The 115,343-nt window shown below is 40.8% G+C and carries 125 protein-coding genes (2 of these 125 only partly in view); 53 read left to right on the top strand and 72 right to left on the bottom strand.

Features of this window, described 5'->3' with window-relative positions; translation table 11 throughout:
* Positions 1-6 carry the start of a hypothetical protein gene (locus FFR60_RS22990; protein ID WP_249355024.1) on the bottom strand. 171 nt of this gene lie to the left of the window's left edge, so only the first 6 of its 177 coding nucleotides appear in the window; the start codon lies at positions 4-6; its stop codon lies beyond the left edge, outside the window.
* Positions 1-196, bottom strand: partial view of a hypothetical protein gene (locus FFR60_RS22985; RefSeq protein ID WP_249355023.1) — the 5' portion only. It extends 5 nt beyond the left edge of the window; the window shows 196 of its 201 coding nt (coding positions 1-196); the start codon lies at positions 194-196; its stop codon lies beyond the left edge, outside the window. The genes FFR60_RS22990 and FFR60_RS22985 overlap by 11 nt, the downstream gene beginning before the upstream one ends.
* 6 nt (positions 197-202) lie before the next feature.
* A complete protein-coding gene (locus FFR60_RS16285; RefSeq protein WP_137664949.1) occupies positions 203-382 on the bottom strand; it encodes a hypothetical protein in 180 nt (59 codons plus the stop codon).
* A 579-nt stretch (positions 383-961) separates the two neighbouring features.
* Positions 962-1,357 carry a VOC family protein gene (locus FFR60_RS16280; RefSeq protein WP_137664948.1) on the bottom strand — a complete coding sequence of 132 codons (396 nt, stop codon included), beginning with the start codon at positions 1,355-1,357 and terminating at the stop codon, positions 962-964.
* A 488-nt stretch (positions 1,358-1,845) separates the two neighbouring features.
* Here FFR60_RS16280 and FFR60_RS16275 point away from each other — a divergent pair, with 488 nt between their 5' ends.
* The 4 genes from FFR60_RS16275 (at position 1,846) to FFR60_RS16260 (ending at position 5,599) form a co-directional block, all read left to right on the top strand.
* Positions 1,846-3,231 (top strand): APC family permease, encoded by a 1,386-nt coding sequence (locus FFR60_RS16275; protein WP_171004958.1) that lies wholly within the window; start codon positions 1,846-1,848, stop codon positions 3,229-3,231.
* 3 nt (positions 3,232-3,234) lie between these two features.
* Entirely contained in the window at positions 3,235-4,845 is a 1,611-nt protein-coding gene (locus tag FFR60_RS16270) for an amidohydrolase (RefSeq protein ID WP_137664947.1), read from the top strand.
* Between the two features lie 164 nt (positions 4,846-5,009).
* On the top strand, positions 5,010-5,285 hold the full coding sequence (locus FFR60_RS16265) for a CD3324 family protein (protein WP_137664946.1): 276 nt from the start codon (positions 5,010-5,012) through the stop codon (positions 5,283-5,285).
* Between the two features lie 161 nt (positions 5,286-5,446).
* The gene (locus FFR60_RS16260) at positions 5,447-5,599 is read left to right on the top strand and encodes a hypothetical protein (protein WP_171004957.1); all 153 of its coding nucleotides are present in this window, start codon (positions 5,447-5,449) and stop codon (positions 5,597-5,599) included.
* 69 nt (positions 5,600-5,668) lie between these two features.
* Here FFR60_RS16260 and FFR60_RS16255 read toward each other — a convergent pair whose 3' ends face one another.
* Positions 5,669-6,529, bottom strand: a complete 861-nt coding sequence (locus tag FFR60_RS16255) for a VOC family protein (RefSeq protein ID WP_137664945.1) — start codon at positions 6,527-6,529, stop codon at positions 5,669-5,671.
* A 251-nt stretch (positions 6,530-6,780) separates the two neighbouring features.
* Here FFR60_RS16255 and FFR60_RS16250 point away from each other — a divergent pair, with 251 nt between their 5' ends.
* Together FFR60_RS16250 and FFR60_RS16245 are read left to right on the top strand one after the other, a co-directional pair.
* Positions 6,781-7,158 carry a helix-turn-helix domain-containing protein gene (locus FFR60_RS16250; protein ID WP_088933762.1) on the top strand — a complete coding sequence of 126 codons (378 nt, stop codon included), beginning with the start codon at positions 6,781-6,783 and terminating at the stop codon, positions 7,156-7,158.
* A 35-nt stretch (positions 7,159-7,193) separates the two neighbouring features.
* Positions 7,194-7,685 carry an AraC family transcriptional regulator gene (locus FFR60_RS16245; RefSeq protein ID WP_137664944.1) on the top strand — a complete coding sequence of 164 codons (492 nt, stop codon included), beginning with the start codon at positions 7,194-7,196 and terminating at the stop codon, positions 7,683-7,685.
* Between the two features lie 139 nt (positions 7,686-7,824).
* On the opposite strand, the gene FFR60_RS16240 is transcribed toward FFR60_RS16245, so the two are convergent.
* The gene (locus FFR60_RS16240) at positions 7,825-8,295 is read right to left on the bottom strand and encodes a MarR family winged helix-turn-helix transcriptional regulator (protein ID WP_137664943.1); all 471 of its coding nucleotides are present in this window, start codon (positions 8,293-8,295) and stop codon (positions 7,825-7,827) included.
* Between the two features lie 125 nt (positions 8,296-8,420).
* Here FFR60_RS16240 and FFR60_RS16235 point away from each other — a divergent pair, with 125 nt between their 5' ends.
* The 3 genes from FFR60_RS16235 to FFR60_RS16225 all read left to right on the top strand — a co-directional run bounded on the left by FFR60_RS16235 (position 8,421) and on the right by FFR60_RS16225 (position 10,762).
* Complete coding sequence (locus tag FFR60_RS16235; protein WP_088933765.1) at positions 8,421-8,858, top strand: flavodoxin domain-containing protein; 438 nt, start codon at positions 8,421-8,423, stop codon at positions 8,856-8,858.
* Positions 8,859-8,977: 119 nt separating this feature from the next.
* On the top strand, positions 8,978-9,865 hold the full coding sequence (locus tag FFR60_RS16230; RefSeq protein WP_137664942.1) for a VOC family protein: 888 nt from the start codon (positions 8,978-8,980) through the stop codon (positions 9,863-9,865).
* Positions 9,866-10,114: 249 nt separating this feature from the next.
* Positions 10,115-10,762, top strand: coding sequence for a TetR/AcrR family transcriptional regulator (locus FFR60_RS16225; protein ID WP_137664941.1), 648 nt, complete (start codon positions 10,115-10,117; stop codon positions 10,760-10,762).
* A 42-nt stretch (positions 10,763-10,804) separates the two neighbouring features.
* On the opposite strand, the gene FFR60_RS16220 is transcribed toward FFR60_RS16225, so the two are convergent.
* From FFR60_RS16220 to FFR60_RS16180, 8 genes are all read right to left on the bottom strand, one after another.
* A complete protein-coding gene (locus FFR60_RS16220) occupies positions 10,805-12,814 on the bottom strand; it encodes a MucBP domain-containing protein (protein ID WP_137664940.1) in 2,010 nt (669 codons plus the stop codon).
* An 18-nt stretch (positions 12,815-12,832) separates the two neighbouring features.
* Positions 12,833-13,594 carry a winged helix-turn-helix domain-containing protein gene (locus tag FFR60_RS16215; RefSeq protein ID WP_137664939.1) on the bottom strand — a complete coding sequence of 254 codons (762 nt, stop codon included), beginning with the start codon at positions 13,592-13,594 and terminating at the stop codon, positions 12,833-12,835.
* A gap of 398 nt (positions 13,595-13,992) precedes the next feature.
* Entirely contained in the window at positions 13,993-14,556 is a 564-nt protein-coding gene (locus tag FFR60_RS16205; RefSeq protein WP_137664938.1) for a helix-turn-helix domain-containing protein, read from the bottom strand.
* A gap of 175 nt (positions 14,557-14,731) precedes the next feature.
* Positions 14,732-15,199, bottom strand: a complete 468-nt coding sequence (locus tag FFR60_RS16200; RefSeq protein ID WP_137664937.1) for an S-ribosylhomocysteine lyase — start codon at positions 15,197-15,199, stop codon at positions 14,732-14,734.
* 192 nt (positions 15,200-15,391) lie between these two features.
* On the bottom strand, positions 15,392-16,324 hold the full coding sequence (locus FFR60_RS16195; protein ID WP_137664936.1) for a PLP-dependent cysteine synthase family protein: 933 nt from the start codon (positions 16,322-16,324) through the stop codon (positions 15,392-15,394).
* Positions 16,325-16,854: 530 nt separating this feature from the next.
* Positions 16,855-17,424: a hypothetical protein gene (locus FFR60_RS16190; RefSeq protein ID WP_137664935.1), complete on the bottom strand. Its 570-nt coding sequence runs from the start codon at positions 17,422-17,424 to the stop codon at positions 16,855-16,857.
* A 191-nt stretch (positions 17,425-17,615) separates the two neighbouring features.
* Positions 17,616-18,902 (bottom strand): sensor histidine kinase, encoded by a 1,287-nt coding sequence (locus tag FFR60_RS16185; protein ID WP_137664934.1) that lies wholly within the window; start codon positions 18,900-18,902, stop codon positions 17,616-17,618.
* On the bottom strand, positions 18,899-19,630 hold the full coding sequence (locus FFR60_RS16180; RefSeq protein WP_137664933.1) for a LytR/AlgR family response regulator transcription factor: 732 nt from the start codon (positions 19,628-19,630) through the stop codon (positions 18,899-18,901). Before FFR60_RS16180 ends, FFR60_RS16185 begins: the two co-directional genes overlap by 4 nt.
* 339 nt (positions 19,631-19,969) lie before the next feature.
* Here FFR60_RS16180 and FFR60_RS16175 point away from each other — a divergent pair, with 339 nt between their 5' ends.
* Together FFR60_RS16175 and FFR60_RS16170 are read left to right on the top strand one after the other, a co-directional pair.
* A complete protein-coding gene (locus tag FFR60_RS16175; RefSeq protein ID WP_137664932.1) occupies positions 19,970-20,485 on the top strand; it encodes a DUF6560 family protein in 516 nt (171 codons plus the stop codon).
* A 126-nt stretch (positions 20,486-20,611) separates the two neighbouring features.
* Positions 20,612-21,127, top strand: a complete 516-nt coding sequence (locus FFR60_RS16170) for a DUF6560 family protein (protein ID WP_137664931.1) — start codon at positions 20,612-20,614, stop codon at positions 21,125-21,127.
* Between the two features lie 107 nt (positions 21,128-21,234).
* On the opposite strand, the gene FFR60_RS16165 is transcribed toward FFR60_RS16170, so the two are convergent.
* The 15 genes from FFR60_RS16165 to FFR60_RS16095 form a co-directional block, all read right to left on the bottom strand.
* Positions 21,235-21,978, bottom strand: coding sequence for a hypothetical protein (locus FFR60_RS16165; protein WP_137664930.1), 744 nt, complete (start codon positions 21,976-21,978; stop codon positions 21,235-21,237).
* 86 nt (positions 21,979-22,064) lie between these two features.
* Positions 22,065-23,969: a hypothetical protein gene (locus FFR60_RS16160; RefSeq protein WP_137664929.1), complete on the bottom strand. Its 1,905-nt coding sequence runs from the start codon at positions 23,967-23,969 to the stop codon at positions 22,065-22,067.
* A gap of 1 nt (position 23,970) precedes the next feature.
* Positions 23,971-24,441 (bottom strand): hypothetical protein, encoded by a 471-nt coding sequence (locus tag FFR60_RS16155; protein ID WP_137664928.1) that lies wholly within the window; start codon positions 24,439-24,441, stop codon positions 23,971-23,973.
* On the bottom strand, positions 24,438-25,727 hold the full coding sequence (locus tag FFR60_RS16150) for an ABC-three component system protein (protein ID WP_137664927.1): 1,290 nt from the start codon (positions 25,725-25,727) through the stop codon (positions 24,438-24,440). The genes FFR60_RS16155 and FFR60_RS16150 overlap by 4 nt, the downstream gene beginning before the upstream one ends.
* A 626-nt stretch (positions 25,728-26,353) precedes the next feature.
* Entirely contained in the window at positions 26,354-26,878 is a 525-nt protein-coding gene (locus FFR60_RS16145; RefSeq protein WP_137664926.1) for a DUF6036 family nucleotidyltransferase, read from the bottom strand.
* Complete coding sequence (locus FFR60_RS16140; protein WP_137664925.1) at positions 26,878-27,135, bottom strand: hypothetical protein; 258 nt, start codon at positions 27,133-27,135, stop codon at positions 26,878-26,880. Before FFR60_RS16140 ends, FFR60_RS16145 begins: the two co-directional genes overlap by 1 nt.
* 290 nt (positions 27,136-27,425) lie before the next feature.
* On the bottom strand, positions 27,426-28,463 hold the full coding sequence (locus FFR60_RS16135) for a hypothetical protein (RefSeq protein WP_137664924.1): 1,038 nt from the start codon (positions 28,461-28,463) through the stop codon (positions 27,426-27,428).
* 79 nt (positions 28,464-28,542) lie between these two features.
* Positions 28,543-29,259: a helix-turn-helix domain-containing protein gene (locus FFR60_RS16130; RefSeq protein ID WP_137664923.1), complete on the bottom strand. Its 717-nt coding sequence runs from the start codon at positions 29,257-29,259 to the stop codon at positions 28,543-28,545.
* A 29-nt stretch (positions 29,260-29,288) separates the two neighbouring features.
* Positions 29,289-30,041, bottom strand: coding sequence for a winged helix-turn-helix domain-containing protein (locus tag FFR60_RS16125; protein ID WP_137664922.1), 753 nt, complete (start codon positions 30,039-30,041; stop codon positions 29,289-29,291).
* A 76-nt stretch (positions 30,042-30,117) separates the two neighbouring features.
* Positions 30,118-30,333: a hypothetical protein gene (locus tag FFR60_RS16120; protein ID WP_137664921.1), complete on the bottom strand. Its 216-nt coding sequence runs from the start codon at positions 30,331-30,333 to the stop codon at positions 30,118-30,120.
* 30 nt (positions 30,334-30,363) lie between these two features.
* Positions 30,364-32,904, bottom strand: a complete 2,541-nt coding sequence (locus FFR60_RS16115; protein ID WP_137664920.1) for a WxL domain-containing protein — start codon at positions 32,902-32,904, stop codon at positions 30,364-30,366.
* Positions 32,901-33,344, bottom strand: coding sequence for an LPXTG cell wall anchor domain-containing protein (locus FFR60_RS16110; RefSeq protein WP_137664919.1), 444 nt, complete (start codon positions 33,342-33,344; stop codon positions 32,901-32,903). Before FFR60_RS16110 ends, FFR60_RS16115 begins: the two co-directional genes overlap by 4 nt.
* Positions 33,331-34,404, bottom strand: a complete 1,074-nt coding sequence (locus FFR60_RS16105; RefSeq protein ID WP_137664918.1) for a WxLIP family cell surface protein — start codon at positions 34,402-34,404, stop codon at positions 33,331-33,333. Before FFR60_RS16105 ends, FFR60_RS16110 begins: the two co-directional genes overlap by 14 nt.
* Before the next feature lie 72 nt (positions 34,405-34,476).
* On the bottom strand, positions 34,477-35,277 hold the full coding sequence (locus FFR60_RS16100; protein ID WP_137664917.1) for a WxL domain-containing protein: 801 nt from the start codon (positions 35,275-35,277) through the stop codon (positions 34,477-34,479).
* A gap of 363 nt (positions 35,278-35,640) precedes the next feature.
* The gene (locus tag FFR60_RS16095; protein ID WP_137664916.1) at positions 35,641-36,747 is read right to left on the bottom strand and encodes a tyrosine-type recombinase/integrase; all 1,107 of its coding nucleotides are present in this window, start codon (positions 36,745-36,747) and stop codon (positions 35,641-35,643) included.
* 544 nt (positions 36,748-37,291) lie between these two features.
* Between FFR60_RS16095 and FFR60_RS16090 the strand changes: the two genes are divergently transcribed.
* The 6 genes from FFR60_RS16090 (at position 37,292) to FFR60_RS16065 (ending at position 40,167) form a co-directional block, all read left to right on the top strand.
* On the top strand, positions 37,292-38,017 hold the full coding sequence (locus FFR60_RS16090) for a hypothetical protein (protein WP_249355022.1): 726 nt from the start codon (positions 37,292-37,294) through the stop codon (positions 38,015-38,017).
* A 298-nt stretch (positions 38,018-38,315) separates the two neighbouring features.
* Positions 38,316-38,522: a DUF1659 domain-containing protein gene (locus tag FFR60_RS16085; RefSeq protein ID WP_088933795.1), complete on the top strand. Its 207-nt coding sequence runs from the start codon at positions 38,316-38,318 to the stop codon at positions 38,520-38,522.
* Between the two features lie 17 nt (positions 38,523-38,539).
* Complete coding sequence (locus FFR60_RS16080) at positions 38,540-38,752, top strand: DUF2922 domain-containing protein (RefSeq protein ID WP_088934285.1); 213 nt, start codon at positions 38,540-38,542, stop codon at positions 38,750-38,752.
* A gap of 146 nt (positions 38,753-38,898) precedes the next feature.
* Positions 38,899-39,282, top strand: coding sequence for a hypothetical protein (locus tag FFR60_RS16075; RefSeq protein ID WP_088933797.1), 384 nt, complete (start codon positions 38,899-38,901; stop codon positions 39,280-39,282).
* 48 nt (positions 39,283-39,330) lie between these two features.
* Positions 39,331-39,993 (top strand): DUF2922 family protein, encoded by a 663-nt coding sequence (locus tag FFR60_RS16070; protein WP_137664915.1) that lies wholly within the window; start codon positions 39,331-39,333, stop codon positions 39,991-39,993.
* Positions 39,994-40,065: 72 nt separating this feature from the next.
* Positions 40,066-40,167 (top strand): type I toxin-antitoxin system Fst family toxin, encoded by a 102-nt coding sequence (locus tag FFR60_RS16065; protein ID WP_137664914.1) that lies wholly within the window; start codon positions 40,066-40,068, stop codon positions 40,165-40,167.
* Positions 40,168-40,237: 70 nt separating this feature from the next.
* Here FFR60_RS16065 and FFR60_RS16060 read toward each other — a convergent pair whose 3' ends face one another.
* The gene (locus FFR60_RS16060) at positions 40,238-40,414 is read right to left on the bottom strand and encodes a hypothetical protein (RefSeq protein ID WP_088933798.1); all 177 of its coding nucleotides are present in this window, start codon (positions 40,412-40,414) and stop codon (positions 40,238-40,240) included.
* A 167-nt stretch (positions 40,415-40,581) separates the two neighbouring features.
* On the opposite strand from FFR60_RS16060, the gene FFR60_RS16055 reads away from it, so the two are divergent.
* The 6 genes from FFR60_RS16055 to FFR60_RS16030 all read left to right on the top strand — a co-directional run bounded on the left by FFR60_RS16055 (position 40,582) and on the right by FFR60_RS16030 (position 45,312).
* On the top strand, positions 40,582-40,926 hold the full coding sequence (locus tag FFR60_RS16055; RefSeq protein WP_137664913.1) for a short-chain dehydrogenase: 345 nt from the start codon (positions 40,582-40,584) through the stop codon (positions 40,924-40,926).
* A gap of 141 nt (positions 40,927-41,067) precedes the next feature.
* Positions 41,068-41,490: a VOC family protein gene (locus FFR60_RS16050; RefSeq protein WP_137664912.1), complete on the top strand. Its 423-nt coding sequence runs from the start codon at positions 41,068-41,070 to the stop codon at positions 41,488-41,490.
* Positions 41,491-41,713: 223 nt separating this feature from the next.
* Positions 41,714-42,247: a hypothetical protein gene (locus tag FFR60_RS16045; protein ID WP_137664911.1), complete on the top strand. Its 534-nt coding sequence runs from the start codon at positions 41,714-41,716 to the stop codon at positions 42,245-42,247.
* Between the two features lie 137 nt (positions 42,248-42,384).
* Entirely contained in the window at positions 42,385-42,813 is a 429-nt protein-coding gene (locus FFR60_RS16040) for a hypothetical protein (protein ID WP_137664910.1), read from the top strand.
* A gap of 145 nt (positions 42,814-42,958) precedes the next feature.
* Positions 42,959-44,086: a Fic family protein gene (locus FFR60_RS16035; RefSeq protein WP_137664909.1), complete on the top strand. Its 1,128-nt coding sequence runs from the start codon at positions 42,959-42,961 to the stop codon at positions 44,084-44,086.
* Between the two features lie 581 nt (positions 44,087-44,667).
* Positions 44,668-45,312 carry a histidine phosphatase family protein gene (locus FFR60_RS16030; RefSeq protein WP_137664908.1) on the top strand — a complete coding sequence of 215 codons (645 nt, stop codon included), beginning with the start codon at positions 44,668-44,670 and terminating at the stop codon, positions 45,310-45,312.
* A gap of 192 nt (positions 45,313-45,504) precedes the next feature.
* On the opposite strand, the gene FFR60_RS16025 is transcribed toward FFR60_RS16030, so the two are convergent.
* The 3 genes from FFR60_RS16025 to FFR60_RS16015 all read right to left on the bottom strand — a co-directional run bounded on the left by FFR60_RS16025 (position 45,505) and on the right by FFR60_RS16015 (position 49,037).
* The gene (locus tag FFR60_RS16025) at positions 45,505-45,825 is read right to left on the bottom strand and encodes a YtxH domain-containing protein (protein WP_137664907.1); all 321 of its coding nucleotides are present in this window, start codon (positions 45,823-45,825) and stop codon (positions 45,505-45,507) included.
* A gap of 199 nt (positions 45,826-46,024) precedes the next feature.
* Positions 46,025-48,091 carry an Ig-like domain-containing protein gene (locus FFR60_RS16020; RefSeq protein ID WP_137664906.1) on the bottom strand — a complete coding sequence of 689 codons (2,067 nt, stop codon included), beginning with the start codon at positions 48,089-48,091 and terminating at the stop codon, positions 46,025-46,027.
* A 358-nt stretch (positions 48,092-48,449) separates the two neighbouring features.
* Positions 48,450-49,037, bottom strand: coding sequence for a helix-turn-helix domain-containing protein (locus FFR60_RS16015; protein ID WP_137664905.1), 588 nt, complete (start codon positions 49,035-49,037; stop codon positions 48,450-48,452).
* A 203-nt stretch (positions 49,038-49,240) separates the two neighbouring features.
* Between FFR60_RS16015 and FFR60_RS16010 the strand changes: the two genes are divergently transcribed.
* The 9 genes from FFR60_RS16010 (at position 49,241) to FFR60_RS15970 (ending at position 54,505) form a co-directional block, all read left to right on the top strand.
* Positions 49,241-49,573, top strand: a complete 333-nt coding sequence (locus FFR60_RS16010) for an SdpI family protein (RefSeq protein ID WP_137664904.1) — start codon at positions 49,241-49,243, stop codon at positions 49,571-49,573.
* 53 nt (positions 49,574-49,626) lie between these two features.
* Positions 49,627-49,929 (top strand): DUF3784 domain-containing protein, encoded by a 303-nt coding sequence (locus tag FFR60_RS16005; protein WP_137664903.1) that lies wholly within the window; start codon positions 49,627-49,629, stop codon positions 49,927-49,929.
* A 197-nt stretch (positions 49,930-50,126) separates the two neighbouring features.
* Positions 50,127-50,507: a hypothetical protein gene (locus tag FFR60_RS16000; protein ID WP_137664902.1), complete on the top strand. Its 381-nt coding sequence runs from the start codon at positions 50,127-50,129 to the stop codon at positions 50,505-50,507.
* A 432-nt stretch (positions 50,508-50,939) separates the two neighbouring features.
* The gene (locus tag FFR60_RS15995; RefSeq protein ID WP_137664901.1) at positions 50,940-51,242 is read left to right on the top strand and encodes a hypothetical protein; all 303 of its coding nucleotides are present in this window, start codon (positions 50,940-50,942) and stop codon (positions 51,240-51,242) included.
* Between the two features lie 81 nt (positions 51,243-51,323).
* Positions 51,324-51,581 carry a hypothetical protein gene (locus FFR60_RS15990; protein WP_137664900.1) on the top strand — a complete coding sequence of 86 codons (258 nt, stop codon included), beginning with the start codon at positions 51,324-51,326 and terminating at the stop codon, positions 51,579-51,581.
* A gap of 134 nt (positions 51,582-51,715) precedes the next feature.
* On the top strand, positions 51,716-51,904 hold the full coding sequence (locus tag FFR60_RS15985; protein ID WP_137664899.1) for a hypothetical protein: 189 nt from the start codon (positions 51,716-51,718) through the stop codon (positions 51,902-51,904).
* Positions 51,905-53,094: 1,190 nt separating this feature from the next.
* The gene (locus FFR60_RS15980; protein WP_249355020.1) at positions 53,095-53,451 is read left to right on the top strand and encodes a hypothetical protein; all 357 of its coding nucleotides are present in this window, start codon (positions 53,095-53,097) and stop codon (positions 53,449-53,451) included.
* Between the two features lie 102 nt (positions 53,452-53,553).
* The gene (locus tag FFR60_RS15975) at positions 53,554-53,964 is read left to right on the top strand and encodes a YybH family protein (RefSeq protein WP_137664896.1); all 411 of its coding nucleotides are present in this window, start codon (positions 53,554-53,556) and stop codon (positions 53,962-53,964) included.
* 169 nt (positions 53,965-54,133) lie between these two features.
* On the top strand, positions 54,134-54,505 hold the full coding sequence (locus tag FFR60_RS15970) for a hypothetical protein (protein ID WP_137664895.1): 372 nt from the start codon (positions 54,134-54,136) through the stop codon (positions 54,503-54,505).
* A gap of 64 nt (positions 54,506-54,569) precedes the next feature.
* Here FFR60_RS15970 and FFR60_RS15965 read toward each other — a convergent pair whose 3' ends face one another.
* The 7 genes from FFR60_RS15965 to FFR60_RS15935 form a co-directional block, all read right to left on the bottom strand.
* On the bottom strand, positions 54,570-55,442 hold the full coding sequence (locus tag FFR60_RS15965) for a class II fructose-bisphosphate aldolase (RefSeq protein WP_137664894.1): 873 nt from the start codon (positions 55,440-55,442) through the stop codon (positions 54,570-54,572).
* A gap of 2 nt (positions 55,443-55,444) precedes the next feature.
* The gene (locus FFR60_RS15960) at positions 55,445-56,494 is read right to left on the bottom strand and encodes a zinc-dependent alcohol dehydrogenase (protein ID WP_137664893.1); all 1,050 of its coding nucleotides are present in this window, start codon (positions 56,492-56,494) and stop codon (positions 55,445-55,447) included.
* A gap of 80 nt (positions 56,495-56,574) precedes the next feature.
* On the bottom strand, positions 56,575-57,432 hold the full coding sequence (locus FFR60_RS15955) for a PTS system mannose/fructose/sorbose family transporter subunit IID (RefSeq protein WP_088933823.1): 858 nt from the start codon (positions 57,430-57,432) through the stop codon (positions 56,575-56,577).
* Positions 57,432-58,199, bottom strand: coding sequence for a PTS mannose/fructose/sorbose/N-acetylgalactosamine transporter subunit IIC (locus FFR60_RS15950; protein WP_088933824.1), 768 nt, complete (start codon positions 58,197-58,199; stop codon positions 57,432-57,434). The genes FFR60_RS15955 and FFR60_RS15950 overlap by 1 nt, the downstream gene beginning before the upstream one ends.
* A gap of 29 nt (positions 58,200-58,228) precedes the next feature.
* Positions 58,229-58,702, bottom strand: coding sequence for a PTS sugar transporter subunit IIB (locus FFR60_RS15945; protein ID WP_088933825.1), 474 nt, complete (start codon positions 58,700-58,702; stop codon positions 58,229-58,231).
* Between the two features lie 15 nt (positions 58,703-58,717).
* Positions 58,718-59,137: a PTS sugar transporter subunit IIA gene (locus FFR60_RS15940; protein ID WP_137664892.1), complete on the bottom strand. Its 420-nt coding sequence runs from the start codon at positions 59,135-59,137 to the stop codon at positions 58,718-58,720.
* Between the two features lie 36 nt (positions 59,138-59,173).
* Positions 59,174-60,247 carry an alcohol dehydrogenase catalytic domain-containing protein gene (locus tag FFR60_RS15935; protein ID WP_137664891.1) on the bottom strand — a complete coding sequence of 358 codons (1,074 nt, stop codon included), beginning with the start codon at positions 60,245-60,247 and terminating at the stop codon, positions 59,174-59,176.
* 441 nt (positions 60,248-60,688) lie between these two features.
* Here FFR60_RS15935 and FFR60_RS15930 point away from each other — a divergent pair, with 441 nt between their 5' ends.
* Positions 60,689-61,462 carry a DeoR/GlpR family DNA-binding transcription regulator gene (locus FFR60_RS15930; RefSeq protein ID WP_137664890.1) on the top strand — a complete coding sequence of 258 codons (774 nt, stop codon included), beginning with the start codon at positions 60,689-60,691 and terminating at the stop codon, positions 61,460-61,462.
* Between the two features lie 114 nt (positions 61,463-61,576).
* Here FFR60_RS15930 and FFR60_RS15925 read toward each other — a convergent pair whose 3' ends face one another.
* The 4 genes from FFR60_RS15925 to FFR60_RS15910 form a co-directional block, all read right to left on the bottom strand.
* Positions 61,577-62,503 carry a LacI family DNA-binding transcriptional regulator gene (locus FFR60_RS15925; protein WP_137664889.1) on the bottom strand — a complete coding sequence of 309 codons (927 nt, stop codon included), beginning with the start codon at positions 62,501-62,503 and terminating at the stop codon, positions 61,577-61,579.
* Between the two features lie 13 nt (positions 62,504-62,516).
* Complete coding sequence (locus FFR60_RS15920) at positions 62,517-63,296, bottom strand: HAD family hydrolase (RefSeq protein ID WP_249355019.1); 780 nt, start codon at positions 63,294-63,296, stop codon at positions 62,517-62,519.
* 17 nt (positions 63,297-63,313) lie between these two features.
* A complete protein-coding gene (locus tag FFR60_RS15915; protein WP_137664888.1) occupies positions 63,314-63,592 on the bottom strand; it encodes a hypothetical protein in 279 nt (92 codons plus the stop codon).
* A 201-nt stretch (positions 63,593-63,793) separates the two neighbouring features.
* The gene (locus FFR60_RS15910) at positions 63,794-64,765 is read right to left on the bottom strand and encodes a MerR family transcriptional regulator (RefSeq protein WP_088933831.1); all 972 of its coding nucleotides are present in this window, start codon (positions 64,763-64,765) and stop codon (positions 63,794-63,796) included.
* A 331-nt stretch (positions 64,766-65,096) separates the two neighbouring features.
* Here FFR60_RS15910 and FFR60_RS15905 point away from each other — a divergent pair, with 331 nt between their 5' ends.
* The 4 genes from FFR60_RS15905 to FFR60_RS15890 all read left to right on the top strand — a co-directional run bounded on the left by FFR60_RS15905 (position 65,097) and on the right by FFR60_RS15890 (position 67,708).
* Positions 65,097-65,963, top strand: a complete 867-nt coding sequence (locus FFR60_RS15905; protein WP_249355018.1) for an Rpn family recombination-promoting nuclease/putative transposase — start codon at positions 65,097-65,099, stop codon at positions 65,961-65,963.
* 141 nt (positions 65,964-66,104) lie between these two features.
* Positions 66,105-66,647: a GNAT family N-acetyltransferase gene (locus FFR60_RS15900; protein WP_137664887.1), complete on the top strand. Its 543-nt coding sequence runs from the start codon at positions 66,105-66,107 to the stop codon at positions 66,645-66,647.
* A gap of 118 nt (positions 66,648-66,765) precedes the next feature.
* A complete protein-coding gene (locus tag FFR60_RS15895) occupies positions 66,766-67,098 on the top strand; it encodes a hypothetical protein (protein WP_137664886.1) in 333 nt (110 codons plus the stop codon).
* Between the two features lie 55 nt (positions 67,099-67,153).
* A complete protein-coding gene (locus FFR60_RS15890; RefSeq protein WP_137664885.1) occupies positions 67,154-67,708 on the top strand; it encodes a hypothetical protein in 555 nt (184 codons plus the stop codon).
* 65 nt (positions 67,709-67,773) lie between these two features.
* Here the strand turns inward: FFR60_RS15890 and FFR60_RS15885 are convergent, their stop codons facing one another.
* Positions 67,774-68,358, bottom strand: coding sequence for a flavin reductase family protein (locus FFR60_RS15885; protein ID WP_088933842.1), 585 nt, complete (start codon positions 68,356-68,358; stop codon positions 67,774-67,776).
* Positions 68,359-68,489: 131 nt separating this feature from the next.
* Between FFR60_RS15885 and FFR60_RS15880 the strand changes: the two genes are divergently transcribed.
* Both FFR60_RS15880 and FFR60_RS15875 read left to right on the top strand, forming a co-directional pair.
* Positions 68,490-68,834: a winged helix-turn-helix transcriptional regulator gene (locus FFR60_RS15880; RefSeq protein WP_088933843.1), complete on the top strand. Its 345-nt coding sequence runs from the start codon at positions 68,490-68,492 to the stop codon at positions 68,832-68,834.
* A 143-nt stretch (positions 68,835-68,977) separates the two neighbouring features.
* Complete coding sequence (locus FFR60_RS15875; RefSeq protein WP_137664884.1) at positions 68,978-70,003, top strand: LLM class flavin-dependent oxidoreductase; 1,026 nt, start codon at positions 68,978-68,980, stop codon at positions 70,001-70,003.
* A 47-nt stretch (positions 70,004-70,050) separates the two neighbouring features.
* Here FFR60_RS15875 and FFR60_RS15870 read toward each other — a convergent pair whose 3' ends face one another.
* Positions 70,051-72,918, bottom strand: a complete 2,868-nt coding sequence (locus tag FFR60_RS15870; protein ID WP_137664883.1) for a LysM peptidoglycan-binding domain-containing protein — start codon at positions 72,916-72,918, stop codon at positions 70,051-70,053.
* 251 nt (positions 72,919-73,169) lie between these two features.
* On the opposite strand from FFR60_RS15870, the gene FFR60_RS15865 reads away from it, so the two are divergent.
* Complete coding sequence (locus FFR60_RS15865) at positions 73,170-74,012, top strand: aldo/keto reductase (protein WP_137664882.1); 843 nt, start codon at positions 73,170-73,172, stop codon at positions 74,010-74,012.
* Between the two features lie 54 nt (positions 74,013-74,066).
* Here the strand turns inward: FFR60_RS15865 and FFR60_RS15860 are convergent, their stop codons facing one another.
* Both FFR60_RS15860 and FFR60_RS15855 read right to left on the bottom strand, forming a co-directional pair.
* Positions 74,067-75,035, bottom strand: coding sequence for a helix-turn-helix domain-containing protein (locus FFR60_RS15860; protein WP_137664881.1), 969 nt, complete (start codon positions 75,033-75,035; stop codon positions 74,067-74,069).
* 80 nt (positions 75,036-75,115) lie between these two features.
* Positions 75,116-76,246, bottom strand: a complete 1,131-nt coding sequence (locus tag FFR60_RS15855) for a CapA family protein (protein WP_371853594.1) — start codon at positions 76,244-76,246, stop codon at positions 75,116-75,118.
* 383 nt (positions 76,247-76,629) lie between these two features.
* Between FFR60_RS15855 and FFR60_RS15850 the strand changes: the two genes are divergently transcribed.
* The 8 genes from FFR60_RS15850 to FFR60_RS15815 all read left to right on the top strand — a co-directional run bounded on the left by FFR60_RS15850 (position 76,630) and on the right by FFR60_RS15815 (position 85,309).
* Positions 76,630-77,022, top strand: a complete 393-nt coding sequence (locus FFR60_RS15850; protein ID WP_088933850.1) for a YbaN family protein — start codon at positions 76,630-76,632, stop codon at positions 77,020-77,022.
* Positions 77,015-78,742 carry an ABC transporter ATP-binding protein/permease gene (locus FFR60_RS15845; protein WP_137664879.1) on the top strand — a complete coding sequence of 576 codons (1,728 nt, stop codon included), beginning with the start codon at positions 77,015-77,017 and terminating at the stop codon, positions 78,740-78,742. The genes FFR60_RS15850 and FFR60_RS15845 overlap by 8 nt, the downstream gene beginning before the upstream one ends.
* Positions 78,732-80,381 carry an amino acid ABC transporter ATP-binding/permease protein gene (locus FFR60_RS15840; RefSeq protein WP_137664878.1) on the top strand — a complete coding sequence of 550 codons (1,650 nt, stop codon included), beginning with the start codon at positions 78,732-78,734 and terminating at the stop codon, positions 80,379-80,381. Before FFR60_RS15845 ends, FFR60_RS15840 begins: the two co-directional genes overlap by 11 nt.
* 315 nt (positions 80,382-80,696) lie before the next feature.
* Positions 80,697-81,830 (top strand): non-hydrolyzing UDP-N-acetylglucosamine 2-epimerase, encoded by a 1,134-nt coding sequence (wecB, locus tag FFR60_RS15835; protein WP_137664877.1) that lies wholly within the window; start codon positions 80,697-80,699, stop codon positions 81,828-81,830.
* 13 nt (positions 81,831-81,843) lie between these two features.
* Entirely contained in the window at positions 81,844-82,710 is an 867-nt protein-coding gene (locus FFR60_RS15830) for a GGDEF domain-containing protein (RefSeq protein ID WP_137664876.1), read from the top strand.
* Between the two features lie 14 nt (positions 82,711-82,724).
* Positions 82,725-82,865, top strand: a complete 141-nt coding sequence (locus tag FFR60_RS15825) for a hypothetical protein (RefSeq protein ID WP_171004955.1) — start codon at positions 82,725-82,727, stop codon at positions 82,863-82,865.
* Complete coding sequence (locus FFR60_RS15820; RefSeq protein ID WP_137664875.1) at positions 82,865-84,178, top strand: glycosyltransferase family 2 protein; 1,314 nt, start codon at positions 82,865-82,867, stop codon at positions 84,176-84,178. The genes FFR60_RS15825 and FFR60_RS15820 overlap by 1 nt, the downstream gene beginning before the upstream one ends.
* 12 nt (positions 84,179-84,190) lie before the next feature.
* Positions 84,191-85,309 (top strand): family 8 glycosyl hydrolase, encoded by a 1,119-nt coding sequence (locus FFR60_RS15815; RefSeq protein ID WP_137664874.1) that lies wholly within the window; start codon positions 84,191-84,193, stop codon positions 85,307-85,309.
* Between the two features lie 34 nt (positions 85,310-85,343).
* On the opposite strand, the gene FFR60_RS15810 is transcribed toward FFR60_RS15815, so the two are convergent.
* The 3 genes from FFR60_RS15810 to FFR60_RS15800 form a co-directional block, all read right to left on the bottom strand.
* A complete protein-coding gene (locus tag FFR60_RS15810) occupies positions 85,344-86,195 on the bottom strand; it encodes an arginase family protein (RefSeq protein ID WP_137664873.1) in 852 nt (283 codons plus the stop codon).
* Between the two features lie 162 nt (positions 86,196-86,357).
* Positions 86,358-87,044 (bottom strand): winged helix-turn-helix domain-containing protein, encoded by a 687-nt coding sequence (locus FFR60_RS15805; protein ID WP_137664872.1) that lies wholly within the window; start codon positions 87,042-87,044, stop codon positions 86,358-86,360.
* Between the two features lie 41 nt (positions 87,045-87,085).
* Positions 87,086-87,694 carry a TetR/AcrR family transcriptional regulator gene (locus FFR60_RS15800; protein ID WP_137664871.1) on the bottom strand — a complete coding sequence of 203 codons (609 nt, stop codon included), beginning with the start codon at positions 87,692-87,694 and terminating at the stop codon, positions 87,086-87,088.
* A gap of 72 nt (positions 87,695-87,766) precedes the next feature.
* On the opposite strand from FFR60_RS15800, the gene FFR60_RS15795 reads away from it, so the two are divergent.
* Positions 87,767-88,372 carry a TetR/AcrR family transcriptional regulator gene (locus FFR60_RS15795; RefSeq protein ID WP_137664870.1) on the top strand — a complete coding sequence of 202 codons (606 nt, stop codon included), beginning with the start codon at positions 87,767-87,769 and terminating at the stop codon, positions 88,370-88,372.
* A gap of 434 nt (positions 88,373-88,806) precedes the next feature.
* Complete coding sequence (locus FFR60_RS15790) at positions 88,807-89,646, top strand: aldo/keto reductase (protein WP_137664869.1); 840 nt, start codon at positions 88,807-88,809, stop codon at positions 89,644-89,646.
* A 5-nt stretch (positions 89,647-89,651) separates the two neighbouring features.
* Here FFR60_RS15790 and FFR60_RS15785 read toward each other — a convergent pair whose 3' ends face one another.
* Entirely contained in the window at positions 89,652-90,602 is a 951-nt protein-coding gene (locus FFR60_RS15785; protein ID WP_137664868.1) for an alpha/beta fold hydrolase, read from the bottom strand.
* Between the two features lie 111 nt (positions 90,603-90,713).
* Here FFR60_RS15785 and FFR60_RS15780 point away from each other — a divergent pair, with 111 nt between their 5' ends.
* Positions 90,714-91,220 (top strand): TetR/AcrR family transcriptional regulator, encoded by a 507-nt coding sequence (locus FFR60_RS15780; protein WP_137664867.1) that lies wholly within the window; start codon positions 90,714-90,716, stop codon positions 91,218-91,220.
* Positions 91,221-91,237: 17 nt separating this feature from the next.
* Positions 91,238-91,909, top strand: coding sequence for a DUF1905 domain-containing protein (locus tag FFR60_RS15775; protein WP_137664866.1), 672 nt, complete (start codon positions 91,238-91,240; stop codon positions 91,907-91,909).
* Positions 91,910-91,977: 68 nt separating this feature from the next.
* Here the strand turns inward: FFR60_RS15775 and FFR60_RS15770 are convergent, their stop codons facing one another.
* The 20 genes from FFR60_RS15770 to FFR60_RS15675 form a co-directional block, all read right to left on the bottom strand.
* Positions 91,978-92,736, bottom strand: a complete 759-nt coding sequence (locus tag FFR60_RS15770; RefSeq protein WP_137664865.1) for a YibE/F family protein — start codon at positions 92,734-92,736, stop codon at positions 91,978-91,980.
* On the bottom strand, positions 92,733-93,776 hold the full coding sequence (locus FFR60_RS15765) for a YibE/F family protein (RefSeq protein ID WP_137664864.1): 1,044 nt from the start codon (positions 93,774-93,776) through the stop codon (positions 92,733-92,735). Before FFR60_RS15765 ends, FFR60_RS15770 begins: the two co-directional genes overlap by 4 nt.
* Positions 93,777-93,954: 178 nt before the next feature.
* On the bottom strand, positions 93,955-95,406 hold the full coding sequence (locus FFR60_RS15760) for an ABC transporter ATP-binding protein (RefSeq protein WP_137664863.1): 1,452 nt from the start codon (positions 95,404-95,406) through the stop codon (positions 93,955-93,957).
* Positions 95,407-96,099: an energy-coupling factor transporter transmembrane component T gene (locus FFR60_RS15755; RefSeq protein WP_137664862.1), complete on the bottom strand. Its 693-nt coding sequence runs from the start codon at positions 96,097-96,099 to the stop codon at positions 95,407-95,409.
* 16 nt (positions 96,100-96,115) lie between these two features.
* On the bottom strand, positions 96,116-96,721 hold the full coding sequence (locus tag FFR60_RS15750) for an MptD family putative ECF transporter S component (protein WP_137664861.1): 606 nt from the start codon (positions 96,719-96,721) through the stop codon (positions 96,116-96,118).
* A gap of 24 nt (positions 96,722-96,745) precedes the next feature.
* Positions 96,746-98,485 (bottom strand): ABC transporter ATP-binding protein, encoded by a 1,740-nt coding sequence (locus FFR60_RS15745; RefSeq protein ID WP_137664860.1) that lies wholly within the window; start codon positions 98,483-98,485, stop codon positions 96,746-96,748.
* A 1-nt stretch (position 98,486) separates the two neighbouring features.
* Positions 98,487-100,235 (bottom strand): ABC transporter ATP-binding protein, encoded by a 1,749-nt coding sequence (locus tag FFR60_RS15740; protein WP_088933871.1) that lies wholly within the window; start codon positions 100,233-100,235, stop codon positions 98,487-98,489.
* 235 nt (positions 100,236-100,470) lie between these two features.
* Positions 100,471-100,587, bottom strand: coding sequence for a putative metal homeostasis protein (locus tag FFR60_RS15735; protein WP_088933872.1), 117 nt, complete (start codon positions 100,585-100,587; stop codon positions 100,471-100,473).
* Positions 100,588-100,606: 19 nt separating this feature from the next.
* Entirely contained in the window at positions 100,607-102,124 is a 1,518-nt protein-coding gene (locus FFR60_RS15730) for a metal ABC transporter solute-binding protein, Zn/Mn family (RefSeq protein WP_137664859.1), read from the bottom strand.
* Between the two features lie 348 nt (positions 102,125-102,472).
* Positions 102,473-104,257 (bottom strand): ABC transporter ATP-binding protein, encoded by a 1,785-nt coding sequence (locus FFR60_RS15725; protein ID WP_137664858.1) that lies wholly within the window; start codon positions 104,255-104,257, stop codon positions 102,473-102,475.
* Positions 104,250-106,016: an ABC transporter ATP-binding protein gene (locus FFR60_RS15720; RefSeq protein WP_137664857.1), complete on the bottom strand. Its 1,767-nt coding sequence runs from the start codon at positions 106,014-106,016 to the stop codon at positions 104,250-104,252. The genes FFR60_RS15725 and FFR60_RS15720 overlap by 8 nt, the downstream gene beginning before the upstream one ends.
* Before the next feature lie 75 nt (positions 106,017-106,091).
* Positions 106,092-106,520, bottom strand: coding sequence for a MarR family winged helix-turn-helix transcriptional regulator (locus FFR60_RS15715; protein WP_137664856.1), 429 nt, complete (start codon positions 106,518-106,520; stop codon positions 106,092-106,094).
* 72 nt (positions 106,521-106,592) lie between these two features.
* Positions 106,593-106,931 carry a hypothetical protein gene (locus tag FFR60_RS15710; protein WP_171004954.1) on the bottom strand — a complete coding sequence of 113 codons (339 nt, stop codon included), beginning with the start codon at positions 106,929-106,931 and terminating at the stop codon, positions 106,593-106,595.
* Between the two features lie 128 nt (positions 106,932-107,059).
* The gene (locus tag FFR60_RS15705; protein ID WP_137664855.1) at positions 107,060-108,439 is read right to left on the bottom strand and encodes an MATE family efflux transporter; all 1,380 of its coding nucleotides are present in this window, start codon (positions 108,437-108,439) and stop codon (positions 107,060-107,062) included.
* A gap of 3 nt (positions 108,440-108,442) precedes the next feature.
* Positions 108,443-108,877: a MarR family winged helix-turn-helix transcriptional regulator gene (locus FFR60_RS15700; protein ID WP_088933878.1), complete on the bottom strand. Its 435-nt coding sequence runs from the start codon at positions 108,875-108,877 to the stop codon at positions 108,443-108,445.
* Positions 108,878-108,991: 114 nt separating this feature from the next.
* Complete coding sequence (locus tag FFR60_RS15695) at positions 108,992-109,591, bottom strand: DUF6198 family protein (RefSeq protein ID WP_137664854.1); 600 nt, start codon at positions 109,589-109,591, stop codon at positions 108,992-108,994.
* Positions 109,591-111,021, bottom strand: coding sequence for a glycoside hydrolase family 1 protein (locus FFR60_RS15690; protein WP_137664853.1), 1,431 nt, complete (start codon positions 111,019-111,021; stop codon positions 109,591-109,593). The genes FFR60_RS15695 and FFR60_RS15690 overlap by 1 nt, the downstream gene beginning before the upstream one ends.
* Positions 111,022-111,119: 98 nt before the next feature.
* Positions 111,120-111,467, bottom strand: coding sequence for a PTS sugar transporter subunit IIA (locus FFR60_RS15685; RefSeq protein WP_137664852.1), 348 nt, complete (start codon positions 111,465-111,467; stop codon positions 111,120-111,122).
* Positions 111,468-111,486: 19 nt separating this feature from the next.
* The gene (locus FFR60_RS15680) at positions 111,487-112,755 is read right to left on the bottom strand and encodes a PTS sugar transporter subunit IIC (RefSeq protein ID WP_171004953.1); all 1,269 of its coding nucleotides are present in this window, start codon (positions 112,753-112,755) and stop codon (positions 111,487-111,489) included.
* Between the two features lie 30 nt (positions 112,756-112,785).
* Positions 112,786-113,100 carry a PTS sugar transporter subunit IIB gene (locus tag FFR60_RS15675; RefSeq protein WP_088933882.1) on the bottom strand — a complete coding sequence of 105 codons (315 nt, stop codon included), beginning with the start codon at positions 113,098-113,100 and terminating at the stop codon, positions 112,786-112,788.
* A gap of 178 nt (positions 113,101-113,278) precedes the next feature.
* On the opposite strand from FFR60_RS15675, the gene FFR60_RS15670 reads away from it, so the two are divergent.
* A complete protein-coding gene (locus FFR60_RS15670) occupies positions 113,279-115,198 on the top strand; it encodes a BglG family transcription antiterminator (protein WP_137664851.1) in 1,920 nt (639 codons plus the stop codon).
* The last annotated feature ends 145 nt before the right edge of the window (positions 115,199-115,343 follow it).

The raw sequence follows: 115,343 nt of genomic DNA, 5'->3' as shown, positions 1-115,343 counted from the left end.
GGTCACTCCCCCTCAATTTCTCCGAACTCGCGACTTGTTCATCTACTATGTCAGATACATAGAGAGTCATTATCTCTGGCAGAATATCCGCAAAATAATCATCCATGAATTCTTCCATCGAATAGCCTACTTCATTTTCCCAAACCAGATTTTTAAAATCATAAGTCAAAAATTCTTCTTTGATCTTCCTCACCATATCCGGCTATTCCTTCACTAGCTCACCTTGTTCTGTTAAAGTCAGATAATCCGCGATATATTCTTCTATCTCTCCAAAATAAAACCAGCCAACAGACCTTCCGCTGATCTTAGCCACCTTTTCAATCACATCAATCGTTGCTAAATTATATCCTTGAAAATAAGAACTAATCGTCGGCTTCTTCAATCTAGGTCGGCCGCCAAACTCCGTGAAAGAGATATTAATTTCATCTTTGATCTGCTTTAATCGCTTTCCGGCTTTTATTTATTTGGTTGTAGTAATCTAAACATTTCTGATCCCTCCTATATGATTTCATATACAGCATACCGCGTATATATATATTCCGAAAAAAACTATTGATGCCGTATTAAAAATCGTAAAGATATTACCGATCAAATGACTAGCAACATCATTTTCGCTTTTTCAAAAGAGTCAAAAGTCGATTTTTAAAGGAATCAGGCAGTAAAAATATTACACTACCAAACCCCTGATAAGATGTATGTTACCTCTCAGGAATACTATTAAACCAATGTTTCCTGGCAGTTAACTTACACCTAGAGGGAATAAAAAGCGAACATAATATGGATGGGGAATACCAGTAAATCAACGTTCTTCAACTACTCAAAAATTGGTTTCCATTAAAGCTGCTATGCTTCCCTACAAAAAATCCTTTGTCGATAAAACGGCAAAGGATTTTTTTCATCATTAAAAAGTATAAACTTTTATCAGATCCGTAACCTAGCTAACCAGATTTGTGGAAACAGCTTAAACGACTATGATATTCCACACAATTCCAAACTTATCTTGAACGACAGTGTGCAGCGGACTGTAGAAAGTTTCTGTAGGCGGAAGGAATACTTCGCCTTTTTCTTTTAGCTCGTTATACATTTTTGTGCCTTCAGCTAAATCACTAGGATGTATAGTTAAATGGATGTTGTTTCCAGAAACAACGGGCTTAGAAAATTCATCTGCGAAGGTAAATTCGGTATCGAATAGCTCCATTTTTCCATGAAGGACATAATTGCTTACGTCTTCGGTGACTCCGTCAGGGATGTAGTCATTGTATCTAAGAATTTCTTTGTTTTTGCCAGAAAAAATCTTTTCATAATAATCCATCGCTTCTTCGCATTGTCTGTAAAAAATTATATAAGGTGTCACCATGAATATAGCCCTCCAAAATTTTTCTTCATTATAGCATGTTCAATAATGCTATCATCCAGCATTTCCCAATCAGAAATCTGATTGCCATACTCTCCTCTTCCATCTCTGAACTTCTTGTTACTATTTGAAAATCCCTCTTCTTAAATCCAACCTTCTCAAAACGTTTTTTTCTGATAGAATGGAATTATTAATCTATATAATCGCTTTCATTACTTTCAACGAATTAAAAAGGACTTACTGAAAAACATCTTGTTTAGCGAAACGAAATATTTTTTAGTAACGTTCGTAGTTATTTTTTCGTTAATTTAATAAAGTATCCTATTACCTATTTTCATCAAGACGTTGGTGTCGTTTTTAGGATCTAAAAAAGAGTTGTATTACTCAGGGAATTAAAACATTTAAGTTGAGCAGGCTGAGCTTTTGGTCTGCTTAATTTGAAATTGTTTTTTTCAGAATATTTGGACATTTACTTAAGGGGGAGTTAATGAATGGAGCAAGAGAAACATTTGCAGGAATTGAGTACGACAGAGACGGAGTTTAATCGGGAATTAGGCGTCTTTGGCGGGGTCAGTATTATCGGCGGAATCATGATTGGTTCTGGGATTTTTTATTTAGGGTCTTATGTTTTAGAACGGACTGGCATGAGTCTTGGTTTGGCTTTGCTGGCTTGGATCGTCGGTGGGGTAGTCACTTTATTGGCGGGATTATGCTATGCGGAGTTAGGTGTTAGTATGCCGCGGGCTGGCGGTTCGACGGTTTATTTGACCGAAGCGTTTCATCCGGCAGTCGGCTTTTTGCGGGGCTTTACGGATTGGCTGATCGGCGGTCCTGGTTCGATCGCTGCGATGGCGATCGCCTTACCTACTGCTATGAGAAGCTTTTGGACTATCTCTGATATGGAAGTGAAAATAATCGCGACATTCTTGATTATTTTATTAACGGTCTATAATTTATTCGGGATCAAACAGGGCGCCTTTTTACAAAATGTTTCTATGGTCGCGAAGCTGATTCCGATTTTGATCATTTTATTTGCCGCATTATTTTTAGGAACGGAGCAGCCGGATCTGTCGTTGATACCGAAGACGAATCCTGATGCGTCGTTTTTCGATATTATTCCTATGATCGCCTTCGCTACTGTCGCCAGTTTGTGGGCGTATGAAGGCTGGACAAACCTGAATTCTATGACAGAGGAAATGAAAAATCCTAAGAAAAACTTGCCTAAAGCCCTAATCGTTGGGATCGGCGGGATCACGATTTTGTATACTTTGTTTAATTTTGCAATTTATAAGGTGCTTCCTTATGATGCGATCGCGACGAACATTGAGAACGGGAACCTTTATCTAGGTACTGAAGCGGCTAGAAGTGTGCTGGGCAACTGGGGCGGGATCATCGTATCTTTGGGTATGATCCTAGCAATGTTTGGCGGGATCAATGGTCTGATTATTGCGCAGCCGCGGATGTATTATGCGATGGCCGTTGAAGGGCATTTCTTTAAATCCTTCGCTAAACTGCATCCGAAATATAAAGTACCAACCGCATCTATCTTGGTCCAAATGCTTCTTTCGATTGCCTTGGTCTTTTCACGCAACTTGGATCAATTAACTTCCTTAGTTGTGTTTACCGCGATGCTGTATAATCTCTTGACGATTATTGCTGTCTGGGTAATGCGCAGACGTTATCCTGAATTGCATCGGCCGTATCGCGTAGCTGGATATCCTTGGACTGTCTTGATCACTGCGGTTTTATTTATCGGACTGCTGATCAATACATTTACCGAAGATAGTCAAAATGCGATTCTAGGTATGGGTGTGCAGGTGCTTGGAATCTTGGTGTATTGGTATTTTGATCGACAACTTAAAAGAAAGAAGGCATAACGGATGAAAAAATTATTTACCGGCGGAAAATTTTATGTTGCTAGAGATGAGTTCGCAGAGGCAGTGTTGGTTGAAGACGATCGCATTCGTGCCGTTGGCAAAAAAGCCGATCTGCAGGAGTTAGGCTATGATGAGGTTATCGACCTGACTGGAAAAACGATCATTCCAGGTTTGAATGATTCCCACTGCCATATTTCTTGTGTCGGTGCTGCGTATTTACAGGTGGATTTATCCAGCTGCCGTTCAATCGAAGAAATCATCGAATTAACAAAAGAGTTCATCGCAAAAAATCCTGAGTTGACTAAAAATGGTGTCCGAACGATGGGCTGGAATCAGGACTTGTTTACCTCTGGAGAAAAAAGAGTGCTGAATGTCCATGATGTCGATCAGATTTCTACGGAGATTCCAGTTATTTTGGAGCGAGTATGCGGCCATATTTGCGCGGTCAATTCTAAAGCGCTGGCGATGAAAAATATCACAAAAGACACGCCCCCTCCTCGCGGCGGAACGATCGAATGTGATGAGGATGGAAATCCAAATGGAGTGCTAACGGAGAATGCCGTTCAATGGATCGAAGAAATCATTCCGAGCTACACATCTGAGGAAAAGATTCAGTTTATGACCAAGGCATTGAACTATGCGGCTAGCGTCGGTCTAACGAGTGTGCAATCAAATGACATCGCTGCGCCGAATACGTATGGTGATTTTGATTCGATTCGCGCCATCTATGAAAAGGATTTGACGAAGGTTCGTTATCGTCATCAAATCTGTGCCTATTCGCCAGAGGAAATGGACCAGATTATCAATGTAGAATCACTGCAGCCGATCTATCAAGAGGAATATTTGAAATTAGGTCCGATTAAAATGTTTAAAGACGGTAGTTTGGGTGCAAAGACGGCTATGATGCGGGATGGTTATCTGGATGAGCCGGACAATCATGGCGTTTGCGCATTGGAGTATGATTTGCAGGTTGAATTAGTGAAAGCCGCAAGCCAGCGTGGATTGCAGGTCGTGACTCATGTCATCGGTGATGAAGCGATCGCTGAAACAGTGGCTGCTTATCAAGAAGGCTTTATTGATGGAAAAAATAAATTGCGCCATGCTTTGATCCATTGCCAAATCACGGATCGACCATTATTACAGGAAATCGCAGATAAAGACATTTCTGTCTTTTTCCAACCAATTTTCTTAGACTACGATCTGCAGATTCTGGAGGATCGTGTGGGTAAAGAGTTAGCTCGTACGTCTTATGCGTTTAAGACATTAGCGGAGTTAGGCGCACCGATTGGTTATGGGACGGATGCACCTGTCGAAGACTTGAATCCCTTCCCGAATATTTACGCGGCGGTCGCACGAAAGAATCAACAGGGTCAACCAGAGGAAGGCTTCTACCCAGAAGAATGTGTCGATATTTATACCGCCATCGATGCTTATACGATCGGGTCAAGCTATCTGGAATTTAAAGAGAACGAAAAAGGACGAATTACTAAAGGCCACTTGGCAGACTTTACTGTTTTAGACGAAGACATTTTTGAAATAGATACCGAAGAAATCAAAAACATTCAGCCAAGAATGACTGTCATCGGTGGCGTTATTGTCTTTGAACGTAACTAATAGAATGCAACGGTTGCTCACAGTTGATATGCTATAATTTAACTAGTACCAGAAAGGAGCATTATCATGGGAGTAATTATTTTAGAAGCCTAGCAAAAGCTTGGCAGGAATGCTTGAATAGCTTTTGCTGAATCCTAAAGATTATTTTATTAGGAGGATAAGAAATGGCTTATCAAAACGCATTCGAACTTCTACCAGAGGAAATCGTAAAAGAGATCCAAAAATATGTGAATGGTACCGTCCTTTATATTCCAAAGAGACCAAAGGACCGCTTGCCCTGGGGCAGCAAAACTGCTAGTAAAGAAATGCTTCAGCGACGAAACCAACAAATCTATCAGGAATATCAGATGGGAAAAAGTACGCGTGAGCTGGCTGGCAGCTATTATTTGGATATCAAGAGTATCCAGCGAATCATTCGCACAATGAAAAAACGATGTTAAGAAAGAGCCGACTTCAGGCTCTTTCTTTTTTTATATAAAAGAGCGTTCCTCCGTCTACGGATTTCTCTTTTATACTAAAGGTAGAACAACGAAAGGATTTGATTCAGATGAGATTTATTACGGATTGCTAATCGCAAATTTCACTGAAAGGAGGAATCTTCATGACACAGTCAAAGGCGAAGCTGGAGGATTTGCTTCATGAGAAGAAAAAAAGAGCGTTCGAACGCTCGCAGCAGCACTCTAAAAATAAAGTGTCGGGAAAACAAAATGTTCCCCATGTACAAAATAAACGCGGCCGACCATTATCAAAATGATCGATCACGTGTTGGTAACTAACAGAGGCTGAGCCATTCATTTAGTAGGAATGGCTCAGCCTCTTATTTCTATTTCTCAAACTTCAGCTTAATTCCATTTGGATCAACGAGCCATAAACTGCCGCTCTCATCCTTGGTATATTCTATCTGGTTATTCCAGTGATTTTCTAAACGATCCAGCTCGGCTTGATCTGGTACTAAAAAGCTGAAATAATCTAATCCTAAGTCCTGCTCTGTCATCGCCGGAATATTTTTTCCCATCCAGATGTTGGACCCGACGTGATGATGGTAATCCCCCGTGGCAAAAAATTTGGCTTGATGCCCAAAATTATTTTTCAAGGATAAGCCTAAGACTTCGGTGAAAAATTTTTCTGTTTGGTGCAGATCGGCTACTTTTAAGTGAACGTGTCCGACCGTCGTCCCCACTGGAAATCCTTCCCAAGTACCGTCACCCGCAGCAACCACTCCTTCTGCATCCATCTCAAGTGTGATACCTACGATCTCACCATCTTCACGAATATCCCACTCGCTTCGTGGTTTGTCATGGTAGACTTCGATGCCATTGCCCTCTGGATCATTGAGATACAAGGCTTCACTATAGCCGTGATCGCTGGCGCCGATTAAAGGGGCGTTGGTTTGTAAATAGTGGCGTAGGGTATTGCCCAGATCCTTACGACTTGGCAATAAGAAAGCCACATGGTACAAGCCTGTTTTTGGTGTCACCGGCAGAGGGTTCTGTACTTTATGCAATTCTAGTAAAACTGTATTGCCGATGCCTAAAGTACTTTGAGCTGCGGTCTGGTCTAAAATTTGTAAGCCAATCACTTCTTGGTAAAAATGGGTCATTTTTTCTAAGTCTGCTACTTTCAAGGCTACTCGTCCGATGTGGGCAGCGGCGTTTAATTGAAAGGTTGGAATAATCACTGTCATGGTAAATCCTCTTGAATGAGATAACTCAAGTGAAGTCTCTCTATTAGTTTCTTGAGTTCACCATAACATCTTACTATTTGTAAGTAAAATTTCCAGCTTATCATTAATCTGTTATCCGTTAAATAAGTTAAAAAAATGATCTTCTTTACCTAAACAAAAGAAGAACGATCCTTTCCAACTTTTTTTATTTCGAAAAAGGAGGATAGTCTTCTATAATGGAATAAAGAAATCACTTAAAGGAGAGCAAGGTTGTGGAAGAGTCAACAGAACAAAGCTATATACGGTTAATCAATAAAACCGAAGATTACATTGAACGACATCTCGCAGAGCCAATATCTTTAAGCGATCTAGCTAATAACGCTCACTTCTCAGCGTTTCATTTCCACCGAATCTTTAAAAAATATTCTTCCGAAACATTGAAGGAATTTGTAACAAGATTCAAGTTAGAGCGTGCAGCTATTTTTCTATCTGTCGCTTCCTCCATCTCACTAACCGAAATTGCTTTGAAATATGGGTATAACGATGCCAGTTCTTTCAGCAGAGCTTTCAAAAAACATTTCGGAATCAACCCCTCAAACTATCGGAAACAGCAAGAAATGACAAGAGGTTTCAATAAAAGCATGAAATAATGGAGTTATTCTTAACGAAGATGGAGGGCGTAAAAATGATTGAACCTACAAGTATTACAACAGAAAGCTTAGATGACTTGAGAATCATCTATATTCGTTTCAGAGGAAGCTACGCGGAATTCAGGAAGCAAAGCCGAAAACTGTTTAACGAACTTTTTCAATTCGCAACAGAAAATAATCTCATCATCCCAAATAAAACCAAGGTACTAACAATCTACGATGATAATCCATTTATTACAGATGAGAAGAACCTGCGGACAAGTGTAGCCATGACTATCCCAAACGATGCAGTAGTAGAAGAGCGCGGCAATATCTGTTTGTCTAGTATCTCAGGCAAGTTCGGAGTGGGGCATTTTGAATTATCCGCAAAAGAATACGGGGATGCTTGGCAATACATGTATCAAGAATGGCTCTTTAAAGACGAAAAAAAGGCGCGCGATGCTGTACCTTTCGAACTATTTGTAACTGAACCGCCGAAAAATTTTAAGGATAGGAGCTTTACCGATATCTATATTCCAATAAATTGATTCTACGGTTTCCAGTTCCTCATGAATTTTTTTTAAGCGAGAAAGAGCTGGCTTCCTCTTGTTCAACAAGGGAAGCCAGCTCTTTGAATTATACGATCTATTATTTAGGTCACGTTGCTACCCTACACTAACGATCGGACTAAAGCTTCAGATCTTTTACCTGCTGCTTGGATTCTTCTAACACATCGCTTGCTTTTGACAAAAAATCAATGATCTGAGCTCTGGTTGTTTCATCATAGGATTGGATCAGCGCTAACATTGATTCATTCAGAGGTTCATAAAGTGTCTGAACATCTTTACGTTCGTCATAGATCGGAACGATATTCACCTTCCGTCGGTCTTTAGTGTCCAGCTCTCTTTTGACGAAGTTCGCCTTTTCCAAACGGTCAATTAATGCGGTGACTGATCCGGTCGATAAACTAGTGCGTTTGGCAAGCTCCCCTGCTGTGATTGCTCCTGTCTCCTCCAATATCTGAATCGTAATAAAATCATAGTTGGAAATATGAAGTGCAGAGGCGATTTGCTGCTGATTTAAAATGTTCTTCACACCGAACTTTCTAAGTGTTTTCGTAAATTCTTGATAGTCGTCTGGTTGTTGATTTATTGACATTATCAATTCTCCATCCTATACTGATTTTATCTCGTTTATCAAGATACTCTTCAAAAGAGATAAACTTTTTTTATCTTATCAAATCTTCTTGAAAATAGCAAAGCGGGGCTTAGAAAGGATTCAGCTTGAAAACAATTATTGTGTATGCGACCAACAGCGGTGCAAGCTTCGAATGTGCAAAACTTATCCAAAAGGAGCTTCCTGCTTGCGATCTCTATAACCTAGAAACAGACTCCTTTAATTTACAGGACTACGACAGAATTATTTTAGGCGCTGGTGTGAAAAATAATACCATCTATAAACCAATGAGGGATTTTTTGAAAGAAAATTTGGCGGTGCTGCTGACAAAAGAGTTGGCGCTTTTTATTTGTAATGGAAAACCTAAATCAGTCGAGGAAATTCTCAATAAAGTCTTTAAACCAGAGCTGCGTGAACACGCCCTATTTGCAGAATCATTTGGCGGGTATAAGCAGCACTGGCTTCCCTTAAAAGAAGACCAAGAATTAAGAGGAATCGACATTCAAAAAATAGAGGCAGCGATAAGCTTGTTAAAAGAAACGTAAGCCCCTGCTTCAAAAAGAGTTATAAAGAATATTCCTTTTCGATGCAAAGTCGCTTGGCTTGTCTAAAAAAGTCTTTCCATTTATACTTATCAAAAGTAAGTAAAAAGCGAGGGATTCTCATGGCAGCATTTCACCACATTTCATTACTAACCAAAGATTGGCAGGAAAATGTGCGCTTCTATACCGAAATTTTAGGGCTGCGATTTGTTAAAAACACGGTCAATCAGGAGAATCATCGGATGCTTCATTACTATTATGGTGATTATCAAGGTTCGCCTGGCAGTGTCGTGACGTTTTTTATCGTGCCGCATTTGGGACATCGCTATGAGAATCGGAATTTTATCGCGACGATCGGTTTGAAGCTGCCGCAAAATAGTTTGGCTTATTGGCAAGAGCGCTTGGCTCGTTATCAGGTCGACTATACGATCAATGGACGGCAATTACACTTCTTTGATGCGGATCAGGTGGCGGTTGTTTTGACAGAAACGGATTTGCCGCCGTTAGCGCCAGAGCAGCAGGTCGAAAATGAGATTCCCGCGGATAAACAGATTTTAGGCTTGAATTCTAGCCAGATTCATGTGAAGGAGCCGCAGGCAACGAGCGAATTTTTTGAACATTTTCTGGGTTGGTCAACGATTGATCGACGTATTCAGTTAAATAATACGGACTTTCTTGAGATTTTGCCGACTGATTCGGATGAGCCTACGCATATGGGGCGAGGCAGTGTGGATCACATCGCCTTTGCGGTCGCGGATGATGCGGCGCTGGATGAGCTTTATCGTCGCGCCGAGAAACAAGGCTGGCAGATCGAAAAAATGGTTTCCCGCGAGTACTTTAAGAGCCTTTATATTCGTGAGCCTGGCGGGAATCGGATGGAATTCGCTACGCTTACTCCCGGCTTTACGATCGATGAATCCTTAGAAAGCTTAGGCACAAATTTTGTCCTGCCGCCGTTTTTAGCGGATCAGCGGGCGGAGATCGAAGCGAATCTCTATCCAGAAAGCTAATAAATCCAAAGCATGGAATGACGTGAGTTCGTTCACTCCATGCTTTTTTGTTTTGTCCGCCACGACAGCCGCAAATTATTACACTCCACCTAATTAATCGTTTATACTCACACCCGCTAACCATTGACAATGCAAAATTTTATTAGTATATATGATACTAAATGTATTTATAATCTTGTATATACGACATCAAATACCACGCGATTATTGAATATTCAGCGAACTAAGTTTTTTTGTAATAATTAATTTATGGAAAAGCTGTCAAAGGAGGCAACGATTATAAAGAATACGAAAGAACGGATCTGGCAAGAGGCTTTAACGCTCTTTTCTGAGCATGGTTATGACGGTGTATCCGTAAAAGAGATCGCGCAAGCTGTAGGCATCAAGGACAGCTCGCTTTACAACCACTATAAGAGCAAGCAAGAAATCTTCGATACGATCTTGATTGAGGCGGCTGAGATTTTAAATGAGGCGAACGATACCTATCTTTTGCCATTGGCCCTTGAGACGGAAGGCTTGTATGTAGATATATCGGCAGAGGACCTGACAGAAATGTTTGTTGATGCGTTTATCTTCTATTTAACGGATGAAACGGCGGCCAAAATCAGAAAGCTGCTTGTTTCTGAACAGCATATCCAAAAATTCGCCGGCGATCTATACAACGAATTGTTCTTTGATTCCCCCATGCACTACCTGACTTCCCTGTTTAACGAGTTGATCCAGCAAGGAACCTTTATTAAGGCGGACCCCTACACTACCGCTATGCACTTTTATGCACCGATGCACTTTCTTATTCGGCGCTGTGACATCCGCCCCGATCTGGTTCAGGAGAACCTCACCTATTTAGAAAACCATATCCAACAATTCGACCAGCTCTACCGCGTTGATCCTAAGTAAAGCAAAAGAAGCCCGACAAATTTGTCGCGGCTTCCTTTTTAATTAGCTTTTTCTTCTTTTTAGTACAAATAGATAACTTCCTAATCCGAAAATCAACGTGATTCCCGCTAAAGTCATGACGTGAGAAAGCTTTGTTTCTTCCCCAGTTTTAGGGAGGATTTTTCCCTGCCAGCCGTAGATGCTGGTAACGGAATGGACGTTGGTCGTCGTGCCATTCGTATCCGTTGGATCGTCAGCAGCAGCGAGTTTCTTCTTATATATATAGACTACCTGCTGTGCTTTGTCCGTGAATTTTCCGGCGGCGGTTCCTTTTACTTCCTTGAAGTCGTAGCCGTCAATTGTTTTTTGCTCTGTCTTGTAGTCTGCTCCGATATTTCCAGTTAATACGACATCCTCGGAAATGCTCTTGCCGTCTTCGTCTTGATATTTGGCTGTCACCGTCGAAGCTTTGGTCTTCACTGTTGCCTTGGTATAGACGTAGGTGACTTCCTGCGGCTGCGCGGTAAAGGTGCCGGCTGCATTTCCCCGTACTTCTTTGAAGGTGTAGCCAGCAATTTCCTTTTGTTCAGAGGTGTATTTTCCGCCTACTTCACCTGTCAGTGTAATAGTATCAGCGAGCGCTTTTCCAGCTTCATCCTGATAGTTTACCGTGACTTTCGCAGTTTCGGCTGAAGTGTCTTTCTTATACACGTAAGTGACTGTTTGCGGTTGATTCGTGAATGGGCCAGTTGGATCGCCTTGGACTTCTTTAAACGTATAGCCGTCAATCGTCTTTTGTTCGGAAACATACGTGTCGCCGATATTTCCTGTCAAAAGCACATCGTCAGCAATCGTTTCTCCTGCTGTGTCTTGATATTTTACTGTCACGTCTCCTGCTTGTTCAGGGTTCTTCGTGTAGATATAAGTGACTGTTTTAGGCTGATCGGTAAACAGTCCGGTTGGTTCGCCTTGGACTTCTTTGAAGGTATAGCCGTCAACAATCTTTTGTTCGGAAACATACGTGTCTCCAACATTTCCCGTCAAGAGCTCTTCGTCAGCAACTTGTTCCCCGTCTTCATCCTGATACTTCACCGTAACATCAGCTCCAGGCTGGAATCTTACGATCGGGATCAAAGCCCGCAAGCTATAAACCCCATATTCTAATGCCCTCGTACCAGCACGAGTAGGAAGTCTCATAAATTCAACGCGAACATAAGCCGCCTCATCAGGAATACTCTCAAACTCCATTCCTTCCTCGGTGTAATCAACCATTGGATACGTGATTTGTTCTTTATCCTCATTCAAAAACCAAGTCATTGGTGGTGATGAATGTGTCGTGCTTGAAAGAAGCGAATTTCCCATGAAATCCTTGAGTGTCTCTTGTTTGTAGAGAAACTCTCCAGTATGACCTTTTTCCAGCATTAAATTCGGCAGCGTTAATTCTGATTGCGTAACAAATTCAGCGGACCAAAGCTCAGTTAAAGCTTCTGACTGAATTCCGATCGAAGAAAAGTCCGCCATGTCTTTAGAAAGGATTCGCAAAGAGTTTGTAGGATTTAAACGATGGATATACTCTCCTAAACCAACAAGCTCACTAGCCGGAACACCATCGTCGTTGCGATTGCCAATTTGCAGCTGTGCAACATTACCTGAATTTTCCAGTTGCTTTAATACATTTGGCATCACATACACAAACGAATCTGCTGCTACTTTGATCGTTGGAACATTTTCAGCAACGATATAGGTCGTATCAAGAGTCAGTAGCTCACCGGCATATTCCAGTCCTGTAAAATCAATGACCGTCCCTTCCGGAATATCTAAGGTGTATTGGTCGAAGGTAAGCATATTCAAACTCGCCATCGCCTCTTTGGTTATCTGACTGGGATCGATCTCTCCCAAATAATAGGCGACCGCTTTTCTTAGATTTGGATCAGGCATCCACGTTTCGACCGCTTCGCTCGCTCGACTCGTGTTGTCCTCAGCTGCATACGCACTTAATGCCGAAGCTCCTCCGCCTAAAACGATGTTGCAGCAAAACAATAAAACAACCAACTTCATACCTAACTTTTTCATGTGTTCGCTCCTTTGAATTTAGTTTTCGGTTTGCGTTGTTACTTCACATTGTGTTTCAACAGTCTGAGAAATGATCGTTAAATACTTATCGAAATCATTGTTCTTCAGAAATTGCAGAAATGGTGCCTGAAGAAAATAGCCTTGCCCCCAGCTAGAGCCCATACCTTCTGTATCGATGCCGGCCGCTAACATTTTCAGCTTCAGACGTTTCGCGATGGCAGACAGATTAGAAAAGCCCGCGTGAGACATTTTCTTCTGCCACATTTTTTGGCAGAGGATCTCTCTAGCCACTGTGTCGCCATTCGCTTCATAAAGATAGACCAGCAGCTGCAGCTCTCTTTTTGAAAGACGGTTGATAAAGTTCGAATAATTCTGACCCGAAAAACCTTCTTCCTTAGCCGGCTGCACGGATTGCTTCTTGTAAAAGCTCGCGCGGGCGATCTTGTCGATGATCTCAGAATCACTGTCGCCTGGTTCGATCCAATAGTCGATATCATTATCCAGCCAAGCAAATTCTGTCGCGCCGATCTGACTTTTGTTTCCCATTCTGAAAAGCGGGATACCGCAGTCCTTGATTCCCTTGATGTATTGGGTTAGTTCAACGTTGGAAATCGTATCGCAAATAATCACCAGTGAAAAATATTGGATCACCTGAATGTGTTCCTTCGCTTGATAAAATAAACTTGAAGAGCAATAAAATTCGGCATTCACTCGTTGCAAAATATTCTCAAGATTAGGTTCAATCGTATGATTTTTACTCAGCAGCAATACTTTTGTCATTACCTGATTCCTCCCTTTTTTTAAAAATCTTGTTCAATCTAAAAATGAAGACATAAGAAAAAGCTCCTCTTACGCCGATCAAACCTTCCTTAAAATGATGCGCTGTCGCTTCATTCATTCGCGCTTTTCCATACAAATTATTTTCATTTTATATTTACACTGAAAGTTAACTAATATATAAACTAGCGCTCACTAGTTTATTTATATATACTAGTAAACACTAACTTTGTCAAGATTATTTTAACTTAAAAATCATCATAAAATGTAATTACTCTTTAATAGGAGCTTTATTTTTATTCTTTTAGCAGTATATTTTTGAGAAAATAATCGAAATCAATCATTTGAAAGTTTTTATCTATTGATTTTTATTGTGTTTCATGTCGCAAAGCTTTTCCTATTTAACCCAAATAAATCATCACTTCAAGTGCAACAAAAATACCGATCAACAGAACCTTTCCTAATGGATGGTACGGATTGATCGCCCAGCCGACACCAAACGATTTCGGAATGATCAACGGCGCCTGCATTCCGCTGGTAGCATCTTCTTTCGGAATAATCAGAAAGAAGCGCACCATCGAAAAGAGAAACACGATCCCTACGATCAACATCGGCCACAGCTTTTGATCGGCAATCTTAGGTATCCGAGTCACCACAAAAGCAAATGCAACCGTCAGCACCAATAAGCCGACAAACACGCCATCAAACACCTTCCGCCGCTTGGTCCGTTTGACCAGCTCTGCGTCCTTCTTCATCTTATCCATAAGTCCTTCATCCCCCTTCAACAATTCATCTAAGGAGATGCCGTAATAATCGCTGATGGAAATAATCATCGGAATGTCGGGAAAGTTCCTGCCCACCTCCCAGTTCGAGATCGTCTGTCGCGATACATGCAAATGATCGGCGACCTCCTGTTGGGTCAATCCCAAGCTCATTCGTTGTGTCTTTAATTTTTCTCCTAGCAATACTTCATCCCCCTAAATCAAACTTACTTGTCGAAAAGTTAAGTTACAAGCAACGTACCAAAGCTTCCTAAAAAAGACAAGCAAGAGTTACAAGCATTGTTGGTGTAGCAGCATTTCCAGCAGGTCTATTGGAAAAAGAAAAAGCCGACTCTTCTTTGAGTTGGCTCCTGATAATCTATTCTTCCGCCGCGAAGATCGTATCCCATTCGTCGCGTTTGTTTAAAAATTCTTCTGCTAATGCTTGCGCGCCTTCCAATGTGTGGTTCGCCGCCCAGCCGCATTGAACTGGATTGCTTGCGGGAACTTCGGTTGCTTGTAATACGTCCTTCATTGTCAGCTCCACCACATCCATGATTGCTTCGATGTCGTCATGGTTTAAGACGGTCAGGTAAAAGCCTGTCTGGCAGCCCATCGGGGACCAGTCCACGATGTAATCCGCATGGTTGCGAATCAATTCCGCCGTCAAATGCTCCAGCGAGTGCAACGCCGCCATTTCCATATAGGCTTGGTTCGGCTGCTTTAACCGAACATCGTATTTCACGATCAAATCGCCGTTCGCTCCTGTTTTCTTGTCCGCCACGCGAATATACGGTGCCTGCACCTTCGTGTGATCGAGGTTGAAGCTTTCTACATTCATTTTCATCTTCGTTCGCCTCCATTATTTTTTCCGCGACGGTCCGCTCCTGTTAGTAAGACCGCCGCAGAACGTAACCTTCTGTATTGCTTTTATAAATACGCTCGCAAAGCTTCATTTTTTAGATGAAGACGTGCGATGATGCCCGCATTTATTTTTGCCAACCTATAAATTCCATAACTTGGCAAGCTGGAGAATGCCTCAATACTCCTCCCGCGAATAAATTTCCTTTGATAAGTAGCGATCCCCCGCATCTGGGAAAACCGTTACGACCCGACTTCCCGCAGGCAGCTTGGCAATCTCCGCAAGGGCAGCCACCATCGCCGCACCCGACGAACTGCCGATCAAAACACCATGCTCCTTCGCCAGCCGCCGAGTCATCGCAAAACCAGCCGTATCACTGACCGTCGTAAAACCGCTGATCGGCAATCCTTCAAGAAAAGCAGGAATAAATTCCACACCAATGCCTTCGATCTCATGACCATGACTCACACCGCCATTTAGGATCGAGCCTTCAGGTTCCACCCCGATCAAACGGATCGCCGGATTTCTTTCCAGCAGATAACGAGCCACACCGCTGAAGGTTCCGCCGCTGCCAATCCCCGCCACAAAACTCGTGATCTCCGTTCCAAGATCCGCCACCAGCTCAGGAGCCAATGTCCGATAATACGCCTCTGGATTGGCTGGATTTTCAAACTGCAACGGCAAATAGCTGTCGGCGATTTCCTCATGGAGCCTTTTCGCCTCCGCGATCGCACCGCTGATCCCTTCATCAGTCGGCGTGTGAACAATCTTTGCACCCAATGCCTTCATCAACGCCTGCTTTTCCATACTGAACTTTTCTGGAACCACAAAGATCGTCGGCAAGCCCGCCCCCAATGCCGCAAGCGCGACACCGATCCCAGTATTCCCAGCAGTCGGCTCAATAATGGTCGTGCCCTCCTTGATCCTGCCTTGTTCAAGACCTTCATCAATCAGATAAACGCCTAACCGGTCCTTGATACTGCCGCCTGGATTCAAATATTCCAGCTTCGCATAGATCGCCGATCCCTCGGGAATTTCCGTGAAATGCTGATGGGTAAAACGCAGCAGCGGAGTATGCCCGATCGCCGCCTGAATCGAATCTATAATCATGGTTGTACTCCTATCTTGTACTTAAGGATTTATTTCGAAAAATGGGTATTTCCTTCTCATTCAACTACGCCGTTCAAATAGTTATCAGATTTTTGGGTAACAAAAAAGGTGCTGACTATTAATCAGCACCTTGAGCTTCCACTATGTCGATACCAGAAAATCCCCGAAGCGGGCAGTATCAAAAATAAGCGAATGTTGGGCAGTTAATAGACACGACAAAATGGTATGCTGCTTTTTAGCACCATACAACAACAGCAAGATTTAGTTGCGAATTGTTTGCCGAATGTCATGTCTCTGCCTCCCCAAAATTTAGAACGGTCGTAATGTTTTTAAAAATTTACCACAGCGAGAAACTCCTGTCAAAGGAAATACTCAGGGGATTTTAATTTTGTGCGGTGGGATGAAGAATAGACGACAACTTGCAAAGCAGAACTTTCGTCACCTTGAATGTTTAGCCGGATAACAAAAAAAGCGGGCGAATTGAATTCGCTCCGCCCGATTGTATTTTTCAAATGATGCCTGTCACTTGTTTACGTCCTTATTTTACGTGGATGCTTTCCTATTTTTCCCTTTTTCAGCAAATAGGCTACCGCTAAAGGAACGATAGCGCCAATTACCCAGTTAATCATGATCCAAGGAAAGTTCTTCCCGAAAAAGTAATCATAAATGGTAGGGATTGTCTTTCTCCAATATACGTAGATGATAATTTCCATAATCCAGCCTAATGGCACTTGAAACAGTCCGATAAAAATAGCGTTCAGATAAATGTTTCTGTAGGCAACCTCTTTGAAATAGAAAAAATACGAACACCACCCGATAACCAGCGGTGTTACCACAATAAAAGAAACAAGCCAATAGGCCCAAAGATTCGGACCAAGCAAATAAGTGATCCCATCAATCTTGACCGGTTGAAATAGAAAGTAGAGTGGAAATAGTGCGAGCCCGCCAATCAGATAACCAGCCACAGAAAAATCAATGGCGGCTGTGAGCGTATGAAGTACTGTTCCTTTTTTACTTACCAAACGATGGAGCAAAAATGATACGACAAAAATTGCTGCCGGGAATGCGACAATCTGCAAGAATACGGATAACACTTTCATTGGAATAGTTTTTCCTTCCTGTTTAACATTATTTGCGGAGCTTCCTCCATGAGAGGATGCTAGATAGCCGCTTCAGCCAACTTGTGAGAACAATTCTACCTGCTAGGATAGAGCGTTACAAGGTGATACCCGCTACAATGTATTAAACAGGGTGGTTTCTCGTCATAACTATTTTTCGCCCGCTTGGATTCTTATTCAAACAACGTAAACTCAATTTGAAAGTGTTGATCAGTATACTGACTTTGCAGATCACCGCGATAACTATTTACGATGGAACGGACGCTTTCCAGACCAAGACCGTGGTTGGCAGGGGCTTTTTTTCTCGTTTGCAGATCAACATGCTTCCCGTCAGTACTGTTTTCACAGTTCACAATCAACGATGCATTGTAATACACCACACGCAAACGGATATACCGCTTATTGGTGCAGTGCTGACAGGCTTCGATGGCGTTGTCCAGAATGTTCCCCAAAGCAGCAACCAAATCACTGCCGTTCATCTGTACATCCTCCGGCAGCTTCACATCAAAGTCGCACAGAATATTGTTCTCCCGCGCCTGCTTGTACTTGGCTCCCAACAAAGCATTGATCGCAGGATGCGCCGTAAAATCATACTGGGTATCCGCAGCTAGCCGGGCAACCAACTGCTGCACATTCTTCTCCGCTTTTTCTAAGTTGCCTGTCCGCAGCAGCCCGTCAAGCGCAATCAACTGATTTTGCATATCGTGCTTCATGATGCGAATTTCCTTCTGATGTGCTTCAACCTGCTGATAATAATCCTCCCGCATTTGGTTCTGCTGCTCTCGTAAGGCATAGCTCTGATTTTGAGCGTAATACTGCTCTATCCTTTCAAAAAAGAAAAAAGCGGCTACATCCATAACAACAATGATCAGTGCGATGACCAGTAATCCAGTCCTTTCCAGATACTTGAACCCCAGAAAAAGCAACAGTAGACTCAGCAGCGGAACCAGCGACTCCAGTGCATACAGACTTAAGGGCTTTGTGATAAAGCCTTTATTTTTGCGCACCCTTTTAATGATGACTACGAGTCCGTACATCAACAAAAGCAGCATCCAATTGACGGCGTACGCTTCCACAGGTTTGACACTTAGGATGGAGTCCAGCTGCTTCCACCACAAAAAAAGCGTCATCGAGATCGCTTCAGCCATAGTGGAAAGCGCGATCAGAAAGAGTGTCAAAAAGCAGCGTTTAGACAGTTTTCCTGCATACGGAAGCGTCACGATGAAAAAACAAAGTGCCGCTTTAAAGATGCTTCCTAAAGCAAATGCAATCGTGTTCAGCGGAAAAGCTGACTCCACCAGCTCGCTAAGCAATGACCAAAGAATGCCGGCAGCCAATAGCAACCCTACCACCCTAGAACTGCTCCAGCCTCTTTTTTTCTCAAGATATAGTCCATGAAACAGGTACCCTACACTTACAGTCAAGATTTCGTGAATGACTAGAATCAAGATACTGATCATAGCCGCACCCCGCCTGTACGCGCCAAAACAAATCGACGATACGCCGCATGAAAGGTATCATGATGAAGATTGCTGATCGAAATTTTAGCACCGCTGCGCATCTCAATCAGCCAGCTTTCCAGATTCTTAACCTGCTCCAGATTAATAAGGTAAGATCTATGTGGCTGCACGAAGGTAAGACCAGCAGCTTTCTCTACCGCATCCTTCATCCTGCCGTAATATTCAATTTGCTGCCCGTCCGTGGTGTGGATAATCAGCTTTCTTCCTTGGCTTTCTATACTTTCTATTTGGGATAAAAACAGACTGTGTTTCTTTTTGCGAATAGTATAAGTGTAGATTGTACGGTGTTTCTCCAACAGCCGCACCGCTGACAAAAAGATACCCTTCACCGATTCTTGCTCAAAGGGCTTTACAATATACTGAAATGCCAAGACACGAAACGCCTCTGGCATCAACTCACGATGCCCTGTGACAAAAATAAGGATGGCATCCGCATCCTGTTCTCGTATTCGCCTTGCTGTCTCCAGTCCATTCGTTCCAGCCATTTCAATATCCAAAAGATAAATCTGAAATTGCCGAGGATGCACCTCTAACGTTTGTAAAAGCGCGTCGCCAGAAGAATATAGCCCTATCTCACACTGGTAACCCAGCTCGGCTACGACTTCAGCGACCAGTTTTTGAAGCACCGCATTCACTGTTTGTTCGTCATCACATATGGCGATTCTCAACGCTCACCCTCCTCTATCGTTTTTTTACACATTGTGCACATCCGGCTATTAGTCAACTTTCCGTTCATAGTCTTTTCATAACATTATACCAAATCACTATTCCCCACGGCTTTTAAACTTAATGAAAGACACGTTCAAATAACCAATAAAAAAAGGCCTCTTGGCAATTATCAACTATTGGTCTATCTATTCGAAGCGGAGAACCTCAATTCCAATAGACACCGCATCCCCCATGCTTTAAAATTGGTATTATTAAGCAAACTAGAAAAATGAGCGGCTTTGTTTCGAGTCATGGAAAAATGTTGAAGCGTATCATTGCACAAGGAGGGTGATTGATTAATGAAAAGTTTGATTACGGTGTGCATCGTTGGGGTGGTACTGGCACTTTTAGAAAACAATACGAAGAAAAAAGGCATCAAGCGAGGACAAAAGAAATTCACGATTCGAACACCTAGGTCTTATTTTATTTTTGGTGTCGTCGAAGCCGGAATGGTCGGCGGAATTTTAATATGGGGCGAACTAACTAACCAACTAAATATTTTTTATATTATAGTATTATTTCTTGGTGCCCTTCCGGGTCTGCTGCTGATGATCTTACCTATCGCTGGCATGTGGGAAGTCCAAGTAGATGGAGACAACATCGAAGCCATTAAATTATTTGTCTTAAAAAAGCACTTCTTATTTTCAGAGATCACCCACTGCAAAGAAACACGCGGCGGCTGGAAAGTATATGTCAATGGCAAACGCAAAAAAGCCTTCTTCGTTGACCGAATGATGGAAGGCGCAAATCTTTTTCTCAAACGAATCGAAAAGGCAAATATTCCCATCGAAGAAATGAAACGTGAAAAAGATTAAAAGATGATCTGAATACACGCCAAAGAAAAGAAATTTTGCATAGTTCGAAAAGGAGCAATGAGCGGTATTATTGGAGACATGGGAAAATGTTAAAGCGTATCATTGCATAAGGAAGGTGATTGGGTAATGAAAAGTTTGATTACGGTGTGCATCGTTGGAGTGGTACTAGCATTTTTAGAAAACAATACGAAGAAAAAAGGTATTAAGCGAGGACAAAAGAAATTCACGATTCGGACGCCTAGGTCTTATTTTATTTTTGGTGCCGTCGAAGCCGGAGTGATGGGCGGAGTTTTGATATGGAGCGAACTAACTGACCAGCTAAGACTTTTTTATATTTTGGCATTTTTTATTGCTGCTTCTCCGGGTCTGCTGCTGATGATCTTACCTATCGCTGGCATGTGGGAAGTCCAAGTAGATGGAGACAACATCGAAGCCATCAAATTATTTGTCTTTAAAAAGCAGTTCTTATTTTCAGAGATCACCCACTGCAAAGAAACACGCGGCGGCTGGAAAGTATATGTCAATGGCAGACACAGAAAAGCCTTCTTCGTTGACCGAATGATGGAAGGCGCGAACCTTTTTCTCAAACGAATCGAAAAGGCAAATATTCCCATCGAAGAAATGAAACGTGAAAAAGATTAAAAGAAAAGAACTTGAGCATAATTTAAAAAAGGAGCATGAAATGACGAATCGTTCATTCCATGCTCCTTTTTCACGCGAAGAATCGCTATTCAAATATAGAGATTATGCTACGGTCTCAAATCTGGATACAGTCTAATCAAGTTTTCCGCTGTTTGTGCGATTTGACTGTTTGTCGCATTGCCAGCGTTTGCTTCTAGTATTTCTTCATCTGGAATCGAAGCTAAAACATCTGCATCCAGCTCTTGATTATTCTCCATAATATCTCTAATCATATTTGCTCTTTCGTGATCCGATGCAGTATTTCCTTCTGTAGAAGATGATGCCTGTCCTTCCTTATTGACCAGACTGGTATCCAAATATTTTTTCGAAACCACGATCCAACCTTTATCGGGCATACTTTGGAAATAGCCTGACTCTTCAAGAAATTCATCGCTGCTAATCCTAAACGAATCTAATGTATCAATCTGTTGCGTCGTCATCTCTACTGTCGCATACAGCAAACCATCGTCTCTAGTTTCTAATTCAATTTCAAAATCAGGATCATTATATGGATCGATGTTCTTTCTTTTAATCCAAATAGAAGCAACCCATTCTTTAACCTGTGCAGCGCTTAAATTTTTCGTATCTACTTCATTCGTTTCTTCTGATTGGCTAGATGAACTCGGCGCAGTGGTACTAGAAGTCACTTGCGTTTCCTCAGAAGAACTCGAACTTTTTGTTGTCGAAGACACTTCGACCTTCACCGATGAAGGACTGTGAGTAGACTCGGTACTTTGTCCATTGTCTTTTCCGCAGCTAGCTAGAAAAAATGGTGAGGATAGGATAAAAAATAGAAATGTGAGTTTTTTCATAGAAATCTCCTTTTTGAGATGATAATCCTTTTTTTATCAGTGGAACTATCCCATGTAATTTCCTCTGAATTAACCTAAAACATCTCTTATTGTTCTTCTTCAAGAAACTCATTCTTACTTTGATCAATAAATCCATGTTTACCACTTCTAAATGTGTACTTAACGTTACCTATCATTTCAGTTGGTGGCGTATTTTCAACAACAATTACCTGGGCTTCAGTAGAGAGTTTCTGCAACATGTAAAATATGTTTAAGTATACTTCTGGATCGTTTATTTTTTCTCCTTCTTCAATTTCTTGATTCTTATTCGTACCAAAATACTTACTAATAGAATCGAGTAGGAGTATCTGAGGATGAAACTTAGATTCTTTATTTGAAATGATGGCATTCAAATAGGAAAGTTGCATACATTCTAATAAGCCACCACTATCCTGTTCATAAACACTAGCATTTTTATAGTACGGAATATAATCTTTAGGATCGATAAAAGAACCCTGTAATTCGGAATATTTCATTTTTTTCATGTCTTCTAAATAGCTTTTATTCAGCGTTTCAATGATTAAATCTTTTCTTCGTCCTTTTTCTTCCATACCTTTCAGTTTTTCTTTTAATTTCATTAATTTTGTTTCTTCAACGTCTATATTTTTGGTTAACTCATCTATTTTATTAAAAACTCGCTTGCTTTCAAGCAATATCTCTCGATTTTTATCATAGTTATTTATATTTACATTAATACTATTTAGTTCTGGCAAAAAGGGAGTTTGTATATCCTTAGCAAATTCCTCTAGAGCTAATAATAAAATTTCTTTTTTTCTATTCTTTTTATCAATCAGCTTTTTTAAATCTAAAATTTTTATGTTGCTAGTTTCTATTACCCCTTCCACCATGCTTATCTTATTTTCTATATCCTTCATAATAGTTTTAAAATTATTCTTGGATTGTTTCTCAATTTTTTCTTCATGAAAACTATTTTTTATTTTAGAATTGCACAATGGGCATGTTAACTCATGCTCATTTATCCTCAGTTTGTAATTTATTTCTTCAGTAGTTTTGATATCTTTCTCTTCTAGAGCATAGTCTTTTAAAAGTATTTGATTACTATTTACACCTAATTGTAATTCATTTACTCTTTTCTTAAATGATTGAATTTCGTTTTCCAATTCTCGTATCTCGTTATTTAAAACTACGTAGTCTCTATTACTTTTTACAACTTCTTGATTTTCACTTTGTCTTTGAACAATCTCATTTTTTCTTTTTTGCAATTTTTCAATTTGCTCATCTAGATTCTCTATCTGATCTAAAAGTTCTACAAAATTTGAATTTCCTCTTTGTTTTAAATAGCCTTCTAGATTCTCTTTACTCTTTCTATAGTCTTCAATACGATTTTGAATTTTAACTATTTCGGTTTGAATATTATTTTGAGAGTAATCAATTAGATCAAATATCATTTCAAAGCAAATAGGATTTTTATATCGTTTCATCGGTTCATTATGGGAAAGAAAGTTGTGCGTCCCTAGATCATGCTGATTAACAAAACAGTACCTATAGATATCTCTAAAAGAAATAGTTTCAGTAGTTAATCTATTCGTTCTAGCTTTGTTTTTAGTTTTTGTAAATTCAATAGCCCCAAGTTTGTCCATTAAAAAACTTTGTAGTTTCTTTTTATCAAATTTTTCTGGTATATACTCGTCAATATCTTTATATTCAGAGTAATAAACCCAGAAAATTGAAACTCCCTTTTTAATACTTCTAGAAATTGTAAAAATTTCTCCTGATATTTCTATTTCCAAAAAAATAAAATCCACATTAGCATCTAACTCGGTCTGTACTTTTAAAGAAATACTGCTCCCTTTTCCTAAACAGTAATCAATAAGTGAAAGAACCAAAGACTTTCCAGAAGTTTTTTCTCCTCTGATAATATTTAATCCTGCAGAAAATTCCAGAGTTCTTTGATATGAATCTCCACGAACTATCAATTTTCTAATAATCATTTTAGAACTCTCCCTCATACAGCAAATTTTGAAATTCAGAATTTTTTGTTCCATAAGAGCATTCATCCATAATAATTGATATATGATTTAAATACACATTGATACTTTCAGATTGCCAAGAATCGATAGCTGCAATCCCATCTTTTGATATCGAGACTTTTAAACCGTTTAACTGTGTAGTTATATCTCCATCAACCTTTACGAACCCCAGATTTTCAAGATAAATTATAATCTCATTAATTCTCTTTTTGTCTCTAAGATATTTGTAAATCAACGGTGTGTTACCACTACTAGTTTTAAAATATAAAACCGAGTAATAATATAATAATTGTTCCAGTGTTAGCTTCCTTTGCCTCAAACTGATTTTCGCTTGATATAAAATACTAAGATACTTCAAAATATCCAATTTTTTATTATCAAATAGTAAATCGATTTCAACTGGTAGATGAGATGGTCTATTCAATTTTGTCATAAACGCTCGCTCCCCCACCAAATATCTTTTTCACGATCGTCAGCAAGAACATGAATGAATCCCTTATTTTCTGAACCTGTTGGTTTGTTTGATTCATTCACTAATCGATCTATGTTGATTTGCCCTAGGTTCTCATGAATGACCATAAGTAATTCTTCGCTGGATTTTCCTTCTCTATAGTAAATCTGACTATACTTCTCTTTATAAGTCATAAAAACTTCAGCTAAAATCCCATCAATAAATTCTTTAGGCAATCCAAGTTTTTGGCTTTTTCTTATAAATTTCTCTGCTGCAATATAAAAATACTTACTAATATCCCGTAAATCTTCCCCTATATCAGCAAGTCTAAGCTTACGGTAAAATAGATTGTCTTCATAAGTTATTCCTTTAGTGAGCAGCTCATCTATTCCGACAGCTGGATAATCGATTGCATCTTTCTTTTCACTCTTTACATCAGAAGATTCCTCAGTAATCTCGTTTAATAACTTCCTTATTTCATCAACGTGAGAGGAATTCTCTATATTATATTCTATTACTCGTATTCCATATTCTTTGCTTAAACTGTCTTTTTTTCTGCTATCTATCGAATCAGAATTTGTTATCATGTAATGTGTTCCTTTAAAGAAGTTTTTGTGGTTCTTGACAAGCGTTTTTACAAAGTCATCATCAAAAGAGAAACCCAAAAAGAGAAAACTATAATTGCTAGAGAATGCACTCATAAGTTTATCAAAATTTGGAGTTGAATAAACCTCATCATATTTCTGTGATGAAATCACTATAGAATCAGGATCGGAAACGCATCCATGAATATGGAAAAGATATTTTTCTTTATCATTATCAAATAATCTTTGTACATTAGATGTGTATTCCGTTAATGATTTGAATCCATTTATACCTTGCATATAATCATCCAGTAATCTGTCATAATTAGTAGTTAAATAAATTTTGAAATTATCCTTTTTCAAATCAACATAGTTATTGTCAATAGCTCTATTTAAGTCTGCTTTTCTTAATGAGTAATCTTTCGAAATTTTTTCTTGTATAGGCTGATCATCTATATGTCCGTATTTTTTTATAGCTTCAATAGCTTCTTGGTAGTTTTTTGATTCTAAATCAAAATCAATTACCTCCCAAAAAGATTCTTTTAGTAATTGCTCTTTCAACTCATTAATCAGCTCTGGCCAAGGTTTCAATTGGAATGGGATAGATAATCCGGCCCCAATAAATGGGATTATTTTTTTCTCTTGATATCTTCTTTTAAGTTCATCAATGAAATATTGAGTCATAAGTTTACACTCCTAGATTAGAAAAATTCTTACGACAATTTTACCACAATTGAATCACGCTTGTTATATAAAAGGGAAATTAGTCGTAAAGTATCGCATTTAGTTCTTTTCAAACCCATATACATATCGTTAAATTAAATAAAAATATTTTTATATTAATATTTTTTGATCTCAATTACGAAAGCTGTGATTATTGCTATTTATTCATTTTTCTTATTTAAAAAGAAAGAGGCCCTAAGACCTCTTACTGCTGACCCACCAGCACTTCATCCACCCCAACCTGCTCATAAACCTTACCATCCAACCGATGCCTTGTCCGGCTAGCTTGTCTTTTAGGTGTTTGACCATGACGGATAGCTAGGGCAAGCAGATTTCTTCTCTTGAGATGCTTTTTTTCATCAAACAGACGATTGCTCTATTCCTGATCTTTTTTCAACTCTTCCAACTTTCAATTTAGAATACTTAGAAAATAAAAAACTTGAAGCGAGAGTTTTCAATTCTGCTCCAAGTTTATTTGACATTTGCGTATCTATTCTAGATGACAGGAACGTTAATCTGTTTTTGAGTCTATTTCTCCTGTTTATCAAACAAAAAGCAAACTATAAGTTGTTGAACTGCCCCTTTAGTTAGCTAGTTGTAATTCCGTAGCTTTTTAATACTTCTTTTAATGTAACATAATTACTATTAAAACTATTTGGATTTAAAACATAATCCTTGTACTCATCTAGCATTTGCTGAAGTTTTTTCGGATCACAAGCTGCTAAAATCCCCTGCTGAACCAAATCCTCTTCGTCCTTTTTTCGGTCGCTAAATATTTTCGTTACAGCGAAATACTCTACTGTAGGAACAATAACTTTTAAATTCGAATATGTTAAAGTAGCAAATGGTTCAATGTCCTCAACTGGCGGCACTTCTACGACCGAAACTTCTTCCATCCCTCTAGAAAACAATAACTCTCGCCAGATATCATATTTTGAATTATCATCAATTGAACTCAGTAAAAAATCAATATCCAAAGTTTGTCTATAGCCATCTAGTAAGAAACGACCAGCAAAGCCGCCAATCAAAATTACTGTAGTAAAAATATTTTGTTCAACCATTGCCTGATTCAACGCTTCCAGTTGGCTCTCTAAAATTGGTATGTTCTTCATTATGCTACCAATTCTTTTTTAGCTAATTTATACAATTCATCACTTTTACAATAAGCATTTAGAGCATTCGTATATTTGTACAATCTATTTTGATCGTAATTTTTATTTTCCGTAGAAAACATTACAGTGGGTTTAAACAGTAAAAAGAGGACACGCTTCTGCTCAGAGTATCTTTCAGAATCTTTGCTATTTCTCAATGATTTAAGCTGCAATCTTTGCAATGTAAATCTTCTCCAAAAAAACTTCATTCTCTTCACAGTATCCACCCTCTTTCATTTTTCACATTTCTATCTATAAATAGTATAGCAAATTCAAGATTTTGAAACAATCTTCTAAGCTGACCTTAACAGAGGATTAAAAGATATTGCTACTGCTAAGTCAGGGGCGTGTGCTCTGTTCAATCAAAGCTCTCCACTTATAAAGGTACGCATAAATGTGGCGGTTTCTGACGTAAAAATATTTTTTCTTTTATATACACGTTTAAAAACCTAGTTTCCATTCTGCTGCTTTAAGAATGTAAATTAGGTTTTTAAATTGATTTTATTCGCTATTCTTTCTTTTCTGCCAGCACCTTATCCAATGCTTGAACGACTTGTTGATACTGTTCATCATTCAAATATTGACGATACGTCTCTTTTATTTTTTCTGCGGATTCGGCGTCGATAACATCTTTTTCGTCTTCTATATTTTTAAGAACTCTCGCCATTGCTTCATCGTCTACTTGTGTTGGAGAAGTAATTTCTTTGAGAAATTCTTCGATTGGGATGAGTGCTTCTTTTTTCGGCAGTTGAACGGATTTATTGTTGTTTTTCGGTTTTTGATTCATCGTCATCTTTACAGTATAGCTTGCACCGTCGTTTGAACTTTTAGCTGTGATCTTGCCTTGTTTTGTATGTTCTTTTGTATCCAAGGTTAGGTCGATCGATAAGCTTTCTAGTTTTTCTAAGTCTGTATTTTTTTGCTTTGATAGATAGTTTTGGATTTCTTCCTTCGTAAAGCGATGGGTTAGCTTGTCACCATCTTTTTTGAAGGAGTCTTTCTCTAGTGTCTTGATGAAATCAGAAATAGTTGTTTTAGGAGCCGCCAAGTCTTTTTGTCCTATTGCCTTGAGCGCCTCTTTTTGTGTCATTGAGATATATTTGCCCTCGCTGTTCTCCATTTTCTGGGTATGAGCGGAAAGGTCTGAGTTGAATTGAGCAAACTGTTGGAGTGCGGCATTAATATAGAGTTCCTTCGCTTGATGATTTGAATAAAAATCAAGCGGCAGTTTCTGTCCAAGTGCATCTAATTGGAGCTTCACGTATTGATTCATCGTTTTCTTGTCCACTTGATAGGAACCAGCGAGTGATACTCCTCTTAGCTGCTTTTCGATCACATCAAACATCATTTTATCTTCAACGCTGGAATCCTTATCCCCGGCATCGATTGAAACACTGTCAATGACAAGCTCAAAGGTTCCACTGTTCATCTTCGCTTGCTTCTGCAGCTCTGCTTGATATTCCTCTTGGAGATTCGTACCTCCGCCGCACCCGCTGATTACACTCAATACCAGTAACAACCCTACAATGAATCCATACTTTCTCACCCTTTTTCTCCTCTCTTTTGAACACTTTTAGCAAACAAAGCGTCAAAATAATCCCTATCCCCCTATCGTTTTTACTTATCTACTGCTGACCCACCAGCACTTCATCAACTTCATCCACCCCAACCTGTTCATAAACTTTCCCATCCAGTCGATACCCGCGGCCCCAACAGGTTTCGATGATTGGTCCTTCGATGCCTTGGCCGGCTAGTTTGTCTTTTAGGTGTTTGACCATGACGGATAGCTGGGACATGCTGGAGTTGCTTTTTTGTCTATTCCACATGCGGAGGCAGAGTTCTTCGCGGGAGACGGTTTTGTTCTTTTGTTCGTGCAGGATGCGGAAGAGCTTCAGCTCGCCGCTGCTGAGCGATAGGCTGGTCAGGTTGATTCTTTCTTCTGATTTTGGAAGAAAGACGATCTTGCTGTCGGTGCGGAGTTTGTCGCAGCTGAGTTTTTCTCTTAGCACTTCGATGCTGGGACGGCTTTCGATCCACTCGGTGACGCCGAGTGCTTTCCATTCTTCTAGCTGTGTTTCTTCTAGTGGTTCATCGGATTTGCGGAAGATCGGGATCGTGTAGCTGCGCAGCTGCTTCACGAGTTCTTTTACTTCGACATTGGCGATCGTTTCGCTGAGAATGATTTGGTGGAAGATTTGGATAAAGTCGTGTTTGGCGTTATCCATTAGGCATAGGTCCACCAGCTCCTTCGTGGTAAAGACTTCGTGGCCTAGCTGTCTGAGGCATTCCTCAAAGGCTTGTTCGTTCAAGGGGTTTTTGGTAAATAATAATATCTGACTCATGCGTATTCCTACTCTCTGATTTTTTTCTTCTATTGATTAAGGCTCATTGATTGGCTGTGGAATTCTCCTTTTAAGAGACAGTTGTAAAAGTACGTGTTCAACTGATACCCTTCACCCCATAATGTGTGGACGGCTTCCTCGATTCCATAGGTCTCTGCCACTTTTTTTCGGATCTTCGTGATGGCTGAGGATAGTTGGCTCAGCTTGGAGTTTTGATTTTTGGAGCGCCAGCCGCGGCATAGTTCTTCTCTGGCTAAGGACAGGTTCTTCGCCGTCATTAGCCGCTGAATGATATCTTTTTCTAGTTTGGTAAAGTGAATCTCTGAGTAATACAAAGGAAAGGCCTTTTTCTGATAGTCCAGCGAATGATTGCCGTAGGCTGCCAATTCCTTTTTCTCCTCACGAAATTCGACTTGGTACAACAGGGATTTGTAGACCAGCTTTTCGCGCAGCCGTTCTAGGGAAGTGTTCGCCAGTATCCAATCAAAAACATGCCAGTCGTGCCATTTTGCTGAAGTCGCTTCCAAAGGTTCCTCGCCGACGATCCGTACCAGACAATCTGTGGTGAACTGCTCACCGAATTCCTGCGCTTCGTTATCGGAGATCGTCTCACTTAGGAAGATCCATTGAAAGGACTTCATGAAACGATCCACGCGGCGCACGTTCTCCCACATTTCCCAGATTGATACGGAAACCAACACTTCGTAATTCAGTTTTTGGAGCTGCTGCTGCAAATAGGTCTCCACTGAAATATTTTTTGTTAAGATCAATATGCGATTCATTTTCCACCTCGTTCTTGTGTGGCGTTACACCACGTTAATATGTACAAACCGCCCGAAACATCGAGCGGTCATTTTTTTAAGCTGTTAACTGGTTCTGGATGATGACATACAGACTGATCCCCAGACCAATCCAGACGATCGCCAAGAGGAACATCCCCCAGTTTGCTAGCAGATAAGTCAGCTTTTTCCTTTGCGTCTGTTCGCAATAAGACAGATCCTTCACCAGGAAAAAGATCGCTAGGATGAGGGAAAGAACCCCCATACCCGCAGATAGCCAAACATAATTGTACATAGATTCCTCTCTCTTTCTCGCTTTCTTCACTTACGGAGCTGTGGTCAACGTCCAATCCATAACAGCCTTGTAGTCCAATCCAGCGATACCAGAATGTGCAACTAAGTCTAACTCCACATCATTAAAGTCATAGTCGATCTGATAAACTCCTTGAGTATTTCCAAGGTGAATAATAGACGTCGTATTATCCGATTCGATCCTCATTGGTCCAATAGAACTGCCAGCAGACAAAGTTTCATTAGGTTTGTTATAGTTTTGAACTTCTTTCACCGTACCAGTACCCAATATAATACTTGTAGCAGCAGGCAAGGTTTTCGATCCGCTGGTAAATGGTCCCATCTTCACTGAAAGGCTGTAAGTCCCTATACTTTCGTTATCCATATAGCGAATGTAAGGGTTGTAACTAGGATTCGCATATTCACTTGAATCTAACCCTTTCCTTTGTGCAAAAGGTTTGACCTCTACTTCTCCAAATTTGAAATTAGGAATGTTGAGTAGTCCTGAATTTCCTGAAGGTAGCAAATTCGGTTCATCTTGATCGTCGATGCGGACAAAGTTTTCTGCTTTCAATGGTGTTGGTATATTCCCGTCCACTTCAATTTCTGCTGGCAACACTTGATTTGCTGCACCTGTGGCAGTAGTTGTAAAGGTAATATCCGCATAATTATTTGGACCAGTTTTTGGAATCGAAATCCCAGTCAGATTCACCCCAGTCGCCCAATCACCTGAGTTAACAGTAAAGTCCTGTGGTGCTCCACCTGCTGGTGTTACCGTCACTTTAACAGGATCAGTTAGACCTGCCGCCCAATTAGACGTAGACTTCAAAACTAAATCTTTTAAGTCTGAGGCACCCGTATTGGTTAATTTCGAAGACCAAGAAACCGTGTCACCACTATCGACAATTTGCGGTGTTGGCTTCAAATCTAAAGTCGCGGTAGTCTTTCGTGTTTGATAGTGATAACGAAGTTCTTTAGGTCCTTTGATACTACTAATGGATATAGGTGTACTCGTAGGATTAACTATACCCGGAGCATCCGTCACATTTTCCCAACCAACATAATCCCACACATCACCATTTGTATCTGTTTGCGATGTGGGATTGGCATACATTAATAGGTCGCCGTCATTCTTCCAAGAAGTATTTGGATTTGAAGGAATTTGTAATAGAGTAGTTCCATCTGTGTGATCTACATATTTTCGAGTGATCGCATGTAGTTTCTTTTTGTAAATATAGTAAATATCTTTATTTCCAGTAATATTATTAATGGTAACTGGTACTGCTGTACCATTTACTGTTCCAGAGATTCCTTCTTTCCAACCTTGATATTCCCATATAGCACCGCTACTATCTGTCTTGGTTGCAGCTGGCGTTCCTGTGAAATTGCCGTTGTTAGCAACAGGATTTACTGTATCCCAACTTCCACTATCGATTGATGTATTACTGCTATCTACATACTTTTCCTTCACTGCAAATGCCTTAGCGTAAATTACACGAATATATCCTTCTTCATCCAACTGACTAATAGTTTTCGGTTGATTATAGTCAACTGTAATAGACGGAGGATTAGACTGCTCTAAGATTGCTGGTTTTGCATATTTCTGATGCCAGCCTTGCAGCACATACAAATTCCCACCAGATTCATAAGAAGTTGGAAGTTTGTTCATTGTATGGGTAAAATGATCATCATTAGCATCTGTTGTTTTATTTTGAGTAAATCCAGGTGGGGCTGGCACCCATCCACCATCTGGATCCATAAACTGTTCCGTTGTTTGGAATCCTTTCATGAAGAAGGTAATTTTTCTACCTAGAGCACCTGCGCTTGAGTTCTTTATAGACTGTTCTGCATAACGACTGGGATAGCTAGTCCCAGGTCTTCCACCAGTAACAGCAAATTCCACTGTGTTTGGATCAAATTCAGGCACTGCACCAAACGGCGGCCCCCCCTGATAACTAAAATTCCCTTGCGATACTCTAGTTAAGTTTGCATTTTTAATACTTGTATTGTCGTCACTAAAGGAAGCTTCTAGGATACCTACTCCACCAAGTGTGGGAGAAATATAAGTATCATATGCTAAAGTATAGCGAGAATAATCTCCTAAAACAGAAGACTTAGCTGAAATAGTTCGAATATAAGCAGGTACATTCGTAAAATTCAACCTACGAAATAAATGATAATACGTCCATCCCCGCAATCGATACGGGGGGTTGCTACTAGGCTGAAATGTACCGTAATTCCATGTCTGAGCTGGTTTAGTAAAAGAATAATTTCCTGCACCATTATATGGAATGGTAATAGTTTCTGGATTAGCATAGGCGTCAGTTTGATATACAATGTTAGCATTATCTAACCATTCTTGATCAATTGTCCTTACTGCATATTCAACTTTTGCCACCGGAACCTTTCCTGCTGGAATAAGGCTACCATCATCCATACGCATATCGAAATCAATTTTACCAGTATAAGTCCCTGTTTGTTGTGCAAGCGACTCATCCGGATAAGTTATACTTCCTACGATAACCCCTGATAAAACGATGACTACTGCAAAAAGACCTTTTATTCTTGATTTCATACTCGTTTCCTCCCTCTTTTTAGATAGAAGAAAACCAGCATCACTAAGAACACACCCGCAAATGGCAATGCCAAATGAACGAGTTCTCCGGTACTAGGCAGGAGCTTGTTATCGGCGTAATAGCGAGTCGTTCCACCTGATCCTCCATCACCATTTCCCCACCATAAAAAGCTGCTCTTTTTCTCATTCGTATCTGGTAGCGAGGACGCACTTGGAACTGTACTGCTGCTGGAACTGGTAGAGCTAGACGAACTTGCGCTCGTCGTGGAACTGGTCGTAGAGCTTGATGTACTACTACTTGATGATGAAGTACTTGTCGGATCATAGAAACGAACGCCTATTGGACTTTGACCGTTGTAACTAGTCGCATAAACGGTGGCACTACTTGTACATAAACAAAACAACCCAACAAGCACATACCAAACTTTATTCTTCTTCATGTATCTCCCTCCCTTTCTTTCGTTTGACGAAGCGAATGATGAGCCAAGCAGTCACGATAGCAGTGATCGTCCCTACCACATAGAAACTTGTCGTCCACCAAATGGGGATAAAGATACGGAACGCTGTTTGTTCATTCATCTTCTTCGCCAGCTCACGAGTGATTGTGAAATCCTGCTTAAAATCCCAGCTTTTCGTCTTTCCGGTTACTTTGCCGATAAAGGTATAATCCCCAGCAGCGACCTCTTGCAGTCCCCAATCAATCTGAAATGGAAGGACTGAGTTCGGCGCGATCTTGACATTTTCCAGCTTGTTCTTCGCCAAAGCTCTTTTTTGCCCTTTACGGACGATCTTCCCTTCTGCCACCAGTTTTTGCATAGCTTCTGGGTGTGGATTTTGGATACTAGCCTCCAAGACTTTACTCCCGTAATCAAGTTCTGGCTGGACCTTTGTCAGCTTCAGCTCTGTCTCACCATAAACAGGTGCGAAGTCTTGTTCCGTCAACACCAATCCAATGGCATACCCATAAGTGTTCTTAACAGACATACCCTCGGACTCCTCTTCTTTTTCATCAGATTTCAAGGAGATTCGAACCCCGCCAAGCAAGATACCTTGAAAGGATTCTGCCGGCATCTGAATGTCGATATCCGCCTTGCCTTCGGTGTAAGCATCCACTGAGACTTCTTTATTCTTTGGCTTCGCCACATTTGCAATCGGCAGCTTCATACTAGCATCCGGCTTCTTCTCTCGCTCGTCGTATGTAATCAAGCCATTTTTATTTGTTGCGGCATTGATGACTTCTACTTTATAGGTCTGCTTCTTATCAGAAGTATTTACGATCTTTACTTGGATCGTTTGTTTCTGTTCAGGGGTCACTAATAATTGATAGTAGCCCACACGATCATTGATCTGATTGTCTGGTAATACCGCCTGTACGGTAAAGCCCGCACGTTGTTCATTTTCAGTGATCCCTTGTTGTGATTCCTTGGTATCTTTCGCAAACCCTGTGATAGGGAAAAAGATCATTACTACTAAGCTTAAAATCGGGAGTAGTCGCTTCATATTTGGCTCCTTTAGACAAGACAGGTTGAAGACAACTTCTATCTTCAACCTGTCCTTTTTCATACTTTCTTATTAAATCGAATCTGTTAATGTCCAGTCGATTGTTCCTTCGTACTGTTCACCAGTTGCAACAGCATTCATTGCTGTATCTGGAACAACTAGATTAATATTTTTGAATTCACCTTGCCAGTACCCTTCACCGCGACCATCGGCCTTGCCAGGTCCTGTTTCGGCAGATGCACTCATGACAGTTGTTGCTGATAAATCTAATGTCACAGTTCCGGGAACAACATCAGGAGTATGTGTACCAGCTCCAGCAGTTGTCGCTGTTTCAATCCATGGTGTTGGTTTCGGTTGAGGCGTCAATTCATTGATTCCTTGAGCCATAGTAATAGTAGCACCAGATAAAAGCTTACCTGAACCACCGTCTTTCAAAGCACCAGTTAGTTTAGCTGTTAATTTCCAACCAGCCGCACGTTTCCCACGAACATCACCAACCGCAAAATGTTTCGTCGTTGGGTTAGTTCCACCAGATCCACCTGTATCGGTTGCGTGTAGAGCATTATCCCATTCCCAGTTTGAATCAAGGGGAATTGTGGTATTTCCTGAGACAACGGAGGTTGGAACAGCTGTTTCTGCGAAGTTAAATTCTTTTGGTACATAAAGCAAACCAAAATTACTATCTGGTGGATCAATTGGATCAACAATTGGATCTGTGATTTCTGGTAATTCTAATGTACCCTCTTTAAATTTTACAGACCCTTTTGATTGTCCGTCGTAATCTTTCGCTTCTGCTGGTAATGCAGTGGTAACCAATACCCCGCCTAGGAATGCTGCACTTAGCAAACCTGTGACTAATTTTTTCTTATTCATCTCTTTTCTCTCCTTAATATAATTTAGTGTTTTTATATCTAAAATGTACTAAAATGGTACATTTGATATTGGGTTAAGTTGGACCTTTAAATAAGATATGTTCTGATTATTTTTTTCATGGTTTAACCAAAACTATGAATATACCTCTAACGCCTTATGTACCAAGGCTTAGCGGAGCTTGGTGACGGTAAGCGACGGCGTATAAAATGTTTTTAAATAAAAAAAAACTTTTCTTTTAATTTCTTATAAAGGAAATAGGTGGTTTTTAACAAACCAAAAAATAGTAAGCGCTTTCTTGGGTTTTGAAAAAAGAGTGGCAGAATTTTTGGGAGGGATTTTTTAAAATTTTTCATACTTTTATTTCTAACAAATGGCGGCTTCCATTTGATAGATGACTTCAAAGCGTTGTTCTGTCATCGAGTCTGCGTAGGTATCCAGTGTTAGCTTGGTCGAGCTGTGTCCTAGGAGTTCACTGACTGATCGGATATCGCCTTTTGTTTCTATGCAGCGGGTTGCGAATGTATGGCGTAATTGATGGAAGTGGACATTCTCCAAGCCGCATTGTTTTCTGATTCGATGGAAGTGATAGGTGATTAATCGAGGTTCCATCTGATGGTTTTTTGTGGAAAAGACAAATTCTCCTTTCGATTGTTTGTGGTGTTTCATTAGGATTTTTTGCAGGTGTTGTCCCATGGGTACGGTTCGTGTACTTGATTCTGTTTTAGTAGAGCCTGTGACTAGCTGTGTTTTTTCTCCTTTATCGGCTAGGTAGATTCGTTGATAGGTCTTATTGACTGTGATCAGATGGCGGTCAAAGTCGATATCTTTCCATTGTAGTGCAGCGATTTCTCCAATTCGTAGTCCTGTTTGCAGGGCTAAATAGGTTGGTAAGCCTGCATCCTTTTTTTCGGCTAGAGCTGCTTTTTGTAGTTTTTCCTGCTCTATTCTATTCAATGCACGAATGGGCTTTTTGGTTTTCTTAGGAAGCTTTAGGGATAGAAAGGGATTTTGTTTTAGGTATTCTTTTTGGATCGCTTCATTCAGGCATTGATTGGTAATTCTTAAAATGACTTTCATTGTAGAGACCTCTAAGCCGGATTTTATCCACAGGTTGACTAATTGTTCTCCTGTAGTTTCGGTGAGTTCGTTTAAAGAGAGTTCTCCGATCTGTGGAAAAACGTATTTATTTATTTTATATTCATACGAACTATAGGTAGAGGACTTTACTTGTTGTTTGACCTCTTTAAGCCAGATATGTCCCCATTCTTCTAAGGAGATACACGTTTCTCCATAGGTTTCTTGCTGGTTTAGATAGTGGGCTTTCATTAAATAGAGCTTTGTTCGTACTTCGTTGTAGATTCTTCCATAGATGTACCCGTATTTGATTTTTCCATTGGGTTTATAGCCTTTTTTATAGCGGGCTTCCCAACGTCCATCTTTTCTTTTGTAAATGTTTTCGCCTCTGCGCATAATGCTTCTCCTTCTGACGGTTTATTTGACGGTAAATAATTAAGAATTAATTTGATTCGACCTTACTTCTAACCCTTTCAATCGAGAACGCTTGTTTTAAAATGATTACATTTATTCTTTTTTAGTGATTTTAATAAAAGATATTGATTATTCTTCTCCTATATTTTATAATTAATACAAATCAAATCATTTTTTCACTGAAATACTTAGGTTAGAAAAATGAAATTATTCATAGTTTTGGTTAAACCATGTAATAATCTATACATTTTTAATGTAATTATCAACTATTTACATCCCTTACAAATAAAGACATCTTCTCGAACCCGCCGAGAAGATGTCTTTGTTTGTTCATTAACCAGTATTTATATCCTATAAAAAGAAGAAAAAATAGCTAATCTCCAACTCCTTAATATATAACAAAAAAATTAGGTTTTTTGACTATTTTGTTATAACCCCTTAATTTTCAACAACTCACTTCTTGTTTTTTGTCGTATATTCTTATTGTAAGCATAAATAAAGCGCTTTACTATAAGGAGGAATTACTATGGATGAAATGAATAAAATAGAGGCTTTAGATGACAGACAGTGGTCACCGTTATGGGAACACTACCTTAAAGAGGCGGTCGCATTCGATCCGTTGACTGTCCATGAGATAAACTGTATCGTTCCTATTCCAGATAGAGCAGGAGTATTGATCTTCACGGATACAGAGATCCATTTCAGCAAAATCAATGCTATGAAAACCTTGCATCGCTTTTCTTCGGCACATTCATTTTCTGATTATAAAGTCTTATCTATTTGTCTAAAGAAGCTGGGGCATTTCGGAAAATATAAAATGCCTTGGGTCTGTCCGTTCTTTGCATTATTTCCACTTGAGGGAAAGGACCAGACGATCTGGCTCAACCCTATCAAGCTTTCCACCGTCTTTAGTGTGGAGGAGCAATTCTTCGCAGAACTGACGAATGGACTCTGCCTACTTCTGCCACTTCATTACCGCCGCTTCATTGAACGGGCGGAGATCGCTTGTCTGGTCTTGGCGACGATTCGCCGCGGGGTCTTACATTACGGTCTCGATGGAGAGATTCCGCTAGATTTCTTATATTTTCCAAACAGCCCTTTTGCGAAAATTTTAAGCAAACGCTCTAGTCTGAAAGAATTTCGAACACCACTTGGCGAGATTAATCGCCTATATCAACAGACCTACTCCCTCTACCATTGCGAACCCTTGATGTACGATCCAGATGATAGTGACCATATTGACTGGCTTTAGATTTAACAAAATAGCTGAACGCTTGAGTGACCGAGTGTTCAGCTATTTTTCTGTCTTTCTTCGCATTTTTAGGTAAAAACTTTCAATTATAACTCAACCTTCTTTTTTTCTCAAATTACAATTTGGCTCGTACCCCCCTCAATTTGGCAGCTTTTTTGCCGAAATCGGCCATTTTCGCTCCAAAACCTGCCAAATTGGGGGGAGTAGCTGCCAAATTCAAATTCGCATTCTTTTTTGAAATCATTTATCTTTTAGTCACCGGCCGGTACAACAATACAAAAACACGGAGGCGTTAATTATGATCCAACGATTAAGTACAAAATTACAGGTGCAGCTTTCTTTACCAGGAGCAGAGAAATTAAAGAAAGTCACGTTCCAAAACGTCGTGGAAAATCCAGATGAAGCACAAATCCTTAAACTAGGACAGCTTATGAAGGAACTTGACGTAGAAGACACACAGTTAGACGGCGTGATTATCACCAGCCAATCACGAGTGAGCAAATAAGAGGAGGAAAAGCATAAATGAAAAAATTAGTAGCGATCTTTAAAACCAGCGGCGGACGCTCCCAAACATGGAGCTACCAAAATCCCGCACAAGACCGATCCAGTGATGAGATCCGAGGCATCTTAGAAAGACTGACACTCTTGACGATCTTTGAAAAAGACGGCGAAAAGCTCTTCGACCACGTCGTCAGTGCAAAGTATGTGGAAACTGTCGAAACAATTATCTTTTAGTCCCAAGAATTTGAGGATGGGCGATAGCGCTGTCGCCTATCCTTACTAAATAGTCGGTTGCCGATCCAGCTTATTGTGGATAACTTGAACGCAGCAATGAGCTGGATGGTAGACGGCATGAAAATAGATGAGGAGGATATGATCCTATGAATGAGCAACTCTTAACGTGTCGCCAATTGTTCAATTTGAAACCAAAGACCTTAGAAAAACGTATCAGCGAATACTATTATGAGACCCAGAATAGTTCTCTGACGATTAAATATATTTTGACCTTGCGTGTGCGCTGGCAGCTTGGGGCAAAGGAGTTCCAGCACATTTTAAAAGACCTTGTCCGCGATATTTTCATGCACACCAAGGCAACTCGGACCATGAAGCGATTCTTTTATTATTTCCAAGATTACTTCATGGCACCGGAATGGCGCGCACTCACATCGAAGGTCTTTCCTGTCCGTAACTTTGGCGTAAAAGCCATGTCCCTTGTCCGTTCCCTAATTGCAAAAGTCCGTCCCGAAGAAACAAGCGAACCATGATAACTGTTTACCTGCGTGAAGAAAAAATTTGAGAAAGGATATGAGAAGATGACCCATGATTTAGTAGCGACATTTACCAACAGTCTAGGAAAAGAACATGATTGGACCTACAAGGGGCTGGACGCGTCTGTGCCGATCCCAGAGATCAAAGAAGCCTGCGAACTGTTGACCAGCTTAGACATTTTTGAAAAAGACGGCGTAAAACTATTTGACTCTGTGGTAACGGCTAAGATCGTCACCACCACCGATACGACTCTTTTTGATGATGAGGCAGAACCAGTGGATAAACAATCCACAGAAAAATTCACAGATAAATCCACAACTGAGGGAGAAACTGTGGGCATTCCTGCGACTTATCCCAAGGCAACTGTGGACAATGTGGATAAACCTGAGGAAAACTATTCACACTCTTTATTTTCTGTGGATAAGTCTGCCCTTCTACTCGCAAAACCAGCAGATAAGAGAGAGATTTCATCTTCATTAAAATTAAATACACAAATAAATGGAAAAGAAGCATTAGCACAAATTACAAATGAGTCTGCTGCCACGCCTGTAGAACAAGGACAAATGCCCGACCCATCGCCAAATCTGCAAGAGCCCGAAGAACAGCCAAAGCCACGAATCCGACTGCTCGATCGGCTCCGCAGAAGAAGAAACAGGAACAAGGAGGACCCGCTTGTCCGTCCGCCTGATGACGACACTCGCAGCTAAACCTGGTCATTTTCTAACCAAATACGCGTAGGTAAGCCCCATTCATGTCGTCAACCTCCATCATGGAAGGAGGTGGTGCTCTTGAGTGAGCTGGTACGATACGTCCTCGCTCCGCTCTTTGTTGGGTTGATCGTCGCTCTGGTCAACCATTGGCTGAGCGGGCGCGATCCATGACGACTGATTGGAAGACAAAATACACCTGCGGCTGTGCCGCAGGTGTTGGTAGGTTATTGTTGGTGGAACGTTATTCTTGAGAGGACTTCTTATCCAGTCCGATTAAGGCACGTTGTTTGCGATTGGATTCGTTGCCTATATATTTGAATACGGTTTTTATTTCCTTGACTGTCGCATTGTCTTGTAGCTCGGAGAAATTACGATTGTACTTGATCATGATTTTCTCTACTTCTTCTCTTTCAGTCATTTAACGTGTCCTCCAATCCTTTTTTTGTGTAGGTGATAGTCACTTTTTCATGATAGCCATTTTTCCAGTTTCTGAGTTACCAGCCGTGAAGGTCGCAAAATTTTTGTCTTCACGCCCCTTATCATATTTGCAGATATGCTACTATATAAGATAAAAAGGAGCAAGCGATGGCTTTAGTACACGAATTTGGAATCATAGATATCCTCACCGAATTTTCTGATGCAGAATATACACCTGATAAGTATCATTGTATTTCAGTGAATGATGACAGTATCCAAGCTTTACTTCAACCTTTGTCTTTAGTGAAGACTTATTTTAATACCTTGGATCAACCAGAGTATGGTTTGGCTTACTATGGGACGACAATCATTCCGCCCGAATCATTACCTTCATTTTTAGATATTGTTTTGTCTACTAGGAATTTGAATCAGCAGGATGATCTAATCGAGCTTTGCAGAAAAATCATTCATGCGAAAAACGAAGATAAGCATATGATCCATTATGGGATTTAAACTAGCTGCGACGGGGAATAAGTCTGTCATGTATCTTCTCATTCAATCCAAGTTAAAAAGATGCTGCGGTTCCAAAAGAATCCATTTAGAAAAATGCTAAGAAAGTAACGTTGATTCCATCATTTAAAAAGGAGAGTACCTATGAAGCAAAGCATTGTTCATATAGCGCTAGTTGTAAACGATTACGATGAAGCAATTGATTTTTATACTAAGAAACTGGATTTTACTTTAATAGAGGATACGTATCAGCCAGAGCAAAATAAACGATGGGTCGTTGTATCTCCCAAAAATTCAAACAGTACGACGATCTTGTTGGCAAAAGCTTCCAAACCGATCCAAAAAGATTTCATTGGAAACCAAGCTGGTGGTAGAGTTTTTCTGTTTCTTGCAACAGATGATTTTGACCGTGATTACAACAACTATCTTGCTAAGGGAATTGAATTTGTTAGAGAGCCAAAGGTGGCAGATTATGGAAAAGTCGCCGTTTTTAAAGATTTGTACGGGAATTTATGGGATTTAGTTCAATTTGGCGAAGATCATATTATGAACCAGCGGTTAGATTAATCCTTTTACAGTGGTGGTATTGCTAAATACGAGTGGATTCAAAAAATAGAGCGTGGCTCTATTTTTTGTCTTTAATTGTCTGAGTTAACTAACTTAACCCATAAACTTAATTTGAAATAAAGTTGCCCGATTTTCTTCTCCTTTTCCAAGCTTTTGGTATATCAACCATTTTCTTTATGGATAATGTTACGGTTGAATTATCAAAATAGAAATGGAGTGTTGTATGATGAAAAAGATTTTTCGTTTGTTACTCCTAGGATTTTTGAGTGTGACTATTTTATCGCCAAGCTTTGTAAATGCTACTGAAGATCAAGCTGTTCAAGAACCTAAGTCAAGTATTTATAGTGAGATCGATAGTGTGGCACCAATGGCTACTCCATTAATTCAAGAAATTACTTTAGAAAATGGAGAATCCTATGAGTTCTCAAGAAAATGCATTCTTTTTCCTGAATCATTTTCCGTAGGTTCTTTTGCTGGTAATTTTAAAATTAGATCTTTATCCAACCGACCAGAAACATTTTCCTATCAAGCAATTACGACCGTACCAGGAATAAATCCCACAATTTTTTATTGCAATACCTCATATGAGGAAAATGGATTTGGTTCATATAATCCAACATATTATCCTGAATCAATTGAAGAACATGATTTTGGTATTCGAATAACAAATTACTCAGCAGGTCCAACAGCATACAGGTTTGGCTTAAGTTTTGGTTATTCAGAAGATCCTGATTATGGTGATTTCGAACTGGACTAATCTTTTAAAATCATCTCAAGTTTTGAGATGATTTTTTATTTAATCCTCGTGTTTAACTAACCATTATTCCCCCTTTCTTTCCTGCTTCGTTTTTTGATATATTAGCTAATAATCAATCATTTTGGTAGGAGTCTTTCATGAAGAAAATTGTCGTTTGGAGTTATAGCTGTGTTTCTCTCGTTTTATTCTTTAGTTTTTACCCAATTGCTGCATGGTCTATCGTCATAGAAGAAGGCAGCTTTGCAAACACAGATTTTGGGTTATCTGTCCTGCCTCTTACTTTTCTTTATTTGTTTGTTCTGTTGATGCAGTTCACAATAATAGAAATCAGAGAGGACATATTAGTTATTCGAAAAATTGGAAATTTTCGCAAACAGAACTTTTATCTATCACAGGTTGCTGTCTCGTATGGAGTCAGAGAAAAGGTTTCATATAAAGCACCAGCCATTTATCCAATTTATGTTTACGACGAAAAGTTGGATAAGCGTCGGAAAATTGTTTGTGGCGATATTAGAGGAGCTGACTTTGGTAAATTTTGGAAAAAATACGGTCCTACTGAAGAGTAATTTTACAAACGTTAGCTCCATCTTTGATCCGTGTGATTAATTTATTTTCTCCCTCTCTCCTTTTATCTATTATTTAATGTATTTGTGATTTATCCGTTTACTTATTTCACTTTTTAATATATATTGAATTAACGAGGTGATTAAAATGGTTTTGAAAGGGATAATAAAACTACCAATTAGTGTTTCTAAAGAAAAATCAATCGAAATTTATAAGCAACTGGCTAAAACAAATCTAGTTATCGGTAAAATGGATGCGCACATCAATCGTTCCTTAGTCAACGATTCTTTGTTGAGCCTTTTATCCTTTAACGAATCGGTTCAATCTACAAGGATTGAAGGAACTCAAGTTACATTTCACGACTTCATGGAAAATAAAAACAAAAAAGAAATGGATTGGCAAAACAAAGAAGTTAGCAATTATCATGAAGCTTTGATGTATGGTGTAGATCAAATTCAAAATCATCACATGCCAATTTCCACACGTTTATTGAGAAGGATTCATTCTATCTTAATGGAAGATGCGCGCGGGACTTCTTCAGCAAGTGGCGAATTCAGAAAAATTCAAAACTTTATTGGTCCAAACAATAAAATTGAAGATGCTGTATACATCCCTATTCCTCCAAACGAAATTAACTCATATATGGAAAACTTAGAATTCTTTATCAATGGAGAAAATCACTACTCTTTCGACATTGACAAAAAAGATTCCGAAGAGTATTTTCCATACGATGCCTCTCCTTTGTTGAAAATGGCGATCGCGCACGCTCAATTTGAGTCTATTCATCCATTCTTGGATGGGAATGGGCGATTAGGTCGGATTTTACTTGTACTAGTCTCTGTAAAAGAATCTTTAGTTTCTTCACCAATATTTTTTGTAAGTGAAGAACTAGAAAAAGAACGGATCAGATACTATAACAGTCTAAACAGCACTCGTGGTCAGAAACCGGATTGGAGCACTTGGTTGCTCTTTTTCCTACAAGCATCTGAACGAATGGCAAACAATATCATTCAAAAACTACTAAGTGCTGAGCAATTAGCTACTACCGGTATGGATAATTGTGAGACAGACATGCAAAAAAATATCTGGCTCGCTACCTTTACTAACCCGATTGCTACAGCGAAAGAAATTAGCTCTTTTCTCAATATACATCCAGCTACAGCAAAAAGAGGATTGGATTTCTTGGTTACTAAGAACATGCTTGATCGAGATGACTCAAAGAAACGAAATCAAAAATACTACAATTATGATTTAATCAGAGCGATCCAAAATTAAATGATTTAGACACTAAATTTTTTAGTGTCTTTTTTCATGACTTCCATGATTCGCGTGGTTAGTATAGATCTTTTGATTTCTTCTCCCAATTACTAAGAATAACTGTATAATTAGTAAAAAGTCTGCTGAGGTGAAATTTTGAAAGTAAATAATAAGCTTACATCAAAGTGTTTTTTGGGTGCTGCGCTTCTGGTATTTCTTCTTATGATTTTAAGAATATCTCTAGATTTATTCGTGTTTCATCGAGTTTATACAACAAGTCTGATTGTTGATAGAATAGTCGACAATTTTCTCCCTTGCGTAATATTTTTGGGTTTCGGTATATATTTCAAAAAACGATAATTGTTTAGAATGAGCTATCAATTTGATAGCTTTTTTATTTCCGTGATAGTTAGCTATGTAGGCAAATTTTCTTGACCTTACTTCCTATAGTTCTTTTTCAAACTCCTCTTTCGTCAACATTCTTTCCTCCTACAGCGTTGTTTTGGGCGAGTGGTTTTGCTATACTGCTAGTAATTTCTTGGTTCGACTATTGCCGATAAGGTGAAGCGATTACATAGGATTCTTTTGGAGGATAAAACATGAATTCAACAGTTACTTTCTATGTTACTCGACATGGGGAAACATTACTTAATCAGTTACATAAAGCACAAGGTTGGGTAGATTCCCCTTTAACTGAAAGAGGAATCCAAACAGCCACACAATTAGGACTGCAACTGAAAAATGTCCAATTTTCGGCTGCATTTTCCAGTGATACATCCAGAGCTTTACAGACTGGAAAAACCATATTAACTGCACAGGGGCAAAATGAACTGCAAGTTATTACTGATAAAAGGCTCCGTGAGTGGTGTTTGGGCTGCTGGGAAGCGGAAAATAATGATAAGTTTATTTCCAGTATGATGAATGAATTACAGATACAAAATGATTTTTCAGAACTTAATTTCCGTCTGCCAGAAGTTCATGAGGTTATTTATAAATCCGACATAACAGGTATGGTTGAACCGTTTCATATGATTATGGATAGATTGGAAAGTTTTCTCAAAGATACAGGTGATAAATTTATTCACCTGAATAATCCAAACGTCCTGATCGTTACTCATGCTTTTGCTATTAAAACATTGCTGTATTTGTTTTCAAAAGAAATGTTGCGAACAAAACCTAAAATCAAAAATGTCGATATTATTTGTATTAAATGGGATGGTAAAAGTTTTTCTATCCTTGCATGATAAGCCCAGACAGTTTCTGGACTTCGATTACCTATTCACTCATTTAATCCTCTGCTACTCTAGTTGCCGCAAAACGAAAATCCCATAAATCAATTTATATCTTTTATTCAAAACACAAATAACCGGTCAAATCTTAAAAGATTTGACCGGCTATTTCTTTATAAAAGGGGAGCTTCCCCTTTTAAATCTATATTAATACGACAGGGGCAAGGTTTCTTTGAGTTCAGTTTTTGCTTCTTGGATTTCTGCTTTGACTTCATTGTGACTTTCTTTTAGTGCTTGTTTTCTTTCCTTACCGCTTTCTTTGAGTTCGCTTTTCACTTCTTTAGAAGCTTCTTTGACTTCATCTCTGCTGTCGTATAAGTCGTTCTTGATTTCTTTCTTCACTTCTCTTAATTCTGTCCGAATTTCTGATTTCCATACCGGGCGGAAAATGTACCGGTTCACTGTCATTAATCCAATACAGGCAATCCCCAAAATCAATACTGTAATTTCTAATCCATTTCTTTTCATTTTATATATCCTCCCGTTTTCTACCAACCGTAACAACCAACGCTATTTTTTCTGCTTTATTACTACACTCTCATAATAAGAGATAATCGGAAGCGTTTCGTCCAACCAAAGCCCTATTTTCTTCTCGGATAAAAGGCTTGAATGACCACGAAAATGACAAAGACGTGAAAAAAGAGCCTATCACAGGCTCTTCATCAGATTATTTCTTGTAGTAGATTATCACTGTTGCCAGACTAATCGCTAATACACCTAAGATCAGGAGCGCGGTTCCTTTATCTTCTCCCATTTTCGGCAGGCTGCTTTGATAGCTTGTAGTTGGACTTTTGCTTATATATGAAGAAGTGCTGATTGGTACGTTTGTATTTTCTGCGTTGGGAGTGGTTGTTTTTAATTTCAATTCACTCATTGCGGCAGTCAAACGTTGGATCAGATCATTTACCTGCGCTAATGTTGCTTTGCCGGATGCAATCAGGCGATTCGCTTCGTCCTTTAAATCCATGACCTTTTGCCAAGAGTCTTCTGTATATAGTGAGCGAACTTTTTGATTGAGATCAGCGAGTAATTTTTCCAGTCTTGCTAGTGCTTCTTTTAGTGATTTATTGGATTGTGGTTGTTCTCTTTTTACCAGCTTTTGTACTGCTGCGGCTAAATTTTCTTTTGCGCTGTTTACTTCGTTCAGCGTTACGTTTGCTGGATTTTCTTGTCCTTTTTTGAGAACTTTTTCTGCCTGAGCCTTTGCATCAGCAACGGATTGCCATGATTCAGGGGTGTACTCTTCTGCTTTTTTGTTATTCGTTTCATCTACTGCTGCCTGCAGCTCTTTCAAAGCCTGCTCGATTTCCTTCGTATCTACAGGCGGCTGCTCCGTAGAAGGTGCGACTTCTTGAATCACTCCTTCTAAGTTATCAGAGGCTGCATCTAATTGTTCGAGTGTGGCTTCTTCATTATCAACGATCTCGTGCGCTTTGTGGATCTCGTCATTCAGTTTCGCAACATCATCCGGCGTTAGTTCAGTTTCATCGATACTTTCAGCTTCATCAATGATATCTGTTAGCTGGTCAATCGCTTCATTGATCGTTCCACTGGCTGAGCCGCCGCTTCCGTATACGTTCACCGAGGCATTTCGATTTTGCGGCTGACCGGCTTCATCATTCGTACCTGCGCCATTAATATAGCGTGTTGTGGAGGCATCGACTTTTGTTTTGTAGGTAATGACTGCGGAGGCGTAGTTATTTATCGTACTCGCACTGCCTAGATTGTCTAAATATAACTGGAAGCCCGTATCCGTTTGCGCCACTTTTGTCCAAGAATTTTCGATATCTTGACCAGGCACTAAGGAATATTTCTTCAAGCTTTTCTTATTTGTGTCACGATAATTGACTATAAATGAGTTCGTCAGTAAGGTTTGCCCCGGTCCAATCGTATCGAGAATCTGCGGCTGAATGAGTCGCTGCTGGGCATTGTTAATGGTAATTGTCCAATTAATAATGGATGGATCATTTTTATCAAAGGTCCCGCTTTTGAAGACTACCGTTGGATTGTTATTGCCGGTTGTCGTTCCAGCGCTTTTCCGGACAGTTAGCTGGACATCGGTGGTCGCGCCATTCACAGGCATCGCAAGTGTATTGGCTCCATCAGTTACCTTCGTTTTATCGAATTTAGCCCAGAAAAACAAAGAGCCGTTAATATCGGTTTTCCCTTCAACCGAATCGGTAAAGGTCAAAGTCATTAATCCTGTCGCTGCATCGGTTGATGCATTCGCAATAATATTTCCAGCAGCGTCCATTAAAGGAAAATCGGTATAATTAACCAGCTTCAATTGCTCTGGTAACTGAATGGTCATCGTTTCATTTGGATGAACCGCTTCAGGAATGGCAAACGTATAATGAACTTTGATCTTATCGGAATCACTCACTTTGGCTAGTGGATTACCAGCAATATCTGTAAATGACACATCGGTAAAATACTGACTCCCATGATCCACCGCTGCCGTTGGTGCAGCTTTTTCAGTGGCAGCCGATGATTTGTCGGTCGATTCTTGTGTTGAAGCAGTGGTTGTTTTATGTTTATCAGTTGAATTTGTTCCAACCGAAGAAGTATGGTCACTAGTAGGTTGAGTCGTGCTTTCTTCAGCAGCTTTCGCTTCTGAAATTAAGGCTGTTTCACTCGTCGTGGTGCTGGTCAATTCCTCAGCATTCCCATACATCGGCGAGGCAATACCAAACAACAAAACGCCAAATAAAATGATACTCTTCATTTTTTTCATTAGTGCTCCTCCTCTATGCTATAAAGAATAGCGTATTTAGAGAAATCTATACACGAAAAGGAACTTGCAAAAATTTCCTTATAGGAGAAGACGTGTCCGGCAAATGCTATTTCGTTTACTTCAGTGATCTCTGTCGGACTTCTCGTTGTCAAGCGATTCCCAAGATTCGTAACGCTCCATCGCCTCTAGTAGAAAATGAACTGTGGTCTCAACATTGTCGCTATCCATTTTATATGTCCTAGCCATCGCATTACTCGGTGTCGGATTAGGTTTGGCTCTCGTTAAAAAAGTACAATCTTTATTGCGAGCAGCAGAATTTATCATCGATTCACTTTTACAAACCGCTAAATCGTATTTTTTATGCGTAAACAATTGGACCGCAGTCTACGAAAGAAAAGTCCCCAATCCTGAATTTCTTTTCAGTTATCGCTTGCGCCAACTGACGGCTCTCTATAAATTCATCCGTAACGACTACTAAAAATTGCTTGTTTCCTTGATTAACCAAATAAAACTCTTTGCCCAAGTTATTTACCCCGTTGATCAGGTCTGGAATTCCAAAGGCCAATAAAATTCCGAGACCAATATCGATCACCTTCTCGCCTTTTGTCGGCACTTGACTTCCGATCAAGGTTCGAATTTCTGCATCAGGATATTTTTCCCTTACGATTTTATCCTTCTTAACCTTTTTTCTGCCTTTGTCGTAAAGATTCAAATCAATCGCCTCTCTTATGACAGCAACATCCAATGTGTTTCCATCATCAAGAAGATAATCAATACTGACGCCAAGCAGCTTTGATAGCAGGCGCAGGTTTTCAACATCGGGAAGTCCATTATCTGACTCCCATTTAGAAATCGCCTGTCTCGATACCCCAAGCTTTACCGCTAATTGTTCCTGTGTCAGCCCACTATTTTTTCTTGCAGTCTTCAACTTTTCACCCAATGTCATAGCAATGGCACCTCCAATAATGACTGCTTTTCTTTATATTGTCTAATGCAGCCACCTTCTATTCTGAATAGTTTTTTTGTTACTACCAGTCTACAATTGGACGTCTATAGTAGGCAAGAAACTTATTATAGCAAGGACGCAACGCTCCGTAGCATGAGCGTATTGATAGTGTTACTATAAAAGAAAAGGAGGCAAGATTTATCATGCACTATTTTGTTAGCGCACTGCCGGTTATTGCTTTTCTTTTTATATTTCCAGTGCTATACAGCTATCTATCAAAACACGATAAATACCGCACCAATTCTGCTTTCGGTTTTAGAACGACGAAAGCTGTTAAAAACCCCTCAAATTGGCAAGCCTCTCAGCGGCTTTGCTGCTATACGTCCATCATTTTAGGTTTTGTTCAATTAGCATTCACTCTTTTATTTAAACTTATGACTTCTTTTTCTGATGATCTCTTTTTGATTTTGAATGCTTCGGTTTTCTTTCTTTTATTGCTAAGCCAATGTATCTATGTCAACAGCAAATTAGATTAACCCATGAGATTTCCTAGAATAACACTTTATTCTTTTAGAAGGAGGAACTTTTTATGGTAAATACTGTCGATCCTTTAATGGGATTCTTGGGCCTTTTGATAATGGTTATGGGGATTCAACTTATTCGCGGCAAATGGTTATTCCTGATTGCAGGTTATAACACAATGCCTAAAGAAGAAAAGAAGCGCTATAATGGTCCCTATTTAGGAAAACTTGTAGGCTCATATCTTATATTCGTTTCCTTAGTGTGTTTGTTGCATAAAATTCTGCCCGCGAATCTTCTGATTACTCTATTAATATTATCATCAATCATTGTAGTAATTCTGGGCAACACTTCAAAAAGAACCAGAAGCTAGTATTTCAGATCTCAATACTTATGCTGCTCACTAGATTGTCAAAATTCCGTCCATTAACAAGCTTTTATGACTTGTCTTTCTTTTAATAAGGCGTATTATTTTAGTAAACTATTCAGCAGCAGATGAGTTGGTTTGTTCAACGGAAATTTTGAAAGCGTTATATGCTGATGATAAAAAAATTAATTGGAGGTTCTCCTATGTTTTTTCAGAAGAAAACTAAAGACAAGAATAGTAGTAATAATGAACCTGATTTATGGGGACGAGAACCTTTAGAACTCTATGAAAAAATCGGACGCCCGATTGATCGCGATCCTGAAAATCCATTACGTTCAAGTGATGGAAAACCGATCCAAGACTTCATGGTTCTATTTTATAAAGGTAAGCCAGATATCCGCGGGGTGGGCGGCTTACTCTATGCCGGTGAATGGATCAATTACGGCACAAAACTGTATCGCGTAAATACCCTGCTCCAACAGTTAGAATTAAAAGAACTGATTGTTGAAGAACTTCAGCTAGAGGAGTCCAAATTCTTGGTTAGCCAAACTAGAGTCGATCCACGATTACACTTATTTTATTAAGAAAGGGGCGCTTGTTTTAAATACAACTTATGTAACTAGTTGATAGCGTCCACTTGTGTACCCTTGAAACTATCTTTACAATCCTAAATTTCAAAGATATCCTTTTCTAAAGGAGTGAATTAATGCATGAATTTTTATAGGTTCGTTTGGGAATACCTTATTTTGGTTGCTGTAGCTTTAATGATATATTCGTTGAATTACACATCGGATTATAAAGAATTTTTTCTATTTGCTATATTAGCTTTTCCAGTCCACTTGATTATTTCTTTAATTAGAAATTGGATAATCAAACAAAAAAAATAATTGTCAATCCTCTGTAATAGCCCCATTTAACAGAGTTATTGATTCATATTTAACTTTTCGAATTAATGATCTCCGCATTTACAAAGCGCTTTCTTAGATTTATCATTAATTATATAGGGGGGATGCATCATGAAGAAAATATGTTTTGTATTAACCGTTAGCTCCTTCATAAACTATGTCTCAATATTTGCCGGACCAACTCTCATGGATACCGATGATTTCAAAGACTATTTTTCCGATTACTATGATGTTTCGACTAACTATATTAGAGATAAAGACTCCGTTGATTATTTGGTAGTTCCCGATCCTTTCCCACCTTTTGACAATGAAAATCATCTTCCAATAATCAAAGTACCCGCGCTCTTATTTATGCAAAGAGATTTTGAACAAATAAAGACGTATATTGATGATTATTTTTCCTTAATAGTGTAACAATTGATTTCACATAGCTTTTCTAAAGCTTGCTTCATTCAGCTGCTAAAATACGGTAAAATAATAATAGGAGGTGGTATCATGTTGTCCAGAGATATTGTTGCTTTCCTCATTTGTGCTCTTGGTGCTATTCTAGGCGCCTATACGATTGCTTTATCCGGCAAAAGACCGTCACTAGCGAAAATGTTTGTCACTGTATTCTTTTCTGGAGGATCATTAGTCTTTTATTACTACTATTTCGAAGGGACCAAATCCCTAATCCTACCTGTGGTGTATTATGGAATTGTTATCGGTTCTGCACTATTGTTTTCAAAATTCAAAGATAAACTTAGCTCGTAATCATCCATTTTTTTGGATGATTTTTTTCTTTAATCTCCCTAACATGAAACTAGACTGTTTCTTAATTATCTACACATAATATATAATAGGGCTCCATTATAGGTGTATAATTATCTTAAAAGGGGGGCTAGTAAATGAGTTACGTATTGGGAACCATTTTCTTATTATTAAGTGTCTGGCAGTTTGTCATGTTTAAGCGATCACTCACCCACTTTAAGCAACAGGGAGACAAGAATACCTCTCCTTTTATTATGTTAGCACTATGGAGCGGCTTGTTATTTGCCATCACGTTTTTAGGCATTGCGATCTCTTGCTTTTTTTAGATTACCTACGCTTTAATTAAGAGACGCGATGTCTCTTTTTTTATTTCTCCCTCTGTTATCCTTTCAGCTGAATTTCAAAATTAAAAATATTTCATAAAAGATACTGATTTTTGATTGTTCAGGATAACTTAAAATAACTAATGATAAAAATCATGACCAATCAAATATAAGCTTTCATACCAATATCTATCCTACTATCATTTCAGAGAAAAAAAGCAGATAGTATAACAGAATATATTGATTTCGTAGAAAAGTACTTGAGAAAGCAGTCATTACAGTACCTACGTTGGGGTTAGTAATATCATGCTGGAAGCCGTGATACAATAATCGTATTCAAATAGATCATTAAGCGCATGTAACCCATGTGCTTTTTTTTAACGGTTTTGAAATTCCGATGAAGACTCAGCTCTTCTGACTAAACTTATCTGATTACATAAAAAATACATTTACAAGCCCTCCTCTTTTCAATATAGTGAGAAAAAAGGAGGGCTACTATGACACTCATGAGCAGACTTAAACCCAATATATTCTTATTCATCGGAATGATGATCGTTTTACTTAATGCGCTTTTTATGAATTTCAATTTTCTTATGAACATCCTAGGCTTCGTTCTTATACTTTTTTCCAGCGATATCACGAAATTGATCAATAGCCACCTAAAAAGCAATCATTAATTGATCGCTTTTTTGATTGTTACCAGCCTAAACAGATAGAAGATGCCTGTTAATTTTAGTGACAATACTGATTTGAGAGAATATTTTTCTAGACATTAGGATGTATCGATCAACTATTAATAAAGAGTCTGTAGATTATTTGGTTGTTCCAGATCCTTATTTTCCATTTGATAACGAAGATAATCTCTCTATAATCAAAGTCCCTGCTATTTTTTTATGAAGAGGATTAAAACTCATATAGATGACTATTTTCCATCCCTCTGCACTTGATTTAGAACAATATTTCGTATAAACTATCGTAGTATTTACTGCGTATAATTGTTCAGCGTAAAGCACACTATAAAAGGTGTCTTTGCGCTTTTTTTGCGCAAAGGCCCAGAAAGAGGTTATATTTTGGATTTTTATATGAAACTCCCCCGCAACAAAGCAGAATTCACTTTATTTCTGGCGATCGTCTCTATTCTCTCTGTCAATATCATTGCCCCGCTCATATCTTGTTTCGAAATGGGGTTTAGTTTGACTACATGGAAGCACACGTTCGAAGTAATGCCTGCTATTTGGCTCATTGTAGTAGTCTTGGTTTTACTCACCCATGAACCAGCATCAAAATTGACTGCCAAATTGATTCGGAAAGAGGATAGTTTTAACTCCCATATGATCGTAAGCTGTCTGGTCAATGTAATTATGATGTCAGTGATTCTAACGGTTGTCGCAAGTTGGATAGGAATGAGATATATTTCGTTGCTGCCGATCGAACAATTTTTCTACAAATGGCCGAGAAACTTTAGTATCTCTTTCTTCGTAGAATTGTGCATTGCTCAACCCTTCGCTAGATTTTTGCTTTATAAAAAGCATCTTCTTTTGGATAAGTAATGATGGCCTAGTCATTGCAAGTATCCCTTTACATGTTCGTCCGTTAGTTGGATTTTTCTTTTTTTGTGCTATACTTCGATAAAAACCAAAGGAGCGGTTGCTATGAATGAAGATGAAAAAATTGAAAAGAAAATTAAATCAATTATTGATAATTGCGATCTTCTGATTCATGAAGAACGCTTTGACGAGTTGGTTAATTACTATACTGATGACGCGATACTGGTCGTCAAGCCAGGAACAATTGCACGCGGGCGCGATAAAATCAAGTCGGCCTTTATTAAAATTGCTGAATACTTCGATAATTCGATCAAACCAATTGAGGGAAAAATGCTTTACTTGGTTGCCGGCGACACAGTTCTTGTACTTGCGCAAACATTTTTAGAAGCTAGCCAGAGCGCTAAAGAAAAATCAGAATTTTCGATGGAACGTCGGGCAACTTATGTTTTCCGAAATGTCGATGGAAAATGGCTTTGCGCCATTGATAATTCCTATGGAACCAATCTAGTCGAATAACTTTTAACTCAGTCACTGTTCTTTGTGGCTGTTTTTTCTTCCGAAATACCCTAGTTAAGCTATCAGAATTTACCGTAAGTCCCTTATCTAACTAGGAAAGTCTCCGATCCTGTTGCTCCTTAAAGATAGTCGTGCTATCTTTATTAAAAATAACTTCAGGAGTTACACAATGACTTATAAAGATAGGAAAAACTATTTACTTTATACCTCGGTTGCTTTTTTAGTGGGAGCGGCACTTTATGGTATTTTATCTCTATTAATGGTTCTCTCTCCCGCAACTGAATTGTCATCATTTACTAAAATCCTCTATTTTGCTGCCGGCACCCTTATAGGCGGATACTTGATCGGCTCAATCCTTTCTGGAATATTTATGTTTAGTTCATTCATAAAGAAGCAATCTAAAAAGTTTAAGATTCTTACAATCATCTTCTTTTTCATTACGATCCAGCTTATATTTTTCGTTGGATTTTTTGCTACACTTCCCTACTATATATACAACCTTATTCACGTTCGCCAGCGAAGAATTATAGTTGAAAAATAATTTTTGATATTCTATCGAAAACACGCCTGGAAGCAGCAAAGACTGCTCACAGACGTGTTTTTATTTAATCTAATCCATTAAAAATTTTCAATGCGCTAGTAACGTTTTCCTTGATTGCACTAGTAGCGACTAAGGATAACTCATCAAAGAAATATTCATCCCTTTGAGTTAAGCATTCCTTTTTCACCGCTTCTCCAGCGGCTAGATTCATATAGGTATAATAGTTGATTTTGCGAATTCCAGCGGCAATGGCCTTTTGATAATCTTTCTTTGAAACACCTGATCCGCCATGCATTACTAGGGCTGCCCCGTTTGTCGCTGTCCGAATTGCTTTGATCCGTTCGAAGTCCAGATTCGGTTCCATCATATATTTTCCATGCACGGTCCCAAAAGAAACTGCCAAGCTGTCTACTTTCGTTTTTTCAATAAATTCGCTGGCTTGTTGCGGATTTGTAAAGAGATCAGCATTACCGAAATCGCTGGCTTTTGACGAACGCCCTTCTCCACTGCCAATCGCAGAGTTTGTCATTTCACCTAATTCTGCTTCAACAGAGACCCCGACACTGTGGGCAATCTTAACTAATTCCGCCGTTTCCTTTACATTAGTGTCATAATCCTTCAATGAAGCGTCATACATAATAGAAGTAAAACCTAGGCGAATGGCTTTGACACATTCCTCTAGACTCGCTCCGTGATCTAAATGAACTGCGACAGGAACTTTGGCTTGCTTTGCAAACTCGACCATGACCGGACCGATCTCTTCAATTGAAATCAAATGTTCATGAACTTCTGCGTGTTGAATGATCACGGGAACGTCCAACTCTTCTGCTGCTTGAATGACTCCCCGCAGTGATTCCAAATTAGGAACATTGAAGGCTCCCACTGCTCGTTGCCGCTTTTTTGCATTCATCAATAAATCTTTGACTGTTACTAACATCCTTACTCACTTCTTTCTTGTTCAAAATCGATGACAATCCGAAACGCTTCAGTATTCACAGCTTCTTCAAACGCTTCTTGAATTTGACTTAGCGGATAAATCTTTGTGACAAACGGTTTCACATTGACAACACCTTGGCTGATCAAGCGAGCTGCTCGAATGAAATCTCGTTTGTTTGAATTAGCTGTCCCCATGATTTTCTGTCCTGTTTTATGGATATGATCGAAAGTTATGCCGACTGGTTCATCAGGATAATAGGAAGAATACAAAATCATCGTTCCTGTATTAGACAGATTTTCTAATAAGCCAGGAATCAACGCTGAATTTGGCGTGGTATTAAAAATAATCTGAGCACCTAGATTTTCCGTATAGGATAAGACTTTCTCCAATAAGTTCTCTTTAACAGGATTGATGATCTGAGCTGCTCCTAGTTCTTTGGCTAATTTCAAGCGTTCTTCATTAGGATCTGAAACGATCACAATAGCACCTCTTTTTTGAGCCAATTGCAAATGCAGCATTCCCATGATCCCAGCTCCTACGATTAGAACATAATCACCGAAATTAACTTCGGCAGTCTCAACACTGTGAAGAACACAAGACAACGGCTCTGTTAATGACGCTTCAGCGGGGGCGACATTTTGGTAGCTAAAAATATTTTCAGGGTCTACTACTAAGTATTCCGATAATCCGCCCATCCCTTTGTAAGGCAATCCCGGCTGCTGTTTGCTATGATCAAAGTTCAAACAGTTTTGTTCCTCACCGGTTCGACAGTAATAGCAATGACCGCAGGCTAAATTCGTCCCAAAAACAATCTGATTCCCTATCTCCCAATCACCTTCTACTCCTTCTCCCAGTTGAACAATTTCACCAGCGATCTCATGACCGCCAATAAACGGGTATTCCACTTTTTTTACACCTGTGTAAACTCTTTGTTCCCAAGTACAAATTGCGCAAGTATCAATCTTCATCAAAATCTTTCCATTAGGCACTTCTGGTAATGGTGTTTCTTCAACTACTAGATTTTTAATATCGTAAAATACGGATGTTTTCAAAAAATTCACTCCCTTAGATAATAGACAAGAAGAAGCGGCGTTAGATGATCTGAAGCCTTCACTCTAACGTCGCTTATTCATTACAATGAGTTAACAACTAACCCTAGTGCCGCTAAAATTGCGCCTCCAACGATTTGAATCACTAATACTTTGGTTGGTGTATATTTTTTATGCTTCAATAGATAGTAAGTAAGCAGTGTTACCCCTAGTGGAAGGATACCTTTTACTAGACTGTCCAATACATCCGTTTGAATGGATAAGCTTTCTTTACCACTTAAATGCACACTCAATGGTGTGGCCACCTTCACGAAATTCGCTGCCAACGATCCAATAACAATCGCGCCGAGCGTTTGAGAAAAGGTCATGATGTAAGACAGCCGACCGCCGGCCATCATCTTTTGAATCCCTTCCTTACCTTGTTCGTAACCTTGAATCCACAAGAAGTATGCGATGACCGTCATAATGATCCAATGCAGAGCAAAGAACAACACTGGACCCATGAAGATATTTCCCTTAGCACCAAAAGGTAATGTGAAGGATAATAGAATCGGAATTAATGTTCCTTGCCATAAAGTATCCCCGATCCCAGCCAAAGGTCCCATTAACCCAGTCTTCAGTCCGTTGATCGTCTGATCATTGATATCTGCTCCCATTGCTCGTTCTTCTTCCATCGCAATAGTCATTGATAAAACAGGACCGCCGAATGAAGGCTCGGTATTGAAAAATTGCATATGCCGTTCTAAAGCAGCCTTCATTTCATCTTCATCTTTCCCATAAAGCTTTTTCAAAATAGGGCTGAACGCATGAACAACACCGGTAGCTTGCAACCGTTCATAATTGTAGTTTGCATGTGAGAAGAAGGTCCAACGCCAGAAAGCTTTAACTACATCTTTTTTAGTCAACAGCTTTTCTTTTTTTGTTTCTATCGTTTGATCCATTATGCCAAGCCCCCATTCTTATCTTTCAAATACAATTCAGTAAAGACATAACCAATAATGGCTGCGAAAATAGCGATTGGCACAGATGGTAAGCCAGAATAGATCGCCAACATAAAGCCAAATGTGAAGAATAGTAAGGTTCCTTTTCCATTCATTGCCCGCAAGTTCATCGCAATCCCTAATGCTGGTAAGATGCCTCCAATAGCTGAAAGAACATCTAAAGGTCGACCACTTAAAGCATCCACGATTCCTTCTACTGCATCCGCTCCAAGATAAGCAGCCAATGCGACAGGAACAACAGTAATCAAAAGTAAAAATAATTGCGGTGGTACGATATGAAGCCAGTTGATTCGATCGATTTTTCCTTCTTCTGCGGCTTTATCTGCCATATGAACAAATGTGATGTCTACCGTCATATGAGCAACCCAGATCAGAGTTCCTAGTAGACCGATTGGCACGGCTAAGGTTACTGCAACTGCGGGTTCAACTTTTGCCGCCATCGCTAAAGCGGTTCCAAGAGTTCCGGCAAGCGCTGGGTCCATTGCAACAGTTCCCCCAGCTGAGATAAAGGCAAGATATGGCAGGTTAATTGCCGCTCCGATAATACAACCTTGCACCGGATCACCTAAAATCAAACCAACAACAGTCCCATTCACTAATGGTCGCATCCAACCGTGAGTCCCCACTAATGACAGCCAAGGTGTTCCATTAATCCCGAGGTAATAGACAACACCAATCAAAATTGCTTGGATGAGGCTTATTTTCATTTTGACACTTCCTTTACTAAAATATTGTTTTAAAGCAATCCTTCAATTGCTTGCGAACCTTGATCCGGAATAACATGAATCTTCATTTTTACATCGTTGCCGACAATTTTTCTAAATGCTTCTTTTTCTTCTTCTGATGCTGAAATATTTTTGTGGAAGGTTTTCCGATCTTTCCGTGCACCCATACCGCCGATAATAATCTCCTCAAACTTCACGCCTTTTTCAATTAGACTCAAATAGGTTTGAGGTTCTTTTGCTAAAACAATAATCTTATGACCATCTGGAACATTCGCTAATAATGCTGCTCCGTCATCAATGCCTAAAATAGATAACTTAATCCCACTTGGCACTGCCATGGACATGATGGACTTAGTAAATTCATCACCGGCTGTTGCGTCATCGACAATAACGATGTGATTCCCTCCTGTAAATTGCAACCAAGCAGTCATTACCTGCCCATGAATCAAACGATCATCTATTCTTGCTAAAACTATTTCTCCCATTTTAGAACACTCCTTTTATGAATTTAATTTAGCCATTTCTTCTAAGAATTCTTTGATACCATCTTTTCCTGCATTCATCGCCGCCTGATACATCGTTTCCAAATCAGCTCCGATCATTCGTTGATTAAATGCTTCGATCAACATTGGAAGATTCACTCCTGAAACAAGGCGATATTTGTGATTTTTCAACTTGTTAAAGGACATCGCCGCCTGATTGTAAGGACTCGCTGAGAACAGATCAACTAAAACTAAAACGCCCTCTCCATGATCCAGCTCACAAATTCCGGCTTGAATTTTTTCACTGAACTCAACAATGTCATCTCCATGTTTTAAACCTAGCGTTTGATAGTCCTCTTGCTCCCCCATAATAAGACTTAGACTATCCATCAATCCTGTAGCCATTTCGCCATGAGTCACGACTAAAATTCCTGTCACCTTTGCCACTCCATTCATAGTTAATTTATTTCCGGATTACCAAGTAAAATGCATCACTGTTTTGTTCCAACCAGGATTTTCAACAAATTTTTCCATAACTTTCGTAAAATCTTCGCCTGAGGCAATTTCCGATAGTTGTTTAGGTAGAATTTTACTTAAAGCTTCTCGATATGCTGCGTCTTTCATACCTTCAACGACTGCTTCAAAATCAACTGTGGATGAACGACTGCTGCCATGTGCGGTGATCCCTTTTTCCAAAATATCCCGTGTATCGATCGGAACTAATTCCTCCGTCACACCCATAAAAATGATATCTGCTAACGAATCCGCTAGCTCAATTGCTTGGTTTAAAGCACTCTCGCTGAATTTGCCGCCGGTACATTCAATCAAGACATCAAACTTTTCTTTGGAATTTTTAAAATCATAGGTCAAAACATTCTCAGTCCGGGCAAAATCAAAATGAGCCAGCTTGTCGTCTGCTGCACCGAAAATCACAAAACGTTCTGCATCTATTCCATACAAGTACTTCAACATGACAGCTGTAAAGTAACCGACCGGTCCGTCGCCAAAAAGAGCAACACAGGTATCAGCCTTTTTCAGCTTCTCTTCTACGTGACTGATCGCATGATGTGAAACAGAAGATAATTCCGATAAAACAGCGATCTCATTAGGAATCTCATCCGGAATTTTAACTAGACATTCCTCGGGATGAACCAATCGGCTTTGGGCCAAGCCATCGTAGCCGCTTCCTAAGAAGGCATTTCCTTTAGAGTAATTCACAGGTACATCCGGTTTTTGCTCAATTTCTGGATGTAAAATTTGGCCTGGAATATTCGGAACAACTACTACTCGATCCCCAACCGCGAACTTATCTGAATTTGTTTCCTTTACTACACCAATTCCTTCATGTAATAAGGCCATCGGTAATTTTTTAGCTAACGCTTCGGGCCGACGCAATCCGGCAAAATATCTTAAATCCGCATGACAAATACTCGCATAAGTCGGTTCTATCGCTACCCAACCAGCTGGGATTGCTCTCTTTTTTTGAACTTCTTTAATCACTCCTGGTTCAACAAGACTAAATACTCTTGATTCAACCGTTTTATCCATTCTAAAATTCCTCCTCATTTTAATGCTCGTTTTCACTCTTTATTGCTCGTTTACGAGTATAGCATCGGTGATAACTTTTGTAAACGTTTTATTTGCTGAAAAAAATTAAATAATTTATATGTCTAAAGTAATCTTCCTATTTAGATTTCAAAAAAGCATTGATATTACCCTTTAAACATACTACTATCAAACAATTCCAATTGAACAGAAATATAATTATTAACAAAAACCAATTTCAAATTAAATAACAATATAATTTGTGAAAAAGCCTTTTTAATAAAAATAGAATACGCTAATCGCTCGTTATCGCTCGAATACGCGCGATAACTAATTGTTTACATTGACAAGTCGAGCCATTTTTCTTAGAATAAAGGTCAAATCAGCTTTTAAGGTTATTCATATGGTCTTGAGTACTTGAAAAGGCGTGAGGGGGGAAAGAAGATGTTGACTGGTGAGCGACGAGTAAAACTACTAGATGCCATTGAAAATAAACAGTTTATCTCTGTGTCTCAACTTTCTGAGATTTTTCAAGTTCATGAAACGACGATTCGAAGAGATCTCGACGAACTGGAATCTCAAGGATTAGTTGTAAGAATTCATGGCGGAGTAGTCCCCGCAAGTATCAAGCAAGATGAACCTGTATTTGAGGATCGGGCAACTGAAAATATCACTGAAAAAACGCGCATTGGAAAATATGCTGCAAAATTTATAAAAAGTGGTGAAGCAGTCATTTTAGACTCTGGAACCACAACTCTGCAAATCGCAAAAACTTTAAATGAAATGCCGCAGCTACAAAATATTACGATTATCACGAACGATGTGAATATCGCTTCGGTTTTACGATCAAACAGATCGATCACTACGATCGTAACTGGCGGAACCCTTTTTCATGATAGTTATATGTTAAACGGTCAAATCGCTAATGAATCATTACAGCAATTTAGTGTGGATAAGGCTTTTATCGCGACACCCGCACTTAATGTGGAAAAAGGTCTGACGCATTTTAATGAGTTGCTGATTACGACTAAAAAAAATATGATTACTGCTACTGCCAAAAGAATTGTCGTCACTGATCATACAAAAATTGGCCGCCGCGCCCTGTATACCTTCCTGCCAATTGATAAAATTGATTTGTTGATTACAGATAACCAAACAGACAAAAAATTAATTGATGAAATGTACAAAAATGGTATCAAAAGCATCGAAAGCGTCTAAATCAAAAAGAAGGATTGGCAATAGTTTGCTGATCCTTCTTTTTTCTATTCATATTATTGATAGTCATCAGTGTAAATAGCGTATGAATACAAAAAAGAGATGGTCCCCCATCTCCTATCGTTCTATAAACGTTGATTCGATCATGATCTTGTCTTTTCTATTATTGATAAATTGCAGGAAGGCTTCCCGTCCGCATTTTGTCAGATGGTAATCGATCGTTGAGAGATTCAGCAGCTTACTGGCTAACAGATTGTCTTGTCCGACGATCAGCGGAAGCTTTTTGCCGCGATAAAAATCGTAAATTCCCGCACTCACTTCATCGCCGTTAGTCAGAATGGCTTCTACCTGATTTTCTTCGTAAAAGAATTTTCCCGCTCGATAGCCGTCTTCATATGTCCGGCAGTTCCGAACAACATCGGATTGGTCGAAGGATTTAAAATTCTTCTTCGCCAGCTTTAAAAGGAGCTTGGTACTGTCGCTGTAGCGCTCATTTCTGCCTGTGGTCATACCGATCTTCTTCACGTTATGGTCAAAAAAGTAAGCCATCGTATCCATAAAAGCCTTCTCGCGATCGATCGAAACACTCGCCACGCCCTCATTTGGAACATATTCGCAAAAAATCAACGGGCCGTATTGTTGATAGTCAAGGATCTTCTTTAGACTATTGATCTTCGAGGTAATGATCAGGCCGTCATACAACTTGGTAGATAATTCTTCCAGATACCCCAATTCTATTTTCCGATCATAATTCGTGGGCAGCAGAGTGACCTTGTAATTATGATGAAAGCCTTCTTCGGCGATTCCGCTGACGATCTGTTCAAAATAGGGACGATTAAGCGAAGGAACGATCACGCCGATATTATAGGTCTTTCCAATACTCAAATTTCGAGCAATGGAATTCGGCCGATAATTCAACTCATCCACCAGCTTTAGAATTTCACGCCGTTTTTCCTCATCGACATACGGGTAATTATTGATGACCCGCGAGATCATCGTAGTGGAATATCCAGAAAGCTTTGCTAATTCTTTAATCGTAACCATATCGAACTCCTTATCAAATAAGAGATAATCGCCTCAACGCGTTGAAAATACCGTCATCATCATTAGTATCCGTGATCATATCCGCACTTTTCTTGACCGTAAGCGTTGCATTTCCCATCGCCACACCGATTCCCGAAGTCTGCAGCATTTCTCGGTCATTCAAGCCATCGCCAAAGGAAAGAATATCCTCTCTATCAAAACCTAACTGTCCAGCTAATTCCAAAATAGTCGTTGCCTTCGATCCGCTTGCAGGAATGATATCCACCCCATCGTCATGCCAGCGGACAAAATCAAAGGTTGAAAAATGCGGCTCGATCGCCTGCTCCATGCTATGATCGTAAAAGGCCAATACTTGATAGATCAGCGCTTCAGCTTGGTTATGAACAGGCGGCAAAGCCCCGCCAACATAGCTCATAGCCCTACGCATTTTTTCCAAATCAAAGCTGGAAACCCGATACAATTGATTCAAGGTCACGATGACCGCATCTACTTTTTCCTGCGAGAATCGATTTAACAACTCAAAAAGATCAGCAGATGCCAATTCGTTGCCGAAGGTTTGCTGGTGATCGACAAATCCAATGGCGCCATTACAAACAATATAATTTTGAAAGCCCAGCAGCTGAATGATCGGCTTGGCATATAATAAACTCCTGCCTGTTGCGACAAACAACGTATGCCCTTGTTCCTTCAGCCTCGTCAAGGCTTCAAGCGTGGAGAAAAGAACTTTTTTATTACTCCCTAACAGTGTACCATCAATATCAAAAACAACCATTTTTTTCTTCGAAGCGGCCAATAAAACTCCCTACTTTCCTAAATGAACATTAGATTTCTTTTTAGACTAGACACGATATGATTCCCGTAATCGATAAACGTGTACCAATTCCGATCATAGAAAAAGGAAAGCGTGTCGACACCTTGTTGATTCATCACAGAAATATCCTTAATCTCAGACAGCTTGATTCGGCTTTTGATATTCTTCGCAAACAATCCTCTAGGCTTTTCTAAAAACAGCGCGTTTCTTTCAAACGATACCGACACATAATAATAATCCACGCCCAACATATCCGTAATTTCTACTACTGAATTCATCTAAAACACTCCCTTTGCTGTTTTGTTACCCCTAGTCTAAATGATGAAACCAGTTGCAACGCAAGTGTTATTTAACAACTCCCCGACAAGTGAAATATTCAGAAGTCCAAGGGGGGATCGTTTCTTTTGTATCCGTAGCATAAATACACCTGCGGCTTTTGCAGTCCCGCAGGTGTTGATTGCTTATTCCTGTTTTTTTAACTAGTCCTCTTTCAGTTTTATCGGGACATATCTTTGCATTTGTCGATAGCCCAGTCCTTTTTCAATATCCTTTTGATAAATATTTTCTTCGTCTAAATAAGGCATATTGAACATAAAGCTGCGATTTTTATCGACTTCAAAATTTGTACTTTCGACCCATTGGAAGATTTTGTCTTGAACCTTCTTGATACTCTCATCGTCTTCATCGATACTAACTGCCATCGCGTATAACCCGCCGGGAAAATCAATCAGCTGGAGCGGACTGACATCTTCTTTCCTGACGCTATCTTTAACAGCACACACCATGGTAGCTTTATCTTCATTTACCAGCATAAAATCCAAACAGTCAAAAATCACCGGACGGTATAAAGGATAGTGCTGCCATAATTGAAACATATAACCGCCTTCTTTGAAAATATCTTCAAACGTTTGCTCCCCAGAGGTTACGGCCCTAAACGGCGGAATTCTTATCACCATGACATCAGGGATCTTTTTGTCTAATTTATCCGTAATCTCGATCAAACGATTCATGTTGGCAGGTTTGCCGATGTAATCGACGCTTACGATTTGCGTTTCGATTTCTTTGGCTTTGTCATATAGCTGCTTGATATCGGCATTATTAGAAAAATTCAGCTTCTCTATTTCCTCAATAAAGTCGAGGACAATATTTTTCAGTTCATTCAGCAGAGAAACCTCATCATCGATATTCTCTACTTTTTTCCCTAATACCTCTAAAACGACATCCGAGCCAGAAGCCCCGAAGATCCGCTTAATATCTTTGATACTGATGTTCAATTTTCGTAAAATAAGGATTTGTTCGATCCGCCGAACCGCATCGTCATCGTACATTCGATAAGGCGAGTCGCTGTTTCGGATACTTTTCAGCAACCCCATGTCCTCATAATAGCGCAGCGCACGCGCTGTAATATTGTACTTGTTGGACACATCCCTAATCTTGACTAAATTATTCATAATCCATCTCCTCTTCCCATAACATAGTTCTATTATGAACGCTTACCCAAAGGAAGAGTCAAGTTTTTTTCTAAGCCTTTCCTTCTTACATCGAACAGGGAGATTCTGCGTATCTTAGGATAGAAAGCTGCTGATGGGCCATGCTATAATTGAGGCGAGATAAGCCTTTCAGCTGAAAGGTGTGAAAAAATGCAAAAATATTTACCAACGAATGATTTGCTTAGAAAAGCGGAACGAACTCGGTCAGCTCTTGAACAATAAGACTAAAATTTTGATAAATTGCTCCTCAAATTTAACAAAATTTTCGCTTATTGCTTCAAAGAGCTTGTTCGTGCAACTAGACATATTTAAGAAGATGTTGACCTCCGAAGATTCCTCGCATATCCTAAAAGCCTTTGTCAAAGACCTGCTAGGCCTCGAATTCCAGACCCTTACGCCAAAAGAAACGTATCATATTGACAGTTATAAAAAATCTTATGAAAAAATGGATATCCGCCGAACAGAGGTGGACATCCTAGCCACCGGAGAAGACGGCAGCCATGCCACGATTGAATGTCAGATTCAACCACATGACTACTTCCATGAGCGAACCATTTTCTATCTGGCGGAGGCTTTTCGTTCACCTTTTGGAAATATCGATAAAAAGAAGGAAAAGAAAAAGAATAACTTTTCCAGTCTGCGACCCGCATATGGGATTAATATTTTGAATTTCCATTTATTTGATCAAAAGGGCGAAGCGCTACAATTGTTTCGCATATTGAACGACCAAACCCATCAGCCTTTTTTAAATGGGAATGAGAAAGAATTATTGATTTTATGTTTTCTCAGTTTAAAAAATCAGCATATTAGAAGACAAAAGGCCGCCTATCATTGGCATTATTTTCTAAAAACCGGAGAAATCAAATCAACTGCACCTGACTATATAAAAGAAGCAAAAAGAAAGATTGAATTCTTAACCTTGGAAAGGAAGGAAAAAGAAATGATCATGAACATTGAAAAATCCAAAGCCATCTCTGATGCCGTCATTGTAACAGCGATGGAAAATGGGCGGAAAGAAGGCTTGGAAGAAGGACGAAAGGAAGAAAAGCGAACCCTAGCAATCGAGTTTCTAAAAATTGGAGTTAGTCCAGAAAAAGTAGCAAAAGCTACCGGACTAGACATCGAAACAGTTCACAAGCTCAAAAATCAGCAAGCATAACCCTGCTTGTTCCTGCAATCGGTTTCTTTTATAATGGATGTATCAAAACAAAGGAGGCTTTTGTTTGACTAACTTGTGTTTACTATCGGTGATTTGCTCTTAATTCAGATGAACAAATTCATTTATTAAGGAGAGCAAACCATGAACATTACGATTCGAGAAACAACAAAAGAAGATAACGAAATTATCTATCAAGTAGAAAAACGTGCATTTGGAGAATTAGACGAGGCAGACTTGACTGAACTGCTGCTAGCAGATGCGACAGCCCAACCGCTACTCTCTCTTTTGGCTTTTGCTGACGAAAAAGCAATCGGCCATATCCTTTTTACCAAGGCTTCGATCACAGAACACGAGCAGCTTTCTGTTCAGATACTTGCCCCATTAGCGGTGGTACCAGAATATCAAAAACAAGGAATCGGCGGCATGCTGATCAAGGAAGGCTTACGTCTTTTGAAGAGCAATCAGGTTGATCTCGTCTTTGTCTTAGGTCATATCGATTATTATCCGAGACACGGCTTCAAGCCAGCTTTACCGTTTGGACTGCAAGCGCCCTATCCGATAGAAAAAGGCAAAGAAGACGCTTGGATGGTCCTGGCCTTAAACCAAGATTTATCATTGAAGGATTATTCTGGAACCGTGCGTTGTTCGGATGAGTTTATGCGGCCAGAAAATTGGAGAAAATAGAACGCTCAAACCCTTGTGTCAAGTTGCGGCACAAGGGTTTTTCTTTGCAGATTTATGGAATTTTGAGTATAACTGAGGAAATAGAACCTCGCGATTGCGCGAAAGGGAGAGTAAAAATATGTATTCATTAGTTCCCGAAAATATGTTTGAAGTCGAACAAAAGCTGAACTACCTGTTAGAAAAAGGCACGGATGCCACTGAAGAAGAAGTCATCCGCCAAGCGGTATTGGACAATGCCCAGCAAATTCTTGATGGCGATCTGGAAGGACCATACTGGAAAGTAAAATGGCAGCCGGAAGATCAGACGCTAGCCATTTTTGACATCATGAACAAAGAAGTCGGCACGGTCGACAGCTTATCCGGTTCATTCATCGAAGATTTCCGCAGCAGTGCACCGAATGTGATCCGTCACCTTGCAGAAAAAATCCAAAAGATCGTCAATGATAATTAAAATTTTTACTGATGCCTCTGCAAGGGCTCATCAATAATCTAGCGAGGTGAACCAAATGGGAATGCACATAAGCTTCTTTGTCAAAGAACAACCAGAGGGCTGCTATTTTGAAAAAGTACAAGCCGGTTTTTATGAGGAAGAGGAAAACATCGAGACTCTTTATCCAAAGGATCGCTTTGATGCCATACTGGATGAAGCGTTGCTGCGGATTCTACGCAAAGTATTCGATACATTGGAGAAGATCGGCGAAATAGAAGAGTATCTGCAATTTTTAGATTTTAACATCGAAAATCCGTATAATTCTGCTTTCGTCAGCAAACACTTTCTTCTATATAAAAATGCAGATGTTGAAAGCTTGATGAACCATGTACTGATGGAAGTCGCAGAACCGTTGGCTGAGGGTTACTTTGAATCGATGATCGATTATCTAGAAACGAATATCGATGATGAAGTCTTTGTCGATTTCCGTCTAAATGGCGAGGAATTATTGCTGGAGGTTCAAAGCCAAGGCAAAAAAGTCAGTCTAATAGAACCATTAAAGCAATTAGTGATTGATTATGATGAATCCTTTGAGCGAGTGGCGACAGAATTTTTGGAGAGTTTTATTTAAGAATAAGCCGTTCAACTACCACAAATTATGGTACTGAACGGCTTCTTTATTATGGATTTAAGTGACTACCCTTTCTTCGCATCCCGCGCCATTTTCGCACCGCTTTTCCATCCTTGACCAACTTTTTCGCCAATCGCATAATAGCCATTTTGGAATTGATCAAAAGCAAATGCATTGAGTTTCGTTGGATCGATTTTTCCTTTTTTATCCAAAACTTCTTCATCGGCTAGAACGTTGAGCACCTCGCCGATTACTCGATAGCCGAACTCATCGTCTTGAATATTTACTACTTTGCACTCCAAAGTGACAGGAAATTCTTCTACCACTGGCGCATCTACTTTGTCGCTCTTTATCGCATGCAAGCCGCTGCGCTCGAATTTATCTGGTATCTTATTTCCAGTAGCGATTCCAAAAAAATCGGCTTCTTTCAGATGCGGAATATCCGCAATACTAAGAGTGAACGCGCCTCTTTGCCGAATATTCTCAGCTGTTTTATGCGTTTTCGTGATATTCAGTGCCACCAGATTCTTGGCACACATACCGCCCCAAGCCATATTCATCACATTCACCACATCATCCTCGCCATAAGTGGCGATCATCAAAACAGGCATCGGAAACAGATACGGGTGCACACCAAGTTCCTTTTTCATACAATATTCCTCCTTCTAAACTTACCCTAGACAGATCGTTAACTATATTGTTATGGTATTAACAAACCAAACAATAATCCAGTACCGATATTTTTGTAAGTAACTTACCTAAAAGAAAGCGTGGGATAAATATGGAAGATAAACGTATCTGCGATGCTAATTTTGAAGAGACAGGCTTTAGCTATACCATGTCGCTGATCGAAGGAAAATATAAGATGACGATTCTATACTGCTTGGAAGAATTTTCGATCGTTCGTTTCAATGAGCTTCAGCGCTACCTCAACTGTATCTCGGATAAAACATTGAGCCAAAAGTTAAAAGAACTACAAGCCGATGGATTGATCCATAAAGAAATCTATCCCCAAATTCCGCCAAAGGTCGAATACTCACTTACCGAACGCGGGAAATCTCTGATGGGTGTGCTGGATCAAATGTGTATTTGGGGCGAGAATAATCGAATCGATGAAAACATTTAAGAAAATGTTCTAAATTTTTTTACCCCACGGGCTCTTTCAATTCAGCGAGAACAAATCCTCGCTTTGAAAAAAAGAAAGTAGTATACTCTGTTTAACTTATTAATAGTAAGTAAAATAGAGTGGTTTTTGGGGAGGTTATCTACGTGAAAAAAATTGGCTTTTTGAGCTTCGGACATTGGATGGATCAGGGCTCACTTGTAAAAACAGCCGCAGATTCTTATTTGCAATCCATTGAATTAGCCGTTGAAGCGGAAAAGATCGGGATCGACGGCGCATACTATCGTGTGCATCATTTTGCGGATCAGATTGGTTCGCCATTCCCATTACTTTCAGCAATCGGAGCTAAAACCAGCAAGATTGAGATCGGTACCGGCTTGATCGACATGCGTTATGAAAATCCATATATGATGGCGGAAAATGCCGGACTAACAGATATTATCACTCAAGGCAGAGTGCAATTAGGTGTGGGCCGTGGTTCACCTGAACAAGTCCTTGATGGTTGGAAATACTTCGGCTACGACTACAGCGAAGAAGAAATCAAAGATGTGACGCGCGAACGGACATTGGAATTTTTGAAACTGATCGAAGGGGGACGCTTCGCTGAACAGAATCCACAGCCTATGTTCCCGCAAGCACCAGGAAAATTAAGACTTGAACCTTATTCAGAAGGATTACGTCAACGAATCTGGTGGGGTGCTGGCTCGACACAAACAGCAGTTTGGGCAGCGCAACACGGAATGAACTTGCAGTCATCGACATTGGTGAACTACGAAACCAATGAACCTTTCCATGTGCAGCAGGCCAAACAATTACGGGCATATAAAGAAGCATGGAAGGAAGCTGGTCATGACTTCGAGCCGCGAACATTAGTTACACGCTCGATCCAACCAATCACGACCGACTTGGATCGTCAACTATTCGGCCATCAAGGCGACGATGCCAACTACGATCAAGTTGGATTCCTTGCTTATCACCAAAATCCAACGATCTTCGGCAAGACCTTCGCAGGTGAACCCGACAAGATCGTTAAGGACTTGGCGGAAGATGAAGCGATCAAGGAAGCCGATACTGTACTGGTGACGATCCCAAATACATTGGGTGTCGAATACAATATTCATTTACTTGAGAGCATCGTGAAAGATATTGCTCCTGACTTGGGCTGGAGATAGATCGCAAAAAAGAGCGCGTCTGAAAAAATCAGACGCGCTCCTTTTAATTATTTTACGATTGAAACAGGTCCTGTACACACTGTAGTAGCGACTTTATAGTAATCGTCGGCATCAATGATAAATACGGCAAGTGCCATATCTGAAAAACCTGATTGGATGATATTGATATAGTGTCCGCCGTTTGTGTAATCACCGAGTCTTCCGGCCTCCCGTTCATTTTCAATATATTGCTCGAACATCTGCTGAGCAATCAATTGAGCAAGAATACTCGAATCTCCCTTCACATCCGATTTTCTAACGTAGGTATGGGAAATATTTTCAGTCCAAAAGCCCATTTTCTCTGATCCTTTTTCACGAGCAATCACATAGGTTCCATCGCTGGCGTTATTTGTCGGACGATTATGAGAAAAATTATACATGACTTCAACTGCTCGCTCGGCGACTTCCCGGTACGCTGCGTCATCCTTCGTGTTGCTTACCTTAGTTTCACCGTACTTTTCTTGTTCCTCCTGAACCAGCTTTTCAAAATGCTTCGCTACTTCTTTTGAAAATTCGACATTCACCAATTTATCCGCTTGTTCAACCGTGACTTTAGTATTGCTATTTGCTACGTGGTCTTGGATTGCTTGAATTTCAGCATCATTCGCTGATTTAATAGCTTCAATGATTGGATCTGTTAGTTTCTTGTATGTGATAGTCGTCGTATAGGTAGTGACCGTATCACCATTAGCTAATTCTTCTATCGTTTTGACAGGTTGGGATTCGGAAACCTTTTCGTAACCTGTCAGATCACTCAATTCTTTCCCTGTCTCATCGACATTTTTTGTTACGTACTTATTGATATTTTGGATTTTGTGGTAGATCACGGTGGTCGTATAGGTAGTGATCGTATCGCCATTAGCCAATTCCTCTACACTTTTCACCGGCTCTGATTCCTTGATTTTGAAATAGCCTGCTAAATTACCTAGAACATTACCGGCTTCATCTACGTTTATAATCACTTCTTTTTCTGTGTTTACTATTTTGTGGTATGTCACTGTGATCGTGTACGTAGTGACCGTGTCGCCATTGGCTAATTCTTCTACACTTTTCACTGGCTCGGATTCTTTGATTTTGAAATAGCCTGCTAAATTGTTCAGAACATTGCCCGCTTCATCTACGTTAATGATTACTTCTTTTTCTGTATTTACTATCTTGCGATATGTCTCCGTGGTCGTGTACGTAGTGACCGTGTCGCCATTAGCTAGCGTCTCAACAGACTTCACTGGTTGAGATGCAGTGACCTTCACATATCCAGCAGTGTCAGTTATTGTGTTTCCTTCCTCGTCTACCATAATCGTTACAAATTTGTCTACGTTGACAGGAATATGCGGCAAATTATTCTCGACTTCTTCTGCCGCATCACTTGCTTTACCGATATGATTTTCGGTATCGGCTGCTGAGTCGCCAGCTTCTTGCCCTTTTGTTTCAACAGTATTCGCCTCAGTGATTACTCCTTCGATAATCTGATCCAAGAGAGCGATGCGGTCGTTAAGGGTTTGGATTTTATTCGATAAATCATTGATCTGTTGGTCTAAAGCAGTGATACGACTATCGTACTGTGCTAACTCTGCTTGAATTTTTTTGGCTTCTTCACTAATTGCGGCGATCGATGGGTTCGGAAAATCCGCCAATACTTGCTGGGCGGCAGCTAGTGTATTTTGCGCTTGGGCAATAGCTGTTTCAATCGATGCTTTTTCAGCAACAGCAGAATTAAATGCTGTCTCCGCTGCATTATACGTAGCTTGCGCATTATCAACAGCTTGTTGAGCCGCAGCTAACTGCGCCCCGTACGTATTTAACTCGCCTTGTGCTGCGGCAAGTTGTTGAGTCAATTGCTCCAACTGCGCTTGGATATTCGTGTCATCTCCCGCTTGGCCTTGCAAAGCAGAAATCTGCGCACTGACATCATTCACACGTTGTTGAGCATTTGCTTGATTGAGGCTTGCTGCATTAATGGTCGTTTGAGCAGTCGATAAAGCGGTTTGAGCGGCTTGTTGAGCGGCTTGAGCTTCAGTGACTTTTTGCTCGACTCCTATTAATTGCGTGGTGAGTCCATCATAATTGGCTTGTGCCTCTGCCACCTTAACTGCTGCCGCTGCTTGTTTTGCTTCGAGCTCGCGATAGGTTTTGTCGTTTTCTTTATTTAACGCCTCCGTTAATCTTTGCTCCGCTGCCTGTTTTAGCCGTTCAGCTTCCTGCCGTTCTTTTTCGGCTGCTTGTTTTTCCTTAGCCGCCTGTTGTCTTTCTGCTTCTGCCGCCTGTTTTTCTTTTTCGGCCTGTGCTTTATCGAGCGGTTTTACCGTTTGGTTAGTCGGCTCGTTAGCTGCAGCCGCTTGTCCAGATTTGCCCGCGTTAGAAGTTTTCTTATCTGCTGTATTTGTTTGCGGTTTTTGTGCTTTCTCTGACTGAGTTGGATTCAAGGTTTGGTTGGCAAAAGGTTTCGCTGGATCAATCTTATCTTTCTCAGTAAGTTTCCTCTCACCGATAACGCTTCCATTTTCATCTATTACAGTAAGCTTAGTGCCGTCGAATTTGATCGTCGTTCCAACAGGGATCGTATACTGACTGCCTTCTTCAAATCCATTCAGCTCCATCAAGGTCTGCCATTTTACATTTACTGCTAAGCCGATATTGTAAAACGTATCCCCAGATTCAAAGGTATAAGAATTTTGCCCATCTTTCAGCTTTGCTTTGATTGTCTCTACCGAATTGGCTTGCCAAACACTCGCCTGTGTTTTTTCAGGGGCGGAGATGAGTATGCAGCCTAATAGCAGGATAGTTAGCAGCACACCGGTCCTCCACACTCTGTACAACTTTGCGCGATACTTCTGCTCTACATGGTCACGTAAATGATTTACTCTTATTTTTTCCATCGCACTGCTCCATTCTTTTTTGATAATTTACCCATATTTATTATATCTTTCGTTATTTTTCAATTCTATAGCTGCGGGTGAAATAGATATTTCTAAAAAAACTTAAAAAATTCACTTTTTGAATTATCGCTAAAAAAGAACAGCGCTGAATTTAGGTAGTCATCTATACTCGCCCAAACAAAATTGTTACGTTATTCAGTAACCCGCGTTATACTAATACATGTAACTACTATATTAGGAGGTATTTCTTAATGGAACAGTTGAAACTAAACAATGGTCAGTTGATCCCTCAATTAGGGCTGGGCGTTTTTAAGGTGCAAGATTCAGATGATCTAAAAAGCGCAGTAGCAGCTGCCTTGAAAAGCGGCTATCGTCACTTTGACACTGCAACGATTTATAAAAATGAAGCTTGGCTTGGTGAAGCACTTGCCGAAAGCGACGTGAAACGTGAAGACCTATTCATTACTTCAAAAGTATGGAACAGCAACACGACCTATGATGAAACAATCGCGGCTTTCCACGAATCATTGAAGCTGCTGCAAACTGATTACTTAGACCTATACTTGATTCACTGGCCTAGCGAAGGCTATAACGAAAAATGGCGTGCGATGGAAAGTTTGTATAACGACGGCTTGATCAAATCTATCGGGGTTTCAAACTTTGAAAAACCTCATATGGAAAAATTATTGACCACCGCAAAAATCAAACCAACTGTTGACCAGATCGAAACGCATCCTTACTTCCAACAAAAAGAACTCCATGAATACTTGAAGAGCTTGGGTATTGCTCACGAAGCTTGGGGTCCGCTTGGACAAGGTAAAGGAAATGTGATGGAAGACCCAACTTTAGCGAAGATCGCCGAAGCTCATAATAAGAGTATCGCTCAAGTCATCCTGCGTTGGCATTTACAGCGTGATATCATCGTAATTCCAAAATCGGTTCACGCAGAACGAATCGCACAAAACATCGATGTTTTTGACTTCACGTTAACCGATGAAGAAATGAAACTGATCACTTCTATCGACAAGAACCAACGTGGTTCTGGCGATCCTAACGATGAAGAGTTCTTAAAAGGAACATTGAGCAGAAAATAAACTACGACCTATTCAAAGAAGCTAGCCTGAACAATCAGGCTAGCTTCTTTTGCTTTAGTTTTTAATTACCGGCCGCACATACTTCCAAAAGCGTTCGGGATCATGATAAAAGTAAATGACCCGACCGGGCGTAGTATCGTAAGTATACTCTGTATCGGAAAAGTCAAAGTTTGCCATCGCTTGCTCTACTTTTTCTTCAACACTGCGATTCTCCTGCTCATAATCAAAAGGCCCATGTTCAAAGACAAGGTACTCAGCTTCCGGAACATCCATCAGCAGCATTTGCTCCGGCACTTCGCCTTGATAATCTGTTGGCAAGCGGACTCCGTAGCATTCCGACCGCAAAAAGCCCCAATCACAAAGTCGTCCTGCCGGATCACTGATGTAAGCCATCGCTTGTCCGCTGCTGCTATCGTTTTGACTGCCGCCCTCATCATCTAATTTCCCCTTGATACTATCCAATAAACCGCTGATCGTATCGCAATCTTGTCCCGGAATTTGACCTTGCTTCTGCCAAAAATCCCAATAGCCGTTGCTCTCATTATTTTTGATGTGTAAAAACTTGTGGGCCGGAATCGTAACAAAATAAGTTTTGATCTCTTTCGTTGATTTCACCATACCAATCTCTCCTAATCCTAAAAAGTAGCGGTCAAAAGAGGTGATTTTTGTGCGAAGTACGACTGGCTTCGGCTGTTTGCGATATTCGCTGGGCGCAATTCCGTACATTTTCTTGAATGCGCGAGTAAAAGCTTCATGTGAGGAAAAGCCATAATCAAAAGCAATATCTAAAAAGCTTTTCTCGTTGTCGCGGACTTCCTTTAAAGCAAAGGCCAATTTTCGTTGACGCAAATAATCACGAAAGGGCATGCCAGAGATCTCTTTGAATTTTCGCGTCATATAAAATTCGGAATAGCCCTGCTTGCGAGAAAGACGGCGCAAGGTCAGCGCCTCATCATTATAATTTTTGATACAGCGATCAATCTCATCGACAATCTGTTGAATCTGTTTTTGCCAATCATACATAGTTTTCACCCCGTTTCGACTACCCTGAATTTATTATAGGAAGTAAAGAGGTCTGGCGCTTGATTTGACTTGTCATCTTTTTAATAAACGATTTTTACTTTGTCGTTCATAATCTGTTTTGTCCGCTCGATAAAATAGCCGCGGGACAAATCCTGCCCTTGATTGACATGGATCATATGCTGATTCGCCAGTTCGTCCGTATAATCCTTCAATGCGTACGTTTTATATGTTTGATAATTATCGCCGATATACGTGATCGTCGGCCAAAACTCGACCTGTTCAAATTTGACAGCTTTCTTTTCTTTGTCATAATCGATCGTCCAGCGTCCCATACCGCCTAACATCCGATCGTTTTCTGCCTGTGAGGAAATAAAGTTCCCCAAAGAATACATCACGAGTGTTTGGTTGCCGGACTTGCCTGTCAGATAATCCATTGGTTGGATGACGTGGGGATGCCCGCCGACGATCACATCCACTCCAGCATCACTCAAAAGCTGGGCCAGCTGTGTCTGATTTTCATTCGGGACAAATTGATATTCTTCGCCCCAATGCATACTGACGATTTGAACATCGCTCTGCTTGTTTAATTCCTGCATATCTTGTTTTATCTGTTCTTCATCGATCAGGTTGACCAAATAATCTTTGCCTTCAGGCAGCGGAATCCCGTTTAAGCCGAAGGTATAGGACATCAAACCGACCTTGACTCCTTTGATATTTTTGACATGGAGGCGCTGGGCTTCTGGTGACTTTTGCGAACCAGTCACCGTAATATCAGGATACTTCTCCAAATACTCCAGCTGCTTAACGATCCCTTCTTCTCCTTTATCCATAGTATGATTACTAGCCGCAGACAGCCAATTGTAGCCGGCATTATGCAAGGAATCTAATACTTGAGTCGGCCCATTGAAGGTGGGATAACCCGATAGGCCTAATTCCTCTCCCCCGCAGATTGTTTCCAGATTAATATAGGAAAGATCCCGATCCTTATTTAAGTATTGCGTCGGTTCATACATCTCATCAAATCGATAAGTTCCATCCGGCTGTCTCAAATGATCGTAAATAAAATCATGGATCAAATTATCTCCGACTGCTGAAAAATTCAGCTTTACTGGTGACGTACTTTTCGCTTCTGATGTCTTTGAAGTAGATTCTTTCGTATCCTTTTCCGGCTCATTACTGCTGCACCCGCTGAGTAACAAAAGCATGATCATTCCTACTTTAAAAAAATTCTTCACAATCTAACCCCTTTTCGCTATCTTCGCAACAAACGAGTGGCCTTTACATCGTTACAAATTTCTTCTATACAAAATATCTTACGTTAATTAACCGGAGATAGGAATAGTTATTTTAATTCCTTTTTTTAATAAATTTATTGAAAAAAAGATCATAAAAAAATGTTTCGCTGCTTGCTCTTCTTACTATTTTATAAATAGTCGTGGGTCATTCTGCGATTGATTGCCTGTTACTCAAAGGAATCATAATTTTTTTCTTTTAAGGATAAAAGAATTCGCTAAAGAGATTGATAATCATTTTCATTTAGCATAAGATAGGCTGGTAAGCTCTTACTTTTATTTCATTAATGGAGGTCACACTTGTGAAAAAAATCTTATATTTTTCTCTTGGTGCAGTCACCTTTGCACTAGGAACGCTGGGAATTTTTCTTCCCTTTTTACCGACAACGGTATTTTATTTACTGACAGCCTTCTTTTGGCTGCGGAGTTCTGATAAATATTACAATAAATTCATCCAGTCTTCCTTCTATAAGCGAGCCGTGGAGGAACCGATCGTCAAAAAGAAAATTACCAACGCGGGGATGGTGCGGATGTTTTTGATGATTCTCGTAGTCTTTTTGATTCCCGGACTTTTGGTGGATAATACGCCGATGCGGATTTGTCTGGTGGTCGTATACATTGCGCATGTGATCGGTTTGACGTGGTATCTGCGCGGAAAAAAAGCTTCTGTAAAGGCGGGCGAACCGAATGATTGATCGGCGCTTATTTGCGATTGCTAAAAAGAAGACTCTGATCCTGCAAGTAGCGATCCGCTGTATCAGCCTTGGTTTGTCCTTGTATATTTGGCGGACATTAGCTCTTCAATTGAGTGAAACGCTTCAAGGAAGCCCACTTAAGTTGAACTTTTTCGGTGTGATCCTGTTGGCGCTTATCGGAAAATTGGTCCTCATTCGTTTATCAGCAAATCTGACGGATCAAGCCTCGGCAGAATTACGAGTCGCGTTGCGAACAAAGGTGATGGAAAAAGCCTTTCGTTTAGGAAACACCTCCCGCCAATTACCAGCGACGACCTTGGCCCAGCTTTCTGGTGATGGAATTGAACAGCTGGAAATGTATTACGCGCATTTTTTACCGCAGCTTTTTTATTGTCTGCTGGCTGCTTTGATTTTATTTGCTTACCTAGTTTCTCTTGCGTGGCTGCCAGCCGTAGCCATGTTGCTTTGTGTGCCCTTCATTCCTATTACGATCATGCTGGTGATGAAGATCGCCAAGCGAATCTTAAGCAAGTATTGGGATCAATACACGAGTCTCGGGACTCGCTTCCACGAAAGTCTAAGTGCACTAAGTGTCTTAAAGGCTTACGATCAAGACAAAGCCAAGCAGCAAGAATTGGCGGCTGATGCCCAAAAATTCCGCAAAGCGACCATGAGCCTGCTGTCGATGCAGCTGAACTCGATTACAATTATGGATATTTTTTCTTATAGCGGCGCGGCATTAGGGATCGGTTTGGCACTGATTGCTTTTCAACAACAGCAATTAACGGTTTATGGGGTACTGATTTTTATCTTAGTGGGCGCGGAGTTTTTCTTGCCGATGCGTCAGCTGGGATCGCTTTTCCATGTAGCAATGAATGGGATCAGCTCCTGCGGCAAGATTTTTGATTATCTGGCATTACCGGAAAAATCAGAGGGCTCCATCACAGCTTGGCAGGAATCACTCAACTCGATCACTGTAGACAAGCTGGATTTCACTTATGAAAATCAGCAAGCCCCAGCGCTCCAAGCTATTTCACTAAACCTGAAAAAAGGCAGCTTTACCGCTTTTGTCGGCAAATCCGGCTCAGGCAAAAGCACCTTCGCTCAGCTATTGTTAAATCAATTGGACGACTATCAAGGCAGGATTCAGTGGAATCAAACCGAGTTAAGGGCATTAAGCAGCTCAGCAGTATTGAACAAAGGAATCTTAGTGAATACGAAGGATTTTCTTTACGCTGAAAGTATTCGCGACAACCTGCTGCTGGCAAATCCGCAATTAACAGATGATGAACTTTGGCACTTATTGGATCAAGTAAAATTATCTGACTTCGTGCGACAATTACCCAAACAACTAAATACTGTCTTAGAAGAAAACGGCAAAAACCTTTCTGGCGGACAGCGACAACGACTGATCTTAGCTCGTGCTCTGGCGGCCTCTGCAGAACTATATATTTTCGACGAGATCACTTCAGGCGTTGATATCGAAAGTGAAGAGATTATTTTGGAAACACTCAAGGCATTAGCAAAACAGGCGATCGTAATTTTTGTTTCCCATCGTTTATACAATGTGCTGGCTGCCGATCAGATTTATGTCTTTAAGGATGGAAGGATCGTTGAAGCAGGGATGCCGCAAGAATTGGAACAAACTTCGGACTATTTCAACGCCTACTTTACAGAAGAAAATCGGCAAATGAGAGGAGCGATCGCTCATGAAGGATAGTACGTTGATTTTCTGGCTGCTTTCTTTTACCAAACCCTTTAAAGGAAAAATGTCGCTGGCGATCCTGTTGGGGATCATCAGCAATCTAGCGGTCGTGGCAATTCCTGTGATCAGCACTCTTACCTTGCTTCGTTTGATCGCTGGTGATGCGGTGAATCTTTCGGTGATTCTAGCAGTATTGATTGGCTGCGGAATTTTACGCGGCGTTGCCCGCTATTTGGAGCAATATCAAAACCACGACATCGCTTTTTCCTTATTGGCGCATATTCGCGAAGAAATCTTCGCGGCTTTAAGAAAAATCGGCCCGGCTCGTTTGACCGGCAAAAACAGCGGCGAACTAATCACATCGATCTCAACCGATGTGGAGGCGTTGGAGGTCTTTTTCGCTCACACGATCTCCCCTGTTTTTATCGCTTTAGGCACAACACTTGTGACGTTTATTTTTCTGGCACGCTATGATCTAAGTTTAGCCTTGGTATTGCTCGCTGGACAGCTTTTAATTGGAGGAATCATTCCCTTCATTAGTTACCGCAAAAATTTGCAAATCGGTGATGACTACAAAAAGGCCTTTGTGCAGGTTAATCAAACCATCATGGAAAATGCCAATAGTCTAAAAGACATTGCTCAATTTCATTTGGAAAAGACGCGCTTGGAGAAATTGAAGGCTGACAGCAACATCTTGAATCACGAGAATCGACGCCGGATCTTCCAAGGTAATTCGCTCCAGCTATTAAGTGAGTTGGTGGTGATCGGAACAACCCTCTGTGTCTTTTATTTTGGTAGCAGTCGGGGGCTTTCGATGGACACGATCGTGATTTCCGTAGTTCTTAGTTTAAGCTCCTTTGGTCCGGTTTTGGCATTAGGCAATTTAGGGAATGCGCTGTTGACGACCTTCTCCAGCGGACGTCGCTTATATCAGCTGGTCCACGAAGAGCCTTTCGTAGAATTTGAAGAAAGCACCGAGTCACTAGCAACAGTCGAAAACCTCCAGGCAGAAAATCTGTCTTTCCATTATCCAGCTACTGATAAGGCTGTCTTGGAGAACATCTCGTTTGAATTAAATAAGGGACAAAGCATCGGAATCAGCGGCGAAAGCGGCAGCGGAAAAAGTACCTTGCTGAAGCTTTTGATGCGCTATTGGGACCCTGACAGCGGGAAATTAACGATCAATGGGCTTCCACTTTCTTCATTAAAAGAAGAGTCGCTTCATCAATTAGAGGGTGTCATGGAGCAATCAACCTTTTTATTTGAAGACACGATTGCTAACAATATTTCTTTAAAGCGAACCGACGTCTCACAAGCAGCGATCGAAGAAGCGGCTAAAGCCGCGGCGCTTCACGACTGGATTCTCTCATTGCCCGAAGGCTACGAGACACAGCTCAGCAAGCTTTCCCGCAGTATCTCCGATGGCGAACGCCAGCGCATTGGGTTGGCTCGCCTCTTGGTTTACGCTGCACCGCTGATTTTGCTGGACGAGCCTACCAGCAATCTTGATTACGTAAATGAACAAGCCATCCTCGCTTCCTTTAAAGAGAAATTGCAGGATAAAACCATGATCCTCGTTTCCCACCGCGACAGCACCCTAAAGATTGCGGAGAAACAATTACACTTAGAAAATGGACAACTGAAAAATAAATAAGACCGTGAGAATCTCGCTCGATAAAGCTGAGATTCTCACGGTTTTTTTGTATCAGCTGCTTTTCCTTAAAGATGAAACTCCGCTGCTCTGCTTATTGTTTTTTTCTCATATTTGATAATTATTATATTTCTATAATCTATGAGAATAACAAGGCTTTTTATAAGACAAAATAACGAACGTTCCCTATACTAACTAGTGCACATAATTTAAAGATAAGTGATAATTAATTTCTTGCAAATTAATTATCGTCTTTTATTTTTCTATTAAATACAGTTGATTTATTCATAAAAAAATGAAATTTTGTGGGGGTTCATTATGAGAAAAAAAGTATTTTTAGTATTTGGAACGCGACCGGAAGCCATCAAGATGGCACCACTGGCTAAGAAACTAGCGGCGGATGATCGCTTTGAGAGCAAGGTAGTGGTTACTGGTCAGCATCGAGAAATGCTCGATCAAGTCTTGCAGGCCTTTTCGATCGTTCCCGACTATGATTTGAATATCATGCACCAGGGTCAGACCTTGAGCGAGATTACTAGCCGTGTTCTTGAAAAATTAACCACTATTTTGTTAAAGGAGCGGCCGGATATTTTATTGGTTCACGGAGATACTACTACAACTTTTTCGGCTGCTTTAGCCGCTTTTTATCAACAGATCCCGATTGGCCATGTCGAAGCTGGTCTGCGGACGTGGGACAAGTATTCCCCCTTTCCCGAAGAGATGAATCGACAATTAGCAGATGATCTGACCGATCTTTATTTTGCTCCAACGATGAAGAGCAAAGAAAATCTAGTCAAGGAAAGTCATTCGGAAAAATATCTATACGTTACAGGAAATACAGCGATCGATGCAATGGAAAACACCATCGACAAAAACTATACGATTCCCTCCGCCGTTTCCAAGGGTCGAAAGAGAATCGTTTTGGTCACTATGCATCGGCGGGAAAATTTAGGTGAACCGATGCAGGCTGTATTTAACGCAATCAAAAAAGCGGCGATTGATTATCCAGATACACAATTCATTTTTCCAATGCACAAAAATCCAGCGGTGCGAAAAGTTGCCCAAGAGACGTTAGGCAGCTTAGAAAATATTTCCTTGATCGAACCTTTAGACGTGATTGATTTTCACAACTATGCCAAACAAAGCTATTTGATCTTAACCGATTCCGGCGGGGTTCAAGAAGAAGCGCCGTCCTTGGGTGTTCCGGTATTAGTTCTACGGGATCAAACAGAACGGCCGGAAGGTGTCGCAGCAGGTACCTTGCGCTTGGTTGGAACCGGCTCCGAGACTGTTTACGCAACCATCAAAGAATTATTCGAGGATTCGGCTGCTTATGAAAAAATGGCAAAGGCCAGCAATCCCTATGGTGATGGAAAAGCCAGTGAACGAATTACAGAAGCGATCGCCCATTATTTTCAATTAGCGGAACGCCCAAAAGACTTCAGCCTTTAAGGAGAACAATACTATGAAATATATACGACGAATTCGAATCGAGTGGATGATGATCTTGGTAGCCGCCGTCTTTCTCGTTCAAAATTTGATTTTAGATGATCGCTTTGGTTTTGTGCCGGTGTTGAGTATTTCTCTTCTAGCCTTTTTTGGATTACTCGTAGGTTTTTTAGGAAATACGATCACGGTCGCGGTCTTTTCTATGTTAGTGATGACGACGGGAACCTTTCTTCTATATTACACGCCTATCATTATGCCGAGACTGGAAAAAATTTACTTGATCATCGTGATCCCGATCTTTGCTGTGTTGGGACTTATTGCGAAAAATAGCGTGCTGTTCAATCGGCGCTTAAACACTTTTCAGCCACGAATGCACCGATACTTGACAACCTTGGACGAAACGACCGGATTATATAATAAAGAAGAATTCGAGGCACGCTTTGAGAAATTTAAATGTGCCATGAATTTATATGTCAAATCTGGCCGGGGACTTATCGTATCCTTTTACATGGTCGATTACATCGAGCAATTGAGGTATCAAAATGCCCAAGCGACGGATCAATTGCTGCAGGCGTTATCACAAGAACTGAGTGATATTCGGTTGCCGGAAGAAGACCAGTTTTATTTAGGCGATGGAACCTTTGTCGTCATGTCTCCTGTCTATCAATCAGGCGACAGTCTGACCTTCATTCAAGAATTGAACCGAATAACCAAAACACAATTCTCGCTTTTTCCGTTTAAGAATTTTGAGCGTTCGCAAAACACCGTCATCCGTTTCGGCGAAATTACAATTGAAGGCTCTACGGAATTAACCGCAGAGCAAGTGATCAGTCGGGTAAGACGACGCTCCGAAGCCGATTTGACCGATGAATACATTTTATAAGGAGGGAAATAGACATGGATCAACTACTCATTTATTTCTTTGAAGCGAGTAAGGTCGTCACAGGAATATTTTTTGTCGCCGCCGTGGTTTTATTTTTCTGCTTATTGATTATCAAGGACCGAATCTGGCGTTACTTTAGGAGGCGCGATTACTGATGAGTGCAATATTATTAATGATCGGGATCATCTCGATCTGGTTCTCGCTGCTCGTTACCTTGGTTATCTTATTTGGTGCTGTTTATTTTCTGCTGAAAAATATTCGGCCGCCGAAAAATCGTTTAGAGCCCCTCAGCTCCTACCCGCTGATTACGATCGTGGTGCCGGCACATAATGAGGAGATCGTGATCCAAGATACGGTGAAGGCCATTTTGAGTATGAACTATCCGCGGGAAAAAATGGAGATTCTCGTATTTGCGGATAATTGTGACGACGATACCTATGAACGCGTTCACGCGATCTTCCAACAAGCTGAAAATGAAGGCTACTATTTGACTAAAGTGATTGATCGCAGAGGAACCGGCGGCAAAGCTGGGGTGCTGAACGACTCGTTAAAAATCGCCCATGGAGAATACTTGTGTGTCTACGATGCCGATGCGATGCCTGAACAAAATGCGCTGTATTTTTTGGTCCAAAAGGCACTGGAAGATCCCGAGCGCTATGCTGCAGTCTTTGGCCGCAACAAAACCAGAAATTACAAACGCAACTTTTTGACCCGCTGTATTAACTTAGAGATCGTAACTAGTCAGCGGATCATCCATACCGGGATGTGGCAGCTGTTTAAGATTGGACAGATTCCCGGCACCAATTTCATTATTCAAACGCAGCTGATCAAAGAACTAGGCGGCTGGGATAATGGTGCCTTGACTGAAGATACTGCCCTAAGCTTTAGAATCATGAAGCTGGGCAAACTGATCGCCCTGGCTTCTCGAGCCGAGGCCTTCCAGCAAGAACCTGAAACACTTGCGGTCTATTATCGTCAGCGAAAACGTTGGGCCAAGGGAAATTATGAAGTCATCCTCAATAATATGAAGGATATCTTCGGCGGTTCAAACTGGCGCATTCGCCTGCAGAGTATTTATTACTTCAATACGTTTTTCTGGTTTACCAGCGCGATCATTTTATCGAATATCATGTTTATCGCCAATTTGATCGCTATGATCCTGCATATTTGGTTTCCTTCGATTGATGTGATCTTTACGTTTGGCGGAAGCAATCGCCAAATTGGGGCACTTTTATTAGTAAATTGGGCATTGATGTTTGCCATCTACCTGCTGCAAATTCAACTAGCCTTATCCAGTCAATTTGGACAGGCTACCACAGCCAATTTCTTTTATGCCATTGCATCATACTTCACCTATTCCTTATTGTTCATCGGAATATCGATCGTGTCGCTCTTTTCTTATATAGGAGACAAAATATTTCGGCGTGATAGCAGTAAATGGTATAAAACACAACGTTTCGACGACTAGGAGGCAATTTTTATGCGCAAACGTCCTGCAATTATGTGGTCACTGCTGGCTCTGATTTTTTTTGGTTATGTAGCAGCGGTGGTTTTTAATATAAACGACAATCAAACCAAGTTAGAAAAAGAAACCTATCAACAATGGCGTTCTGCTTATGTAAGAGAAAACGATGAAGGAACCTTCGTCAAAACAAATCCTAAGGGAAAAACGGACATTTCCCTTTCTGAAGGCCACGGTTACGGAATGCTGATCACCATCCAAGCGGCAAAACGCGGCTGGGCTTCCGAGGAAGAGTTCAATGAGCTTTACCGCTATTACAGTAATTTTCAAATCAGCAAAGATAATCCGTTAATGAGCTGGCGGCAAAAATTCGAAAATGAAAAGCAGGTCGCAAAAGAAACGACCAATGCCACAGACGGCGATCTGGATATTGCCTATGCCTTGATCGAGGCAAGCAAGCAGTGGCCAGACCGCTCGACAGATTATCAACAGGCGGCGAAAAAGCTGCTCACAGCGATTAAGACGAGAAACTATAATTCAACCAACAAGCTGTTGACTGTGGGAGCTTGGGCGACAAAGGATTCTGAATTTTATAATCTGATCCGACCTTCCGATATCATCCCCAGCTATTTCGATACCTTCGCAGCATTCAGCGGCGACGACTTTTGGCGGACACTCAAAACAAATTCCGTAAAGGCCTTGGAGTCAATGAGCAAGCAGCACAAAACCGGATTGATCCCAGACTTTGCTTGGGTAAAAGATGCCGCGATCACCCCTGCGAAAAAAGATCAGATCGCTAATGCCAATGACGGTAATTATGGCGCCAATGCTTGTCGGATTCCTTGGCGGCTGGCCAGCTCGAACGATAAAGAGGTCAATCAGATACTAAGCAAGATGATGAACTTCTTTTTAAAAGAACAAACGATCACCGAAGGCTACACCCTTTCAGGAAAATCATTATCGTCAAGCCGCTCCAAAAACTTCTCGGCACCGATTTTATACGCCGCAAAACAAAAGGAAGCCTATGGAGATCTCGTGGACACGCAATCTTGGGTAGTCAGCGATGACTTATCGGGCAATGATTATTACGGCGATACGTTAGCAACGCTAGTGACTATGCAAATGAATCAAAAATAAAGACAAGAAGCGGCTGCGCTTCTTGTCTTTTTGCTTATCTAAAAATATCAAAGTCGTTCAAAAGATTCTTCAAGTTCTGAACATCCCAAGGCAGAAGCTCGGCGATCGTCAAACCGACGATCTCACTTTGTTCCGCGATGGCCGCCATCGTTTCTTTCACTTCCTGCAGCGTCATCTTCCCCGCCGCCGCAGAATAATCCGCAACACCCGGCTCTGCGAAATAAATAGAACGAAATTCATTTGGATCTAAAACATCCAGATCAAAGTGGACGACTACCTTCGTAAACTGATTTTTTTCCAACCATTCTTTGATCGCATCTGGTTTTAAACATGCCTGAGCTTGGACTTTATAGTCGATTCCCAATCGCTGCAAAATCAGCTTTTCATCAGCAGTAGGTTCTTGAAGTCCGACATATAAAACATCACTTGCCGCAAAAGGATGCTGCACCTTAGCCGCAAGAACAGGATCACCGTCATTTAACAAATTCCCCAAGACCATCGCATGCTCATTGAAGAAAATATCCGGCGTCGAAATATCAGGATGCGCATCAAGCCAAATAATTCCCAATCGCTCCCCATACTTTCCATGCAAGTAATCAAATGGCGCCTGCGAAACTAAACAATCGCCGCCTAATGTAATAATCTTGTCCGGCGACTCCTCTTCGATCAGCGCCATTGTGTTCGTCACAATTTCAGCGACGATACTTTGAGCCGTCACGCCATTTTCTTTCACCAGCGGCTGCTCATACTGAGGAACGGGTACGGTAAGATCTTTTTGCTCCAAATTTTTAGGAACCAGAAACGAAAGCAGATCAGAGCCAATTGAGTAGACGGGGTTATTGCCGCCTTGCCATTGAGGTACTTTTAAGCGAAGGGTTGTATTCAAGGTTGCCTCTCCTCTATCGATTTATTTACTGCTTTCATCTTACCTTTATTTGCTTTGCAGATGCAAATCTGAGTCCTCGGCTTCAATTAATCGGCCGCATAGTTTCCGATCAAATAACCGTATTGTAAAATATGCCAGTTAATCATCCGCCTTGAAAATAAACTATAAATTCAAGGAAAATTCGTTCTTGTTTAGTAATGACACAAGTGTGTCACCCAGTTGGTAGCCTCGTCCCCACATCGTTTTCAACTCATTTTCGTCAAAGCCAACGCTGATCATTTTTTCTCGGATACAGCTTACTAAGAAGGAAAGCTGGCAGACGTTTGAGGTATTCACTCCGGTTCCCCAGATTTTTTCGCAAAGCTCTTCTCTGGATAATTGCGATCCATTTGCCTTGTATAAATAGTAGACGACCTTCCGCTCATTTTTTGTTAAACGGGAAATGAATTTTTTGTATGTTTTACTCACGTCACTCTTCAATTCGCCGATTTGTTCCTTCAATCTAGCAATTTTCTCAATAAATTCCTCCATTGACGTCTGGTCTGTAAACCACTCATCAATTTCCGGGATCATCCAGTCTAGGTCCGTTTCCTTTAATTGTTCTTTTGCTCCTTTTCTTAACAGCAGCAGCCCTTTTCGTTTTAACGAACTCAAATATTTAGACATTTCCAAACTAGAAATCGTATCGCTTAAAATGGCGATCGAAAAATAGCCGGCAACCTCTGGATAAAAATCAACTTGGTCTAATAAGCTGGAGGTACAAAAAACTTCGTCGTTGACCTTTTGAAGTGCAAGCTGCAAGTCTTGTTCCGCCAATGGATTCTTCGTAATTATCAATATTTTTGCCATTGTTTTTCCCACCTTTTTTACTATGTTGTTTGTTGTTTGTCCTATCTTCCATCTAATTCCGAATACAAAGCACTTAGATTCGTAATCAGTAAAACCAAAATCTTATCAACGACCTCTGCGATATCTTCTTCAAAGTTCGAGGCAAACCATTTTTCAATAATAGAGATCACTCCATTAGTCATAAACAAAGAATAATATTCAATTCTTGATTCCTCTAAATTTTCATAAAACCGCCGAGGCAGCGCTTGGATGAAATGATCATGATAGTTTTTTTGCAGGATGCGCATAAAATCCAGCTTTTCATGATTCATATTGTAAAAAGCCCACACTAATTTCTTGTTACAATAGAAGAAATCAAGAATTTTATATGTATAAGGATAGAGTCCCTGATATGTATCTTTTTTCTGATCAATATTCATTTTTCCCAATAATCGCGGGTCACTCTTTTGAAGTTCGTTGAAGGAGTCTAAAAATTGGTCGAGTAATTCGTTGAGCAGGGCGTCTTTATTTTTGAAATAATTATAGAAGGTCACTCTGCTGACATAGGCATTTTCAACAATCTCATTAACCGTGATGTCTTCATACTTTTGCAAAGCCAACAGCTCTAAAAAGGCGTCAAAAATACTTTTTTTCACAAGATTTCTATTCAAATTAGCTTTTTTTCCTTTCTATGTTTGGCTACGCTGTCAAATCGCGTTACAATCGCATTAGGGGGTGTGACTATGTTTGATGAAAAACGTAAACTGATCGAAGTAGCTTTTCTTGAACTGCTGCAGACAACTGAATTTAAAAAAATCAAAATCAGTGAGATTGCAGTAAAAGCCGGTGTTAGTCGTGTAACCTTTTATAAAAAATTCCAAAACAAAGAAGATCTGTTAGACAGCATCGTTGAAGATTTTCTAGCCGAAATGACCCACGTTTTCCAATCAAACGTCCTTTTTTATGAACAAGTAGGTGTTCCCAGTGTGGAAGCTATTCGTACAAACCTAACCACTAGAGTTGAAAACGTGATTCGTTTTTTTTGGGAGAATCGCGAAAAAATAGAAATCCTCACTTCGCAAAACAGTGAGATCGACCTGTTAAAATATGTACGAAGTCTCTTTAACAAACAGCTGAAAGGCAACCTTCCGCTGATTTTCTCGGTTAATTTTGACCCTCAGACTTTAAATGAATATTTAGACTATTTATCAAAAGGCAGCTATTTAATCATTGGTACTTGGATTCGTAAAAGATTCGAGGACAGTCCTGAAGAAATTACTGAGATCATAGTCAATACTTCATTGCCGATCTTTATTGAGCTTTATCAGAAAAAGGGACTGGACCGTTGATTCTATCTGTACTTTTCATAACACCTCGACATCATATGGGATTCATGTCGAAAAACCAAATTTCCTGCTCTTTTCAATCAAATAATTAAAAAATAATTTTCGAATTTTTAAAATCTCAGACAATAATATTTAACTGTTCCTGCTTTTGATAAGTAATCTTTATTTTTATTAGAACTCTTTAATAAATTAACATCTTAAAACTATTATTAGGTTTACAAAAAAGGACATCATGTTAATTTATTCTTTTGAACGGAATAAAATAACCTTTGTTACTTTATAATTCTCAATAATCAAGCCGCAATTTTTTTATTTCCCTCATCCCTTTACCGATACAAAGGACACCTTTTTGTACCTATGACACTTAAAAGTACGTACTATACATCTGTGAAGCGGCCCCCTATACTAGGCTCAGAAATCTATAAGGGGGCTTTTTCATGATTCATTCATTAACAGACAAAGTGACATTTAACAACGGAACAGAAATTCCCGGCTTAGGCTTAGGCGTTTTTCAAATTCCTGATGAAGATACTGCGGAAGTAGTCAGCAAGGGGATCAGCAACGGCTATCGTTTGATTGATACTGCTCAAATCTATGGCAATGAAACGGGAACGGGGAGCGGGATCAAAAAAGGCCTAGCCGCAACAGGACTAAGCCGAGAAGATTTATTCGTGACCTCTAAGGTTTGGAACGATCATTTGACTTACGCTGAGACCATCAGCGCTTTTGAAGAAACGCTAGATCGCCTAGCGTTAGATTATTTAGACCTCTACTTGATTCATTGGCCCGGAAAGGACGCCTTCAAAGAAGCTTGGCACGCCCTAGAAGATCTTTATGCCGCTGGAAAAATCAAAGCGATCGGTGTCAGCAATTTCGAGATCCATCATTTAGAAGAATTATTGTCCTTCGCTAAAGTCGTTCCCGTAGTCAACCAAGTCGAGCTGCATCCAAAATTATCCCAACAAGCGCTGCGGGACTTCTGCGAAACACACGATATCAAGGTCCAAGCATGGTCGCCTTTGATGCAGGGTAAATTATTGGCTGACCCTACGATTAAGACGATCGCTGAAAAGCACCAAAAAACACCGGCACAGATCATCCTGCGTTGGGACATTCAACAAGATATTTTACTCGTTGTAAAATCAGTCCACGAAAAACGGATGCAAAGCAATGCCGCTGTATTTGATTTTGCATTAGATGAAACGGATATGAGACGTTTGAATCAATTAAACGAATCTTTACGCAGCGGACCTGATCCAGAGGTGTTTGATTTTTAGTTCGATTAAACCTCTAGATAAATCCCTGTCTCAGTTGAAGGAACTTCCAACTCATTCACCACTTGATTGAAGTCAGCCGCTCGCGTCCATTGAGGAAAGTGAGCGGCTTTTTTCATGCAGACAAAGCTTTTAGGCGATGCGAGTTTTTGATAAAAATCAAAGGCGACCCTTTTTGAGACATGATAATCCTGCTCGCCCTCAATCAAAATAATCGGCACTTCAAATTTCGTCTCATTCGTAAAATCGACCCGCGCTACTTCCTGCCACAATCGTTCAATCGACTGCTTCGAGCCTTGGATGCGATGAACACAATCCCGCAGCGTATAATTTTTGGAACGAATAAAGTGAGGATAAAAAACCGCATACGATTTTTTCCCATAAAGCGAACCGCCCGTCTTGATCAACTGATTCATAAAATACATCAGATCGTCGAACCACTCCCCTTGATCAAACTGAGTATCAATGGAAGAAATTCGTTGCTTAACTGCTGTGCTGGAGGAATGCTCTAGAATATAAGCCCGGCTATCCGCAAACATTTTCTGAGAACTGATCACCTGTCCGACACCAATATAGTGGTCAATCCATTCAGGGTAACGCTTGATAAATTCCATACCAATAATACTGCCCCACGAATGACCCATTAGACACACGTGTTTCTCATTTCGTTCACTAAGAAGCCGTTCAACTAAAACTTTTAAGTCTGACACAAGTGTGTCAACCGTGATTTCTTCATCTGCTTTAAAGGGATAATAGGATTTTCCAGCACCCCGCTGCTCCCAAATAACCAGTGTGTATTTTTTTGCCAAATCCAGATTAAAATGTTCGATCAAAGGCAGCGCCGCATCTCCCGGTCCGCCATGCAGATAAATCAGCAGCGGATTGGCTAAATTTCCGCTGATTATTTGAACGTACTGTTTTACACCGTTGATTTGATACCATTTTCCATACTTTTCCATCGCTTTTTCCTCCATTGACACACCTGTGTCATATAGTTATAGTTTAGAAAAGAACTCAACTCGTTTCAATCAAATGAAACAGATTAACTATAAGTGTGTCAGGAGGACCTCATGGGAAAAGAAGCTCAAATTATTGCAAGTCTATTTGCGGTGATGGAAGTCGATGATTTTTCATTGATCACAGTTACTCAGATTGCTCAAGAAGCAGCAATCGGCAGAAAAACCTTTTACCGCTATTTTAAAAATAAAGAAGAAGTCTTGGAACGCGCCGTCGAAATACTTTTTTCAGAATACGCCGCTTTTGAGAAAAATTACAGCGCCTCAAATTTTGAAACCTTGATCTATTATCATTTTTCTTTTTGGCGGCAGCACTGCGCCCAATTGAAAATCCTCTATAAGAATGATTTGATGCTTTATCTGTTTAAACAATATCAGCAGCGCATCCCGCAATTGAATGCGGCCTACATTCGTCGGGCGAAACTCGATCCCTCGACCGCAAAGTATGCCAATGCCTTCACTACTGGAATCTTTTGGTCGATTCTCTACACCTGGATCGAAAATGGCGCAAAGGAACGCCCCGCCGAGTTAGCCAAAATCTGTGCTGCATTTCTGAAATAAAAAAGTGGAGGGATAGTATGTTGTATGAATTTGAGGGAAACTGCCTGCAGGAAGGAAATCGCCATTTTATAAAAATACCTTTTAACGTGTGGGATGTCTGCGAGACCAAAGGAAACATTCCGGTGAAAGTCGCCATTGAAGAAATTACTTTCGAATGCAAACTGATTCCTAAGGGACACGGAGAGTATTACATTCCGATCGCCAAAAAATATTATCAACAGCTGCCGGTCATGACTCACTACAGCTGTTCCTTTGAGATTCTAAAACAATTATCCCGCATCAACCAGCATAGTCCCTACAATCAGCCCATTCGAACAATCGACACAATCAATCTGGTTTTACAGCCTGATGAGGGATTATGCGGGCAGGTCTGTCTAGCCATGCTGAGCGGACTGCCGCTAGAAGAAATCATGACAATCATGCAGGCAAAAAAATGGCAGGCTTCTTTAAGCAAAGTGATCGAAACCCTAGATTATTTTAGACTAAAGCATGCCGATAAAATGAGCTATCAAAAGGATAAATTTTCTCAGCTGCCAAATTTGTGTTTATTAAACGTAAAGGCAGACGATGATCAGTTGAGCCATCTATTGATTTACTTCAATGGAAAATACTATGATCCTACATCAGGAATACGTGCAAGCTTTGATCCCGAACGAATCATCAGCTATTTAGAGATTTTTAGTCCGTAAGTGACCCAGCCTTTCTAGAAAAAGCCGCTTAAATTACCGAGTGATTCAGCAATTTAAGCGGCTTTGATCTATTTAAAATACTGATGATAAAAGATATAGCTGGAGACCAGCGACGTGATCGGCAAAATGTTCACCGCCGCCATCCCGGTCAGCAAACTGATCAACAGCTCGCCGACAAAGGCTTTCGAGTTGATGATCTCAAGAAAGGAATAATTCAAATCTTGAATCCAAATAATCAGCGCCAGACTGGAGCCCATAAAAGCAAACAGCAGCGTATTGATCGTCGAGCTTAATATTTCATGAACGACGGTCATGCTGGAAGCGACCAATTCTTTAAACGTAAGTTTTTCCGTCCGTCGATAGATTTCATAAGTCGAACTGCTGACGGCAATGCTGCTGTCAATCACGGCGCCCGAAAAACTCATTAAAATAATCGAGAGATTAAGAGCAGCAAAAGGAACAGAGACTGAAAAATCCATCATCTGCAATTCATCTAACTCCTCTATCGCAAATCCGTGGACCTTAACCAGCTGAATGAGCGGCAATGTGACCAAAGTAAAGGCAACGAGGAAAAACAAGACACAAAGAAAGGCCGCCTTGGTTTTTTGATTAAAGTCATTAATATAAAACAACGTCACGACCGTTACACCTAGAAAAATCAAAAAGGTCACGGGATAAACCGGCAAGCCCTTGCTAAATAAATACAAAAGCAGGATAAATAAGACAAAATTAGCAAATGTTCCCGTAATCATGTAAATGGCGCTTTTTTGAAAAATCAGCAGCATCAAACCCATCAAGATCAAGGTAAGACAAATCAAAACACTCATCGCACCTGCCTCCTTCCCAGTTTTTCAGCCAGACTAAAGGCGAACAAGGCTGCCGGAACAGATAATACGATCGCAAAGCCGCCGCATAAAGTCCGCAAGATTTCTAGAGACAGATGCATCCCGATCACCTCAGAAAAGTTCCAGCCGTTCGCCAGATAAAAGACGACCGAGGGAATCGCTCCGCTGAGATAAGCGAACAGCAAAACATTGATCATCGACGAAGCCGTATCCTGCGCGATTTCCCGTCCGGATCGCACCAGCTTTTTTAATGGAAGCTGCTCATTTTGGGCACGGATCTCATCCAAAGCAGAAATGATCGTCACGACATTGTCCATGCTGGCTCCGATCGCCCCGATCAACAAGCCCGCTAAAAAGACCGAACGATATGGCCGAGTGATAAATTGCATTTCTTCGTAGCGCAGCCCTTCGTCCTTCAATAAATTCATCGCGATTAAACAAATCAGAAAAGCCGCAAAAACACTCACCAGTGTCCCAAAGATTTTCCGGCCATCAAGCTTTCTAAATCCGTAAGAGGTCCCCATTGCCACAAACACCGCAATGAAGGTGAAAACTACCATCAAAAGCATGAGAGATAAACGGCTGTTTTGTTGACTGAGCCATAAAAAGAATAGCAGCAATCCGCTATTTAACGCTAAGCCGATCAATGCACGAATCCCTCTTTTTCCGCTGATGAACAACACGATCAAAATAAACAGACCAATCAGAATAAAGACATAGCCGTCGCGTTTCATTGAGAGAACCCGCCAATAATTATCGGACTTTTGTAAAATCAGCTGATTCCCTTTGCGGTATAACGGAGAGACACTTTCATTTTCATAATAGGTCGTTTCTAATGCGATGCTGCCCTTTTGGTTCAGTAATTTCCCTTTTATTTTTTGCGTTTGCTCTGAAGCGTTCGCCTCAACCTCCTCCACCCGCAGCACCGGCTCTGAGTAAAAAATATAGCTCTTGGTTTGGATAAAAAAGCCCAGCAGGATAATAGCGGCTAAAGCGATTATGTACGTTAGATTCTTTTTCATGGAATCCTCCATTCTAGTTCCCATTCATTCTATCATCTAACAATAAAGTTAGGCATACCTGTAAAACAAACATTATGAATATTTAGTTGAATCTTTAATTAGACATTTGCTTTTCAGCATTTCTAGCGGCAAAAAAGACTTCAAGCCAGTCATAGTTACTAACTTGAAGTCTTTCCTTCTATTTAAACACTGCTAAGTCGGAAGGTTGAAGCTTGCTGCTGGCGGCTTTTTCTAGCTGGATCGTGCGCTGACCGAAGCCTTTGGCAAATTCCAGATCATGAGTAATGATCACAAAGGTAATGCCTTTATTGGCATAATCGACGATCATTCGTTGAACCCGCCGCATATTTCCGGCATCCAGCCCAGAGGTCGGCTCGTCTAAAATCAGCAGCTCCGGTACCCGCATCAAGCCGACCGCAAACACCAAACGCTGCTTCTGTCCGCCAGATAAGGTCGCCGGATGCTGATCTTTGTATTTCCAGAGATTTAATTCTTTAAGCAGACGCTCTGCTTTTACTAAATTTTCCTCCGTCTTTTTCGTTCCCAACAGCAGTTCATTTAGGACACTGTCAGAGAACAGCTGATAATCGGCATCTTGTAATACGAACCAGCATTTTTCCCGGCGTTTTTTTGCGGTTTGCAGCTGGCCATTGATACTGATCGAACCTGCCTGTTCTTTATTCAATCCGCAAAGCGTGCGAGCCAAAGTGGTTTTGCCCAATCCGTTTTCACCAGTAATTAGAACGATCTCGCCTTTCGCCAAAGTTAAATTAAGGTCTTTGATCAGACTAGGCGCTAAACGATGGTAGCCGATCGTTAAATTCTGCAAGGCTAAAAAAACCGGCTCCTGATTTTCCTCTCTTAACAGCTCCGAGATATAAACTTCCTGTTTCTCACGAATGTCAAAGGAGTGCAGCGCCGTTTTTGAAAGCTGTCGGAACTCATCGATCGTCCATTGGGCTTTGACTTCGCCTTTTGCCAGGTAAACTACCCGATCCACCACTTCCATCAAATAATGGATTCGATGATCCGCGATCAAAATCGTTTTGCCGGCTTGCTTCAGCTGCTTCACCGTAGCGGCTAACTGTGCATTGCCTTGATTATCTAAATTTGCCGAGGGTTCATCCAATACGAAGATCTCAGGTGAATGAACTTCCACCGCCCCCATCGCAACCTTTTGCTTTTCACCGCTCGAAAGCTGTGCCAGCTTGCGCTTCTTTAAATAATCTATTTGATTCTGCTTCAGCACCGCTTCGATCCGCTGATTGATTCTTTCTGCTTCAAGACCATAATTCTCCGAGGCAAAGGCCAATTCATCTAACACATTGGAGGTGAAAAATTGCGAACGGGCATCCTGAAAGACACTTCCTACTTGCTGGCCGTATTCCCACTCCTCCAGCTCCCGGGCATTTTTGCCATTTAAATGAAGCTCGCCAGTCAGTTCTCCTTCATAATAATGAGGGATCAGTCCATTGATCAGACGGGTCAAAGTCGTTTTCCCGCAGCCTGAAGCCCCGGTCACCAGAACACATTCTCCTTTTTCGATCTCCAATGAAAGATTTTTCAGCTGCGATTCCTCCGCGTCATAACTAAAAGTGATATTTGCTAACTTGATCGCTGTTTCTATCATCTAGACCTCCAAAAAGTTAAACGTAAAAATACAAACCATATAGCCGATAAAAAATGCGACCAGAATCAAATCTTTACTGGTTAAACGCGTCTGGTAAATCGAAGTCCGCTGATCGGGACAATCAATCCCTTTAGTCATCGCCGAAGCGGTCAGTTCATCTGCGATCTTCATCGTTCGCATCATTAAAGGAACAAAGGTATATTCAAAAACCTGCAGCGGGCGCAGCCAATTTCTCGGCTGTGAATAAGAAAGTCCTCGTAAGCGAGCCGACATTTGAATCGTATCGTTTTCCATTTTAATGATCGGAAAAAAGCGCAAAGTCACAGCTAACGTGAGAATAAAATTTTTCGGCAGCCGCAATGATTGCATCGCAGCCATCAAACGACCCGTCGGTACCTCCTGCAGCACTCGAGCCATTATGATCACCGGACCAAAACGCAGAACGAGGAAACATAAAAAGCCCAGAAACTTCACCCATTGCTGATCCGACAGCAGCATATAACTATACAACGCCACTGTCGCTGCGATCACCGCTCCCATTTTACAAGCCGTTTGATACAGACCCGCATACAGCAAATAAAATAGTGCAAAGACATTCAATAGAATCAATTGCCCCATCCCGGCACACAGCACCAAAACACTTTGGACAATCAAGAGCATAAATTGGATTCTAGGATCAATACTTTTTTTCATAAGCGGCTCCTCCAAGCTACGCAGATTTGATTACGCCTGCTTTTACAAAATGCTTATTCAGCAGCTTGTAACCGAAGAGACAGCCTAAGCAGATTGCAGCGATTAACGCGACACTCGAAATCACGATCCAAAATGGGTCTGTCAAATACTCAAGGTGGTTATCAGTGTAGCCGGTATTTTCCATCATTTTAAAATAGTAATCGGCAGAAATAGCCAAGATAATGTAATTAGAAAAACCATACAATAAATTGTAGATCGTAAACGCAATCGTTTGCGGACCTAATTTTCGATAGCCGTTGGTTTTGGCTAAAATCACTTCACCGATGAAGCCGCCTAAAAGTGTGATCGGCAAAATATAAATAGTTCCCATGATGGCATAAAACACTCCGTTGATAGCACCGAAAAGCAGCAGCGTGCCTTTTTTCCCCACCTTGAAGGCCATCAATAAATAAATCGGGCAAGTAAAAAATAGTACAAAGGCCGTCGCATAAGGATAGAACCAGGCCATAAACGGCAAGGTCGCCATGGATAAGACCATCATGACAACAAATCCAACGACTGTATATAAACCAATCGTTAAATAATCTTTTGAGATAAGCGTAGCTGTTTTTTTCTTTTTCATCGTGTCTCCTTTTCTATTAAGGAATTACTCTTTACTAAATTTCCAATTCGTCGCTTCATTTTGCATGTCGACTAAGGTGCGGTAAAGCTCGCAGGTTTGGTACAGATCAGGGTGTTTTCCCTTTGCCGCCACTTTTCCTTTTTCCAATACAACGATTTGATCGGCATTCATAACCGTTTTTAATCGGTGAGCGATGACAACAACTGTTTTGTCTGCGACCAGATTTTTGATCGCCCGCTGAACCCCTGCCTCATTTTCTAAGTCGAGAGCAGCCGTCGCTTCATCCAGCAAAATGATTTCCGATTGCTTAATGAATGCGCGCGCAATACTGATTCGCTGCTTCTCACCGCCGGACAGTGTTGATCCGCCTTCACCGACCAGTGTGTCATAGCCGTCGGGAAGCGCGCTGATAAATTCATGGCAATGCGCCTTTTTAGCCGCTTCCACCACTTCTTCAAAGGTCGCCTCCTGTTTGCCGACACGAATATTATTTAAGATTGTATCCTTAAATAGATAGACATCCTGAAAAACCATCGATAAATGACCATACAGATTTTCTGGATTCACTGTCGTGAGATTCTTTCCGCCGATTTCAATGACCCCTGTTTGAGCATCGTAGAAACGTGCCAAAAGTTTTACGATCGTAGATTTCCCGCTGCCAGACGGGCCCACCAAAGCGGTCAATGTTCTAGGATGAATCTCTAAATTAATATTTTGCAAAACAGCCTCTTCTTTATAAGCGAAGCCAACATCGTTAAAACGAATCGTATAATCATCATTCAGCTCTTCTGTTCCCTGTACCTCCGGCTGATTTCGAATCGCCATAATTCGTTCACCGCTGATCAAGGCATAACGCATCTCCGTGTAATTGATCATCAATGTAGTGAAGGGATCATAAATACGGCTGGCTACTACGATAAAGACTAAGAATACCGACTCGACCAAGCTTCGTTGCGCCAGCAGATAAGAACCCATGAAAACTAGGATCGGCAAGCCCATCCGTAAAAGAGAAATAGCCACCATTACAACAGGGCCTAACACGCCTTCGATCCGAATCGATTCCTTCCGCAGATTATCAAACGCCTGTTGAATTCTGGCGAACTGCTGACCGCCTAGCGAATAAGCTTTGATCTCTTTGATTCCCTGCAAATATTCTTGCAGACGAGAAGCACTTTCGACCTTCGCTTGAATGTGGCGGCCGCCAAGTTTGTTCATTAAGATATTTGATCCTTTGACTATAAGCAAGACAATCGGCAGCATCGCATATAGACACAGCGTCATCCGCCAATCAATCAAGCATAAAGAAACAAACGCCATAAATAATAGAATGACTGCACCCAGCGCTTGCGGCACCAGATGAGAAACTGCACTTTCTAACAGGGTATAATCTCCCAGCATCATCGTTGTTAAATCACCAGGATCGCGACTATCTAAAAAGCCCAACGAAAGATTTCGCAAATGATTGGCTAATTTGGTCCGGCCTTTTTCCGACACATCATAGGCGGCTGTATACTGTCTGTCATATGCGATCGTGGAGATCAAGACCTGTACCCCAAACCACACGACACTGGCAAGCAGCAGATAAAGATAGAGACGTGTGTCTAACGGACGATTTTGCTGATAGGATTCGTACAATTCAAAAATGCCGTAAAAAGCAATGACCGCCGGCAGCAGGCGTGCGATTGATTCCAGCGTCGCCCAAAAAGTTGATTGAGCTAATGATTTCGGTTCGCCCGAAGTAATATTGTAAATTGCCTCTTTCATCCTACTTCACCTCCCAATCTTTGGTCTCTTCATTGATCGTCCACAATTTTTGATAAAGCGGATTGCTTACCAATAATTCATCATGGGTTCCAGCGGCTTGGATCTCGCCCTTGTCGCAAACTAAAATTTGATCGACATGCTGGATCGTCCACAGGCGATGCGCGATAATCAAAACGGTTTTTCCTTTAACAAGCTCACTGATCGCTTGCTGGATATACACTTCATTTTCTGCATCCGCATAGGCAGTGGCTTCATCTAAAACTAAAATTGGTGAATTTTTCAACAACGCCCGCGCAATCGAGATCCGCTGCGCTTCACCTTTAGATAAGAAAACTCCCTGTTCGCCAATCATCGTGTCATACCCATTTTCCAGCGCTTGAATAAATTCATCACAGCGGGCTAATTGCGCTGCCCAGCGAACTTCCTCCAAGCTCGCATTTTTGTTGCCCATCCGGATATTGGCTGCGATCGTGTCATTGAATAGAGTGACATCTTGGAAAACAAAAGAAACGTCCCGCATCAAGGTATCGATCGTAACCTCCCGAATATCAGTCCCGCCGATTTTGATCGCGCCTTCTGTCGGATCATAAAAGCGTAAAAGTAATTGAGCAATCGTACTTTTCCCGCCGCCAGAGGGTCCAACTAAGGCGTTCATCGTATTGGGCTGCAGTTCAAAGCTGACTTTTTTCAGTACAGGATTTCCTTTGGTATAAGCAAACGAAACCTCTTCAAATGAAATCCCATTACCCGAAAAGTTCGTGGTCGTCTCTTTTTCGATCACCGGCGCCTCAGCGAAAATCTCATCGACCCGTTTGACCCCTTCATTAACATTGCTGAAGGTAGAGGCCGCATACATTAATTTCATAAATGGTCCGGTCGTTCCTGAAGCTAAAATAATAAACATCATCACCGTTAGCGACAGCGTTTTGTCTTGCGGACTTTGACTGATCAAAAAAGCGCCAAAGGGCATCACGAACAAAACAACGGATGTTATTAAAGTGGTAAATAAAACATAGCCTGAACGAAAACCATTCGACCAGTCCATGACTAAATTCCGATAATCCTTGATGCTTTGATGGAATCGTTTGAAGTTCCCAACGGATAAACCAAAGACCTTGACCGCCGGCATTGCCCGCACATATTCCACACCATTACTATTCATCGCTTCTAAGGCGTCATGATATTGCTTCACCTTATTGTTCTTCATTGTATTTCCCATCAAATATGAATAAATGCCGACTGCCAGAAAAAGCGGTACTAGCGACATTAAGCCCAAGCGCCAATCAATTTTCAGCATCAAACCGATATAAACCAATGGAAATATCAACGCCGAAACTATATCCGGAATTTGATGTGCGATAAACGACTCCATTTTTTCTACACATTGATCAATGATCTTCATTAATTGACCGCTCGATTTTCGTGTAAAATAGCCCATTGAGACTTTTGATAAATGCTGCAGAATATCCATTCGAATCTCATACAAAATATCAAAAGCGGCGACATGCGAACACATGGAAGAGGCATATAACAAAATCACCCCGGCCAACACGCTTCCCATAGAAACTAAGCTCCAGTGAATCATTCCACTGGCTGAATAATCACCGATCATCAATAACTCAATGATTTTATAAATACTGTAAAAAGGAATGAACTGTACCACTGTTGAAATTGTCGCCAATATTCCTGATACGGTTAACAAGCCTTTCTTCTTCTTGATGTAACGAATCAATACCGATTCATCTTTCATCTATCTAACTCCTTTCTCACTTTTAACTAATTTACCAACAACTGCGAAACCCAAATGATAATGAGATTCATTCTCATTCAACCATTTTTTCTGGCTGTTTACAATATTCTTTTGCATTTTATTGCACAAATTAGCTGTTAGCAGAGCGTTGCTTTGGGGAGTTTAGATACATATTTTCTTTTAAGAGTCACTTATAAATAACAGAATCTATCTCCTAAAAAGGAGATAGATTCGATTATTTCTTTGATTGATTTCTTTTGGCTTCTTTGATGATTTTCAGCGCCCGCTTGCGCGTCTTGATGTTGGGACTTTTCAAGCGGCGATAGGCACTGGCTAGATCGGTCTTTTCCATGAAAGCCACCTCCAAATGATTAGTGTGCCAGCATTTCTTGAGCGATCGCATGACTGCTCATTTTTCTTGGGTAATAGGTCGGCCAATTATCCAGCTCGTTAAGCAAGGCTTTTTGACTTTCACCGCCGAAATAAATATGGAAATGCGCCGCTTTGGCAGGAGCGATGCCGTGATCGCTGAACTGAACGTATTTGTAATCACCGGCATTCGGGTCCTTGGTTTCAAAGGTGAAGCGTACCCCGCGGTTGCCTTTTTCATAAGTCAGAATTTCATGTCCTGCATATTCATAGGTATATTTGTGATGCTTGCCGCCGACTATAAAATCAATTTGCTTATCCGTAATTTTGATCTCATCCACATCGGTCTTATAGCCTGTTTCATAATAGGTCTTATACTCTGCCGCAGTCTTATCCTTTTTCAGCTTTGCCTTGTAATCGAAAACCTGATCCAAGCTTCCATCCTTCAGCAAAGGATAAACCGATTGCCAATCGCCAGCGTAGTCAGATAGTTTGCGATCCTTGACCTGTGAATCTTTGAAATAGCCGTTATAGGTCGCTTGCTCGGTCTTCGTTTCCTCAAGTGGTTTGATTTCTTTGCCCGCAGCCTCGGTCGTTTTCTTTAAGGCAGTTAGATTTTCTTTCATCACAGATACGTAATCCTCGCCCGCATCTAGTTGCTTTTTCGTCAAACTTTCTAGCGGATTGAGAACCTCCAGCTTGACCTTGGTTTCATCCGCAAGTGTTTGCGCGGCTTTTCCTTGGTTGTTGTTCTCGAAATAAATGTACTTGATCTCATTGTCTTCAACATAATGCTTCAACTCTGCGATACGTGAAGGATCAGGTTCCTGATCCGGGTTAAGTCCAGAAATACCGACTTGATTCAAGCCGTAATCCAATGCCAAATAACCAAACGCTGTATGCTGTGTAACAAAATTCTTTTGCTGGGCATTTTTCAACGAAGCTGAAAATTCTTGGTCCAATGTCTCAAGCTTGGCTAGATATTTTTTCGCATTCGCTTCAAATTCAGTCTTCTTCTCTGGATACAATTTAATCAATTGATCTTTGATCGAGGTAACTTCCTTGATCGCGCGATGCGGTGACACCCACGTATGAGGATCTAGTTCATGATGATGATCTTCTTCGCCGCTGTGTTCATGCTCTTCCTCGCCGCCTGGCAATAAAACCATCCCCTTCGTCCCCTCGATAACATTCGGAGCGCCTTTCTTCCAAGACTTGGCCGCCTTTGGTACCCACGTTTCCATGTTCTCGTTATGATAAACAAAGACATCCGCTTCAGTGATTTTCGCCATGTCTTTGGCTGACGGTTCATAATCATGCGGTTCCGAACCAGCCGGTATCAGCAAGCTGACATCCCCCGCGTCGCCAACAATATTTTTCGTAAAATCATACATCGGATAAAAAGTGGTGACGATCTGCAGCTTGTCATTCTTATGCTCTGTTGCCGCCTGATTTCCCTTGCAGGCACCTAAACCGATAAGTGCCAGCAAACTAATCACAATAAATCCTAATTTCTTCATTTCAGACCTCTCTCTTCTTTTGAATTCATAAACTAATCGTCTCACGTTAAAAAAACATCACCTGCTTTATACAAGTTGTTTTAACTAAAATCGAATCGCCGCTGCAAAATGATCCCCACAACACCATCTTGCAATCACTCATCAAATAGACTTGATTTATCCATTACTATTTGCAGCACGCAAAGCGTAACCATTACGATTCAACATCGATACTTTATCACTCACAAAAAAGCGTGTCAAGATAAAATAACATGAAATATTATTCATGTGAGTGAAGATTCATTTTTACAGGTTCATCCACACAAAAAAAAGCGATCAAAATCCTTCGACTTTGATCGCTTTTCATTCTTATGCCAGCTGTTCTTTCTCAAACTGACTATTATACAAATCTGCATAGAAACCGTTTTGTTCCATCAATTCTTCGTGGTTTCCTTGTTCGATGATATTTCCTTCGTTCATGACTAGAATCAGGTCCGCATTGCGGATCGTCGATAAACGATGGGCAATCACAAAAGAGGTGCGATTGTTCATTAGTTTGTCCATCGCCGCTTGGATCAATTCTTCGGTTCGCGTATCAACAGAACTAGTCGCTTCATCTAAAATCAGCATCGGTGCGTCTTTGATGATCGCACGAGCAATCGTCATTAATTGTTTTTGTCCGACTGATAAGCTGACACTATCATCCAGATACGTTTCATAGCCTTTTGGCAAGGTGCGGATAAAGTGATCGATCCCGACTGCTTTGCAGGCCTTTACGACTGTTTCATCAGAAATATGCTGCTGGTTGTAGATCAGATTTTCCTTGATCGTCCCTTCAAACAGCCACGTATCCTGCAATACCATACAAAATTGATCATGAACTTCTTCACGACTCATGTCTTTTGTGGAAACACCGTCGATCACGATCTCTCCGCGATTCGTTTCATAAAAACGCATCAGCAGATTGACGATCGTCGTTTTCCCTGCACCGGTTGGACCAACGATCGCGATTTTTTGTCCAGCCTTTGCTTGGACATTGAAATTATGAATGATCGTCCGCTCTTTATCATAACCAAAGCTGACATTTTCAAAACGAACGTTGCCTTCTGCGTTGTGCAATTTAATGGTTTTTTCTGACTCATCGGCTAGTTCATCTTCTTCTAAGAACTCAAAAACACGACTCATCGCAGCTCCTGCCGATTGCAGGTTAGAAAAGGCTTGCGCCAGTTGTGATAAGGGTTGTGAAAACAGACGGATGTAGACAGTAAATGCCACGATGACACCTAACGTAATATCTCCTCGCAGTGCCAAAACAGCTCCAACCACACAAACTGCGACATAACCAAAGTTGCCGATAAAGCCCATCAACGGCTGCATGATCCCAGACAAGAATTGCGCCTTCCAAACACTGCCGTAAAAATCTTGATTCATCTCACCAAATTCTGATTTCATATCTTCAGTCGCGCTGTAAGCATTGATGACTTGCTGCCCAGAATAAGCTTCCTCCGCAAAGCCGTTGATCTTAGCTAATTTTTGCTGCTGCTGATTAAAATGAACCTGTGATTTTGCCATAATAACGGCCATTAATAAAAAGCCTAGTAAAACGGAAACCACCGCTGTGATCGTCAATATCAAATTCGTCCGAAACATCATGACCAGACAGCCGATAAATAGCGTGATCGACGGAAACAATGAACTCAAACTTTGGTTCAGCGATTGGCTCACGGTATCCAAATCATTGGTGACGCGGCTCAATGTATCACCTTGACTGTGTGAATCAAAATAGTTCAAGGGAACGTTGTTGATTTTTTCTGAAATCTGACGCCGCAGCTGTTTAGAAAAACGCTGCGTGACGGTCGCTACGATGAAGCCTTGGAAATACGAAAGAATCGAACCCATCCCATAGAGAATGACTAAACTCAGTCCTATCTGACTAATGCGCGTAAGATTGATCGAACCACCCAATCCTTGAGTGATCAGATCCGTGATCTCGCTTAAACGATTCGGACCAACGATTTGCGTCATGCTTCCGATCGTGGCAAATACGATCGCCATGATCAAAGGCCATTTGAACTGATTTAGTGCCTTTAGAATGTTAGATTTTAAAGGCTGTTCTTGTGATTGTGTTTGAATACTATCTAAAGTGTTATCCATTAACTAATTCCTCCTTCGAAAGCTGTGAATAGGCAATCTCTTGATAGACAGCGTTTGTCTCCAGTAATTCTTCGTGGGTGCCTTGTCCAACGATCCGGCCTTCATCCAAGACAATGATCTGGTCGGCATCCATGATGGTACTGATCCGTTGAGCGACGATCAATTTTGTCGTATCCGCCAACTTCTCTTTTAGCAACTCGCGTAATTTTTTATCTGTTGTATAATCCAACGCCGAGAAGGAATCATCGAAGAGTAAAATCTCAGGCTTGCGGGCAATTACTCGAGCAATCGCCAAACGCTGCTTTTGACCTCCAGAGAAGTTGCTGCCGTTTTGAGCAACATGGCTTTTCAGCTTGTCTTCTTTTCCATTAACAAAATCACTAGCTTGAGCGATCGAAAGTGCTTCTTCCATTTTTTCTTCATCCAAAGGATCATTCTTGCTGTTCCCAAAATCCAGATTCGACTGGATCGTTCCGCTGAACAACACCGGTTTTTGCGGAATATAGCCGACGATATCATTCAAATTCACATGGCTGTAAGTATTGATCGGCTGACCATCGATTGAGATCGTTCCTTCACTGGTTTCATAAAAACGCGGAATCAAATTCAAGATCGTACTTTTCCCGCTGCCCGTCGAACCAATAAAGGCGACTGTGTCCCCTTGTTCTGCTTTAAAGTTGATTTCATGGAGTACGGGTTCAGAAGCATCAGGGTAACGGAATGATACATGATCAAATTCCACCGTTCCTTTGACATCCGGCTGAACCTTTTCGCCTTCTTCCGGAAATTCTACGGAAGAATCCTTGGCTAAGACTTCATTGATCCGTTTCGCCGAAACCGTCGCCCGCGGCAAAATCATGAAGATCATCGACATTAAAACAAAGCTCATGACGACTTGCATCGCATAAGAGGAGAAGACGATCATGTCACTAAACAATGTGAGCTTCACCATCCCTTGCGCCTGCTGAATCATATAAGCCCCGATCCAATAAACCGCAAGCGTCAGTCCGCCGGAGATCAAATTCATCCCTGGACTCATCAAGGCCATCACTCGTCCGGTAAATAAGTTCGTCGCTGTTAGTTCTTGATTCGTTGCTTCAAATTTTTCTTCTTGGTAGTCTTCAGCATTGTATGCCCGTACCACCCGTAGTCCGGTTAAATTTTCCCGTGTAACACTATTTACTTTGTCAGTCAGCTGTTGAACTTTGGCAAAGCGCGGCTGCACCAAGGTTAAAATGACCGACAACATGATCAGCAAGACCAATACGGCGATGCCTGTCGTTGTCGTCCACTGCCAGTTTTTTCCAGCGATCTTAAAAATTGCCCAAACCGCGGTGATCGGTCCTTTGATCATCAGCTGCAAGCCCATCGCCACTATCTGTTGAATTTGAGTTAAGTCGTTGGTCGTCCGAGTGGTCAAACTGGGAATCGAAAATTGCTGAATCTCATGAGCGGAATAATCCATAACCTTGCCGAACATATCCTGACGCAGGCGGCAGGTTAAACTCGCTGCCAATTTTGCAGCAAATAAACCGACGATTGATGAAAAGACAAAGCTCATCAAGGATAGCAAGACCATCCAGCCGCCGGGTTTTAAAATTTCGCTAATAGCTGTGCTCGGTGTCTGCAGCAAAGTTGTGATCTGCGACATATAATCTGGTACCTTCAAGTCCATCCAGACTTGTCCGATGATGAATAGAACACTTGCCAGCACCAGTAATCGTTCTTTTGTATTGGTTCGTTTTATTAGTTGTATCATAAGCGTCCTCCTTGCTCGTACATTAGCATGCTAACTATTAGTGGGAATAGAAATCTGATCGTCTTGACAATCAGATTAGCGTTGAATGTTTTGTTTGAACTTTTCCAGCGTAGTAAAAAACTGCGCTAACTCTTCCTCTGAAACGCCCTGCTTCATCCTTTTTTCGCTATCTTCGATCTGTTTTTCTATTTCGATCGTAGCTTGGATCGCTTTTTCGGTCACGATCAGGCGTTTCAGGCGTTTGTCCTTTTGAGACGGAGCAGTCGTCAAAAAACCATTCTTGATCATACGGTCAACTAAATTGCTGGCGGTGGGTTTTCGAATCGATAATCGTTCTTCCAAATCTTTTTGATAAATTTCTTTATCTCGATTATTGACCAAGTACCCTAGTGCAAACCCCTGCGGACCTCTAATATGTCCATCTTCATTCGTTCGCTCCATATACCTGCCGATCAATAGGGATAACTCTCTGATCTTGAAACCAATAGTTTCTGGCTCATTCATACGATTCTCTCCTTAAATAGTTATCATGCTAACTATATTAAACGCAATTTTTTATTTTGTCAACCTTCGTTGTTAATTAGGTCGCCGTTTTACATATAACGTAATAAGATCGCTGATAAGGCTGCAAATAAAGCAAGTAATTATCGCGATAATCGCCTTATTACCAGCAGAAATATCCCCTAACTTAAACAGTAAATACAGCAGAAACGCGCCTAGCGTAAATAGTCCGCCAAACAAGCGATTAGAAAACTGCCAGATTCGTTTGCCGTAAGCTACAAAGGCGATCCCGCGATAACCGAGTCCACCAGTATACGGCTGTAGGCTAACAACCAAAACAACTATTCCTAAAGCACCAAATAAGAACGGAATTGAGTCGACCTCTGCTTTTTCAATAAGACTAACAACCAACATTTTTCACCCTCCTGACTTCTGCCTTCATTATAGTCTCTTCCAATCCTTGAGTGCAAAAAAGAAATGAACATGCTCATTCCACGAAAAAAGGCATGTCAAAAGTGACATACCTTCGTTTCATAATAGCTTTATTCCGCTTCGTAATTCAATTCTTCCAACGCGGACTCTTCTTTGCTCAGGCGTTTGACACCGATAACATAAAAGACACCCGTCAAAAGACCTGCCCCAGCATCAGCAAAAGGCGCCGCGTGGAGCAAACCGTCCATTCCCCACATTTGAGAGAAAAGTAAGATTGCTGGAATCAATAAAATGATTTGGCGCGTCAACGTTAAAAAGATCGCTTGACGAGTCCGTCCGGTTGCCTGGAAAAAATTCGAAGCAACGATTTGAAACCCAATGACCGGCAAACACAGGAACCAGATTTGTAAAGCTTTTGCCCCAAAGGTCAGCAGCTCAGGCTCATTGTTAAACATCCGTACCAATTGCTCCGGCATTATTCGAGTAGCCAGCCAACCAAGACAAACGATTATAGTTGCGACCAAGATCGCATATTTTTGCGTTTCTTTCACCCGTTTGAATTTCTTGGCACCAAAGTTAAAGCTGATGATCGGCTGTGCCCCTTGAACAAGTCCTGTAATAGGCATCAGCAAAATCGTCTGGATACTGTTGACGATCCCCATGCCGGAAACGGCAATATCTCCGCCATAATTCAGAAGGGTCATATTCAATACGACATTCAGCACACTATTTCCAAGTTGCAATAAGAAATTTGGCATTCCCAATGCTGTTATTCGAGTAGCGACATGAGCCTTGATCGCCATATTTTTTACTTGAATTTGATGATGACTGCGTTTGCTTAGAAAATAAGATAAAATCCAAACCATTGAAATAAATTGCGAAAGGATCGTCGCAAACGCTGCACCGGCCATCCCCATATCAAAGACGTAGATAAATACTGGATCAAGAATAATATTGACCCCTGCGCCCATGAACATTGTGATCATCGCCAGCTTAGGCTGTCCATCTGCACGTAAAAAGTTGTTCAGTCCGATGCTGACAATTTGAAAAACGGCACCTGAGAAGATGATCCGCATATAGCTCATCGCAAAAGGCAAGACATTCTCACTAGCACCAAATGCTGACAAGACTGGCGACAAGAATAAATGCCCCATAACCATAAATAAAAGTCCGCTGAAAACCAGTAGCGAAAAAGCATTGCCTAACGCAAGTTCAGCTTCCTCGGATTTGCCTTCTCCTAATTTCATCGAAAAAAGAGTCGCACCGCCTACACCAAACAAAATACCAATCGACAATAAGATGATCATGATCGGAAAGCCGATCGTGATCCCTGCCAAACCATTCGCTCCCAACCCCGGAGCATGACCGATATAAATTCGATCCACCACATTATACAGCGCATTTACCACCATTCCGATGATAGCTGGAATCGAGAAACGCCATAGTAATTTTGAAATTTTTTCAGTCCCTAACGGATTTGCTGCTTCCATTTTTTATCCTCCCTTTAAATCATACTGCTCAGTTTTTTCAACCATTTCCTCTAACAGCTCAAAAAGCAATTCACGCTTCGATTCGTCCATTCCTTCTAGCATGATCTTGTTCCAGCCGACAAACTTCTCCACCATCGCTTCGCGCATATCAAAACCCTTTTGAGTCAAAGAAATCTTATTGCAGCGCTTGTCCTGCTCATCCTTTTCCTTTGTGACCAAGCCTTTTTCCAATAATGATTGAATGGTTCGTGTCGTCAAAGCCTTGTCTACTTGAAGATACGCACTAATTTCCTCTTGCGTCACCGCATTGTGACGATAAAGATACATTAAGATCGGCTGCTCGGCTGTCGAGATATTTAGCGGCTTCATCACCGAATTTAAATAAATTTGATTTTTTCGATATAAAATCGAAATCAAACGTCCTACACTTCGCTTCATGATTCACACCTTCCAAATAAAATAGTTGACTACTCAACTAACTTATCAAACAATAGTTGATCGGTCAACCATTATTTCAGAAAAAAAAAACGATTGAAATTAAATTCAATCGTTTCATCCTAACAATGGTTGTATTTTCTTTCCGCAATATTGAGTAGTTACCTTCAGCAGCGGACCAATCAGCACCACGCCGATGATCGGTCCCACCATGAACTTTCCACCTAAAAACATACCGGTCACAAAGCAGATCAGATCCAGACCCATCCGAATCTTCGCTAAATCGATCGACAAGCGATTCGCTAAAGCAAAACTCAGAGCGATATAGCCTTCTTTTCCTGCATTCGTAGCCGCTGCTATTCCAGAGCCGATCCCGATAAAGGAAATCCCAATTATGACGATCAGCAGCTTTAGAACTACTTCTCCTTGTATCGTTACTTGTTTGATCATCAGATCCGTAAAGATACTGGTAGCGATCGGATTCAAAATGGTCGCCAAGCCCAATTCCTTTTTATCAATTAAAGCCACGATAAGCAAACAGGTACAGGTAACCAGCAAAGATGCCTGACCTACCGTGACCGGCAAATGTTTAGCTAGTCCTTCCCATAAAACGCCTAAGGCATCCGCCCCTAAACCGGTCACAACACAGAGCCCCACACCGACTCCGACCAAGGAAGAGCCCAAAACGGAAATCATATTTCGTAAAAGCATCTTCATTAATCCAAGTTCGTGCCGTCTGAAGCAATTACCTTTTTATACCAATAGAAGGAATCTTTTCTGATTCGTTTGCATTCTTTGACATCATCGTCTGTGCGATCAACGTAGATCAAGCCGTAACGTTTCTTGTAGCCGTTGCTGGTAGACAGCAGATCAATCGCTGACCAAGGCATATAACCAACAACCTCTACACCCATATCCATTGCTCGTTTCGTTGCTTGGATGTGTTCTCTTAAATAATCGATACGATAGTCATCATGAACTTTCCCATCCGGCGTCAGCTCATCATAGGCACCCAATCCATTTTCGGTGATCATAAATGGCACACGGTAGCGCGTGTATAGATCACGGTAAACATATTCCAAGCCGATTGGATCAATGGCCCAATCCCAATCAGTTGTCCGCAATTCCGGATTTGAACACATTTGGTAGAAGCCGGGATGTGTTTCAAAGCCGGACATATCGCCTTTTTTACCAGATAGGTTATAGCCGGACCAGCGGCGTTCCTCACCTTCGGGACAAGCATGAGCACATTGGCTGTCATAGTAGTTGATGGCAAAAAAATCAGATAGATTTTCTGCGAAGAATTGTTCATCGCCCTCTTCTATTTCCGGAGCTAAGCCGGCTTGTTTCAAATAGGTTAAAGCTGCGACATTGTAGTGGCCGCGGAAATAGACATCTAAATAATAAGCATTGCGCAGATCATTGGCGTTTAACGCGGCGATCTGATCTTCTGGTTTACAAGTTCGCGCGTAGACTGGTGCATAACCCAAGGCCGGCCCTGCTAATGCTCCAGCTTCATGAGCCAATTTCACGGCAACGGCTTGCGCCAAATTCATATGGTGATTAATCTGATAGCGAAGCTGATTGTTGTCTTGATATTCTGGCAGCACATAGCATTTTTGCGTCCAATACTGCACGATGATGCTTTGCTCATTGATGGTGATCCAATATTTGATATCATCTTTGAACTCATTGATGACGTATTTCGCGAACACTTCAAAATCCTTCACCACTTCGCGAGACAGCCAGCCGCCATATTTTTCGACTAATGGCCACGGCAGATCATAATGATACAACGTTGGGATCGGTTCGATGTCATTGTCTTTTAATTCCTTGATCAAATCACGATAAAATTGGATACCTGCTTCATTGACCACATCATCGCCATTTGGAAAAATCCGCGACCAAGCAATCGAAAAACGATAGCTGGTAAAACCCATTTCCTTAAATAGGGCAATGTCCTCTTTATATTTATGGTAATGATCACTCGCAACGCTGGCATCGGCAAAGCCGAATTTTTCGTGGCGTTCACTGTTGATGATATCTTGTTGGGATAGTCCTTTCCCATCCTCTTGTGCCGCGCCTTCTACTTGATACGCGCTGGTTGCCGCTCCCCATAGGAAGTCTTTTGGAAATGCATTGTTCATATTTTTCTCGCTCCTCATCTTTTATTAAAACTGAAGGATGAGTCAATAACGGACTGCTTCAGGTTTTACTGATTTATTTTGCCGGGAACATTTCCCAGCTATTTGTTCTTCATTACTAATTCAAACATATCGACTAAATCTCTGGTCATGTTGACTTCACTCGTAATCGTCATTAAATGATCTTGGGCATGAGTAAACAGCAGACATGGCTGATAGCTTTTCCCAGCAGCTTCATTTTGAATGATCGTTGTTTGCGAGCGATGCGCCAAAACAATATTTTCTTTCGCTTCTTTCAACGCTTCGTGGGCCGCATCAAAATCCTGCAGCTTAGCAAACTTGATTGCTTCCTGCGCTTTTGTCCGTCCATTTCCCGCATGCAAAATAATCTGCATCGCGACTGGAATCAGTTCATTTTCCTCTTCAAGCAATTCTGTTTCTTCCATCATTTTTTCACCTCGTCCATTTTTATACAGCTTCTACAGGAGCAGCTAATTCTTCTGCCTCTTGTTCTTCTTTGACTTCATCCGCCAATACCTCTTTTTCATAAACCTTGAAAAATGGGTACCACGTAATCAAGTACATCGCGAACAAAAGAACATACCAGAGAACCGCTCGGAAATCTTGCAGGATCATCACGCTGGAGATCGGTGCCGGAATCTGAGCTACCTGCATCAACTCCTGTGGAATATTCAGCAAGCCGCCCCGCATCGCAAACCAAACAACACAGCTTCCGGTGATGGAATTGATCCACATCGGCATCATCAAGATCGGATTCATAACGACCGGCGTACTGAAGACGATCGGTTCATTGATATTAAAGAGTGATGGTCCGATACAAATGCGACCGAGTGTTTTTAATTTCTTGGCTTTTGAAAAACACATCAATAGATTCAGTGTTAACGTAGCACCTGTTCCGCCCATCATAATCAAGCCTAAACTGTAAACGGTCTCATTCGTTACGATATTCATGCCGACATCCCCATTTTTAAGGGCCAGTGCATTGGCAGCAATCCCTGCGATAAAAATCGGGTTTTGAATAGCTGACCACAACCACGTTGAAATCCCCATTGAATAAAAGAAAGCCGGAATCAAAACAAGTAAGATTAACCCTGGTAATGATTGACCAAAGCTTTGGATCGGTTCAAACAAGTTGATGATGACTTCGAAAACATCAATCTTCAAAGCAAAGATCATGGTTGACCATAGTGCTAAGCTCAAGAAAATCGGAATGATATTATTGATCCACTCCACGACAAAATCCGGAAGCTCCGAATTTTGCAGCAGATGCAATTTGCTGAAATAATGGAAGATGACACTAACAACTGCGCCGACGATTACACCAATCAAAATCCCTGTTGGTCCAACTCGTCCCATGTCATAGACACCTTCTTTGGCACCAACTGGATGCAGCGTCATCATCAAAACACAGACAGATACGATTCCTGCTGTGATGGAATAGTTAGGATGCTTGAACTTTTCCATATATTGATTCGCCACCATAAAAGCCGCGATCATGCCGATCATTCCGAATGAATAATTTGAAATATTGCCTAAATCAGGCAGCTGCGGAATATACGAGCGAAAAACGTTATAAAAGAAGACGATCGATCCTGTCATAATGAAGGGAATCAATTTCTGCATCGCACTCGATAAGCCGGCAACGGAAGGCTTTTGAGTCAGCTGCTTCGCCTTTGGAGCAAATGAATTCGCCAACCAATCCATAAATTTTTTCATTTTGCTTGTTCCTCCTAATAATTGATGAGTTTATTTTTCTAATTTGCTGATCGCGAAGTCCAACAAGCCTTCACCGTCCAGCATGCCGTAAATATCTTGCGGGATCACATCCACCACGACATTGTGGGGTGCAGCCTGTTCGGCCATCTCTTCTTTGAAAGAAGCATAATGAGGGCCCAGCAATAAGATGTCGATCGACTCTAAATAAGAAGCCACTTCACTTTCACTACGAGCATCGATCGAACCAGAGATTCCGCGTTTTTTCGCTGCTTTTCTTGTTTTCTGTGCTAAAAAACCACTAGACATTCCTGCGCCGCAACATAATAAAATATTTAAAGTTTCCATGATAAAGTCCTCCAAAATTGTTTTTTTCTGCACGTGCTGTTCTCTTTTACATCTCTATTATTTCGATTTTGACTATTTTCCTCAACTAGACTGTTGCACGCAGGTCGTGCAACTCACTATTTTTTCTTCCGCAAATTCACGCTATAATAAATAAAATGACTTATGGAGGGATGAGGATATGAAGGAAAAGCAAGAATACCTGCTAAAATTACTGCTGCAGCAAGACACCCCTATCTCTTCAAGAATCTTAGCTGAAAAAATGAACGTGTCTATGCGGACAGTCAAAAATTATATTTACGAGTTAAACAAACTAGGAGCAGTACCCGTGATCGCTTCTTCTAATGCAGGCTACACGGTTATTCGCGAGGAAGCTGAAAAATTATTAGAAGAGCCGAAAAATGATACCGCTTTACCTCAGACATTTAAGGAACGTTCCTTTTTCATTATTAAACGAATTTTGATGGAAAATCAGCAGCTCAATATTTTCGATCTCTCGGAGGAACTGTTCGTCAGCTACTCCACACTTAAATCGGATCTTTCGCGAATGAACAAAGCCTATGAGAAATACCACGTGAAATTTATCCTCAAGCAAGATGAGATCCAGATCATCGGCGAAGAAAAAGAAAAGCGCCGCCTGATTTCCTACATCATTTTTGAAGAGGTGCCGCACAAATTTATCGATAAGCAAATTTTAGAGGCCACCTTTGATAAACAAGATATTGAAAAGCTCGCTGCGATCATCCATTCGATCATGCAGGAATCGAATTATCATTTGAATGACTTTTCCTTCGTTAATCTGATGCTGCATCTGCTGATTCTGTTAGAATCCGTGCGAAATGACAACTCGCTGGTCAGCCGCAACTGGTTCAGCTCTTGGCTGCGAGAAGATAAGGCCAAATTAGTTACAAAGATGATTGAACAGATCGAAAAGGAATTTGACCTGACCTTGAATAGTCTAGAAAAAGAAGAAATCCATATGATCTTTCAAGCAAATGCCAATTATATTCCTTCGAATAATTTGAAGGAGCTGGAACAGATCGTGGGTGAGGAGATTTCTCAGGCAGTCGATGTTGTTTTGGAGGATGTCCGGCAAACCTTTGGGATTAATTTAATGAGCGAGAACTTCATCGTTCCTTTTTCTTTGCATGTCAGCGGACTTTTTTCACGCGCCAAGCAGCAAACCTCATTGAAAAACCCGATGGTGAGCTCGCTGAAAAAAGATTTTCCGATGGTCTACGATGTCGCTGTTTACATCTCCTTACGTTTGAGCAATCGCTTCAGCATATCTGTCAGTGAAGATGAGACCGCCTATATTGCCTTACACATCGGCTCTGAGTTGGAAGGTCAAAAAAGAAACCTTTCGAAGATTCGAACCGTCCTGCTTTGTCCAAAATATATGAACCTAGACGAGCAGCTCTATGAAAAACTGAATCACCATTTCGGCAACGATTTGATTATTCAAACGGTCGTCTCCAAATTTTCGGAAACCGAGGATTTAGACTTCGAACTGTTGATAACGACATTGCCTGTTCCAGAAACACCGGATTTTCTTGTAATCGAAGTCTCTCCGATTTTTACCGAAGAACAACGCATGACACTGATCACTGAAATAGGAAATATCCGATTAGATCGAAAGAAAAGTATTTTGCGGAAAAATTTCGATGATTACTTCGACGAGAAATTTTTCACCAGCCAATTAGCCGCTGATTGCTCTGAAGCAGTGATCAATGAACTGTGCCAAGTGCTGGAAGCGGAAAACATCGTTCCGGCTGAGTTTAAAGAGCACGTCTTAGAACGTGAGCGAGCCTCCTCAACAGCCTTTGAAGCGATCGCGATCCCTCATTCCGTTTACATGGATGCACATCAAACTGTTATCAGTGTCGCCATTTCTGAAAAAGGCCTCCTATGGGGAGATAAAAAAGTCCATGTCGTTTTATTAGCCGCCATCAACGATATCGATCGACGACTATTTACTGATATTTATGAAGCCCTGATTTCCTTATTCGACACGGCTCAAAGCTATCAAGAAATCAAAAAAATCCAGAATTTCGCAGACTTCCGCTCATTTATTTACTCAAAGATCAAAAGAAACTATTGATACGATTAGAAAGGCTTCGTGAACTCGCTCAGCTTTTGAGCACCAAGTAGGTACTGTTCCACATCAGTTCCAAAAACCGATCGCTGTGTCTCACAGCAATAAGACTAAAATTTTGATAAGTTGTCAAGAAACACAGCGATCTTTA

Origin of the sequence: Enterococcus hulanensis, from assembly GCF_005405485.1 — a bacterium.
GTDB lineage: Bacteria > Bacillota > Bacilli > Lactobacillales > Enterococcaceae > Enterococcus_A > Enterococcus_A hulanensis.
This window is presented reverse-complemented; position numbering and strand designations above follow the sequence as displayed.

Bases quoted from the DNA above. Each gene is read 5' to 3' on its own strand.
- FFR60_RS16280 (WP_137664948.1), bottom strand. From the start codon at position 1,357: ATGGTGACACCTTATATAATTTTTTACAGACAATGCGAAGAAGCGATG.
- FFR60_RS15880 (WP_088933843.1), top strand. From the start codon at position 68,490: ATGGAAGATAAACGTATCTGCGATGCTAATTTTGAAGAGACAGGCTTT.
- FFR60_RS15765 (WP_137664864.1), bottom strand. From the start codon at position 93,776: ATGAAAAAGAATCTAACGTACATAATCGCTTTAGCCGCTATTATCCTG.
- FFR60_RS16060 (WP_088933798.1), bottom strand. From the start codon at position 40,414: ATGACTGAAAGAGAAGAAGTAGAGAAAATCATGATCAAGTACAATCGT.
- FFR60_RS16095 (WP_137664916.1), bottom strand. From the start codon at position 36,747: ATGCGCAGAGGCGAAAACATTTACAAAAGAAAAGATGGACGTTGGGAA.
- FFR60_RS15675 (WP_088933882.1), bottom strand. From the start codon at position 113,100: ATGGAAACTTTAAATATTTTATTATGTTGCGGCGCAGGAATGTCTAGT.
- FFR60_RS15820 (WP_137664875.1), top strand. From the start codon at position 82,865: ATGAGTGCAATATTATTAATGATCGGGATCATCTCGATCTGGTTCTCG.
- FFR60_RS16070 (WP_137664915.1), top strand. From the start codon at position 39,331: ATGACCCATGATTTAGTAGCGACATTTACCAACAGTCTAGGAAAAGAA.
- FFR60_RS15720 (WP_137664857.1), bottom strand. From the start codon at position 106,016: ATGATACAACTAATAAAACGAACCAATACAAAAGAACGATTACTGGTG.
- FFR60_RS15735 (WP_088933872.1), bottom strand. From the start codon at position 100,587: ATGGAAAAGACCGATCTAGCCAGTGCCTATCGCCGCTTGAAAAGTCCC.
- FFR60_RS15995 (WP_137664901.1), top strand. From the start codon at position 50,940: ATGAAGAAAATATGTTTTGTATTAACCGTTAGCTCCTTCATAAACTAT.
- FFR60_RS16220 (WP_137664940.1), bottom strand. From the start codon at position 12,814: ATGAAAAAGTTAGGTATGAAGTTGGTTGTTTTATTGTTTTGCTGCAAC.
- FFR60_RS15935 (WP_137664891.1), bottom strand. From the start codon at position 60,247: ATGGATAAAACGGTTGAATCAAGAGTATTTAGTCTTGTTGAACCAGGA.
- FFR60_RS15755 (WP_137664862.1), bottom strand. From the start codon at position 96,099: ATGAAAAAAAGTATTGATCCTAGAATCCAATTTATGCTCTTGATTGTC.
- FFR60_RS15785 (WP_137664868.1), bottom strand. From the start codon at position 90,602: ATGGAAAAGTATGGAAAATGGTATCAAATCAACGGTGTAAAACAGTAC.
- FFR60_RS16100 (WP_137664917.1), bottom strand. From the start codon at position 35,277: ATGAATAAGAAAAAATTAGTCACAGGTTTGCTAAGTGCAGCATTCCTA.
- FFR60_RS16150 (WP_137664927.1), bottom strand. From the start codon at position 25,727: ATGACTCAATATTTCATTGATGAACTTAAAAGAAGATATCAAGAGAAA.
- FFR60_RS15845 (WP_137664879.1), top strand. From the start codon at position 77,015: ATGATTGATCGGCGCTTATTTGCGATTGCTAAAAAGAAGACTCTGATC.
- FFR60_RS15975 (WP_137664896.1), top strand. From the start codon at position 53,554: ATGAATGAAGATGAAAAAATTGAAAAGAAAATTAAATCAATTATTGAT.
- FFR60_RS15865 (WP_137664882.1), top strand. From the start codon at position 73,170: ATGGAACAGTTGAAACTAAACAATGGTCAGTTGATCCCTCAATTAGGG.
- FFR60_RS16035 (WP_137664909.1), top strand. From the start codon at position 42,959: ATGGTTTTGAAAGGGATAATAAAACTACCAATTAGTGTTTCTAAAGAA.
- FFR60_RS15900 (WP_137664887.1), top strand. From the start codon at position 66,105: ATGAACATTACGATTCGAGAAACAACAAAAGAAGATAACGAAATTATC.
- FFR60_RS16120 (WP_137664921.1), bottom strand. From the start codon at position 30,333: ATGTACAATTATGTTTGGCTATCTGCGGGTATGGGGGTTCTTTCCCTC.
- FFR60_RS16085 (WP_088933795.1), top strand. From the start codon at position 38,316: ATGATCCAACGATTAAGTACAAAATTACAGGTGCAGCTTTCTTTACCA.
- FFR60_RS15750 (WP_137664861.1), bottom strand. From the start codon at position 96,721: ATGAAAAAGAAAAAAACAGCTACGCTTATCTCAAAAGATTATTTAACG.
- FFR60_RS16245 (WP_137664944.1), top strand. From the start codon at position 7,194: ATGATTGAACCTACAAGTATTACAACAGAAAGCTTAGATGACTTGAGA.
- FFR60_RS16160 (WP_137664929.1), bottom strand. From the start codon at position 23,969: ATGATTATTAGAAAATTGATAGTTCGTGGAGATTCATATCAAAGAACT.
- FFR60_RS16255 (WP_137664945.1), bottom strand. From the start codon at position 6,529: ATGACAGTGATTATTCCAACCTTTCAATTAAACGCCGCTGCCCACATC.
- FFR60_RS16260 (WP_171004957.1), top strand. From the start codon at position 5,447: ATGACACAGTCAAAGGCGAAGCTGGAGGATTTGCTTCATGAGAAGAAA.
- FFR60_RS15970 (WP_137664895.1), top strand. From the start codon at position 54,134: ATGACTTATAAAGATAGGAAAAACTATTTACTTTATACCTCGGTTGCT.
- FFR60_RS15990 (WP_137664900.1), top strand. From the start codon at position 51,324: ATGTTGTCCAGAGATATTGTTGCTTTCCTCATTTGTGCTCTTGGTGCT.
- FFR60_RS16010 (WP_137664904.1), top strand. From the start codon at position 49,241: ATGCACTATTTTGTTAGCGCACTGCCGGTTATTGCTTTTCTTTTTATA.
- FFR60_RS15805 (WP_137664872.1), bottom strand. From the start codon at position 87,044: ATGGCAAAAATATTGATAATTACGAAGAATCCATTGGCGGAACAAGAC.
- FFR60_RS15695 (WP_137664854.1), bottom strand. From the start codon at position 109,591: ATGAAGATGCTTTTACGAAATATGATTTCCGTTTTGGGCTCTTCCTTG.
- FFR60_RS16190 (WP_137664935.1), bottom strand. From the start codon at position 17,424: ATGAAAGTGTTATCCGTATTCTTGCAGATTGTCGCATTCCCGGCAGCA.
- FFR60_RS16225 (WP_137664941.1), top strand. From the start codon at position 10,115: ATGGAAAAGCTGTCAAAGGAGGCAACGATTATAAAGAATACGAAAGAA.
- FFR60_RS15725 (WP_137664858.1), bottom strand. From the start codon at position 104,257: ATGGATAACACTTTAGATAGTATTCAAACACAATCACAAGAACAGCCT.
- wecB (WP_137664877.1), top strand. From the start codon at position 80,697: ATGAGAAAAAAAGTATTTTTAGTATTTGGAACGCGACCGGAAGCCATC.
- FFR60_RS16155 (WP_137664928.1), bottom strand. From the start codon at position 24,441: ATGACAAAATTGAATAGACCATCTCATCTACCAGTTGAAATCGATTTA.
- FFR60_RS16055 (WP_137664913.1), top strand. From the start codon at position 40,582: ATGGCTTTAGTACACGAATTTGGAATCATAGATATCCTCACCGAATTT.
- FFR60_RS15895 (WP_137664886.1), top strand. From the start codon at position 66,766: ATGTATTCATTAGTTCCCGAAAATATGTTTGAAGTCGAACAAAAGCTG.
- FFR60_RS15795 (WP_137664870.1), top strand. From the start codon at position 87,767: ATGTTTGATGAAAAACGTAAACTGATCGAAGTAGCTTTTCTTGAACTG.
- FFR60_RS16145 (WP_137664926.1), bottom strand. From the start codon at position 26,878: ATGAAGAACATACCAATTTTAGAGAGCCAACTGGAAGCGTTGAATCAG.
- FFR60_RS15985 (WP_137664899.1), top strand. From the start codon at position 51,716: ATGAGTTACGTATTGGGAACCATTTTCTTATTATTAAGTGTCTGGCAG.
- FFR60_RS15855 (WP_371853594.1), bottom strand. From the start codon at position 76,246: ATGATCATGCTTTTGTTACTCAGCGGGTGCAGCAGTAATGAGCCGGAA.
- FFR60_RS15730 (WP_137664859.1), bottom strand. From the start codon at position 102,124: ATGAAGAAATTAGGATTTATTGTGATTAGTTTGCTGGCACTTATCGGT.
- FFR60_RS16020 (WP_137664906.1), bottom strand. From the start codon at position 48,091: ATGAAAAAAATGAAGAGTATCATTTTATTTGGCGTTTTGTTGTTTGGT.
- FFR60_RS16265 (WP_137664946.1), top strand. From the start codon at position 5,010: ATGGCTTATCAAAACGCATTCGAACTTCTACCAGAGGAAATCGTAAAA.
- FFR60_RS15965 (WP_137664894.1), bottom strand. From the start codon at position 55,442: ATGTTAGTAACAGTCAAAGATTTATTGATGAATGCAAAAAAGCGGCAA.
- FFR60_RS15955 (WP_088933823.1), bottom strand. From the start codon at position 57,432: ATGGATCAAACGATAGAAACAAAAAAAGAAAAGCTGTTGACTAAAAAA.
- FFR60_RS16200 (WP_137664937.1), bottom strand. From the start codon at position 15,199: ATGAAAATGAATGTAGAAAGCTTCAACCTCGATCACACGAAGGTGCAG.
- FFR60_RS16175 (WP_137664932.1), top strand. From the start codon at position 19,970: ATGAAAAGTTTGATTACGGTGTGCATCGTTGGGGTGGTACTGGCACTT.
- FFR60_RS16040 (WP_137664910.1), top strand. From the start codon at position 42,385: ATGAAGAAAATTGTCGTTTGGAGTTATAGCTGTGTTTCTCTCGTTTTA.
- FFR60_RS15685 (WP_137664852.1), bottom strand. From the start codon at position 111,467: ATGATGGAAGAAACAGAATTGCTTGAAGAGGAAAATGAACTGATTCCA.
- FFR60_RS15770 (WP_137664865.1), bottom strand. From the start codon at position 92,736: ATGAGTGTTTTGATTTGTCTTACCTTGATCTTGATGGGTTTGATGCTG.
- FFR60_RS15890 (WP_137664885.1), top strand. From the start codon at position 67,154: ATGGGAATGCACATAAGCTTCTTTGTCAAAGAACAACCAGAGGGCTGC.
- FFR60_RS16170 (WP_137664931.1), top strand. From the start codon at position 20,612: ATGAAAAGTTTGATTACGGTGTGCATCGTTGGAGTGGTACTAGCATTT.
- FFR60_RS15745 (WP_137664860.1), bottom strand. From the start codon at position 98,485: ATGAAAGAGGCAATTTACAATATTACTTCGGGCGAACCGAAATCATTA.
- FFR60_RS15740 (WP_088933871.1), bottom strand. From the start codon at position 100,235: ATGAAAGATGAATCGGTATTGATTCGTTACATCAAGAAGAAGAAAGGC.
- FFR60_RS16270 (WP_137664947.1), top strand. From the start codon at position 3,235: ATGAAAAAATTATTTACCGGCGGAAAATTTTATGTTGCTAGAGATGAG.
- FFR60_RS16015 (WP_137664905.1), bottom strand. From the start codon at position 49,037: ATGACATTGGGTGAAAAGTTGAAGACTGCAAGAAAAAATAGTGGGCTG.
- FFR60_RS16275 (WP_171004958.1), top strand. From the start codon at position 1,846: ATGGAGCAAGAGAAACATTTGCAGGAATTGAGTACGACAGAGACGGAG.
- FFR60_RS16025 (WP_137664907.1), bottom strand. From the start codon at position 45,825: ATGAAAAGAAATGGATTAGAAATTACAGTATTGATTTTGGGGATTGCC.
- FFR60_RS15775 (WP_137664866.1), top strand. From the start codon at position 91,238: ATGTTGTATGAATTTGAGGGAAACTGCCTGCAGGAAGGAAATCGCCAT.
- FFR60_RS16005 (WP_137664903.1), top strand. From the start codon at position 49,627: ATGGTAAATACTGTCGATCCTTTAATGGGATTCTTGGGCCTTTTGATA.
- FFR60_RS16115 (WP_137664920.1), bottom strand. From the start codon at position 32,904: ATGAAATCAAGAATAAAAGGTCTTTTTGCAGTAGTCATCGTTTTATCA.
- FFR60_RS16195 (WP_137664936.1), bottom strand. From the start codon at position 16,324: ATGATTATAGATTCGATTCAGGCGGCGATCGGGCATACTCCGCTGCTG.
- FFR60_RS16130 (WP_137664923.1), bottom strand. From the start codon at position 29,259: ATGAGTCAGATATTATTATTTACCAAAAACCCCTTGAACGAACAAGCC.
- FFR60_RS15915 (WP_137664888.1), bottom strand. From the start codon at position 63,592: ATGAATTCAGTAGTAGAAATTACGGATATGTTGGGCGTGGATTATTAT.
- FFR60_RS15680 (WP_171004953.1), bottom strand. From the start codon at position 112,755: ATGAAAAAATTTATGGATTGGTTGGCGAATTCATTTGCTCCAAAGGCG.
- FFR60_RS15945 (WP_088933825.1), bottom strand. From the start codon at position 58,702: ATGGGAGAAATAGTTTTAGCAAGAATAGATGATCGTTTGATTCATGGG.
- FFR60_RS16105 (WP_137664918.1), bottom strand. From the start codon at position 34,404: ATGAAGCGACTACTCCCGATTTTAAGCTTAGTAGTAATGATCTTTTTC.
- FFR60_RS15840 (WP_137664878.1), top strand. From the start codon at position 78,732: ATGAAGGATAGTACGTTGATTTTCTGGCTGCTTTCTTTTACCAAACCC.
- FFR60_RS15930 (WP_137664890.1), top strand. From the start codon at position 60,689: ATGTTGACTGGTGAGCGACGAGTAAAACTACTAGATGCCATTGAAAAT.
- FFR60_RS16050 (WP_137664912.1), top strand. From the start codon at position 41,068: ATGAAGCAAAGCATTGTTCATATAGCGCTAGTTGTAAACGATTACGAT.
- FFR60_RS16045 (WP_137664911.1), top strand. From the start codon at position 41,714: ATGATGAAAAAGATTTTTCGTTTGTTACTCCTAGGATTTTTGAGTGTG.
- FFR60_RS15690 (WP_137664853.1), bottom strand. From the start codon at position 111,021: ATGAACAATGCATTTCCAAAAGACTTCCTATGGGGAGCGGCAACCAGC.
- FFR60_RS16165 (WP_137664930.1), bottom strand. From the start codon at position 21,978: ATGAAAAAACTCACATTTCTATTTTTTATCCTATCCTCACCATTTTTT.
- FFR60_RS15870 (WP_137664883.1), bottom strand. From the start codon at position 72,918: ATGGAAAAAATAAGAGTAAATCATTTACGTGACCATGTAGAGCAGAAG.
- FFR60_RS16215 (WP_137664939.1), bottom strand. From the start codon at position 13,594: ATGACAAAAGTATTGCTGCTGAGTAAAAATCATACGATTGAACCTAAT.
- FFR60_RS15815 (WP_137664874.1), top strand. From the start codon at position 84,191: ATGCGCAAACGTCCTGCAATTATGTGGTCACTGCTGGCTCTGATTTTT.
- FFR60_RS16230 (WP_137664942.1), top strand. From the start codon at position 8,978: ATGGCAGCATTTCACCACATTTCATTACTAACCAAAGATTGGCAGGAA.
- FFR60_RS15715 (WP_137664856.1), bottom strand. From the start codon at position 106,520: ATGAATGAGCCAGAAACTATTGGTTTCAAGATCAGAGAGTTATCCCTA.
- FFR60_RS16000 (WP_137664902.1), top strand. From the start codon at position 50,127: ATGTTTTTTCAGAAGAAAACTAAAGACAAGAATAGTAGTAATAATGAA.
- FFR60_RS16080 (WP_088934285.1), top strand. From the start codon at position 38,540: ATGAAAAAATTAGTAGCGATCTTTAAAACCAGCGGCGGACGCTCCCAA.
- FFR60_RS16240 (WP_137664943.1), bottom strand. From the start codon at position 8,295: ATGTCAATAAATCAACAACCAGACGACTATCAAGAATTTACGAAAACA.
- FFR60_RS15860 (WP_137664881.1), bottom strand. From the start codon at position 75,035: ATGTATGATTGGCAAAAACAGATTCAACAGATTGTCGATGAGATTGAT.
- FFR60_RS15790 (WP_137664869.1), top strand. From the start codon at position 88,807: ATGATTCATTCATTAACAGACAAAGTGACATTTAACAACGGAACAGAA.
- FFR60_RS16185 (WP_137664934.1), bottom strand. From the start codon at position 18,902: ATGATCAGTATCTTGATTCTAGTCATTCACGAAATCTTGACTGTAAGT.
- FFR60_RS15705 (WP_137664855.1), bottom strand. From the start codon at position 108,439: ATGGAAGCAGCAAATCCGTTAGGGACTGAAAAAATTTCAAAATTACTA.
- FFR60_RS15780 (WP_137664867.1), top strand. From the start codon at position 90,714: ATGGGAAAAGAAGCTCAAATTATTGCAAGTCTATTTGCGGTGATGGAA.
- FFR60_RS16125 (WP_137664922.1), bottom strand. From the start codon at position 30,041: ATGAATCGCATATTGATCTTAACAAAAAATATTTCAGTGGAGACCTAT.
- FFR60_RS15950 (WP_088933824.1), bottom strand. From the start codon at position 58,199: ATGAAAATAAGCCTCATCCAAGCAATTTTGATTGGTGTTGTCTATTAC.
- FFR60_RS15700 (WP_088933878.1), bottom strand. From the start codon at position 108,877: ATGAAGCGAAGTGTAGGACGTTTGATTTCGATTTTATATCGAAAAAAT.
- FFR60_RS15670 (WP_137664851.1), top strand. From the start codon at position 113,279: ATGAAGGAAAAGCAAGAATACCTGCTAAAATTACTGCTGCAGCAAGAC.
- FFR60_RS16030 (WP_137664908.1), top strand. From the start codon at position 44,668: ATGAATTCAACAGTTACTTTCTATGTTACTCGACATGGGGAAACATTA.
- FFR60_RS15885 (WP_088933842.1), bottom strand. From the start codon at position 68,358: ATGAAAAAGGAACTTGGTGTGCACCCGTATCTGTTTCCGATGCCTGTT.
- FFR60_RS16090 (WP_249355022.1), top strand. From the start codon at position 37,292: ATGGATGAAATGAATAAAATAGAGGCTTTAGATGACAGACAGTGGTCA.
- FFR60_RS15825 (WP_171004955.1), top strand. From the start codon at position 82,725: ATGGATCAACTACTCATTTATTTCTTTGAAGCGAGTAAGGTCGTCACA.
- FFR60_RS15925 (WP_137664889.1), bottom strand. From the start codon at position 62,503: ATGGTTACGATTAAAGAATTAGCAAAGCTTTCTGGATATTCCACTACG.
- FFR60_RS15760 (WP_137664863.1), bottom strand. From the start codon at position 95,406: ATGATAGAAACAGCGATCAAGTTAGCAAATATCACTTTTAGTTATGAC.
- FFR60_RS16110 (WP_137664919.1), bottom strand. From the start codon at position 33,344: ATGAAGAAGAATAAAGTTTGGTATGTGCTTGTTGGGTTGTTTTGTTTA.
- FFR60_RS15910 (WP_088933831.1), bottom strand. From the start codon at position 64,765: ATGAATAATTTAGTCAAGATTAGGGATGTGTCCAACAAGTACAATATT.
- FFR60_RS16075 (WP_088933797.1), top strand. From the start codon at position 38,899: ATGAATGAGCAACTCTTAACGTGTCGCCAATTGTTCAATTTGAAACCA.
- FFR60_RS15830 (WP_137664876.1), top strand. From the start codon at position 81,844: ATGAAATATATACGACGAATTCGAATCGAGTGGATGATGATCTTGGTA.
- FFR60_RS15710 (WP_171004954.1), bottom strand. From the start codon at position 106,931: ATGTTGGTTGTTAGTCTTATTGAAAAAGCAGAGGTCGACTCAATTCCG.